Here is a 110317-nt window from a genome sequence, read left to right on the forward strand (position 1 = left end):
GTGAATTGGGATTGAGCAGGTAGCCGGGCAGCTTGCGCCACAACCCCGGTGTCGTGACCGGCATGAACCCCCATTGCGCAATCAGCCCCGCATTGCCATAGGACGCGCCCATGCCCGGCGCGCCCTTGTCGATCAGGATCACCTCATGGCCAAACCGCTGCAACCACAGCGCGGTGGACGCGCCGACAATACCTGCGCCGATGACAATGACGGGTTTGTTGCTCATGCTTGCATCCTCCCGCGCCAGTTAGTGGTGGGCCGGGGCCTTGTGCAAGCCTGTCATTGGCCGGGAAAGGGCGCGGGGAGATTGGGGGAAGATTTCATGTCCGGTGTTTTTCTGATCGTCATAGAGATTTGGGTGAGCGTCTGTTGTGTGGACAGAGCGGCCATGTGAAGACGCTCGGCACTAAAACGGGCTGGCCGGAACCGAGAGTGTTTTGAGACCGTCAGTGGCAGTGTAGCCGGAAAGGCAGGCCGCCGCCGCGCGTATCCCGAATGTAAGGCAACTCTCAACAGGCCAGTCCTCGTGGACGCCATGCAGCACCCCTGAAGCAAAAGCATCGCCCGCGCCGACCGCGCTAATGATTTCTTCGGGGGGAATCGGCTCCGGAGTGACTGCGACCTGGACGTTGTCTCCATACCAGACAACGTTCTTTGGAGAATGGATGATGACGGCCTGCCTCACTCCGCCGGATTTCAGAAATCGTGCCGCCTTCATCATTTCTTCGGCATCTAATCCACGATTCAGATTCACACCAGCTGCTTCCTCGGCTTCGAGCTCGTTTGCAAACAGGATGTCGATTTCGCTAAGGGTCGCTTTGACAATGTCTTGATAAGTGTCGGATTTGAACGACGCGAGGTCGACGCAGGTTTGTATGCCGTTGGCGCGAGCTTCCGACAGGACGTGGGCGGCGGCGGTTTTGCCAGACGGAAGTATCTCGTCGAGCTTGTCGAGCAAGGTCAGATAACCGAGATAGAGCAGCTTGATTTCGGCTTTCGACAATGCATCCAAATTGATCGACGACGCATCGAACAGGCTGTTGGCGCCGCGGTGGTGGAAGAAGGTGCGGCTGTCGCCCTGAACGTTCATGACGTGAGTTTGTGATGTTGTCGCCAACGTCGTTCGCTTCATGCCGTCGATTGGTAAACCCGCCTCGACGCATAGCCGCAAGACCTCGCCTCCCATGCCTCCCGACCCGATCAACCCGATTGGAATAACCGGGTATGAAACTCCCATCGCCCGGAGGCCCAAGGCAACATTTGCAGGACCACCGCCAAGATCGATGTGCTGGGACTCAATAATCGCTAGTCCCGACTTCTCGGGCCAATGCGAAATGGTGTGCACGGTGTCCAGAATCCAGTTTCCGGCACAGGCAATCCCCTGTCTTTTTTTCTCGCGCGGGACCGTCTCGAGCATGCTCTCACAACTGGCGAACAGGAATTGAGTGATAAGAATAGCAGACTTCGGGCCTCGGCGCATACCACATATTACGCCCGTCGCCAGAACCATGGCGCGGTGGGCATCAATTCGGCTGCTTTGGGCTCAATGCGGTCGTTCGCTCAGATGCGGCTTAGCCAAAGTTGTGCATTCCGGCATACCGGGGCAAATCCCACAAATCCCGCCGCCCATGTCGCGCATGGATAAGACAGGACGGTTTCCGCCCCCCAACGTGGCGCAAACAGGAGGATTTTTCATGCAAATCGGCTTTATCGGCCTTGGAAATGTGGGCGGCAAACTGTCGGGGTCGCTCTTGCGCAACGGCGTGGACCTTCAGGTCCACGACCTCAACCCGGAACTGGTGGCATCCTTCGTGGCGCGCGGCGCGACACCGGGGAAATCCCCGGCCCAGATGATGGCGGCCTGCGATGTGGTCATCACCTGCCTGCCCTCGCCACAGGCCTGCGAAGCGGTGCTGCGCGAGATGCTGGACGAGGTGCGCGAAGGCAAGATCTGGCTTGAGATGTCCACCACCGAGGCCGAGGCCGTGGCCCGTCTGGGCCGCGAGGTCGAGGCGCGGGGCGGGGCCGCCGTGGACTGCCCGGTCTCGGGCGGCTGTCACCGGGCAGACACCGGCAATATCGCCATTTTCGCCGGCACCGACCGCGCGACGTTCGAGCGTGTCCTGCCGATCCTGACCATCATGGGTCGGCGCATCCTGCATACCGGGCCTCTGGGGTCGGCCTCGGTGCTCAAGGTGATCACCAATTACCTCGCCACCGCCAATCTGGTCAGCGTGGCAGAGGCGCTGACCGTGGCCAAGGGCGCGGGCATGGACCTCAACACCGCCTTCGAGGCGATCCGCATCTCGTCGGGCAACAGCTTCGTGCATGAAACCGAAAGCCAGGTGATCCTGAACGGCTCGCGCGACATTTCCTTTACCATGGACCTCGTGGCCAAGGATATCGGTCTGTTCCAGACGGTGGCCGACAATGCAGGCGTGCAGCTGGATCTCAACCCGCTTTTGATCGATATTTTCAACGACGGGATCGACCGTTACGGCCCGCGCGAGCTGTCGCCCAATATCATCAAGCGACTGGAAGAGCGCACCGGGCTTGATATCCGCGCGCCGGGCTTTCCGGCGGAAATGACCGATGACGAACCCGAAGAGCCGGGATACGAGGTGAGACCCTCTCGCGCCTGATGGAAAACCGGTCTAAGAGGGGGCGTGACCAACAGGAGCCCGACATGAGCGACCCCCTTACCGAATTGCGCGCCTCGCCTGCGCGCCGCGCTATTGGCGTGGGCACCATGTTCGCGCTGGGCGCGCTGCTGGTCTATCTCGGGCTGTCGCAAAGCTATGAAAACATGGCTTGGCAGGTGGTCGTTCTGGTGTTCGGCGCGGCGGCGCTCTGGGCCGCGGTGCGGATGCAGCAGGCGACCGCGCTGCATATCGAGTTGCACGAGGACGGGGTCTATGATTCCGAGGGCGTGTTGCTGGCCGCGCTGGACGATATCGACACGGTCGAGCGTGGCATGCTGGCCTTCAAGCCCTCCAACGGCTTCATGATCCGTACCAAGACCCCCCAGCCGCGCCGCTGGCGGCCCGGTCTCTACTGGGTGCTCGGGCGGCGCATCGGGGTGGGCGGAGTGACGGCCGCCAGCCATTCCAAGGCCATGGCCGATATCATCGCGATGAAGATGCGCGAGCGGCGGGGGGAAGAGCTGTAGGGGTCAGCGGGTCGTGCGCCGGGTGTTCGGAGTGAACGGCGCGTCGCGCCGAGCAGAGCCGGTCGGCGGCTGCTGTCCTCGGGACGGGCGCATGAGTTTTGCAGGTTGGGCGGTTTCCGGGCATTCGCCGCAAGGGCGATCCAGACCCACCGGGTAGGTGGGAGCGGACATTCAAACTACGTCGGAACTGCGCGCTTTGCTGCGCTGCCGCAAGGCGGCTTCGAGCCCGTAGTCTCAGATGCTGCACGGGCCCATGAATGTCGGAAATAGTGTTTGCTCCAACTTCATGTCATGGGCCCCTCCGCAATACTTACCGATTCGATTTCTGGAGATCAGCCACAGTAGTGAGGTGCTTCGACATCCAGGCGGCGGCGGATGGCCAGCCATTCCAATTCACCTTCATACCCGTACCAGTCACTGGCGCTCATATCGGCGAGATGGCGTTTGATTTCTTGCTTGGGGATTTCACGAATGGTTGCGCCGCCCGCCGCTGATTTCTGCACCTCAAGCTGCACCGCACAGGCCTGATCAAGATAGAAGGACCGGAAGAAGGCTTCGCCGGCCGTGGCCCCGAAGACAAACGCGCCATGCCAGGCTTCGATGATGGCCTTCTTTCCGCGTCCTGCATTCAAAAGGCCCGTCAGAAAATCGTCCGTACATTCGAATTCATAATCGGTGTAGCCGAGAACATCGCCGCCACCGATCATGAGGTAGGCCTGGCTGAGGGGTTGCAGCCCTTCTTTCTGGGCGGATACGCCCATGATCGCCTTGGTGTGTATATGCATGATGCAGTTCATGTCCGGGTGCGCTTCGAAGAACAGCTTTCCGATCTCGGTGGCAGAGGGGTTCGGCTCGCCGTTTTCGGGATTGTGGTTCGACCGGTCAAAGCCGACCTTGATCAGGTTGGATGCGGTAACTTCCTCGTGCATCCAGCCGTAGTGATGCGTCAGCAAAGCGTCTTCTCCGGGCACGCGGATCGCGTGCCATTGGTTGGTCACGTCTGTCAGCCGGTACTTGACCAGCGCATTGTAGATGGCTGCGAGCTCGCAACGGGCTTCCCATTCCGCATCGCGGCAATTGGCAGGTCTGTGGCCGCTGGGGGTCGGGGTCATGATGTTCATTGGGTCTCTCCTCAATATTCGTCGGAGAATAGATCACCTTCGCCACAAAACTTGACTTGAAGTGCCTGTTATTGTGCGGAATCTTCTCAAGATGGCAAATGTCACGTTCATATTGTTCCCGAAGTTCCAGATGCTGGCCTATGTTCTGGCCACCGAAACACTGCGCGTGGCCAACAAATGCGCAGGCCGAGAGGTATTTCGCTGGCAAACGCGGTCCGCGACAAACCTCCCGGTTCAAGCTTCAAACGGTGCGTTGATCGCCCCGGACACGGTCGACTGGCAAGGCGGCCCAGATGCGGATCTCATACTCCTTTGCGCGGGATATGACCCTCTGGACCATCTCACGGCGCGGGTGCGTGCTTTTGCGTCCCGTGCCAAAAGGAGCCACAGTGTCATCGGAGGCGTGGATACAGGGACGGTCATACTGGCGGAGCTTGGTTTGCTGGATGGTGCAAAGGCCGTGCTGCACTATGAAGCAGAGGCCGCGTTTCGCGAACGGTGGCCTGACATCGAAATTACAGATCAAATATACTGTTTGGATGAGCGACGGCTCACAGCGGCTGGCGGTACAGCAACAGGCGATGCCGTTCTGGCCTGGATCGCCCGCGACGTTGATCGGGAACTCGCATCCCACACCGCGAACGGTATCGTGCACGGTGAAGCCAGACGCAGCGAGACTCCACAACGTAATCCGAATACAGCTGATCCTGTTCTGCTGATGATGCACCAGCTTATGGTCGAAAATGTGTCAGAACCTGTCTCGATCAAGGACATATGCGGGCGCTTGGGCGTATCGGAAAAGCAGCTGCGCGGACGTTGTCTGGCGACTTACAGCCAGACCCCTTCCGCCTATTACCAAGCACGAAGACTGGAGGTCGGATACCATTTCATCACCAATTCCCAGATATCCATTACCGAGATCGCGCAAACCAGCGGTTTCGAATCCCTGCCGAGTTTCTCGCGCGCAATACGTGTCCGCTATGGGTCTTCGCCAAGACAGTTACGAAAGCGGACCTCCAAGACCTAAACACAAACAACCACTTTGTCCCGCGTTGCTGACCATCGGCCCCCGCAATTGCTGCGCGATGCATGAATGGCCGCTTCGGTGAAGCTGCGATGCGGCGTCCAAACTCACGGCCAAGGTCGGCTCTGGGCCGCTTCCCACGCATGACCCATCGTGCCCCCGGCTCATCGACTGCAGCTTGTACCTCGGGCGCGGCCCCCTTGCCGTGTCGCCCTTAAACCCGCTCCACCTGCAGATACTCGCCCGGGTAAAACGCCAGGTAACCCTTGATCCGCTCGGCCGCCTCGATCGGATCCTCATAGGACCAGACCGCATCTTTCAAGGTCCGGTTCTTGGCTTCGATGGAATAATAGGACGCTTCGCCCTTTTTCGGGCAGGTCGTGCGCGTGTCGGACGGATCAAGAAAGGCCATCGCGATGTCTTCGCGGGGGAAATAGATCACCGGGTCGTGCCCGTCCTCGATCAGTTCCAGCGCGTTCGAGCTTTCGCCCAGAACGGCGCCGCTTGCGCGGACGGTCCATTTGCCGGTGGCTTCTACGATTCTGATGCTCATGTTGTCTCTCCCCACGTCACAGGCCCGCACATGCGCGGACCTCTTATCCGGTCGCATGTAACAGCGTGATGTCAAATGTCTGCGGTTGCGGCATCCAACCACATCGCGGCCCGCTTGCCCAGCCTCGGGCCGATTTTCTGACGACATGTCGCATGGTAGGCATTGAGCCAGTCGCGTTCCGCCGCGCTCAGCATGTCGGCTTTGATCAGCCGCCGGTCAATCGGCACCCAGGTCAGCGTCTCCCACTCCAGCATGGCGTCAACCGTTCCGCCGGGCAGGGCAGGGGCCTCGCGCACCACCAACAGGTTCTCGATCCGGATGCCGAATGCGCCTTCGCGGTAAAACCCCGGCTCATTGGACAGGATCATGCCGGGCAAAAGTGGTTCCACCCCCGTCCGGGCCAGACGCTGCGGCCCCTCATGCACGCAGAGATACGCGCCCACCCCGTGCCCGGTGCCATGGCCGTAATCCTGCCCCGCCAGCCACAGCGGCATGCGCGCCAGCGCGTCCAGATCGCGGCCCGCCAGCCCCTTGGGCCAGCGCGCGCGGCTCATGGCAATCATGCCCTGCAACACGCGGGTGAAGGCCTCGGCGGCCTCGCGTGGCGGGTCACCAATGGCGATGGTGCGGGTGATGTCGGTGGTGCCATCGGCATATTGCCCGCCGGAATCGACCAGCAGCAATTCGCCCTCGGCCAGTTTGCGGTTGGTCTCCTCAGACACGCGGTAATGCACGATTGCCCCGTTGGGACCCGCGCCGCTGATCGTCTCAAAGGAGATGTCGAGCAATTGGTTGGTGTCCCGCCGGAAGCCTTCGAGCGCGGTGACCACGTCGATCTCGGTCAGGTCTCCGGGGGCCTCCGCGTCCAGCCAGGCAAGGAATTCACACATCGCCGCCCCATCGCGCAAATGCGCCTCGCGCGCGCCTGCGATCTCGGCCCCGGTTTTGCAGGCCTTGGGCAGGATGCAGGGATCGCGCGCCTCGCTCACCTCGGCGCTCAGCGCATCCACCACGGCGAGCGGAACCGATTCCGGATCGACCAGCACCGGACCCTGCAACGCCGCCAGCGCGGGTTTGAATGCGTCGGGATCGTGCCGCCGGATTTCCGGCCCAAGTGAGACGCCGTCCAGTTTTGCCGCGGCCATGAACAGATCGACGGACCCGTCATCACACAACAGGGCAAAGCCATGCGCCACCGGGTTGCGGGGAATGTCCCCGCCGCGGATGTTCAAAAGCCAACACAGCGAATCCGGCAGGGTGATCACCGCAACCTTTGCCCCCTGTTCGCACAGAGATTTGGCCAGGTCTGCCCGCTTCTGAGCCGAGCTTTTCCCGGCCAGCGTATCCGGATGCATCTTGACCGGTGCCATGGGCGGGGATGGTTGGTCGTCCCAGATCGCATCAACCGGGTTGTCCACGCGGGCCAGTGTGACACCGCTGCCTGCCAGCCCTTTTTCCAGCGTCCTGAATTGCGACAGTGTGTGCAGCCATGGGTCGATCCCCACGACGCCCTTGTCCAGATTGTCCCTGAGCCAATCCGCGATCTGCACCTCTGGCCAATCCACCGGGGTGAACACATCCGCCACCTGCGCGCGCACCTGCACCCGGTAGCGCCCGTCCACGAACACGCCTGCCTTGTCCGCAAGCACGACGGCAAACCCCGCCGACCCGGTAAACCCGGTGAGCCATGCCAGCCGGTCGTCGCGCGGGGCGACATATTCCCCCTGATGCACATCGGCGCGCGGCACGATGAAGCCGTCCAGCCCTTCGGCGGCCAACCGCGCACGCAGCGCGGCAAGCCGGGGCGGCCCCTGTTCGGGCCGTGCCGTCACTTCGAATGTCTGGAACATGGCTGCACTCCCCTGATCTGATTGCGCCCGAAGATACGCCAACGCCGCGCGACGGCAACCGCGATTGCGAAATCGCTTCCCGCGTTTACCTTTTTTGCGCTATGTCAGAAAGACTTAGAGCGTAAAGGGACTGTATGACACCGGATTGGCTGACGCCACAAACCCTTGTTCTGATTGCGGGCGGGCTGCACGTGTTGGGCTATCTGGTGATCCACCAGGTCGCGCTGCGGCTGCTGCTTCTGTCCGGGACGGCTGTTTACATTCTGTATTACATGAGTGCCGCCGAAACCCCGCTCTGGGAGGCGGTCTATATGTCCATGGCCATGGGGACGGCCAATCTCATCGGGCTTGCGGGGCTGTTCTGGCGGCGGTCAAAGCTGGCCATTCCGGCCCGGCACCGCGATATTTACGACCATTTCCGTGACCTGCCGCCCGGTGATTTCCGGGAATTGCTGTCGCTGGCAAAGCGGGTCACGCTGGACGAAGACAGGTTGCTGACGACCGAACATCAACCGGTGACCGCCTTGTATTTCGTGGTGTCGGGCAAGTTGAAGATCGAAAAGCAGGGCGAGCAGTTCACCATGCCGCCCGGCGTTTTCGTGGGGGAGGTGGCCTATCTCACTGGGCGGATGTCATCGGCGACGACATGGCTGTCCAAGGGGGCGGAAATGCTGGTCTGGGATCCGGCCAGATTGCGCCGCCGCTCGGCCCGCAAGGCCCGGTTCAAGCTGGCGCTGGAGGCGATGATCTCCAAGGATCTGGCGCTCAAGGTGGCCTTTGCCGTGGCTCCGCATCGCGAGGACTGGGACCATTCCGAGGTGGTGGCTGCGGCCAAGGCCCGGCCTTAAAAGGCCGGTTCTCAACTCGCCCTTTTCATCCCCATCACACGTGCCCGCGCGCGCGGATCGCTGTCGAACAGCGCCGCAAGCTGTTCGGTCATGGCACCCGCCAGTTGCTCGACATCGGTGATGGTCACCGCGCGGTCATAATAGCGCGTCACGTCATGGCCGATACCAATCGCCAGAAGCTCCACCGCGCGGCGCTTTTCGACCATGGCGATCACGTCGCGCAGGTGCTTTTCAAGAAAATTGGCGGGGTTCACGCTCAGCGTTGAATCATCCACCGGCGCGCCATCGGAAATTACCATCAGGATCTTGCGCGCCTCGGGCCGACCCAGCATGCGCCGATGCGCCCATTCCAGCGCCTCGCCGTCGATATTTTCCTTGAGCAGCCCCTCTTTCATCATCAGACCCAGATTGGGCCGCGCGCGACGCCAGGGCGAATCCGCACCCTTGTAGATGATGTGGCGCAGATCGTTGAGCCGCCCGGGTTGCTGCGGGCGGCCTTCGGCCAGCCATGCCTCGCGCGAGAGGCCACCTTTCCACGCGCGGGTGGTAAAGCCGAGGATTTCCACCTTGACCGAGCAGCGCTCAAGCGTGCGGGCCAGAACATCGGCACAGATCGCCGCAATAGAGATCGGCCGCCCCCGCATGGAGCCGGAATTGTCCAGAAGCAGCGTTACAACCGTGTCGCGGAACTCGGTGTCTTTCTCCACCTTGAAGCTGAGCGGCGTGGTCGGGTTGGCCACCACCCGCGCCAGCCGCCCGGCATCCAGAATGCCCTCTTCCAGATCGAACTCCCAACTGCGGTTCTGCTGCGCCTGCAACCGCCGCTGCAATTTATTGGCCAGGCGGCTCACCGCGCCCTTGAGCGGTTCCAGTTGTTGGTCGAGATAGGCGCGCAGGCGTTCCAGTTCGGCAGGTTCGGCCAGATCCTCGGCGCGGATTTCCTCGTCATGCTCGGTCTCGTAGACCACGTAATCGGGGTCGGCATCGGAAATCGGCTGCGGGGTCGGGGGCTCCAGCGGGGCCTCGCCCTCGGGCAGTTCGGTTTCCTCGCCCGCTTCCTGATCAGACATTTCGTCCATCGAGACCTGCGCCTGGCTGGCATCCTGTTGGTCTTCCTGGCTCTGGTCGGGATTGGCTTCGGATTGCTCGTCCTGATCCTCGTCCTGGCCAGTGCTGTCGGGCTCTTCCTGATCGTCCTGGCCCTGTTCGGCATCGTCCTCGGACTCGTCATCCATCTCGTCCGGGTCATCGCCCAGCTGGTCGCCATAGCCCAGGTCTTCGATGATCTTGCGGGCGAATTTGGCGAAATGGCTCTGATCGGCCAGCATTTCGTCGAGGTTCTCCAGCGTGCCGCCGGCCTGTTCCTCGATAAAGGGACGCCAAAGCTCCATGACATTGGCCGCCCCGGCAGGCATGTCGCGCCCGGTGGCCAGGTGCCGGATGAGATAGCCCGCCGCTACGGGCAGGGGGGCTTCCGAGGTTTCCTTGATCTGGTCATAGCCGCGTCGCTGCGCGTCGGCGGCGATCTTGGCGTCGATATTGCCCGCCGTGCCGGGCATGTCGCGCGCGCCCATCGCCTCGCAGCGGGCGGTTTCCATCGCTTCATAGAGATCGCGCGCCATGTCGCCCTGCGGCGCATAGCGGGCATGGGTGCCCGTATCGTGGTACTTGTGATGCAGTGCCAGCGCATCCGCCGTACCACGCGCCAGCAGCACCTCGTCGCGCGTCATGCGGCGGCTGACCTGCGGAAGGCGCACCGAGTCGCCCGAAATCCCCGCCGGATCAACGCTGTAGCTGACGGTCAGCTCCGGGTTGTCGGCCATCACCTTGGTGGCCTCGGCAAGGGCTTTCTTGAACGGATCGGCGGGATTGTCGGACTGTGCCATGGGGTGGCCTTCGGGCTTTGGGGTCAACGCCCGGTAACCTAAGTCCAAAGCCCGCCAATGACCAGCGGGCGCGGCGGGAAAAACGCCGGAGGGGGCGCATTCCATGCGCTTCGTTCCTATCGGTTGGCCGGATTAACTCAGCAGAACCCCGGTGCACTCCCTGACCCGTTGCAGGGCCAGCCGCGCCGCGCGGGTTTTGTCGCGCGGGTCCGCGTTGAACGTGGCCCGGGTCAATAGCGCGGCCTGCGCCATCTTGGCCTCGATCCGCATGGCCAGCACCTCGCGTCCCGAGTTGGGTGCGCGCACCGCATCCAGCATGTCGATCATATGGGCACGTTGCAGGGCAGTCTGTTCAGAGGCCGGACCATCGAACATCCACTGATGTTCCATCAGCGCCGACAACCGCCCGGCGCAAATGGCAAACATCACCACCGGGTCCGCCCGGTCGATCATCGGGTCGATCATTCGCGCCTGTGCCAGCGATGGGGAGGAGGTCACCGCCAGAACAGACGCAAAAAGGAAAGTTTTCAAACTGCCCATAAAACCGACTTTAAGGCAAAAAACTTACCTAACAATTGTGCATTTTGAGAACTTTTCCGCGCGTGACTCCTCCGCCACGGCTGCAGGCGCAGCAAAAACGGCGCCCGAAGGCGCCGTCAGAAACTCATGCAGGATGGATCAGCGCTTAGCCCAGCGACACGCTCGCCGCGCTTTCGGGCAGTTCCTCGTCAAAGCAGCGCTGGTAGAATTCCGCCACGGTCTGGCGCTCCAGCTCGTCACATTTGTTCAGGAACGACACCCGGAACGCATAGCCCACATTGCGGAAGATCTCGGCATTCTGTGCCCAGGCGATCACCGTCCGGGGTGACATCACGGTGGAGAGATCGCCATTCATGAAGGCGGTGCGCGTCAGGTCCGCAACGGTCACCATCTGCTTGATCTGCTTGCGGCCCTTTTCATTATTGTAATGCGGGCATTTCGCCAGCACGATGGCCGCCTCGGCCCCCACTGAAAGGTAGTTCAGCGTCGCCACCAGAGACCAGCGGTCCATCTGACCCTGGTTGATCTGTTGGGTGCCGTGATAAAGCCCGGTCGTGTCGCCCAGACCCACCGTGTTCGCGGTGGCGAAGATGCGGAAATAGGGGTGCGGATTGATCACCTCGTTCTGGTCCAGCAGCGTCAGCTTGCCGTCCACTTCCAGCACCCGCTGGATCACGAACATCACATCGGCGCGGCCCGCATCATATTCGTCGAACACGATCGCGGTCGGGTTGCGCAGCGCCCAGGGCAGGATGCCCTCCTGAAACTCGGTGACCTGCATCCCGTCTTTCAGCTTGATCGCGTCCTTGCCGATCAGGTCGATCCGGCTGATATGGCTGTCGAGGTTGACCCGCACCGCAGGCCAGTTCAGCCGCGCGGCCACCTGTTCGATATGGGTGGATTTGCCCGTCCCGTGGTAGCCCTGGATCATCACACGGCGATTGTGGCTGAAGCCTGCAAGGATGGCCAAGGTCGTGTCGGGGTCGAATTTATAGGTGCTGTCGATATCAGGCACCCGCTCGGTCCGCTCGGCAAAGCCCTTGACCACCATGTCGCTGTCGATGCCAAAGACATCGCGCACCGAAATTTCTTCTGTGGGCTTGGCGTTGATATCCATGACGGCATCCTCTGGTGGCATTTCTCGCGTGGTGTCGTGCACCAAATCCGCGGCAGTGGCAAGGGGAGCGGGGGGCGTTTTCACCCATTGTCTGCAAGGCACTTGCCTTGCGCGCGCACTGCTCTAGGCTCGGAGGTGGTACCAAGGGGGCAAAGCGTGGCCACGACCGATCTTGACGAATTACTGTCGCGCGTCTCCATGGCGGATCGTTCCGCATTTTCTGCGCTTTACGATGCAACCTCGGCGAAACTCTTTGGCATTTGCCTCCGTATCCTTGGAGACAGGGCGCTTTCCGAGGATGCGTTGCAGGAGATCTACGTCAAGATCTGGCACAAATCCGAAAGCTACATCCCCGGTCGCGTGCGGCCCATGACATGGCTGATCACCGTGGCGCGCAATCATGCGATTGACGTGCTGCGCAGCCGACGCAGCGCGACGCAGGGACAAAGCGACGATGACAGCGCTCTCGACCGGTTGCACTCGCCCGATCCGGGACCGGCCGAACAGCTCGCGCAGAAAGACACGCGCGCGCAGATCGAGGCCTGTATGGACGAGTTGTCCGAGGACAAGGCGCAGGCCGTGAGGCTGGCCTATCTTGAGGGCGCAACCTATGCCGAGCTGGCCGCGCATTTTGCCGTGCCGCTCAACACGATGAGAACCTGGCTGCGCCGCAGCCTGCAAACCCTGAGGGCCTGTCTGAGCCGATGAGCACCGACGCCGAATATCCCGAGGACGATGCCGCGCTGGCCGCGGAATATGTTCTTGGCCTGCTGGATGCGGAAGAGACGCGTGCGTTTGAACGCCGAGTCATGACCGAACGCGCCCTGCAGGATCTGGTCGAGGCCTGGCAGGTGCATTTCGCCGATCTGGCCGATGACCTGCCCGAGACCGTCCCGCCCGCCGCCGTCTGGACCGGCATTCAGGCGCGGCTCTTTACCCAATCAGAGCCGCTCTGGCGGCGTCTGTTCCTGGGCCGCGCGGTCATCGGTGCGGCGCTGGCCGGGCTGGTGGCGCTGGCCGTGGTGCAGATGGGCTGGCTGGAGCCTGAGCGCCCCGCGCCCTTTGTGGCCGAGCTGGCGTCCGAGACCGAAGGGCAGGTGGCCCGGATCGAGGTTGACCCCGAAACGGGTCGCGTTGCGGCCGAACTCATCGCGCTCTTCCCCGATCCCGGGCGCACGCGTGAGCTGTGGCTCATTCAGGGGGAAAACGCCCCGGTCTCGCTGGGCCTTCTGGCCCCGGGGCAGGTGGTGGCATTGTCCGTGCCCGAGGACCTGAGACCCGGGCTGAGCGGCGCACTGCTGGCGATTTCGGATGAACCGGAAGGCGGCTCGCCCACGGGCCAGCCCACTGGCGCGGTGCTTGCCGCAGGACCGATCACAGCGTCGTGATGGCGATGTGATCGGCTGTCTGAAACTTTTGGCGAAACAGATCCGTCTCTTCCAATGACGCGGCCCTGATCAGCGGGGTCGCGCATGGAACCAAAAGGGAGAGACGCATGACCTTCAAAAGCTTCACCACCGCCACCGCAGCCCTGGCCATCACCGCTGGCATGGCGCTGGCGCAATCGGCCAACCCGATGGTGGGCGGCGCGCCGATGTTTGCGAACAAGACCATTGTCGAAAACGCCGTGAACTCGGCAGATCACACCACGCTTGTCGCCGCCGTGAAGGCCGCCGGGCTGGTCGAGACCTTGTCAAGTGACGGCCCGTTCACCGTCTTTGCGCCCACCAATGACGCCTTTGGCATGCTGGCGAACGGCACGGTGGACACGCTGCTGAAGCCTGAAAACAAGGCCACGCTGACCAAGGTTCTGACCTGTCACGTGGTGGCCGCCGATGCCATGTCCATGGCAATCAAGGGCATGGTGGATGACGATGGTGGCAAACACCCGGTGCCTACCGTGGGCGGCTGCACATTGCAGGCCACCTATGACGGCGACACCATCATGCTGGAGGACGAGCGTGGCCGCACCGCCAAGGTGACCATCGCCGATGTGAAGCAATCGAACGGTGTCATCCATGTGATCGACACGGTGCTGTTGCCCGCGATGTAAACCACGCGCAGTTGGTATGCCCGAACCCCCGGCGGAGCAGGTGAACCTTGTGTGTTTTCACAGTATTCGTGTGATTTTCACCGGCCCGCCAGCGGCGCATACCGCTCCGTCCTGCCCCCCCTTGGCAGGGCGGAGCCCTAAAACCGACGCACAATCCGACCTATATCTGAGAAAACGAAAGGACCACACCATGCCGACCACAAGACGCCAGATCATCGCCAGCGGGCTCGCGTCTGCAGCGCTGGTCCTGCCAGCCTTGCCCCGCCGGACCCAGGCCGCCACCGGCAATTTCGAGGTCACCCGGACCGAGGCCGAATGGCGCGCCATGCTGACCGATCTGCAATATGCGGTGATGCGCGAGGAAGACACCGAACGCGCCTTTACGTCGCCCCTGCACGATCTCAAGACACCGGGCATGTATCATTGCCGCGGCTGCGACCTGCCGCTCTACAGTTCGAAACACAAGTTTGACAGCGGCACCGGCTGGCCCAGTTTCTGGAAAGCCCAGAGCAACGCGATCCGCACCAAACCCGACCGGTCATTCTTTGTGACCCGCACCGAATGCCATTGCCGCCGCTGCGGCTCGCATCTGGGCCATATCTTCGACGACGGCCCCGAGCCCACGGGCAAACGGCATTGCATCAACGGGGTGTCTCTGGTGTTCCGGGCGGCGTGACCTGCACGGGTGACCCATTAAAAAGGCGGCCCTTTTCGGGGCCGCTTTTTTGTCGAATCCAAATGGCTGGCTGAGCGCCTCAGCCGTCCGGGAAACTGCGGCTGTCCTTGACCTGTTCCCAGGCCCACATGACCTCGTTCAGCTGCTCTTCCTGGCTGCGGTCGCCGCCGTTCATATCCGGGTGCAGCACCTTGATCAGCGCCTTGTAGGCCTTGCGGATCTCTTTCTTGTTCCAGGTTTCCTTGGCTTCAAGAATCTCGATCGCCCGACGCTCGGTCGGCGGCAGACGCCGACCGCTGCCCCCGGCATTGCGCCCCGGGTTGCGCGTGGCATTGTCGCCCAGAACCTGGTGCGGGTCTTCGATGCCCAGCCGCGCCCAGGCGCGCGCCTCGGGGTCGCGGAAATCCTTGGTTGTGCGTTCCCAGACCTTGTCCTTGGACTGCTGCGCATTGATCTCGGCCTCGGTCGTGCCGTCGAAGAAATTCCATTTCAGGTTATATTCCCGGATATGCTCCTTGCAGAACCAGAAATAGTCATCCAGCACATCCGGCGCCTTGGGCGCGCGGTAGAGCCCTTTTTCCTCGCAGCCCTCATGGTCGCAGACGCGGGTCGACGTCTCGGACGCCCCCGACATCCCGCGCCGTCCACGGGGATTTTTCTTTTTCGCGGATGACACCGACATATCAAAACCGAAGGGGTCTGGTTTACTCATCGCTCACACCTTTTCGACTCGGACGTGGCAGTTTAGACAATTGAGCAACAAGCGAAAGGGGCAGGGAGAAAATTCATGACCAGAACAGAGAAAATCCGCGCAAAGCTTGAAGCGGCCTTTGAACCCACCGAACTGGTGGTCGAGGATGAAAGCGAACGCCATCGCGGCCATGCCGGGTATCAGGAAGGCGGAGAGAGCCACTTCAAAGTGCGGCTGCGCTCCGATGCCTTTGCAGGCCAGTCCCGCATCGCCCGCCACCGCGCGGTGCACGCGGCGCTGGGGGCGGAGCTGGTGAGCGCCATTCACGCCCTGTCGCTGGATCTGGATACGCCGTGAGACCTTGCGCTCACGCGGGTCAGGTTTTTGTCTGGTCCTCAGCCGCGTCCTTACCTTCGGTGGCCGTCGGCTGATCCGCGTCTTCCGCCTCGGGGGCATTCTCTGCGGTGTCCTCGCCCGGCATGTCGTCTTCGGCAACCGTGCCCTCGGCATCCGCCCATTCGGCATCCGCCGTATCCCCTTCGGGTGCCCGGCTGTCTTTCTCGGCCAGCGCCCGTGCCGCATCCAGCACCGGGATTTCCTTGGGCGGGTCGAGCAGGCGCGGCTCGTAGGCCTCGGCCTCGTCGAGACGCGGGCGGCGGAACACCAGCATGTTGCGATAGACCGTGGTGCGGCCCGAGAGACCTTGACGTTCTTCGCTGGGCAGCGTCTCGGCGCGCAGGTAATCCCAGCCCTCGGCCCCCATGTCGTTCATCAGAACTTCGAGCGCATGGGCAAAGCGCCCCTCTGGCCCTTTGACCCCACGTGCCTTGATCCCCCGGTCCGGGGCCGGCACCACCTTGTATTCATACCGTGTCATGACGGGTCAGAACCACAAAACCGCGCTTACTGCAATCCCCGTGCGTGGCCGCGGGAATTCGCCTCGTCCCACATGCGCATGGCGCGCCGTCTTTGCCACAACCTGAGCGAAAGGCCGGAAAATCCAATGACGATCCAGCTGGCCTGGATCATCGCCGAGGCAAGATTGAAGTCCCCCGCAAGGCTGATCAGCACAAGGCTTGCCGCCAGGATATTGACCACGGAATAGGTGATCCCGCTGCCATCAAGTACTTCCAGCTGTAGTGCTGCAAAGCCGCCGATGTAAAAGAAAAAACCAAGGACGCCAATCATTCTTAAAGCGTCGTCGGTGATGCCGATTTGAGAAATAAACTCAAACATCTCGTGCTCCAAAATATGTTATCTCGCAGCCGAAAAATACGTTGGCTGTCTGGCCGATCACGTCCTGTATGCGGGCGGATACATAAAAAGGTTAACAGATCGTTGCTTTTGCGAAAATGCTGGAATACCTCACTCTGTGAGCAACCTCACACCGGTCAGCGCCCCCGCACCCCAAGACGCAGTCCCAGCCCGACAATCCCGATCACCACCCATGACACCTGGATCAGGGCAGAGGCGAGGTTGAAATCGTGGATCAGCGAGATCAACACAAGCGCCGCAGCCGCGATATTAAGCAGCGTATACGGCGCCCCATTGCCGTCGATCAGCCGCAGTTGCAGCGCGGCGAAGGTGCCGATGTAAAGCAGGAAGCCACAGACCCCGAGGGCGCGAAACATGCCCTGAAAATCGAGCGACAGAGTAACCGAATCCACGAGACACCCTTATGACATCGGGCGAAGTGTTGCGCCGCAAGCCGGGTGTGGCAAGACTCATGGCGCATTTTGCAACCCACGGGATTTGTTGGGGAAAGCGGCTCACCCGGACGGGGCGGCGTTACCCGCTTTGAGCGTCGCGCCGCTCGGTGATCATCGCCCATTGCCCGTCCGATATGGCCAGGTACTGCGTCGCCCCGGCTGCTTCAAACACCTCCCGCGCCGCCCGCACATTCGCCTCTGCCTGATCTAGATGCGTCGCATCGCCGGTCTTGCCAAAAAACGCGATCTCAATATTGCAGAGGTTGCCTTGCGTGAAGGCCCATTGCAGCGGCACCCGGTCGCGCGTGCGCTCCTCCAGCGCGTCGCGATAGGCGGCAACGGCCTCTTCCAGCCGCGTGGTGCCGGTTTCGCGTTCCCCGAGGGTTTGGAGCGCAGTGCCCAAATTGTTTTGCGTTGTGGCCCAGGTTTCCCAATCGGTTTCCCGTGGCGTAAGTGCCAAGATGTCGCGAAATCGTGAGACGGCCTCGACCAGCTTGGAAGCGCCCGCATCACTGCTCTGTCGTTCCCCCGATTGGCAAAGGGTTTTGGCCAAGTTGCCCAGCAATGGAATGCGCTGCTCTGCCGCGACGTCGTCGGGCAAAACGGCCAAAGCGTCCCGTAGCATCTGCTCGGCAAAGACCGACCCGTCCCCGGCATAGCGCGCGCCATGGTCATAGAGGACTTCATACAATCGCCCACGTAGCATGGCAGGTGCCATCACATCTACGCTTCGGAAGCTGTCCGCCACTGCGGACAGGATGTGAAACGCTTTTTCAACCCGACCAATGAGAAGCGCGTTATTCGCCAGCGTGATCTTGGTATTGGCGGCGATTGCCGTTTCGGCGATATCGGCGGCGGACAGAAGCTCATGCACCTGCTCAAATGCACCATCCGCCGCCGCTCTTTCCGCCGCTGCCTTGATCCGCGCAATCTCGGCCACATTCTCATCCAGCGCGGCAATCTGCTGTTTCAATGCGCGGTAGTCCTTGGCCTTTTCTTCGAGCTCTGCGCGCAATGCGTCGTCAGCCAGGTCATAGATCCCGTCGATTTCAAAGCGCAGCGCCAGCGTTTCCATCTGGTCCCGGGGTAGGCGGGACAGTTGGGTCAACGCCTGCGAGAGACTGCCGAACTCGGAGAGGATGAGGTCGAGCTTGCCCTGCACCTCTGCAAATTGCAGCAACACCGCCTGCTGAAATGCCGGAGCCAACACTTAGGCAAATTCCGGGGCGTCCAGAACCTCTTGCAGCAAGCCTCCGACATCACGACGAAAGGCGGTTTCATAGGCGGCGGTTTCGTAATCTGCCTGCGCGCCTTTTGCTCGACGGTACAGGTGGGCGGTCAGAGCCTCTGCATCGCGTTCCGCGACATCACGTCCGCCGGGGTCGGCGCGGCAAAACTGATCATGTCGGGCAGGTGATAACGCGAATCGTTCGCGTCGGTGTTGCGGGTCAAGGCGCGGAGCCGGTCGGCGATGTGGGCCTGAAGAGTGACCAGCCCGTCAGAGCGTTTTCGGCTCACTTCTTTCCACGACAGCATGCCGCCGATCATCGACGCCGCACCGCCGGTCACCGTGTCTGCTGCAAGAAGCCCGCCACCGCAGACCAGCACATTTGCTGCATGTGCGATTTTTGTATCGCCCGCCATCTGCCCGCCTTACCCGTTTCGCCATGACGTTAACGCGCGTCACGGGGCGTGGCAATGCAAGGGTAACGGTGCGCAATGACTGCGCGCCCTACGAGCGCCGTGTAGGGTGGGCAGTCCTGCCCACCGCGCCCGTTACAACCCCAGCTTGGCGCTGACGATCTCGTTCACCGCCTTGGGGTTGGCCTTGCCGCCGGTGGCTTTCATCACCTGTCCCACGAACCAGCCCGCAAGCTTGGGGTTGGCCTTGGCCTTTTCGACCTGTGCCGGGTTGTCGGCGATGACCTGGTCCACCGCAGCCTCGATCGCGCCGGTATCGGTGACCTGTTTCATGCCGCGTGCCTCGACGATCTCTGCCGGGTCGCCGCCCTCGGTATAGACGATCTCAAAGAGGTCCTTGGCGATCTTGCCCGAGATATCGCCCTTTTGGATCAACGTGATCACGCCGCCCAGTTGTTCGGGGCTGACCGGGCAGTCGCGCAGATCGCGGTCGTCCTTCTTGAGCCGACCGAAGAGCTCGTTGATCACCCAGTTGGCGGCCATCTTGCCGTCGCGCCCCTCGGCCACTTTCTCGAAATAATCGGCGGACACGGTCTCCGCGGTCAGCACCGAGGCGTCGTAATCCGACAGGCCGAAATCCTTGATAAAGCGTGCTTTCTTCTGGTCAGGCAGTTCCGGCAGGTTGGCGGCGATGTCATCGACCCAAGCCTGTTCGATCTCCAGCGGAAGCAGGTCGGGATCGGGGAAGTAGCGGTAATCATGCGCCTCTTCCTTGGACCGCATCGAGCGCGTCTCGCCCTTGTCCGGATCGTAAAGCCGGGTTTCCTGATCGACCGAGCCACCGTTTTCCAGGATGGCGATCTGGCGGCGGGCCTCGTAATCAATGGCCTGCTGGATGAAGCGCATGGAGTTCATGTTCTTGATCTCGCAGCGGGTGCCCAGATGCGAGAAATCCTGCGTTTCCTGGTATTTCTCATAGGCCCCGGGGCGGCAGACCGACACGTTCACGTCGGCGCGCAGGTTGCCGTTTTGCATATTGCCATCGCAAGTGCCCAGATATTGCAGGATCTGGCGCAGCTTGACCACATAGGCCGCCGCTTCCTCGGGCCCGCGAATGTCGGGGCGGCTGACAATCTCCATCAGCGCCACACCGGTGCGGTTGAGGTCGACAAAGGACATGTTCGGGTCCATGTCATGGATGGATTTGCCTGCGTCCTGCTCCACATGGATGCGCTCGATCCGCACATTGCGCGCGGTGCCGTCGCCCATTTCCACCAGCACCTCGCCTTCGCCCACCAGCGGTTCATAGAGCTGGGAAATCTGGTAGCCCTGCGGCAGGTCGGGATAGAAGTAATTCTTGCGGTCAAAGGCGGATTTCAGGTTGATCTCGGCCTTGAGCCCCAGACCGGTGCGCACGGCCTGTTCGATGCAGTATTCGTTGACCACCGGCAGCATGCCGGGCATGGCGGCGTCCACAAAGGCCACGTTGGCATTGGGCTCTGCGCCGAACTTGGTCGATGCGCCGGAAAACAGCTTGGCCTGGCTTGAGACCTGCGCATGGACCTCCATGCCGATCACCAGTTCCCAATCATGCTTGGCCCCGGCAATCACCTTGGGTTTCGGGGTCTCGTAAGTAAGGTCCAGCATGGCCGCGCTCCTGTCTGTCTTGTCCCGCGTTCTAGGGCAGCGACGACAGGGGGGCAAGAGGGCCTCAGGCCAGTTGCGCCAGTTCCTTGGAGAACACGCTGCAGATCGTGTCCCAGGCCTGTTGCGTGCCGATCTCAAGCTCTTCCTCGCCGGCGGTGGCCGCATTGCCGGGCGTGGCGTAGCCCGAATCCATCAGCGCCCAGACCCATGGGTGAACCTCGTGCATGTCGCTGCGCAGGATGCGGTCGCGGCGCTCCTGAAGCGCACGGCGCTGGGTCCGGTCCGGGCCGTCGCCGCGTTCACGTGCCAGCATGCGCGACAGGTACGCGGCCAGCATATTGGCAATATGCTGGGTGCCGCAGCGTGCCAGAATATCGTCGATCCCTTCGAGAAAGAAATCGGTGTCCAGAAAGGCAAAGCAGGCCCCGTCCTGAAGCGCGGCATCAAGATAGACCCAGGTGTAGCCGCCTGCGCTCCAGACATCTTCGGTCCGGGCGGCGGTGCGGCGGGCTTCGATCTCCAGCTTGTGATAGCTGCCGAACCAGCAGGGCAGAAGATGCAGGCCAAAGGCCCGCATATGGCCGGGCATGGTGGGGGCAAGGTCGATCAGGTCCTCGAAATCATCCACCACACGCTCATCCGCATCGGCCAGCCCGGCCAGAAGCGCGCAGCGTGTCGAAGCGACCAGCGGCGAGTCATGTTCAAGCGCACAGACCGGCGCCAGCAATTCGGCGGCCGTGCCAAAGGCCTCCTGAAACTGAGGAAGATAGGTTTTCGGGCTGCCGCGTTGCCAGCCCTGACGATACCAGGCCCAGCCCGCATCCATATAGGTCAGCGCCAGAACCGAGGCGCAGACCGGATTTGACCGGTGATCGCAGGTCGCCTCATCCAGCAGTGACAGCCCCTCGAACACCCGCGACCCGGCCACCAGCGCTCCGGCCTCGGACGCGCTGTAGAGCGCGCGGCTCAGGTCGGACCGTGCGCCTGCCGCCAGCAATTCGGCAAGCGGCGTGCCAGAGGCGGTGGTGTCACGGTCCTTGTCATGTTGCATGATCGACCCTGCCAAAAGATCGAGCCGGTCTTGCCGAAGATGGGTTCGCCCGGTGGCGATCAAATCCTTCGATTGGGACAGTTCTTCGGGATTTGTCACCAATGGGAGGCCAAGCTGATCGAGCAGCGAGGTGGAAAAGGCCGTTTCCCGGCCGCGCCCGGACCAGCCAAGCAGAGACGACTGCGGGCCGGGGAGAGGGGCATCGTCACCGGTCACACGCCGCAGGAGCGTGATGGCCGGTTCCGTGAAGGGTGAAACAATATTTTTCATTGGCTTTCGCTAAAATTGGCAGTCTTTCGAAATAATCTGATGGGAGTTTGCGGCGGGAGGGCGGCAGGGGTCGGAAATTCTCATGCGCGGGAGAGGTACTATGCGATGCTTTGCGGCAAGAGTTTGTTCTTTGTTTCCGGATCGGGCAGCATTGGGGCCATGTGCAAAAGATTGTTGATAGCGGTTTTGATGTCTGTTGCGTCATTCGGGGCGGCGGAACAGGCGCCGGTTGACGTAAGGGAATCGGTGCGGTCTCAACTCGCCCCCGAGCAGTCCATGCGCCCGTCCATGCGGTTAGATGGGGTCCCTGCGACACGCTGGAACGCCCGTAGCGAGGCCGCGCTCTGGACACGGGCGATGTTGAGCGCGCTCAAAGGACATGCCAGCCCGCTGGTCGACAGCGTGCCCCGCGACATTGCGGAGTGGTGTCCCGGCTATGCGGGTAATTCGACTGCCGGGCGCGCGGCGTTCTGGGCCGGGTTCGCCTCGGCGCTGGCAAAACATGAAAGCACCTACCGGCCCGAAGCCGTGGGCGGCGGCGGACGCTGGTACGGGTTGTTGCAGATCCTGCCCGCCACGGCGCGCGGCTATGGCTGCCGGGCCGGGACCGGGGCGGCACTCAAACACGGGGTGGAGAACCTGTCCTGTGCGCTGCGGATCATGGCGGTGACCGTGCCGCGCGACAACGCGGTGGCACTGCGTGACAGCCGCTGGCGCGGCGTGGCCGCGGATTGGGGGCCGTTGCGATCGGCCACCAAGCGCCGGGACATGGCGGCGTGGCTCAGATCACAGGACTATTGCCGGAAACAAGAGACAAGCCCACGCCCCAGGTTGCGCCCAGAGCGGTCCTGAGCGGGCAAAAGTTTTCGAAAACTTTTGCAAAAATCTTGGAAGATTTTTGCGTCGTGGATGTCTCGGGGTATCCGGGAAGTCGCGGAGGGTGGGAAAGGGGGCGCTGCCCCCTCGGCCCAGGGGCGGTCTCCGCCCCTGCGGCCCGGAGATTGATCCACCGGATCAATCTCCGGGCGCGCCTCAGCCCCCAAGGTATTTTCAAACAGAAGAAGGGCAATCTGCCATTTGCAGGCTTTGCCCCTCTCTTGCCGCTCAGCCCTGCGCGGCTTTGAGCTCCAGCCGACGCGCATGCAGCACCGGTTCGGTATAGCCCGAGGGCTGTTCGCGCCCCTTGAACACCAGATCGCAGGCCGCCTGATACGCGATGCCATCAAATCCCGGTGCCATCGGGCGATAGGCCGGATCTCCGGCGTTCTGGCCATCCACCACGGCGGCCATCTTCTCCATCGCGGCGCGCACCTCGTCTGCGCTGACCACGCCATGATGTAGCCAGTTGGCGATATGCTGGGCCGAGATGCGGCAGGTCGCGCGATCCTCCATCAGGCCGACATTGTTGATGTCGGGCACCTTGGAGCACCCCACCCCCTGATCGATCCAGCGCACCACATAGCCCAGAATGCCCTGCGCATTGTTCTCCACTTCGCGGGTGATCTGGTCGCGGCTCCATTTGCGATAGCTGGCCAGCGGGATGTCCAGGATGGTCTCGACATAAGCGCGGCGTCCCCCGGCCTTGAGCTTGTCCTGCACGGCAAACACATCGACCTTGTGATAATGCAGCGCGTGCAGCGTGGCCGCCGTGGGCGAGGGCACCCAGGCGCAGTTCGCGCCGGATTTGGGGTGTTCGATCTTGGCCTCCAGCATTGCCGCCATGGCGTCGGGCATGGCCCACATGCCCTTGCCGATCTGTGCCTTGCCGGACAGTCCGCATTCCAGCCCGATATCCACGTTCTGGTTCTCGTAGCCGCCGATCCACGCCTTGCGCTTGATGAAATCCTTGCGGCTGAACGGCCCTGCCTCCATCGAGGTGTGGATCTCATCCCCGGTGCGGTCGAGGAAGCCGGTATTGATAAAGGCCACGCGGTTTTTCGCGGCGCGGATACATTCCTTGAGGTTCACCGTGGTGCGGCGCTCCTCGTCCATGATGCCGATCTTGACACTGTCCTGCGGCAGGCCCAGCACCCGTTCGACCACGTTGAAGATCTCGTTGGTAAAGGCCACTTCCTCGGGGCCGTGCATCTTGGGTTTCACCACATAGACCGAGCCATGCACCGAATTGCCGCTGTCGCGCTTGAGGTCATGCTTGGCAATCGCCACGGTGACCAGCGCGTCCATCAACCCTTCGAAAATCTCGTTGCCGTCGCGGTCCAGAACGGCGGGGTTGGTCATCAGGTGGCCGACATTGCGCACCCAAAGGAGCGCGCGGCCTTTCACGGTAATCTCCGAGCCATCCGGCGCAACAAAGGTCCGGTCGTCATTTAGACGGCGGGTCATGGTTTCGCCGCCCTTCTGGAAGCTCGCCTCCAGATCGCCCTTCATCAGCCCCAGCCAGTTGCCATAGGCCAGCACCTTGTCCTCGGCATCGACGCAAGCGACGCTGTCCTCACAGTCCATGATGGCCGAGACAGCGGCCTCCATCTGCACATCGGCCAGACCCGCCTGATCGCGCGCACCGATCATATGGGTGCGGTCAAACACCAGCTCCACATGCAACCCGTTGTTGCGTAGGAGCACCGCATCGGGGGCCTTGGGGTGGCCGCGATAGCCGACGAATTTCTCAGGGTTCACAAGCGGCATGTCATCGACCAGCAGCGCGCCGTCCTGCACATGGTAGCGCCGCGCATCCGCATGGGACGTGCCCGCCACCGGGAAGGCCTCGTCCAGAAACACCCGCGCCCGCGCCACGACCCGCGCACCGCGGCCCCGGTCATAGCCACCTTTGGGGGGCAGGGAGCCCATGGCATCGGTGCCGTAGAACGCATCATAAAGCGAGCCCCAGCGCGCATTGGCGGCGTTGAGCGCGAAACGCGCATTGGTCACCGGCACCACAAGCTGCGGGCCGGGGACGGTGGCAATTTCGGGATCGACATTGGAGGTGCCGATCTCGAAGTCCTCGCCCTCGGGCAGCAGGTATCCGATCTCTTCGAGAAACGCCTTGTAGGCGGTTGCATCATGACCCTGATCGTTGCGGGCGCGGTGCCAGTCGTCGATCTGGGTCTGGATCGCCTCGCGTTTTTCCAGCAGCGCGCGGTTCTTTGGCCCCAACTCATGGGCCAGTTCCGCCAGCCCATTCCAGAAGGTTCCGGCATCCACGCCGGTGCCCGGCAGCGCCTGTTCCTCGATGAAATCTGCCAGCACCTTGTCTACTTCCAGCCCTGCGCGGTCCACCCGTGTGGTCATCCCGTCTCTCCCATTGTGCGCTATGGTATACCGTTTCCTATGCGAGTTGCCCGGCGCACGCCAATACTTCCCGCTTGCGGGCAAGTTAATAGTGTTTCAGGAAAATCCAAATAATCATCTGCGATTTCCGCAAATATCCCGATCATCAGGTTTTACGCGCGCGGCGGCAGCGCTCGGAGCAGTATTTCACCTCGTCCCAGGCCCGCGCCCATTTCCTGCGCCATGTAAAGGGCCTGCCACAGGTCACACAGGTCTTTTGCGGCAGATCGGATTTGCGGGTGGTTTTCGGCATGGCTCAGAGATCGAGGCTGAGCTGCTGCGGTCCGGGTCCCGGGACCTTGTCGCGGATGAACCGCCCGCTGCGGTCTTTGCGCGAGCCGTGCTTGTCCACCACCTTTGCCGCTGTTTCTTGAAATCCGACCTCGCGACGCACGGCCCAGATGGCGGCTCGGGCGTGACGGGCGGCGTCTTTCACATCCACCACCGGGGCGGGATAGGCGGCTTTTCCGTCCCAGAGCCATGGCTCCTGAAGGTATTTGTCCGGCACATTGCGCAATTCCGGCAGCCAGCGACGCGTGAACAGGCCTGCGGGGTCCTGATCATGCCCTTGCTTCACCGGGTTATAGATACGTGGGGTATTGATGCCCGTGGTGCCCGATTGCATCTGCACCTGCGACCAGTGAATGCCGGGCTCATAATCAGTGAACATGCGCGCCAGATGCAAACCGGTTTGCCGCCAGTCCAGCCAGAGGTGATAGGAGGCAAAACTCATCAGCATCGAGCGCATCCGGAAATTCAGCCAGCCCGTTGCGATCAGCGACCGCATGCAGGCATCGACAAAGGGAATGCCGGTCTCGCCCTGTTCCCAAGCTTGCCGCCGCGCGGGATCATCGCTGCGCAGTTCCTCATAGGCGGGATGCAGGCAGCGCGCTTCAAGCGCCGGTTCATCATCCAGCTTCTGCATGAAGTGATCACGCCAGGCGAGGCGCGACTGAAAGGATTTGAGCGAAGATGTCCAGCCATCGCGGGTGCCGCGCACCGCCCGTTGGCGTGCCGCTGTGGTATGGACCGCCTCGCGGATGCTCATCGTGCCAAAGGCGAAATGCGGCGACAGGCGGGAACAGGCCCCGGCCCCCTCCAGCGGCGAGGACATGGCGCGGCGATAGGTTTGTCCGCGTGTGGTCAGAAAGGAATGCAGCAGCGCGTCGGCGGCGCGGTGTCCGCCCGGTTGCGGGTCTGTCAAGCCGCAGTCCTCCAGCCCGAGAGCCGCAGCCATGGGCAGGGGATCGGAGGGCAGCGCAAGCGTGTCGAGCCGCTCCGGTGCGGGAAGCACCCCGCGCCCCATGAACGCGTCGCGGCCCGCCGCCCAGCGGTCGCGCGTGTCGAGCCGTCGGATCACGCCCGATTGCGGCAGTTCGGTCCAGTCGATCCCTGCGCCCCGTGCCCATGCCGCGACCGCCCTGTCGCGGGCAAAGGTCCAGCCATTGCCGGTTTCCTCATGGCTGATGAGCCGCGTGGCGCGGGTCTCGCGCGCGATCTGGTCCAGACAGGTCACCGCATCGCCCACCCGCAGGATCAATGTCCCGCCGCACCGGGCAATCGCATCACGCAGATCCCCAAGGCTTTCGCACAGGAACCGGTACTGCCGCCGCGATACATCGGGCAGCGCCCAGTAATCCGGCTCCACGATATAGATGCAGGCAATCGGGTCGCCCAAAGTCACGGCATGGCTGAGGGCCGGGTGATCGCGCAGCCGCAGGTCGCGCTTGAACCAGAGAAGCGTTGTCATTCGTGGCGTTATTCCCCGGCCACCGCGTCACCTGTGCGGCCATCGATCTGCGTCTCAGCGCCTTCCGGCCCGTCGGACTGGGCAAAGGCCCAGCCGAGAAAACCAATGAAAAGCCCCGCCGCCACGATCAGTGACAGCCGGATCCCGGTCAGCGCGGGCTTGTGGCGTTGTTTCTCCTTTTCAACATTCGTGTCGGGTGCGGACATGTCTCGCTCCTTTCAGCCAGTGTTTCTGCACCGGGATACCTTGTCGCCCCGGCGCTTGTTCCCTACGACTCTAGGCCAGAGCGCATGGATTTCCATGCAACCGCATTTCACGGACAGGATAGCTGCGATGAAAGATGCCGCGCCCAACGCGACCCCCGAGACGATCTATCTCAAGGATTACACGCCTTTTGGCTTTGTGGTGGAGGAGGTGCATCTGACCTTCCGGCTTGCGCCGCGCGCCACGCGGGTTCTGTCGCGTATCCGATTTGCGCCGAACCCCGAGGCGACCGATAGGACGTTTTTCCTACATGGCGAGGAGCTGCGGCTGATTTCCGCGAAAATCGACGGGCAGGAGGTCACACCCGAGGTGACGGACAAGGGCCTGACCTGCGCCGTTCCGGACGGCGCGTTTACCTGGGAGGCGGAGGTCGAGATCAGCCCCGAGACCAATACCGCGCTCGAAGGGCTCTACATGAGCAATGGCATGTATTGCACCCAATGCGAGGCCGAGGGCTTCCGCAAGATCACCTTCTACCCCGACCGCCCCGATGTGATGTCCACCTTTACCGTGCTCATCGAAGGCGATCTGCCTGTGCTTCTGTCCAACGGCAACAAGGCCGGGCAGGGGGAGGGTTGGGCCGAATGGCATGACCCATGGCCGAAACCCGCCTATCTTTTCGCGCTGGTGGCGGGCGATCTGGTGAACCATCCCGACCGCTTCACCACCCGCTCGGGCCGTGATGTGGAGCTGAATATCTGGGTGCGCGAGGGCGATCTGCACAAATGTGCCTTTGGCATGGAGGCGCTCAAGAAATCCATGAGATGGGACGAAGAGGTCTATGGCCGCGAATATGACCTCGACATCTTCAACATCGTCGCGGTGGATGATTTCAACATGGGCGCGATGGAAAACAAGGGGCTGAACATCTTCAACTCCTCCGCCGTGCTTGCCAGCCCCGACACCGCCACCGACATGAATTTCGAGCGGATCGAGGCGATCATCGCGCATGAGTATTTCCACAACTGGACCGGCAACCGCATCACCTGCCGCGACTGGTTCCAGCTGTGTCTCAAGGAGGGTCTGACGGTGTTCCGCGATGCGCAGTTCACGGCGGATATGCGCAGCGCCCCGGTCAAGCGGATCGACGATGCCCGCGACCTGCGCGCGCGCCAGTTCCCCGAGGATAACGGGCCGTTGTCGCACCCGGTTCGCCCCGACAGTTTTCAGGAGATCAACAACTTCTACACCGCAACCGTCTATGAAAAAGGTGCCGAGGTGATCGGCATGCTCAAGCGGCTGGTGGGGGACGCGGGCTATTACAAGGCGCTTGACCTCTATTTCGACCGCCATGACGGGCAGGCCTGCACCATCGAGGACTGGACCAAGGTGTTCGAGGATGTGACAGGCCGCGACCTGAGCCAATTCAAACGCTGGTACACGCAATCGGGCACGCCACGTATTTCCGTCGAAAATTCCTGGGCGGACGGCACCTATACGCTGACCTTCACGCAAGAGACCAGGCCCACCCCGGGGCAGCCCGACAAGGCCCCGCAGGTCATCCCGATTGCCGTTGGCCTGCTTGGCCCCAATGGCGACGAGGTGGTCCCGACCACGGTGCTTGAAATGACCGAGGCGCGGCAGAGCTTTACCTTTGACAAGCTCGCCGCCGAGCCGGTCCCGTCCATCCTGCGCGATTTCTCGGCCCCGGTAATCCTTGATCGGCAATTGTCAGCCGCTGAAAACGCCTTCCTGCTGGCCCATGACACCGATCCGTTCAACCGGTGGGAGGCGGGGCGCAACCTTGCCCGGGCGACATTGCTCGACATGGTCCGCGACGATGCGGCACCCGATGGCGATTATCTCGATGGGATCAAGGCCGTGCTGCGCGACCGTGATCTCGACCCGGCCTTCCGGGCACAGGTTCTGTCTCTGCCCGCGCAATCGGAAATCGCACAGGCGCTGCATGATGGCGACACCACCCCCGATCCGGAGGCCATATACGCCGCGCATGAGGGGCTGAAGCTGCGGTTGGCCGAACATTTGCAGGACCTGCTGCCCACGCTCTACGCCGAAAACCAGGTGGAGGGTCTCTATAGCCCCGAGGCCGGTCCTGCGGGCAAACGTGCACTTGCAGGCGCTGTGCTTGGCCTGATCTCGCGCGTCGATGGCGGGGCGCAGGCGGGCAAGCAATATGAAGCGGCTGACAACATGACCCTTCAGTTGTCGGCCCTTTCCAATCTGCTGACTGCGGGCAAGGGCGAGGCCGAGTTGCAGGCCTTTTATGACCAGTGGCACCATGACCGGCTGGTGATGGACAAGTGGTTCGGGCTTCAGGTGGGGCATGCAGCACCGGACAGGGCAGCGGAGATGGCGCGCAAGCTGACCGAGCATCCCGATTTCACCCTGACCAATCCCAACCGTTTCCGCGCGGTGATGGGAGCGCTGGGCATGAACCATGCCGGGTTCCACCATGCCAGCGGCGCGGGCTATGCGCTGATGGCGGACAAGCTGATTGAACTGGATGCCAGGAACCCGCAGACCACGGCGCGTATGTGCGCCATGTTCCAGACCTGGCGGCGCTATGATGCCGGGCGGCAGGCCCATGCGCGCGCTGCGCTGGAACGCATCGCAGGGACCGAGGGGCTGAGCCGCGATACGACCGAGATGGTCAGCCGCATGTTGGGGGATGCATGAGTGTCTACCGGTTCGAGGCCTCGGCGCGGGGACCGCGTGCGGTTTTGGGGCTCGCGCTGTGGTGGGCGGGGCTGCTGGCCGCCTACCTGATCTTTGACGCGACACTGTGGATCCTGCTGCCGCTGGCGCTGGCCTCGCTGCCCGCGCTTTACGAACTGGGCAAGGGCGCGCGCGCCACCCTGGAGATCGACAGCGACGAGTTCCGCTGGTCCTCCGGGCGGCGGCAGGGACGGATGCTCCGGTCCGAAGTGGATCGGGTGCGGCTGGATACCAAGCTGGACATGTCGCTGCGCATGTCACTGGTCACGCCTGAGGGTCGGAAAATCCGCCTGCCTTATGAATGTGTGCCGCCGCGCAAGGCGCTGGAGGAGGAACTGGACACGCGGGGGATTACCGTCGAGCGGCATCATTTCTCGCTCATGGGGTGAAATCGTCTCGGACATGATCAGGTTCCCGCCAATTGCAGCGTAAATCGCGGGAATGTCACGGTGCTGTTGCAGAGCCATGACGAAAAGGAGCCATGAGAGACCGTATTGCCCCCCTGATTCAGGAACGTGCCAACTGGCTGTTTGCCGACCGGCTGCCTGCGCGCCTGTCGCGCCGCGTACTCGACCGGGTGCTGAGCTATGAAGAGACGGTGGCGCTGGCCTCGGAGATGCGCGACTGGCCCAGCGCGCGGATCATGGACCGGATGGGGCGGCGTCTGGCACGACAGGTGACCTGTACCGGGCTGGATCATGTCCCGGCGACCGGTCCGGCGCTGATCGTGGCCAATCACCCGACCGGGATCGCTGACGGGATCATCCTGCACCGGTTGCTGGCCCCGCGCCGGCCGGATGCGTTCTTTTTTGCCAATGGCGATATCCTGCGTGTTCTGCCGCAGATGGAGGACATGATCGCCCCTGTCGAATGGCGCAAAGAAAAGCGCAGCCATGCCAAAACGCGCGCCACCATGGATTATATGCGGCGTGCGGTTGCCCGGGATCGGCTGGGCGTGATCTTTCCCTCCGGGCGGCTGGCCAAGCGGCGCGGGTTGTGTCTGCATGAAAGGCCATGGATGGCGTCCGCGGCGATGCTGGCCCGGAAATTCGATCTGCCGGTCATCTCGGTGCGCATGGAAGCGCGCAATTCGGCGCTGTTCCACCTGTTCGACGCGATCCATCCCAGCCTGCGGGACATCACCCTGTTCCACGAGACGCTGAACAAGCATCGCCAGCCCTATCGCGTGACCATCGGCGCGGCCATCGCGCCCGGTGACATCCCGGTGCGCCCGGAAGAGGGGATCGCCATGCTGCGCGCGGCGACCTTGTCACTGGCCGGGGGCAGCGGCGGCCGGGAACCTGCTGTGCCGTTGTTGCGGGGCAAGCTCATTCGCGCCTGATCTCTTTGGGGCCTGAACGGCTACATCTGCCCTCCCGCGATCTGGATGGTCTGGCCGTTCACGCTTTGCGACCCCGGCCCACATAACCAGAGCGCTGCGGCGCTGATTTCCTCGACCTCCAGCAATTTACGGTGCCGGTTGGCCTTGACCATGATTTGCAGCGCATCCTCGGCGCTCATGCCGGTGCGCTCTGAAATGCTTTCCTGATTGCGGGTGACGATATCGGTCGCCACATAGCCGGGGCAGAGCGCGTTGAACGTGTAGCCGGTGCCGAGATATTCCTCGCTCAGCGCCCGGATCAGCCCGATCAGCCCGTGTTTCGACGCGGTATAGGCGGGCGCGCCGCGCAACCCGCGCACCCCGGCGATGGAAGACACGGCAATCACACGGCCCCAGTCGGTTTCGCTCATCGAGGTCATGCATTCGCGGATGGTCAGGAACGCGCCATCGAGATTGGTCGCCATGGTACGGCGCCAGAACGCCAAATCCATCTTGCGCAGCGACAGCCCCTCGGCAATCCCGGCATTGGGCACACAGATCTGCACCGGGCCGCGCGCTGCCACCGCCGCCGCGACCCCGTCCACGACCGAGGCCTCCTCGGCCACGTCCATCACCAGCGGGTGCAGCCCGTTGCCCGCCACCTCTTCGAGCACCCCGGCCCGGCGTCCGGTGATGGTCACCTGCGCGCCTTGTTCGGCCAAGGCCCGCGCGATGGCCAGCCCGATGCCCGTTCCGCCGCCCGTGACCAGCGCATGTTTTCCGTCCAGCATGATGTCTCTCCTCCCGTTTGCGCCAGCCTTTCCAAAACGCGGCATTTTGACAAGCAGGCTTGCGCGCAACGTTCCGTCACAGCAAGTCTTGATGCAGTTCAGGAGACGTTGCGATGAAATGGATCGACATACCGCCCGTCTGGCTGGCCATGGCGCTGGCCGTGGCCTGGGTGCAAAGCGCACATTACGCCTACGGGCTCAGCTTTGGTGGGGCGTGGGCGGATTTCCTGGGCGGGCTGCTGGTGGGCGGCGGCGTGATCCTGATTGCCTTGGCCGCCTACGAGATGCGCCGCCACAAGACCACGATCATTCCCCATGAAACGCCCGCGCGGCTGGTGACCTCGGGCATTTTCAAACGCTCCCGCAACCCGATCTATCTGGGCGACGCGCTGATCCTGACGGGGTTGATCCTCTATTGGGACGCGGTTTTGTCGCTGCCGCTCATCCCGGTCTTTGTCTGGATCATCGAACGGCGCTTTGTCCTGCCCGAGGAAAAGCGCATGCGCCGCACCTTCCGCGCGGATTTCCACCGCTACACGGAACAGACGCGTCGCTGGCTGTGACCGGTCAGGGCAGCACTTTGCTCAGGCTGTCCCGGATATTTTCGCCTGTGCCCGCATAGACCGGAAGCCCGCGTTTCAACCAACCCGGCCCGTGGCGGCCGCCCACCATGCCTTCGCGCACATCGACCAGACCGGGAAATCCCTGCTGCGCCAGAAGCGTCGTGACGTGACCTGTACGGTTGCCGGTCCGGCAGATCAGCGCCATCGGTTTGTCCGGGTGGGTTTGGCGAAGCGTCACCAGCGTGTCGACAAAATCCTTGTGCGTCATGTCCAGCGGCACCGCGTGTTGTCCGATCCCGGTTTGCAGCCATTCTTCCGGTCTGCGGATATCGATCAGGATGATTTCGCCCGCCTCTGCCGCACGGTGCGCGACGTCCGGGCGCATATCGGCGACAGTCATCGCCTGCTGGGCATGTCCGGCCGTCACCGGTCCGATCACCAGCCCGACAGCCCCCCAGATGCAGGCGTGCAACGCCGTGCGGCGACTGGCCATGGAAAAAGGCGATACGCCATGTGGTTGCATGATTGACACTCCTGACATGCTGCGAACCCCTTCGCATACCGGACTATAATCGACAATATCGAGCAGACCAGTGGGTCAAGGCCCCTCCAGCATCACAGCACGGTGACCGGCATGTGCGGTAGCCTGGTTATTGCACAAGACCCGCGCGGTTCCGGCCCGTAGCTGCGGCGAAAACGCATCATGACCTTTGGTCGGGTTTAAATCCGACCGGGTCTGTGGTTTACAGCCAACGCTGTTTGTCGCGGCAGGGGTAAAGTCCAAGTACCGAAACGCGAATTAACGCCCATCAGGGGCGTAGGAATACCTGAGCAAAAGGGGACGAACGTGAAAATCGGGACACCAAAAGAGATTTACGAAGGGGAAGCGCGGGTCGCCATGACGCCTGACTCAGCGCGCCAGCTTCAGAAACTGGGCTATGACTGCCTGGTCGAAACCGGGGCAGGGGCCAAGGCCGGTTTCTCCGACGCCACCTATGAAGAGGCCGGTGTCACCGTTGTGGGTAGCGCCGCCGAGTTGTGGGCCGAGGCCAACATCATCGCCAAGGTGCGCCAGCCCTCGACCGAGGAACTGGGGTATCTTAGCGCTGACAAGACCTTGATTTCCTTCTTCAATCCCGCCGGGAACGAAGAAGGCATGGCCGCGGCCAAGGACAAGGGCGCGAATGTCATCGCCATGGAAATGGTGCCGCGTATCAGCCGCGCGCAGAAAATGGATGCCCTGTCGTCCATGGCCAATATCGCCGGTTACCGCGCGGTGATCGAGGCGGGCAACAATTTCGGCCGCTTCTTCACCGGGCAGGTCACGGCGGCGGGCAAGGTGCCCCCGGCCAAGGTTCTGGTCGTGGGTGCTGGTGTGGCGGGTCTTGCCGCGATCGGCACGTCCACGTCGCTGGGTGCGATCACGCTGGCCTTTGACGTGCGGCCCGAAGTGGCCGAACAGGTCGAATCGATGGGCGCGGAATTCGTCTATCTCGACTTTGAAGAAGAGCAGCAGGACGGCGCGGCCACCGGCGGCTACGCGAGCGTGCAGTCGGAAGAGTTCCGCAACGCGCAGCTGGCGAAGTTCCGCGAACTGGCCCCCGAGGTCGACATCGTGATCACCACCGCGCTGATCCCGAACCGCGAAGCGCCGGAGCTCTGGACCAAGGACATGGTCGAGGCGATGAAGCCCGGTTCCGTGATCGTGGACCTCGCGGCGGAAAAGGGCGGCAACTGCAAGCTGACCGTGGCCGACGAGAAGATCGTGACCGACAATGGCGTGACCATCATCGGCTATACCGACTTCCCCTCGCGCATGGCGACGCAGGCGTCGAACCTTTATTCGACCAATATCCGTCACATGATGACCGACCTGACCCCGGAAAAGGACGGTCAGATCGTGCACAACATGGAAGACGACGTGATCCGCGGCGCGACCGTGACCCATCAGGGCGAGATCACCTTCCCGCCTCCGCCGCCGAAAGTGGCCGCAATTGCGGCGCAAAAGCCGAAAGAGCCGGTCAAGGAACTGACCCCGGAAGAGCGCCGGGCGCAGGAAGTCGCCGCCTTCAAGGCGCAGACCAAGCAACAGGTCACGCTGCTCAGCATCGGCGCGCTGCTGGTGCTGGCCGTGGGCCTGATCGCGCCTGCCAGCTTCATGCAGCATTTCATCGTGTTCGTGCTGGCCGTGTTCATCGGCTTCCAGGTGATCTGGGGCGTGGCGCATTCGCTGCACACCCCGCTGATGGCTGTCACGAATGCGATCTCGTCGATCATCATCCTCGGTGCCCTGATCCAGATCGGATCAAGCTCCTTCCTCATTGCGCTTCTGGCGGCGTTGGGGATTTTCATGGCCGCGATCAACATCTTCGGCGGCTTCCTCGTGACACGGCGCATGCTCGCCATGTTCCAGAAATCGTAAAGGGAGGCCGGGAACATGGACTTCGGATTTACCATTGCGGCCTATGCGGTTGCGGGCGTTCTCTTCATCCTGTCGCTTGGCGGTCTGTCGGGGCAGGAAAGCGCGAAACGCGCGGTCTGGTACGGCATCGTCGGTATGGCGATTGCGGTTCTGGCCACGCTGATTGGCCCCGGTGCGGGGCTGTGGTGGCTGTCGATCATCCTGATCGCGCTGGGCGGTATCGTGGGTCACCAGCTGGCCACGCGGGTGCAGATGACCCAGATGCCCGAGCTTGTGGCGATCATGCACTCGCTCGTCGGTCTGGCGGCGGTCTTCGTGGGCTTCAACGCCGACCTGATGATCAACAACATCTCCGGCATCTACGAGGCCAACGGCCTTGTGCTGGGCGCGGTTGAAGACGGTGGCTACAAGGCCATCGGCCTGCCGAAAGAGATCAATGACGGGCTCTCCGCCTTTGGTCAGCTGATCGCCAAGAAAACCGGTGTCGAGATCGGCATTCTGCGGGTCGAACTGGTGCTGGGCATCTGGATCGGGGCGGTGACCTTTACCGGGTCGGTGATTGCCTATGGCAAGCTGGCGGGCAAGGTGAACAGCACGGCACAGAAACTGCCGGGCGGTCACATCCTGAACGCCGGTGCGGCGATTGCCTCGCTGGTACTTGCCATCATGTACCTGTCTGGTGCAGGCAGCTGGACGCTGGTTCTGTTGACCATCCTGGCGCTGTTCATCGGCTACCACCTGATCATGGGCATCGGCGGTGCCGACATGCCGGTGGTGGTCTCGATGCTCAACTCCTATTCGGGCTGGGCAGCGGCGGCCATTGGCTTCTCGCTGGGCAACGACCTGCTGATCGTGGTTGGCGCATTGGTGGGCTCCTCCGGTGCGATCCTGTCCTACATCATGTGCAAGGCGATGAACCGGTCGTTCATCTCGGTGATCCTCGGCGGCTTTGGTGGCCCCGCAGGTGAGCAGATGGCGGTCGAGGGTGAGCAGGTGGCGATTGACGCCGATGGCGTGGCCACGGCGCTCAACGAGGCCGACAGCGTCATCCTGATCCCGGGTTACGGCATGGCCGTGGCACAGGCGCAGGGCGCGGTGTCGGAACTGGTCTCCAAGCTGCGGGCCAAGGGCAAGAATGTGCGTTTCGCCATTCACCCCGTTGCTGGCCGTCTGCCTGGGCACATGAACGTGCTGCTGGCCGAGGCCAAGGTGCCTTATGACATCGTGATGGAGATGGACGAGATCAATGACGACTTCCCGGAGACGGATGTGGCCATCGTGATCGGGTCCAACGACATCGTGAACCCGGCTGCACAGGACGACCCCAACAGCCCCATCGCCGGTATGCCGGTTCTGGAATGCTGGAAGGCGAAACAGGTGTTTGTCTCCAAGCGGGGTCAGGGTGCGGGCTATTCCGGCATCGAGAACCCGCTGTTCTTCAAGGACAACACGCGGATGTTCTATGGCGATGCGAAAGACAGCATCAACAAGCTGCTGCCGCTGATCGATTAAACACAGTGGGCAGAACGGCCCACCCTACGAAAATAGCCCCTCTCCGGAGCGATCCGGGGAGGGGTTTTTCGTTTCAAACCGGGTATTTGGCAGCGTTGTATACCGTTGCATTCATCTAACTTATTGAAAAACATGAATTTTACTGTTTCGCTTGGCCGAAAATCACAGTAGGTTGCGCCACACCACGTCCCATAGGTTTCCCGATGTCCCAAATCACGGATCACGCCCTTCGCTACCGGCTTACCAACGAGCTTCATGCGCGCCCCTTTCCGCGTGCCAAGGCACCGGGCAGGGCGGTTTATCTGGTTGTGAAGAAACCGGAAAACGCAGTTGCACGGGACAGGGACGCGGATCTGGCGCATCTGATCGACCTGCTGGACCGCTACGGCGCGCCGCATCCGCAGCCCGGGGCGACGCATTATTCGGGCCAGGTCGGTAAGCATGGGCTGAAATGGGAAAGCCATACCGAGGTGGTGACCTATACGGTGCTCATGGATGGCCCGGGCGAACGCCCGTTCGATCCCGGCGATTTCTCGGTCTTTCCCAAGGACTGGCTGGCCAAGGCGCCGGGGCAGCGGCTCAGTTCCGCCCTGATCCGGATCGAGCCGCAACCGGATCCCGACACGCTGCGCGCCCAGCTCAGCGAATGGTTTGTCCCCGAAAGCCTCGCCGTATCTCACGTACTCGAAGAGGCGGCGATCGTCGGGGGCGATTTTCGCATTGATCCGGCGGGTCACACCCGCTTCGTGCTCTACCCGACCGAGGCCACAGGTCCAAGCCGCATCGGGCGGGTCCTGCAACGGATCTGCGAGATCGAGCTCTACAAGACCCTGTCGATGTTGGGCTTTGCCCGGGCGCGCGATCTGGGAGCAGAGCTGGGGCCGTTGGACACGCGGGTCAGCGCGCTTGTGGCCCAGATGGGCGATGACAGCCGCCCAGCCGAGGAAACGCTTGAGGCGCTGCTGGCGATTTCGGCCGAGCTGGAGGCGCTCTCCGCAGAAGCTTCGTTCCGGTTCGGCGCAACTGCCGCCTATGAGGCGATTGTGTTGCAACGGATCGAGATGCTGCGCGAAAGCCATTTCAACGGGCGGCAATCGCTGCATGAGTTCATGATCCGTCGCTATGACCCCGCCATGCGCACGGTGAAATCGACCGAGGCGCGTCTGGCGACCCTGTCAAACCGGGCGATGCGGGCGGGCGAACTGTTGCGCACGCGGGTCGAGGTGGAGCGTTCGGCGCAGAACCAGGGGCTGCTTGAGGCGATGAACAAGCGCGCGGAGTTGCAGCTGCGCCTACAAGAGACGGTCGAGGGGCTGTCCGTTGTGGCGATCAGCTATTACGCCGTGTCGTTGGCAGGCTACATGGCCTATCCGTTCGGAAAGGCCATGGGGCTGAGCAAGGAATGGGTACTGGCCGGGCTTACTCTGCCGGTAGTACTGCTGGTGTGGTTTGGCCTGCGTCGGATGAAGAGGCGCCTTGGCGCTGACCACTGAGCAGGGCGTTCATCACCAGCGCGCCCACGGCGATGGACGCGAGCGCAAGGATCGCGGCGATGGAGAGCGTCGGCACGCCGGCCAGACCCGCGCCCACGGTGCAGCCACCGGCCAGGACACCGCCCACACCCATCAGCGCGGCACCCGAGATGTAGCGACCGGTCTCGCGCGGGGAGGAAAAGCTCTGCCACCGGAAACTGCCGAATAGCAGCGCGGCAATGAGTGCACCGGCAAAGACACCGCCCAGCAGTCCGACGCCAAAGCCCGGCTCGATCGCGGTGCTGGCCACGGTCCAGAACAGCGTCTCTGTCATCGGTGCAGTGAAGGACAGGCTTTCCAGCGCGATGGGATCGAAATCGTCATAGAGCACGAAACCGGTGCCAACCCATGCGGCCGGCACCAAGAGCCCGATCAGCGCGGCCATGACCAGCGTCGTAACCCGGTTGCCGGAGCGCAGCGCAAACGCCAGAGCCGCAGCAGCCAGAAGCCCGGTCCAGACCAGCGCACCGCCGGGCAGGGCGGCCAGCGAGGTGGTCTCACCCAAGGACACGGTCACATCCGCAAGGGCCGTGCGCAGCGGGGCAAGCACCCCCTTGAGCGTGGCATGGGCCACCACGGCAAAGACCATGAGAACGGTCAGCGCACGCAGATTGCCCGACGCCCCCAGCACGCTCAGCCGCGAGACACAGCCCCGCGTCAGCACCATGCCGGCACCAAAGGCCAGACCGCCCAGAACGATGGCCAGCACAGGCAGGCTTTCTGTCATGAAGCGGTGCGCGTCAAAACTGATATACCCAAGTGATACTGCGGCTTGCGTCCCGATCAGCGCCACGGCCAGCGCCATGAACCAGACACCCGCCGCCGACTTGCGGTCTTCGCCCACGATGGCGCGGCGGAAACAGAATTTCGTGCGCTCCGCAAGAAAGCCAAAACCCAGGCCCAGCAGAAGGGCAAGGATCACACTGGCCTGTCTCGCGGTGGTGTCTTCGAAACCGAATTGTTCGAACATGGGGGCAGTCTCCGGGTTTGAGGTTGCCATCTGATGTAGTCAGATTGTTCCGGTTTCAAGTTTGAAACCCTGGCCTTATTAGAGGTTGCCTGGGACAAAAACTCCCGCTTTGGGAAATCAGAAGAACAAGCGTTCCGAAAACGCAAAAGCGGCCCTCACCGGGTTCGCCGCGTGAGGGCCGCTTGGAATGGCCGATCTTATTTTGCCGCGCGCGCCGTCAGCGCCCGCGAATACGCGGGTCAAGCGCATCGCGCAGCCCGTCGCCAAGGTAGTTCACCGACAGCACCGTGAGCGAGATCATGATTCCCGGCCAGATCGAACGTTCCGGATAGCTCACCAGCCGGTCCACCCCATCGTTCAGCAGGCGACCCCAGGTGGGGAAATCCGGCGGGAAGCCGAAGCCAAGGAAGGACAGCGCAGATTCCGTGATGATCGCCGTCGCGATACCCAGCGTTGCGGACACAAGGATCGGCGACAGGATATTGGGCAGCATGTGGCGGGTGATCAGCTTGGTGTTCGTGGTGCCGATGGATCGCGCGGCCAAAACAAACTCCCGTTCTTTCAGCGCCAGCACATCACCGCGCACGATGCGTGCAGTCTGCATCCACGAGGTGATCCCGATCAGGGCCACGATGAGGATAAAGACCCCGCCCTCGGCTCCGAACACGGCCGCCAGCGGATCGCGGAACAAGAGCGACGCGACGAGGATCAAGGGCAGAAGGGGCAGGGCAAGGAACAGGTCGGTCAGCCGCATCAGCGGTCCGTCCGCCTTGCGGAAATACCCCGCCAGAACGCCCACCAGCGTGCCAAGGAACAGCGACAGCAGCATCGCGGTCAGCCCCACGGCAATCGACACCTGCCCGCCAAAGAGCAGCCGCGCCAGCGTATCACGGCCAAGGTTGTCGGTGCCCAAGGGGTGCGCCCAGTTCACCTTGGCGTCCGGCTCCCACAGCGCCACGTAAATGGGCCGCGTGTCGCGCAGATTGATGAAGTCCCGCCCTTGCGGCAGGAATTGCGGATCCACATGCCAGATCCACGGACCCACATAGACACCCAGCACGATCAAGAGCAGCACAATCGCCCCGAACATCGCGCCATGGTGGGAGCGGAACTGGATCCAGACATCGCGCCATTGGCTGCGCGGGGCGGTTTGCGGCTCGGAATTGGAGAGATCAGTCATAGCGGATCCTCGGGTCAAGAATGCCGTAGAGCACATCGGCGATCAGGTTGAACATCACGATCAGCACGGCAAAGACAAAGGTCAGCGTCTGCACCATCGGCAGGTCATTGGCCTCGATCGAGCCAATCAGCAGCTGGCCGATGCCGTTCACCTTGAACACCTGTTCGGTGATGATGGCACCGCCAAAGATCGACGGCACACCCAGTGCGATCACCGTGACAACCGGGATCATCGAGTTGCGCAGCACATGGGTCAGCACCACGGTGCGTTCGCCCAGCCCCTTGGCGCGGGCGGTGCGCACATAGTCCTGATTGAGATTGTCCAGCATCGAGGCGCGCATGAAGCGGCTGAGCTGGGCGGTGATCTGCAAGGCCAGCACCATGACCGGCATGATCATCTGTTGCAGCTGAACCTTGAAGCTGGCCCAGTCCGTGACCTCGTGTGTGGTGTCATAGATCGACGGGAACCAGCCAAGCTGGACCGAGAAGATCACGATCACCAGAACGCCGGAAAAGAAGGGCGGGATGGAAAAGCCCACCATGGACACAAAGGTCCCTGCCTGATCGAACCAGCTATATTGGCGATAGGCGGAATAGATGCCGATGGGCATGGCGATGATGATCGCCACCACATAGGCCGTACCCACAACCCAGAGCGTCTGGGGGATACGCTGGATGACGATATCCATCACCGGCGAACGGGTCTGCCAGGAGATCACGCGCAGATCGCCTTCGGAGAATGTGGTGCCGAACATGTAGTCGATCAGCACCTGCGGCTCGATCCAGAAGAACTGCACCAGCCATTTCCAGAAACGGATATGCATCGGCTCGCCAAGACCCAGCGCCTCGCGCATCTTTTCCTTGACCTCCGGCGGCACGGTCAGCGGCACCTGCGCCATCGGGTCGCCCGGGGCCAGCTCCAGCAGCAGGAAGATGACCAGCGAAATGAAAAGAAGCGTTGGAACCGACAGGATCAGTCTGCGGATCGTGAATGTGAGCATGTCCGGGTCTGCCCGTCTTCAGGGGAGCGTCATCGGCGGGACGCGCTCCGTTGTGATTGTGGCATGTATGGGGTGGCATGGCGGGATGGCCCCGCCATGCCTGGTCCTGTTCGGATCTTATTCGTCGATCCGGTGCCAGTCGGCCACGTTCCACAGCTCGCTGTCCCAGACATTGAGCACAACGCCGCCAAGGCTGTTGGCATGGGCCGACAGACGACCACGGTGGACCAGCGGGATCATCATGCCGTTTTCAATCGCCATGTCATTGAGTTGCTTGCCGATTTCTGCGCGCGCATTGATGTCAGCGGTCTGTGTCAACTGCTGGTGCAGTGCGTCGAACTCTTCCATGCAGAAGCGGCTCACGTTCTGGCCCTGCCACTGGCTGTCCGGGGTTGGGGCCTCGTCACACAGCCCGTTGCCGAGATAGGCCTGCGGGTCGGTGCCGTTGAAAGTGTTGGCGTACATTTCCACGTCCGCATAGAACTTCTGGAACGTGTCGGGCGACCCCGGGTCACCGCCAAAGAAGACCGACGCGTTGATGTTGCGCAGCTCGGTTTCGATACCGATCTCGCTCCACCACTGCTTGATCAGCGCCTGGAAGTCCTGACGCACGGCGTTGGTCGAGGTCTGGTACAGGATCGAAAGCGGCACGCCGTCCTTTTCACGGATGCCATCACCATCGGTATCCACAATGCCTGCGGCATCGAGCATGGCATTTGCACCCGCGATGTCCTGCGTCCCACAATCGAAGCTGTCCGAATTGTAGATCGCCGGGGCCGGAACCCAGTTACAGGTTACCTTGCCCGCCTGACCGTAGCCGATTTCAACCAGAAGCGGACGGTCAATGGCCATGGACATGGCTTTGTATACCGCCGGATCCTGAAGGAACGGATGCGGACGGATCACCGCGCGCTCATCCGAGCCCAGTGCCGGATCGGGGTTGGTGTGGTTGAGCATGATGCGCTCCATCAGCGGGCCAAAGCCTGCGACGGGCGTGCCTTTGCCGCCTTCCTGCATCTTGGCGATGACGTCGGGCGCCAGCTGCAGGTTCCAGGCATAGTCGAACTCGCCGGTTTCCATCACGGCGCGGCCCGCTGCGGTTGCATCGCCGCCACCCTTGAACAGCACCTTGGCAAAGGCCGGTTTGTTCGGGTCGCGGTAGTTCGGGTTGGCTTCCATGGTGATCACGTCATTGGGACGGAACTCTGTCACCACGAAGGGGCCGGTACCGATCGGGCCAAAGTTGGCCTCGGTGCATTCCGGTGCCTTGGCACCAAGACAGTCGGCAAACTGTGCTTGCTGGATGATCGGGCTTTCGCCGCCCACAAAGGGACCATAAGGGAACGGGGTCGGCTTGTCGAAATTGACGACGACGGTCAGATCGTCCGGCGTGTCGATGCTTTCAACATTCTCGAATTTCGGGGTCTGTGCACAGCCGCCTTCGGGGTGCATGCAGTATTCCGCGGTGAATTTCACATCCGCCGAGGTAAAGGGCGTGCCATCCGACCAAGTAATGCCGGGGGTGATCTTCCATGTGATCGAGGTCAGGTCTTCACTCACGCCGCCATTTTCGACGGTGGGGACCTCATCGACCAGCCACGGCACCAGCGCACCGGTCTCGTTGTAGCGTGCCAGCGGCTCGATGATCATCGACGCGCTCTCGATATCCTTGGTGCCCGAGGATAGGAACGGGTTTAGGATAGAGGGCGCCTGCCAATAGATGATGCGCACTTCGCCGTCGCTGCCGCGTTCGGCCATGGCCGCCGGGGCCAATGCAAAAGAGGCTGCCGCCCCCAGTAGAAGGGATTTCAGTTTCATTACTCTCTCCATGTTGGACCGGGTGGTCCCGCGGTTTTTGCCCGCGGTGACACGGGTCGTTTTTATGGTGCTCAAGGGATTGGCAGCATGCTTCCCATGCCATGCTCACCCCCAGCGCATGCAGCCATCGAAACAGAACCAGCCAAAATTGCAAGCATTCTCGTTACGGAAAGTGCCTGTCGGGTTTGACATGACCACAAAGCGCGCACTAGCGTCGGAGCCTGAGTGACAGGGGAGCGACAGACATGCTGGACCAGCCGATTGCCCGGATCGAAGGGCTGCGCGTGGAATTTCAGACCAAGGATGGCCCGGTGGTCGGCGTCGAAGATGTCTCGTTCGAGGTCAATCCCGGCGAAACGGTCTGTATCGTCGGCGAATCCGGTTCCGGCAAATCGGTGTCGTCGCTGTCGCTGATGCGGCTGGTCGAGTTCGGGGGCGGCGAGATTGCCAGCGGGCGGCTGATGTTTGACCGGCGCGACGGAGGCGAGGTGGACCTCGCGCACATTCGCCAAGACCTGATGCGCACCATTCGCGGCAATGAGATCGGCATGATCTTTCAGGAGCCGATGACCGCATTGAACCCGGTTTTCACGGTCGGGCGGCAATTGACCGAGGGGCTCAAACTGCACAAGGGCATGTCCCAAAAGCAGGCCGAAGCGCGCGCGCTGGAGCTTCTCAAACAGGTGCGCATTCCCGAGGCTGAGCGGCGTCTGAAACAATACCCGCATGAGCTTTCGGGGGGGATGCGCCAGCGCGTGGTGATCGCCATGGCGCTGGCCTGTGAGCCCCGGCTGCTCATCGCGGATGAGCCGACGACAGCGCTGGACGTCACCATTCAGGCGGAAATCCTCGCGCTGATGGACCGGCTCAAGCGCGAAACCGGCACGGCGGTCATGTTCATCACCCATGACATGGCCGTGGTGGCGCAGATGGCCGACCGCGTTGTCGTCATGTTCCGTGGCAACAAGGTCGAAGAGGGGACTGTCGAGGAAATCTTTGAAAACCCTCAGCATGATTACACCAAGTCGCTGTTGGCTGCGGTGCCGAAACTGGGCGAGATGCGGGGCAAATCCGCGCCCGAGCCGATGAAGCTCATGGGGGTGGAAAACCAGCATATCGCGCCGATTCCCGGCAGCGACGAGGTGCTTCTCAAAGTGTCGAACCTGACCACGCGTTTCCCGGTCAAGGGCGGGTTGTTCCGCAGGACGGTGGCCAATGTGCACGCGGTCGAGGACCTGTCTTTCAGCCTCAACAAGGGCCGCACGCTCAGCCTTGTGGGCGAATCGGGGTGCGGGAAATCAACCGCTGGCCGGTCCATTCTGCGTCTGGTCGAGCCTTTGTCCGGCTCTGTCGATCTGGCGGGCACCGACATCATGGCGCTGGACCAGAAGGGCCTGCGCGAGGCGCGGCGCGACATGCAGATGATCTTTCAGGACCCGTTCGCCTCGCTCAATCCGCAGATGCAGCTGATGGAGCAGGTGGCCGAGCCGATGAAGAATTACGGTATTGCCTCGGGTTCTGAAATCCAGGACCGGGTCGCCATGCTGTTCGACCGGGTGCACCTGCCGCGCAGCTTCATGCGCCGCTTCCCGCACGAGATGTCGGGCGGGCAACGCCAGAGGATCGCCATTGCGCGGGCGCTGGCGCTGAACCCGAAACTGATCGTCGCGGATGAGGCGGTCTCGGCGCTGGATGTGTCAGTGCAGGCGCAGGTGCTCAATCTGATGATGGAATTGCAGGAAGACCTTGGCCTGTCCTACCTGTTCATCAGCCATGACATGGCCGTTGTGGAACGGGTCAGCCATGATGTGGGTGTGATGTATCTGGGCCGGATCGTGGAGCTGGGGCCGCGCGCCCGGGTGTTCGAGAACCCGCAGCACCCCTATACTCAGGCGCTGATCAAGGCGGTGCCGATCGCCGATCCGCGCAAGCGGAAATCGGAGAAAGACCTGAATTTCAAACCGATCCCGTCGCCCATTCATCCCATCGGCTATGAACCGGAGCCATCGCAATATACCGAAGTGGAAAAAGGGCACTATGTTCTGACCACGGATAGCGGTTATTAACCCCGCTCAAAGGAAAGGACCCCCGATGGCCGAGCGCCTGCCCCCCCGCGCGCTTCTCGACAAACTGGTGAGCTTCCCGACCGTCAGCCGGGACACCAACCTGCCGCTGATCGAGTGGGTGGCGGAGTATCTGCAATCCCATGGCATCACGCCGCATGTCTGGCCCGACCCCGATCAACCGGAGAAAGCCGCGCTGTTCGCCCATGTCGGCCCGGAGGAAGAGGGCGGTCTGGTCCTGTCCGGTCATACCGATGTGGTGCCGGTGGATGGGCAGGAATGGAGCACTGATCCCTTCACCGTGACGGAACGGGACGGGCGGATTTACGGGCGCGGCACCTGTGACATGAAGGGCTTTGACGCGCTGGCGATCTGGGCGCTGGTCGAGGCGCAGCACATGGCCATAACACGGCCCCTGCAGCTTGCGCTGAGTTTCGACGAAGAGGTCGGCTGCACCGGCGCGCCCAAGATGATTGCCGCCATGCAGGGCGTGATCCCCAAGGCCAGCGCGGTCATCGTGGGCGAGCCGTCGCGCTTTCAGGCCGTCACCGGCCACAAGGGCGGGCAGGGGTTCGACACCGATGTGCAGGGCTTCGAGGTGCACAGCTCGATCATGCATACCGGCGTGAATGCGATCATGGAGGCGGCCAAGCTGATCGACTGGGCCAACCAGCGCAACACCGAGAGCGCGGCCGCCACGCCCGGCCCCTTGGCCGCCGCGTTCGACCCGCCATGGACCACGGCACATGTGGGGATGATTTCGGGCGGGACGGCGCATAATATCACGTCCAAGGATTGCCGCTTTCCGATGGATTTCCGCTTTGTTCCCGGTGATGATCCCGAGACATGGCGCAAGGATTACTTCGATGCCGTGGCCGAGGTCGAGGCAGCGATGCAGGCGGTCCGACCGGAAGCCAGGATCACGCTCTCCGAACGCTTTGCCGTCCCCGCGCTGGCCCCGGAGCACGAGGGCGAGGCCGAACTTCTGGTGCGCCGTCTCACCGGGGACAATGCGTCCCATGTGGTGAGCTACGCCACCGAGGCCGGGCAGTTCCAAGAGGCGGGTTACTCCGCCGTGGTCTGCGGCCCCGGCGACATTGCACAGGCCCATCAGCCTGACGAATATCTGGAAATCAGCCAGTTTCAGGCGGGCGAGGACTTCATGCGCCGCCTTCTGGCGACACTCAAAGGAGACTGACATGCCGGTCAAGAACCGCTTTGCAGAATTGCAGGATGAAATCACCGCCTGGCGGCGTGACATGCACGAAAATCCCGAGATCCTGTTCGAGACGCACCGCACCGCCGCGCTTGTGGCGGACAAGCTGAAAGAGTTCGGCTGCGACGAGATCGTCACCGGCATCGGGCGCACCGGTGTCGTTGGTGTGATCAAGGGCAAAAGCAGCGCCAGCGGCAAGGTCATTGGCCTGCGCGCCGATATGGACGCACTGCCGATTCATGAAGCGACCGGGCTGGATTACGCCTCCAAAACCCCCGGCGCGATGCATGCTTGCGGCCATGACGGCCATACCGCGATGCTTCTGGGCGCGGCCAAATACCTGGCCGAGACGCGCAATTTCGACGGCACCGTGGTGGTGATCTTCCAACCCGCCGAGGAGGGCGGCGGCGGCGGCAAGGAAATGTGCGACGACGGCATGATGGAGCGCTGGGGCATTCAGGAAGTGTACGGCATGCACAATTGGCCCGGCAGACCGGTGGGCAGCTTTGCCATCCGCCCCGGCGCCTTTTTTGCCGCGACGGACCAGTTTGACATCACATTCGAGGGGCGCGGCGGCCATGCAGCGAAACCGCAGGAGACGGTCGACAGCACCGTAATGGCGGCGCAGGCGGTGCTGGCGCTGCAGACCATCGCCAGCCGCAACGCCGACCCGGTGGATCAGGTGGTGGTGTCTGTCACTTCGTTTGAGACCTCCTCCAACGCCTTCAACGTCATCCCTCAACGTGTTGATCTCAAAGGCACTGTGCGGACCATGAGCCCCGAGATGCGCGATCTGGCCGAGAAGCGGATGACCGAGATCTGCAATGGGATCGCAGCCACCTTTGGCGGCACGGTTGAGGTGAAATATCACCGTGGCTACCCCTGCATGGTGAACCACCCGGCCCAGACCGACTTTGCCGCCGAGGTGGCGCGCAAGGTTTCGGGCGGATGTGACGAGGCGCCGCTGGTCATGGGCGGCGAGGATTTCGCTTATATGCTCGAAGAGCGGCCCGGGGCCTATATCCTCGTGGGCAATGGCGATACGGCCGCCGTGCATCACCCGGAATACAACTTCAATGACGAGGCGATCCCGGCGGGCTGTAGCTGGTGGGCCGAGATCGTCGAAACCCGGATGCCCGCCGCCTGACGGCACGGACCGGGTGCGAAAGACAGGGGGCGGAACGTGTGCAAGCGCTCCGCCCCTTTGCCGTTTACCGTTCGGTATCGCGTTTTTTGCGCGCCACGTGCTTGGCTTCGTTCACCATGCGCTTGAATGATCGGTGCCGCGCGCGCGATTCCGCGATGGTTTCGGAATTGAAGCTGTCCTCACGCCGAAGCTTTTGCCAGCGCGCCAGCCGTTCCGCGTCCAGCGTGCCGCTCTCCAGTGCCGCCTTGATCGCGCAGCCCGGCTCTTTGTCATGGGCGCAATCATTGAACCGGCACTCGGTGGCCAGTTCCTCGATATCGTCAAACACCGCGCCAATCCCTTCGGACGCATCGGACAATTGCAATTCGCGCATGCCCGGCGTGTCGATCAGCCAGCCGCCCGTCAGCGTCGGGCGCAATGCGCGCGAGGTGGTGGTATGGCGGCCCTTGGCGTCATCGGCGCGGATGCCCTGCGTGGCCGCCGTCTCACCCGTCAGATGGTTGCGCAGTGTGGTCTTGCCCACGCCGGACGACCCCAAAAGAGCCAGCGTTTGCGCCTTGCTGCACCATGGGGCCAGGCGCTGCGCGTCCTCGGGATCCTTGGCATTCAGCGCGATGGCGCTCACCAGCGGCGACAGGCGCTCGGCCCGGCTGACATAGTCACTTGGGTCGTCGCACATATCTGCCTTGGTCAGGATCACCTGCGGCAGCGCCCCCGAGGCCGAGACCAGCGCAAGGTAGCGTTCCAGCCGCGCAATGTTGAAATCTTCGTTGCAGGAGGTGACGATGCCGATCGTGTCCACATTGGCGGCAATCCGTTGTGTCGCCACCCCGTGACCCGCCGCGCGGCGGATCACGTCGGTGGTGGGGGTAAGCCGCCGCAGCGCGCTTTGCCCGTCGCTGAGCACCCAATCGCCCACCGCATAGGCACCGGCGGTTTCGCGGGGATGCAGGCTGACCTCGCCTGCCTCGGTCAGAACCGAAAGCCTGTCGCGATGCACCTCGGCAATGCGCGCAGGGGTAAGGGTCGCGTCGCGGGCTTCGAGTTGCGACGCGAAGTGATCCGACCAGCCGAGGTCGGAAAGTGTGAATTTTGTCAATGGAGTATACCCGTTTTCATGCGTTGGCCGACCCGTAGGGCAACCACCCTTGGGCCAAACAGAAATGAACCGGGGCCACGGCGCTCAGGCGGTGCCCCGCAGGGGTGTCACAATCTCCATCATGCCCTCCTGCGCAGATAAACGGATGACACGACGCTAGCGACGCGGGCCAATCGGATCAAGCCCGTGGCTGGTCATTTGCCAGTAGCGTTGCTAAGGCACATCACGACATCCGGAGGGGCCATGCAGCGCGCCAATATCATGTGCATCAAATGGGGTACGCTTTTCGGCCCCGAATATGTGAACCGGCTCTATTCCGGGGTGCGGCGCAATCTGGCGCGCCCGGTGCGGTTCATCTGCATGACAGAGCATTCCGAAGGTCTGCACGCCGATATCGAGGTGCTGGACCTGCCTGTGGAGCCTTTTGCCGAACCGATGGCCAAGGCACTGGCGGTGGCCAACCGTCAGGGTGCGATGCGCAAGGTGTCGCTGTTCCGCCCGGGTCTGGTGCCCGATCTGGACGGGCCGGTGCTGGGCTTTGATCTGGACGTGGTGATCACCGGTGATCTGGAGCCGATCTGGGCGATGAGCCCGGGCAAGGTTGCGATGCGCCATGACTGGACGGAAAAGCGCAAGGGACGGCCCACCGGGCATGGCTCGGTGTTTCGGTTTGACCCGGCGCTGCACGGGTTCCTCTACGAGGATCTGGCGGCAAACCCCTACGCCGAGGTAGAAAAGGCGCGCGGGTCCGAGCAGCGCTATACCTCGCACAAGGCGATGGATAACGGGGTGTTTGACTATATCCCCGGTGACTGGGTCGTGTCGTTCAAATATGACTGCAACCCGTTCCCACAGAACTGGATTTCGCGCCCGAAGCTCCCCCCCGAGGCGCGTGTCGTGTGTTTTCACGGCCGCCCCAAGATGACCGACGCGCTGGAAGGCTATCGCGGCTCGCTGATCCGCTATTCCAAGCCCTGCAACTGGCTGCGCGATCACTGGATCACGCGGGCGGAGCTTGATCTCGGGTCCGAATGGGCCTGATCCAATTGAGCGCTACCGCGCGCTTTTAGTCTGAAAATTGAGAGGCGACGCGATGCGGCGGATGCTGCGCCTTCGGTACAGGTTGCTCTGTGCGTATTTGTCAAAGAGAAGAAGCAAACAGGTCTTCTTCTCTTTTCAAATACGCAATTCCCCTGTCAGCCGCCGGTGTGGCTCATATGGCGCGAGACCTGCCCGTCTGCGCGCTGGCGCGAATAGTCGAAATCATGCCCCTTGGGTTTCAGCGCGATAGCGGCGCGGATGGCCTCTTCGAGCGGTGCGTTGCTGTCGGGATGATTGCGCAGCGCGGCGCGCAGGTCGGCATTATCTTCTTGCCCGAGGCACATGAAGAGCTCCCCGGTGCAGGTCAGCCGCACGCGGTTGCAGCTTTCGCAGAAATTATGCGTCAGCGGCGTGATGAAACCGAGTTTCTGGCCGGTTTCTTCCAACCGCACGTAACGCGCCGGGCCGCCGGTGCGTTCCGGCAAGTCGGTCAGGGTGAAACGCTCGCGCAGCTGGTCGCGCAGGTCTTCGAGCGACCAGTATTGGCCGACCCGGTCCTCATTGCCCAGATCGCCCATCGGCATGACCTCGATAAAGGTCAGGTCCATGTCGCGCGAGGCGCACCAGTCTGTGAGGGTGAATAGCTCATCCTCGTTGAAGCCCTTGAGCGCGACAGTGTTGATCTTGACCCGGAGCCCGGCCTTTTGCGCCGCATCGATGCCGCGCAGCACCTGCGGCAGGCGGCCCCAGCGGGTGACGCGGGCGAATTTTTCTTCGTCCAGCGTGTCGAGCGAAATGTTCACACGGCGCACGCCCGCGGCATAAAGATCGTCGGCAAAGCGTTCCAACTGGCTGCCATTGGTGGTCAGCGTCAGTTCTTGCAAAGCGCCGCTGTCGAGATGGCGGGTCATGGCGTGGAAGAATGTCATGATGTCCCGGCGCACCAGCGGTTCGCCGCCGGTGATGCGCAGCTTTTCCACCCCGAGCCCGATGAAGGTGGTGCACATGCGATCCAGCTCTTCCAGTGTCAGAAGCTCTTTCTTGGGCAGGAAGGTCATGTTTTCCGCCATGCAATAGACACAGCGGAAATCGCAACGGTCCGTGACGGAGACGCGAAGGTAAGAGATCGGGCGGGCGAACGGGTCGATCAGTTTCGGTGTCATGGTGCAGAACCTAGGTGGCAGGACCCTGCCGGGCAAGGGGAATGTGACATTGACGGCACCGACCAAAGGCGTAGGGTCGGGACATGAAAAAGGTCAATCTTCTCTTCGCCTGTGTGCTTGCGACAGCGGCTCTGACCGGATGTGGATCGGTGCCCGACATGTTCTCGGGCGCGGATCGCCCAAATGCGGCCGCCCCCGGGCCAGAGGATATGCGCCCCCGGTCTCGCCCGGGCGAAGACGCGCGCACCCCGCCCGCCGAGGCCAAAAGCGCCGAGGAGTTCGACACAACGACCGCCGAAGAGCGGGCTGCCGCCGCCGCGGTTCCCGAACCGGCGGGCGAAGTGGCCCTTGGGCGCACGGTTGCGTCGCTTGGGGATCCCGCGCGCCCCGGTTTCTGGCTGGAAACACCGCTTGTGGATGCGCCCGCCAAGGGCCGGGTGGAATATCCCGAGAGCGGGAAATCGGCGCAGGTTGACCTTATCCCGATCGCGGGCGAGGCGACGGCCGGCAGCCGGATCTCATTGGCGGCCATGCGTCTGATTGATGCCCCGCTGACCGAATTGCCGACGCTTCTGGTCTTCAGAAACTGAGGTACTTGCCCGCCTCGCGCGGGGCAAAGGGTTTGAGCCGCGCGCCATATTGGTCAAGAAAAGCGTGGCTGCGCGCGGGATCATGTTTCGACAGGTCGCGCAGCCACCAGGCCACGGCTTTCTGAATGAACCAGTCCCGATCCTCGACATAGCCCGCGGCCCAGCCAAGGATACGGTCCCGCCGGGCGAGATCTTCGGGCTTGGGATGAGCGATCTTGGCCCATGGCAGTGTGATGACCAGCGCGGCACGTCGTGTCCACATGTGATCCGCGGTGGTCCAGCTTTCCACCGTATCGAGGCGTGTCGGATCGGCGGTGAGCCGCCGTTGCCCGGCCATGCAGACGTGATCGGCAATCGCCCAGGCGTCAAACTCCGGCACCCAGCTTTGGATCAACGTCCAGACGGCATCATCGGGCCGCAGACGCGCCTGTGTCAGAAGTTTCGCGGCGGCGATCCGGGCCTCGTGAATGTCGGTCTTCCACAGCCTGTCGGCCAGTGTCACCCGTTCTGCAAGGCTCAGGTCGCGCCGCCAGTCACGGGTCAGATCGTTGAGCACCGGGTTCGGCACGCCAAGATAGCTGCGCGGCGCCTTGTGGTAAGCTGCCGAGCTTTCGGCGCGGCCGGGCTCGATATGGCGGCGCATCTGTTCAAGGGCGGTGTCCGGGGTCATGAAGGGCCTGTCACGGTTGCGATGACAGGCTGCTATCCTCGCGCGCCAGCCGTTGCAACCATCGCGGCCGCGTCCAGCGCTTCTGGTAGATCGGGTATTCCAGCTTCCGGTAGCTCCACTCCGCCAGCGCGATGGTGAGGGGCAGGCCAATGAACAGCACCACATTGGCTATCATCGGGTTTTGCAGCGCGTCCTCGTATCCGCCCGATTGCAGCAACTCGGGCTGCAGGCGGGTCACAACGCGGGCGGCCTGCGACAGGATCCACCAGACCGCCGAATGGATCATGTAGATGCCAAAACTGATCGTGCCAAGACGCACAAGATACCGGTTGCCCAATAGGCGCTTGAACGCGGTGTCATCTGGCGACGTAAAGAGCGCCAGCAGCAGGAAAAAGAAGACCGAGGTAAAGAACACCGCGCGCCCGTCCATGAAGGGCCAGGCCTTGCTGGTCAGGATCACTGCCGTCAGGATCACTGCCAGATTGGCCAGCCGGGCCGAACAGCGCACGCGTTCAGCGGTAACCAGATGCGCCAGCAACACGCCAAGGAAAAACCCCCAGAGACAGCGAGCCATACCGTGATAGGCGCTCATGTCGTGATTGGCGAGAAAGACAAAAGCGGAAAAGGCGATCAGCCCGCAGATGCTCAGGAAACGGGCGGGGTGATGGCGGAAGATCAAGGCCAGAAGCGCAAAGATCAGGTAGGTCCAGAACTCGGCTGCGATGGACCATGCGGGTTTGTTCCAGCTCAGGTTTTCGACCAGCAGCACATTGGTAAAGAAGAGGTTGTGTAGCAGCGTGGTGGCGTTGTTTTCGGCAAAAGCGGGCGTATCGGCCGCGATCCCTAGCCATGTGGTGCCGGCCAGCTTCACCAGTTCGAGTGCAAAGAACACCCCCAGCATGACCAGATGCAGCGGGTAGACGCGCAGGAACCGACCATAGAGAAAATCCCCCACGCCCAACGCTGTCCGCACCTGCGCCTGAAAGGCCATGGTGATTACACAGCCTGAGAGGATGAAGAAGAAATCCAGCATCATCCAGGCATTGTTGACAAGGTTATTGTCGATCAGCCAGGAATCCCCGCCCAGATGGTAGATCACGATCACCATCGCAGCGAGACCTCGCAGGGATTCGAAATAGGCGATCCTTTGGCGTGTCGCGGATCGGTGGGACATGGGGCAGCTCCATCACACCGGTTTGGACCCGGGCTACGGATGCTGCGTGGCGAAAACCTGTCAAATTTGCGGCAAATTCGTGGCAATTACCGTTGGGTAAGGTGACCGCGCGGCGCCAGTGGTATTATTCCACCGTGACCGACTTGGCGAGATTGCGCGGTTGGTCCACATCCGTGCCCTTGGTGACCGCCGTGTGATAGGCCAGAAGCTGCGCCGGAATGGCGTAGAGCATTGGCGTCAGGGCCTCGGGCACGGTGGGCAGGGCGAGCGAATGCCAGACCTCTGCGCCGCTTTGCTTTTCGCCTGCGGCATCGGTGATCAACACAACGCGTCCGCCGCGCGCCATGACCTCCTGCATGTTCGAAACGGTCTTGTCATAGAGCGAGTCGCAGGGCGCCATCACCACCACCGGAACCGCCGGGTCGATCAGCGCAATCGGGCCGTGTTTCAGCTCTCCCGACGCATAAGCTTCGGCGTGTATGTAGCTGATTTCCTTTAGCTTCAACGCGCCTTCAAGCGCGAGAGGATACATCAGCCCCCGGCCCAGGAAAAGCACATCGCGCGCCTCGGCCAGATCGACTGAAATGTCATGCAGCGCATCCGACAGGGTCAGCGCATCCTGGATCTGCCCCGGCAGGGCGCGCAGCGACGACAGGTGATCGGCCAGCGCCTCATCACTCAATGCGCCGCGATCATGGGCGGCCTTGAGCGCCAGCAGGAAGAGCACCGTCAACTGACAGGAAAACGCCTTGGTCGAGGCGACGCCAATCTCAACTCCGGCATGGATGGGCAGGGCCACATCGCTTTCGCGGGCAATGGAGCTTTCGGGGACATTAACCACGGACAAGATGCTGTCGGCCTTGTCCCGCATGTAGCGCAGGGCCGCCAGCGTGTCGGCGGTTTCGCCGGACTGGCTGACGAAAAGCGCGGCTGTGCGTGGCGAAACGGGCGGTTCGCGGTAGCGGAATTCCGATGCGATATCGACCTCGACAGGGAGGCGCGCGATCTGTTCGAACCAGTATTTCGCGGTCAGGCAGGCGTAATAGGCCGTGCCGCAGGCCACCATGGTCAGCCGCTCGATCCCGGTGAAGTCCGGCAGGCCCTCGGGCATGGTGATCCGGTCGCCCCGGTCCGGGACATAGGCGCTGATGGCGGTCTGGATTACCGCGGGCTGCTCGGCGATCTCTTTGGCCATGTAGTGTTTGTAGCCGCTCTTGTCCGCCGTCATGCTGCCCAGATCGACGGTCTTGACCGGGCGATTGGCCAGCCTCCCGTCGCTGTCGCGGATCTCGACCGATGTGCGGGTGATCACCGCGCGGTCGCCCTCGTCCAGATAGGTGATCCGGTTGGTGAGCGGCGACAGCGCAATGGCGTCGGACCCCACATACATTTCCCCCTCGCCATGCCCGATGGCCAGCGGCGAGCCTTTGCGCGCGGCGACCAGCAGGTCTGCTTCGCCGTCGAACAGGAAGGCCAGCGCAAAGGCCCCTTCCAACCGGTCCAGCGTGGCATAGGCGGCCTCGACCGGGGGCAGGCCCTGATCCAGATAATGCCGGGTCAGGAGCGCCACGGTTTCCGTGTCCGTATCGGTCTCACAGGTCAGCCCGGCAGCGCTCAGCTCTTCGCGCAGCTCGCGGAAATTCTCGATGATGCCGTTATGCACGACCGCCACGTCGCCGGCACGGTGCGGGTGGGCATTGGTCTCGGTTGGGGCGCCATGGGTGGCCCAGCGGGTATGGCCGATCCCGGATTTGCCCGCGAGCGGTTCATGCACCAGCTTGTCGCTCAGATTGACCAGCTTGCCCACCGCGCGGCGGCGACCCAGATGGCCGTCATGGATCGTCGCAATTCCGGCGCTGTCATAGCCGCGATATTCCAGCCGTTTCAGCGCCTCGACAAGGATCGGAGCGGCCTCGTTATGGCCGAGATACCCAACAATACCGCACATTAAGACTGCTCCTTGGCCTTACGGGCCTTTTTTGATTTTAGCATATCGAACATTTTGCGCGCCAGGCCCTCACGATTGGTCTGGTTGGCACGCGCCATGGCCAACGCGCCCTCGGGCACGTCGCGCGTGACCACGGTGCCGCTTGCGGTCATGGCCTCATCGCCCACGGTGACGGGCGCGACCAGCATGGTGTTCGAGCCGATGAAGGCACGCGCGCCAATGGTGGTGCGGTGCTTGAATACGCCGTCATAATTGCAGGTGATGGTGCCCGCGCCGATGTTCGTCGCTTCGCCAACCGAGGCATCGCCCACATAGCTCAGGTGATTGACCTTGGCTCTCGCCTCCAGCGTGGCGTTCTTGATCTCGACGAAATTGCCCACGCGTACATCTTCAGACAGTTCCGCACCCGGGCGCAGACGCGCATAGGGGCCAACGATGGCCCCCCGGCTCACATGGCAGCCCTCCAGATGCGAAAAGGCGCGGATCTGTGCGCCATTCTCGATGGTCACTCCGGGGCCGAAAACCACGTTGGGTTCGATCTCGGTATCCGGGCCGATATGGGTGTCATAGGCCAGGAAAACGGTTTCGGGGGCCGTGAGCGTGACGCCACTGTCCAGAAGCTCGGCACGGCGGGCCCGCTGAAACGCGGCTTCGGCGGCGGCCAGATCGGCGCGGGAATTCACGCCCATGGTCTCGGCTTCGTCACAGGTCACGGCGGTGGCCGAAAGCCCGTCTGTCCGCGCCAGCCCGACAATGTCGGTCAGGTAATATTCGCCTGACGCGTTGTCATTATCCACCTTGTCCAAGAGCGCAAACAGCGTCTCGGCGCTGGCCGCGACAACGCCGGAATTGCACAGGGTGATAGCGCGCTGCGCCTTGGTGGCGTCCTTGAATTCAACGATCTTGTGCAGCGCGTCGCCCTGCATCACCAACCGCCCGTATTTGCCCGGATCGGCGGCCTCGAACCCGAGAACGACCACATCATGCGAGGCCCGCGCCTCGGCCATTTTCGCAAGCGTTTCCGGGCGGATAAAGGGCGTGTCGCCATAAAGCACGATCACATCGCCGGTGAACCCGGCCAGCGCATCACGCGCATGTTGCACCGCATGCCCGGTGCCAAGCTGTTCGGCCTGCACGACACAGATCGCAGCCTCGTCATGGTCGCGCGCCACGGCTTCCACCGCCTCTGCGCCATGGCCGGTGACAATCACCGTGCGCTCCGGTTCAAGCTCTGCCCCCGAGCGCATCGCGTGGATCAACAGCGGCGCATGGGCCACCTTGTGCAGGACCTTGGGCAGGTCGGAGCGCATCCGCGTGCCTTTGCCAGCGGCCAGGATGACCAGTGCAGTGCTCATGTCGGTTTCTCTTTGTAATTGCCTCACGCCCGTTTTATCCGTCTGGGCCATAGCTGCAAGGCCGCTCGGCTCACGATGGATTGCGGTATGTGACAAAAGGGAGCGGCAGATGCGCACGGTGATCTTTGACCTTGATGGAACGCTGGCCGATACCAGCGGCGATCTGATCGCGGCGGCCAATGCCTGTTTCATCGCCATGGGCGAGGGCGCGCTTCTGGACCCGGCGCGCGATGCGGGCACGGCGCTGCGCGGCGGGCGGGCGATGCTGACGCTGGGCATGTCGCGTCTGGGGCGCGCGGATGAGGTGAAGACCATTGATTTCTGGTATCCGCGTCTTCTGGAGGCCTATGACGGGGCGATTGACACCCACACGGTGCTCTATCCCGGCGCGATGGAGGCGGTGGCCGCGCTGGTCGCAGATGACGTGCGGGTGGGGATTTGCACCAACAAACCCGAAGGCTTGGCCGACAAGCTGTTGCGCTCACTGGGCGTGCGAGAGGCCTTCGGATCGCTCATCGGGGCCGATACGCTGCCCACGCGCAAACCTGATGCCGCGCCTTACGTGGCCTCGGTCGAGCGGGCGGGCGGCGCGGTGGACCGCTCCTGTCTGATCGGGGACAGCGTGACGGATCGTGAAACCGCGCGCGCGGCGAGGGTGCCATCGGTATTGGTCACCTTTGGGCCATCGGGTGAAGATATGGCGGCGCTGGAGCCGGAGGTTCTGCTTGAGCGCTACGAGGATCTGCCGGGCGTGGTCGGGCGGCTTCTGGCGTGAGCGGTGAGGTGGGCAGAATTGCCCACCCTACGCTGGTGCGCTGAGGGTTGCGAAGAAATCTGCCGTTGGGGTGTCTTCCAGTCGGTCTATAGCTGCTTCGATTTCATCCGCGCGGGGCGTTCCCAAAACCGGATCGGCCAGCGCATGGTATTTGGCGCGCAACTCCGCCTCTGTTGGCGGGGCCTCGGCATCCCATTTCGGGGTGCGGTACTCGCCCTTCACCTCGCGCCCGTCAGTCAGATGAAGCGTCACCCGCGCCAGCCGCGTTGCGGGGAAGGGCGCATTGGCCTCATCCGTCTCGCGCATGATCAGAGAGTCGGAGAGCCGCAGCACCTCAGGATCACTCAGCGCCGCGCCGCTGAGCAGGTCGGGCCGGACCTCGCCATGCACGGCGGCCAGCGCACAGGGGAAAGAGGTGGAATATTGCGCCTCTTCGGTGCTGGCGGGTCGGCGTTTGGCAAGGCGGATCGCCTCGTGGAAAGTCTCGACCTCGATATGGGCGATATCCGACGCGTTGAGCCCATGGGCCGCGCGCAAAGCCAGCACCCCCTCGACCGGGGCCTGCGCCCAGCGGCAGACCGGGTAGGGCTTGAAATACTGGTCCATGATGGCCCAATGCTGGCCCAGATCGGCCCAGAATTCCGGCGCCTCTTCCACGGTGATCGCGGGCGCGCCGGTGAACCCGGCCTGTGCCAGCCCAACCGCCTCGACCCCGCACATCGCACCCCAGCCTGAGCCGTCCTTGAGCATCGTGGGATGGTCGATGCAGCGCATCATCTGGCTGCGCGGCCCGTGATATTCGGCGATGCCAAGCGCGTGGCGGGTCTGGTCCGGCGAGAGCCCCATAAGCCGCGCCCCGGTGGCGGCGGCGGTGACCGCACCCCAGGAGCCGGAGGTGTGATAATCCGGCACCGTACCATGCTGGGCGACCGAGGCGCGCGCGCCGAATTCGTAGCCCATCAGCAGCGCGTCCAGGAAATCAACACCGGATGCATCGCGGGACAGCGCAAAGCCCAGTGCGGCGGGCATCATCGGGCATCCGATATGCCCCTTGGCCGGGTTGAACCCGTCATGCCCGTCCAGCGCGTCGATGCTCATACCCAGCGCCAGCGCCAGCCCCGAGCCATTCACCCCGCGCCCGTCAAAGGGCAGGGGATAGGGGCCGGGGCGCGTAAGGGCGGCATGGTTGCGGATAATGGCGCTGAGATCGGTGCCATGGCCGCCAATGGCAATGCCGGTCAGGTCCAGCAGGCAGAGCTTGGCCTGATCACGGACATGTTGCGGGGCGGTGTCCCAAAGCGGGGCGCGCAGGAAGGAAAGCGGATCGGTCATATGATCAGCTTAGCCCGGTCATCACCACGTGGATGGGCGTTCGCGACATGTGCCGGGCGTCTGTTGTCGGAAACCGCGCGCAAAGTGCCGAAATCTTCAAAATATTTCGGTCCGATTTCATTGAATGAAATCGGTGTCGTGCCCGCTTGACCTTCGTCCAAACCCGCCGCAACGTGGATATATGACAGAGCGTTTCACAGGCAGTTTCACCCAGCAGGAGCCGATCCCGGAGGAGGGCATCGCCGCCGCGATCGAGGTGCTGAAAAGCGGACGGTTGCACCGCTATAACCTTGTCGGCGACGATCCGGGCGAGGTGGCGCTGCTGGAGCAGGAATTCGCCGCGATGGTGGGGGCGAAATACTGCCTGTCCGTGGCCTCGGGCGGCTATGCGCTGGCCTGTTCTTTGCGTGCCACAGGGGTGAAGCCCGGCGACCGGGTGCTCACCAACGCCTTCACGCTGGCCCCGGTGCCCGGCGCGATTGCCAGTGTCGGCGCGGTGCCGGTTTTTGTCGGCGTGACCGAGGGGCTGGTCATCGACCTCGACGATCTGGCGGCCAAGGCGGACAGCGCCGATGTGCTGATGCTGTCGCATATGCGCGGACATCTCTGCGACATGGACCGGCTGATGGAGATCTGCGACGCGGCGGGCGTCACGGTGATCGAGGATTGCGCCCATACCATGGGGGCCGCGTGGAACGGCGTGCCTTCTGGGCGGCATGGATTTGTCGGCTGCTACTCCTGCCAGACCTATAAACACGTGAATTCCGGTGAAGGCGGATTGCTTGTCACCGATGACGAAGAGGTGGCGGCGCGGGCGATCATGCTGTCGGGCTCTTACATGCTCTATGGCAGGCATCTGGCCGCGCCCGGGCCAGAGGTGTTCGAGCGCATCAAATATGACACGCCCAATGTCTCGGGGCGCATGGACCATCTGCGCGCGGCGATCCTGCGCCCGCAATTGCGCGATCTGGAGACGCAGGTCGCGCGGTGGAATGACCGCTATCGGACGGTTGAGGCGGGATTGCGAGATACGCCCGGGCTGACCATCGTGGAGCGCCCGGAGGCGGAGCGCTATGTCGGCTCGTCCATTCAGTTCCTGCTGCTCGACTGGTCCGAGGCGGCGATTGACGAGGTGGTCAAACGCTGCGCGGCGCGTGGGGTCGAGCTGAAATGGTTCGGCGGGGCGGAGCCGGTGGGCTTTACCTCGCGCTATGACAGCTGGCGCTATGCCCCGTCCGAGCGCATGCCTGACAGCGACCGGGTGTTGCGCAGCATTCTCGACATGCGCCTGCCGCTGACCTTCTCGGTCGAGGATTGCGAGTTGATCGCGCGGATCATCCGGGCAGAGGTAGGGGCCGTGTTTCAGGGCGGGTGAGGGCGGCGGTGGGCAGAAATGCCCACCCTACGGCACCCTTATGCGACGCGACGTTCCAAAGCAGAGAGATGCGCCGGGCTTGACCGGTCGCCGCGATTCGTGGCATTTATTGAACAGGTGTTCAATAAAGGGAGGCGGGACGCCATGTTCAATGCCGTGATGAGCTTTGATCTTGGGGAAGACGTGAACGCGCTGCGCGAGATGGTGCATCGCTGGGCGCAGGAGCGGATCAAGCCGATGGCGGCGGAGATCGACAGCACCAACGCCTTTCCCAATGAGTTGTGGAAAGAGATGGGCGATCTGGGCCTGTTGGGCATCACCACGCCCGAGGAATATGGCGGGTCGGGGATGTCCTACCTGGCGCATGTGATTGCGGTGGAAGAAATCGCGCGGGCCTCGGCTTCTGTGTCGCTCAGCTACGGCGCGCATTCCAACCTCTGCGTGAACCAGATCAAGCTGAACGGCTCCGAAGAGCAGAAGAGACAATACCTGCCCGGCCTGATTTCCGGAGAGCATGTGGGCGCGCTGGCGATGTCGGAACCCGGCGCAGGATCGGATGTGGTGTCGATGAAGCTGCGCGCCGAAAAGCGCAATGATCACTACCGCTTGAACGGCAATAAATACTGGATCACCAATGGCCCGGATGCCGACACGCTGGTGGTCTATGCCAAGACCGACCCCGATGCAGGCTCCAAGGGAATCACCGCCTTTATCGTTGAGAAATCCATGAAGGGTTTCTCGACTAGCCCGCATTTCGACAAGCTGGGCATGCGCGGGTCGAACACCGCCGAGCTGATCTTTGACGATGTGGAAGTGCCGTTCGACAATGTGCTGGGCGAAGAGGGCAAGGGCGTGCGTGTGCTCATGTCGGGGCTGGATTACGAACGCGTGGTGCTGGCTGGCATTGGCACCGGCATCATGGCCGCCTGTCTGGACGAGATCATGCCCTACATGGCCGAACGCAAGCAATTCGGCCAGCCCATCGGGAATTTCCAGCTCATGCAGGGCAAGATCGCCGATATCTACACCAAGATGAATTCCGCGCGCGCCTATGTCTACGAGGTGGCGAAATCCTGTGACCGGGGCACCGTCACCCGGCAGGACGCGGCGGCCTGCTGTCTTTACGCCTCGGAAGAAGCGATGGTCGTGGCGCATCAGGCGGTGCAGGCCATGGGCGGGGCCGGGTTCCTTGCCGATGCGCCGGTGGCGCGGATTTTCCGCGATGCCAAGCTGATGGAGATTGGTGCGGGGACCTCTGAAATCCGCCGCATGCTGATTGGCCGGGAACTGATGGGAGCGATGCTGTGACACGTATCCTGACCAGCCTGCTATTGGCGCTGGGTACGGCTGTTCCCGCGCAGGAATTGGTGTTTTCTCCTGCTGAGACCGAGGCTTGCCTGATAGCTGGCGGGGGCGCGGAATGTATCGGCCAATCCGCCGATGCCTGTGTCAATGCCACACCGGGCGGGTATTCAACGGTCGGGATGGGGGCCTGTCTGGATCAGGAATGGCAATATTGGGATGCGCGGCTGAATGCGGCCTTTCAGTCCGTCCTGAATGACGCCAAGGCCATGGATGCCGAGATGGACGAGCTTGGGTCCGCCGCACCGAAACAGGCGCCTGCGCTGCGCGACATGCAACGAGCATGGATCGGGTTCCGGGATCTGAAATGCGCCTATGAAGCGTCGACCTGGGGTGGCGGCACCGGCGCGGGCCCCGCGGCGATCCAGTGCATGATGGAGACAACGGGCCGACAGGCGCTCTATCTCGAAGCGCCACTGCCAGAGTGATGTTACAGCCCGCGGCCACATATCAGGAGTTGTGTGACGGGTTCCGCTGGGACCTGCCCGCGCGGCTGAACATTGCGGAACAGGCGCTAAGCCAACCTGATGATGCGCTGGCCATTGTCGATCTGTCAGGGGGCATGCGATGTGACGTCTCCTTTGGCGAACTGCGCGCCATGGTGGACCGGCTCGCGGCGCATCTGAATATGCGCGTGGCGCCGGGGGACCGGGTCGGCGTGCTTCTGGGACAAGACCCATGGTGCGCGGCGGCCCATCTAGCTATTTGGAAAATCGGCGCGATTTCAGTGCCTTTGTTCAAACTCTTCAAGCGCGATGCGCTGGAGAGTCGGGTTGGAGATTCCGGGGCGGTGCTTGTCGTGACCGATGCTGAGGGCGCGGCGCTGCTGGGTGATCTGGCGGAACCGGTCTTCCCCCCTGACCTGCCCGAGGCGGGAGCCGTGGAGACGGCGGAAACCGGGCCCGAGGACCCCGCCGTGTTGATCTATACCTCCGGGACCACGGGCAAGCCCAAGGGCGCGCTGCATGGGCACCGGGTGCTCACGGGGCACCTGCCGGGCGTGGAGATGAGCCATGATTTCCTCGGCCAGCCGGGTGATTGTCTGTGGACGCCTGCGGACTGGGCCTGGATCGGCGGGCTGTTCGATGTGCTGATGCCGGGGCTGGCGCTGGGCGTGCCCGTAGTGGCCTGCCGGATGGCGAAATTCAGCCCCGAAGAGGCGGTGAGGATCTGCCGCGAAGGGGCTGTGCGCAATGTGTTTTTCCCGCCTACGGCACTACGGATGCTGAAGGCGGCGGATGTGTCCGTGCCGGGGTTGCGCTCGGTCGCCTCGGGGGGAGAGCCGTTGGGGGCTGAAATGCTCGATTGGGGGCGGCGCGCCTTTGGCGTGACGATCAACGAATTCTACGGCCAGACTGAATGCAATATGGTGGCGAGCTCTTGCGGCACGCTGTTCGATGCGCTGCCCGGCGCGATTGGCAAGGCGGTGCCGGGTTTTGACGTGGCGGTGATTGATGAGCTAGGCGTGCCGTGTGAGGGCGAAGGCGATATAGCCGTGCGGCGCGGGGCGGCGTCGATGATGTTGGGCTACTGGCAGAAACCGGACGCGACGGCAGAGAAGTTCCGTGGCGACTGGATGTTGACCGGGGACCGGGGCCGTCTTGAAGAGGAGTACATCCGCTTTGTCGGGCGCGAGGATGACGTGATTTCCTCGGGCGGCTACCGGATCGGCCCGGCGGAGATCGAGGATTGTCTTTTGACCCATCCGGGGGTCGCCACCTGTGGCGTGGTGGGCAAGCCAGATCCACTGCGCCACGAGATCGTCAAGGCCTATGTGGTGGCCAAGCCGGGTGTTAAGGTCTCGGCAATGGATCTTCAAGTTTGGGTAAAAGAGCGTCTCGCAAGCTATTCTTACCCAAGAGAAATTGCGTTTCTCGATGAATTGCCCATGACCGTGACGGGCAAGGTGATCCGCAAGGAGTTGAAAGCGCGCGCGGCGGCGGAGGTGGACCATGCGTAGCCTCATCGCTTTGCTTCTCACGGCGAGTGCCGCCACCGCGCAGGAGGCGGAACTGCCACCCTTCAAACACTGTTTCGACCGCGAGGCGGAGCGCTATGAATGGCGGCTCCGCATCCATCAGGGCCGCGATCTGGACGCTGCCGACTTTGACCTCTGGCATGCGCGCGGGGTGGAGTATTGCGGCAATATCGGCGTGACCCGCTGTGACCGGACAGTCGACCCGATCCCCTGCCAGGAGGCGTTGATCGCAGAGCAGGACACGCTGCGCGACAAGGTGGTTTCGGGGCTCCCCGCGCCGACGGAACGCGATGACCTGCCAGGACAGCTTTATGCCCGGGTCTATGCGCTGGCCCATGGCGTATCTGCCGGACCGGATTGCGCCGGGGCGCCGGAGCTTCTGGCCACATGGTGCGAAGCGCGCGAAGCCAATCTGCGGCTGCAAAACGCCGTGTTGGCCTGGCAGGTCGGGCGCTGGCTGAACGTGACCGAACCGGCACTGGTGGCGGGATGGGCCGCCCCCGCCGCGCCTGTGCGACCACGGGGGCGGCCGGAGCAATGACAAGTTTTTTGAAATTCGCGCGCCCAAGGGACTGCGCGTGTGAAAGGGGCGGGACATGAAGCTCAAATCGACATATGCAGCGGGGTCGGAACAGGCCAAAGCCAACCGCGAGGGCCATCTGGAGGCACTGCGCGTGGTGCGCGAGGCGGCGGAAATGGCCGCCATGGGCGGCGGCGACGCGTCACGCCAGCGCCATCTCGACCGGGGCAAGATGCTGCCGCGCGACCGGGTGGCCAACCTGCTTGATCCCGGCTCGCCCTTCCTTGAAATCGGCGCGACTGCGGCGCATGCCATGTATGATGGCGCGGCTCCGGCTGCGGGTGTGGTGGCCGGGATTGGCCGGGTCATGGGGCGCGAGGTCATGGTGGTGTGCAATGACGCCACAGTGAAGGGCGGGACCTATTACCCGATGAGCGTCAAGAAACACCTGCGCGCGCAGGAGATCGCCGAGGAGAACCACCTGCCTTGCGTCTATCTAGTGGACAGTGGCGGTGCCAACCTGCCCAATCAGGACGAGGTATTCCCGGATCGCGACCATTTCGGGCGGATTTTCTACAATCAGGCGCGGATGAGCGCCAAGGGGATCGCCCAGATTGCCGTTGTGATGGGGTCCTGCACGGCAGGCGGGGCTTATGTGCCCGCGATGTCGGATGTGACGATCATCGTGAAGGAACAGGGGACGATCTTTCTGGCCGGTCCGCCGCTGGTCAAGGCCGCGACCGGCGAGGTGGTGAGCGCCGAGGATCTGGGTGGCGGCGATGTGCATACGCGCCTGTCGGGCGTGGCGGATTACCTGGCCGAGGATGACGCCCATGCGCTGGCGCTGGCGCGGCGCGCGGTGGGGTCGCTTGGTGGCACGGTTGGTGGCCGAATTCTTGACGGAAAATCGTCGTCTTTCGAGGAGCCGCTTTATGATCCGGAGGAAATCCTCGGTGTCGTGCCTGCTGATCTGCGCACGCCGTATGACATACGCGAGGTGATCGCGCGGCTGGTGGACGGGTCCTATTTCGATGAGTTCAAGCCGCGCTTTGGCGAAACGCTGGTCACCGGCTTTGCGCAGGTCAAGGGAATGATGGTGGGCATCATCGCCAACAATGGCGTGCTGTTTTCCGAGGCCGCGCAAAAGGGCGCGCATTTCGTCGAACTGTGCTCGCAGCGCAAGATCCCGCTGGTGTTTTTGCAGAACATCACCGGCTTCATGGTGGGGCGGAAATACGAAAATGAAGGCATTGCGCGCCACGGGGCCAAGATGGTGACAGCGGTGGCCACCACTTCTGTCCCCAAGATCACCATGCTGGTGGGCGGCTCATTCGGTGCGGGCAATTACGGCATGTCGGGGCGGGCCTATCAGCCGCGTTTCCTTTGGACCTGGCCCAATTCGCGTATCTCGGTCATGGGCGGCGCGCAGGCGGCGGGGGTTCTGGCCACGGTGCGGCGCGATGCGATCGAACGCAAGGGCGGCACATGGAGCGCCGAGGAGGAAGCGGCGTTCAAGCAGCCGACTATCGACATGTTCGAGGAACAGTCGCACCCGCTTTATGCCAGCGCGCGGCTTTGGGATGACGGGATCATTGACCCGCGCAAGAGCCGCGATGTGCTGGCGTTGAGCCTGTCGGCGGCACAAAATGCGCCGATTGAGGACACGCGTTTCGGCGTGTTCCGGATGTGAGGATTGGCGCTTGGGACTCCGACGCAAGTTTTTTGGTTTCAAGGCGAAATCCCGAAAGAACACCATTCGGGACAAGGCCGTGATACCCAATCCGCGCGGGCCTGCTCAGTTTCGCACGGCGAGGCGCTGCGGCGTCTTGCGGACTCTGGCAGCATTGATTTTCGGGGGACTGCTAGTCGGCCCGGTGGCACTTGATGCGGCAAGTTTGCTGTGGCGGGAATCGGCGGGCTGCAAAGTCTGGTTGGTCATCGATGGTGATACCGTTAAAATGTACTGCCCGGATGAGGGGTTCGTGTCGGGACGCCTGCTCAGATACGACACACCGGAGATGAAAGCGCGCTGCCCGAAGGAACTGGCAAGCGCTGTTGCGGCCACCTTTGTTCTGCGCTGGCATCTTTGGACGGCCAGAGACGTTTATGCCAATCCAAGAGAACGGGATCGATATGACCGCGTTCTGACAATGATGGTCATTGATGGAGAACAGGCCGGGAGGCTCATGGTCAATGCCGGATTGGCGCGATGGTATTCCGGTGGGCCACGAAAATCGTGGTGTAATTGAAGAGGGAACCGGCAGAGATGTTTGACACGATCCTGATTGCGAACCGCGGCGAGATTGCCTGTCGCGTCATGAAAACGGCGCAGGCGCTGGGCGTGCGCTGCGTGGCGGTCTATTCCGAGGCCGACGCGGGCGCGGCCCATGTCGCCATGGCGGATGAGGCGCATTGCATTGGGGGGCCTGCCCCTGCGGACAGTTATCTAAAGGGCGATGCGATCCTTGCCGTGGCGCGGGTCACCGGGGCGCAGGCGATCCATCCCGGCTATGGGTTTTTGTCGGAAAACCCCGATTTCGTGGACGCGGTGGAGGCCGCCGGGCTGACATTCATCGGGCCATCGGCCAGGGCGATCCGCGCCATGGGGCTCAAGGATGCGGCCAAGGCGCTGATGGAAGAAGCCGGGGTGCCGGTGGTGCCGGGCTATCACGGCGACAATCAGGATCCCGCGTTTCTGGCCGGGCAGGCGGAAGAGATCGGCTATCCGGTGCTGATCAAGGCGGTGGCAGGCGGTGGCGGCAAGGGGATGCGGCTGGTGGAAGCGCCGGGCGAGTTTGACCGCGCGCTGGCTTCGGCCCGGGCAGAGGCGCGCACGGCGTTCGGCAATGAGGCGGTGCTGATCGAGAAATTCGTCTCCAAGCCGCGTCATATTGAATTGCAGGTCTTTGGCGATGGGACCCGCGCGGTGCATCTGTTCGAACGGGACTGTTCGCTGCAGCGCCGTCATCAGAAGGTGATCGAAGAGGCACCCGCGCCGGGTATGACCGAGGAGATGCGCGCGGCCATGGGCGCGGCAGCGGTGCGCGCGGCGGAGGCCATTGGGTACAAAGGGGCCGGGACGGTCGAGTTCATCGTGGATGGATCGGACGGGCTGCGCCCCGACGGGTTCTGGTTCATGGAGATGAACACGCGGTTGCAGGTGGAGCATCCGGTGACCGAGATGATCACCGGCGTGGACCTTGTGGAATGGCAATTGCGCGTGGCGGCGGGGGAAAGCCTGCCTGCGCGGCAGGAGGATCTGTCGATCAACGGTCATGCCTTTGAGGCGCGGCTCTATGCCGAGGACGTGCCGGCCGGGTTCCTGCCTGCCACCGGGCGGCTGACCCATCTGGCCTTCCCGGAGGGCGCGCGGGCCGATACAGGTGTGCGCTCCGGTGATGAGATCACGCCATGGTATGACCCGATGATCGCCAAGCTGATCTGTCACGGGCCGACGCGGGAGATCGCGCTCAAGCGGCTGGCGCAGGGGCTGGCGCGCACGCAGGTGGCGGGATCGGTCACCAACCTGGCCTTTCTGGGGGCGCTCTGCGCGCATGAGGGATTTGCGCGCGGCGACGTGGATACCGGGCTGATCGGGCGTGAGATCGACGCATTAGCCGCGCCGCTTGAGGGCAATCCGCTGGCGCTGGCGCAGGCGGCGCTGGTCGAGGCGGGGCTGTGGGAGGCGGATGACTGGGCCACCGGCTTCAGCCTGTGGCAGCCGCTCACGCGGACGCTGGTTCTGGAAGAGGCCGGTGAAGAGCGGGTGCTTTATCTTCGGGTGCGCGGGTCCGGGGATGTGTTGATCGAAAGCGGTGATCTGGTGGTCGAGGCCCTGCGCGGCCCTGGCGGCTGGACGCTGGATGGCGAGCCCGCCGCGCGTTTTGCGGTGGCGGGGGATGTGGTTACCATCTTTGCCGATCACGGTCGCGCCTACCGCGTGATCCGGGCGCTGGACCGGGCGGCGGCGGGGGGCAGCGATGCCTCGGTCATCGAAGCGCCGATGCCGGGGCTGGTGCAGGCGGTCGAGGTCAGCGCCGGGGCGCGCGTGTCCGCCGGTGACCGGCTGGCCGTGCTGGAAGCGATGAAGATGGAGCATTCCCTCACCGCGCCGCGCGACGGGGTGGTGGCAGAAGTTCTGGTTGAGGCCGGTGCACAGGTCGAGGCAGGGGCGGCGCTGATCCGGCTGGAAGAGGAGGAGGCGGCATGATCCGTTTGCATCACGTGCCTTTGGGGCGGTCCTTCCGGGTCATGTGGCTCCTGGAAGAGCTGGGGCTGGACTATGAGGTCGCCTATTATTCGATCCGGGACGGCTCCATGCGCACACCGGAGTTCTATGCGCTGTCTCCTGCGGGGCGGGTGCCGGCGCTGGAATACCATGGTGAGACATGGTTCGAGAGCGGCGCGATCCTGCAGTTGTTGTGCGAGCATCACCCCGAGGCCGGGTTGCAGCCCGCGCCGGGGGATGCGGACCGCGCGCTGTATCTGGAGATGATGCATTATTCCGAGACCGTGGGCTCGCTGGTCGAGAACCTGAACCTCAACCATGTGTTCCTGCACAATCCGGCGGATGCCTCGCCCGTGGTGATCAAGCTATTGACCGCGCGGCTCCGGGCGGCGCTGGCGGCGATAGACCGGCGCATGGGGTCTGACATGCTGTTGCCGTCGGGGTTTTCGGCGGCGGATATCATGTTCTCCTACGGGTTCGAACTGGCGCGCTACTATGTCGAGATGGAGCAGTTTCCCAAGCTCTGGGCTTATTGGGACAGGTTCAAGGCGCGCGAGGCGTACCAGCGGGCCAAGGCGCGGGACGGGGAGCAGGACCTTTATGACCGTGATTTTTATCCCGTGCCGGAAGTCAAACGCGATCCATCGGAATGGAAGGGGTGAGCCACGTCCCGGAAGCGCTCCGGGGGAGCGGTTCAGCGGAGAAGAGGCGGAGCCCCGCCATGGCGGACAGGAGTGACAGGCATGAGCGACAGTGTTGAAATTTTCGAAGTCGGCCCGCGCGACGGCTTGCAGAACGAAAAACGCCAGATCCCCACGGCAGACAAGATCGCGCTGGTCGATTGCCTGAGCCGCGCCGGGTTTCGCCGCATCGAATGCGCGTCTTTCGTCAGCCCCAAATGGGTGCCGCAGATGGCCGACAGCTCCGAGGTGCTGGCGGGCATCACCCGCGCGCCGGGCGTCTCCTATGCCGCGCTCACACCGAACATGCGCGGGCTTGAGCGGGCGATTGCCGCGCGCGCCGACGAGGTGGCGATCTTTGGCTCGGCCTCGGAAGGGTTTTCCAAGGCCAATATCAACGCCACGATCGCCGAGTCTTTGGAGCGGTTTGCGCCGGTGATGACGGCGGCCAGGGCGGCGGGCCTGCCGGTGCGGGGCTATGTCTCCTGCGTGGTGGAATGCCCCTATGACGGGCCGGTAGACCCGGGCGAGGTGGCGCGGGTGGCCAAGGCGCTCCATAACATGGGCTGCTACGAGATATCGCTGGGCGACACGATCGGGCGCGGCACGCCCGAGGCGGTGGCACTGATGCTGGAGGCTGTGACATCGGTGGTTCCGGCGGCGCAGCTGGCCGGGCATTTCCACGACACGGGCGGGCGCGCGCTGGAGAATATCGCCGTGTCGCTGGAGGCGGGCCTGCGGGTGTTTGATGCCGCCGTGGGGGGGCTTGGCGGCTGCCCCTATGCGCCAGGGGCCGCGGGCAATGTGGCGACCGAGGCGGTGGCAGAGCGGCTGGCCGAGCTGGGATATGACACGGGCCTTGACGCAGAGGTGATTGCACAGGCGGCGGAGATGGCGCGGACCATGCGGGCCGGGTGACAAAAATCTTCGAAGATTTTTGCAAATTCCTTGCAAGGAATTTGGCGCGGGTTGAAAGGGAAGGGACCAGATGTTCGAGACCGTGAAAGTTGAAACCGATGCGCGCGGCGTCGCGACGCTGTGGCTGGCGCGCCCCGACAAGCACAATGCCATGTCGGCGCAGATGCTCGAAGAGCTGGCCGCAGCCGCTGAATCGCTGGCTGCGGACGAGAGCGTGCGCGCGGTTGTTCTGGCCGCTGAAGGCAAGAGTTTCTGCGCGGGCGGTGATCTGGGCTGGATGCGGGCGCAGTTCGAGATGGACAGCGCCACGCGTCGCCGCGAAAGCGCCAAGCTGGCGGCGATGCTCTCGGCACTCGATACGCTGCCCAAACCGCTGATTGGGCGTGTGCAGGGCAATGCCTTTGGCGGCGGTCTGGGGCTGATGTCGGTCTGTGACGTGGTTATCGCGACAGAGGGCGCACGCTTTGGGTTCACCGAGACCCGTCTGGGGCTGATCCCGGCCAATATCGGGCCTTTCGTGCTGCGCCGCATGGGACCGGCGCTGGCGCGGAGGGTCTTCATGTCGGCCCGGCTCTTTGACACCGAAGAGGCGCTGCGGCTCAATCTCGTGGCGCGCATGGTTGCCCCCGATGGCCTGGATGCGGCCGTCGAGGCCGAGATCGAACCCTACCTTTCCTGTGCGCCCGGCGCAGTGGGCGAGGCCAAGGCGCTGATCCGGCAGCTCGGCGGCGGGGTCAGCCAGGCTGAGATGGACCTTGCCATCGACGCGTTGGCCGCGCGGTGGGAGAGCGCCGAGGCGCAGGAGGGCATCGCGGCGTTTTTCGACAAGCGCAAACCGGGCTGGGCGTGAGCGTCCAGTTTGCCCATCTCTACGCGCTGTTGTGCCTCGGGGTGATCTTTTTCCAGATCGCGCTGATCGCCGGTGCGCCATGGGGCGCGGCGACGCAGGGCGGGGCGCATCAGGGAGCCGTGCCGCCCAAGGGGCGGCTGATGGCGGGGCTGTCCATTCCCATCGTTGGGTTCATGGGGCTGTCGGTGCTTTCGGCGGCGGGGTTGCCGGGGCTGGACTGGCCGCGCTGGACCGGATGGGTGGCGCTGGGCGTGCAGGCCATGACCATGGCCCTGAACTGGATCACCCCGTCCCGGATCGAGCGGCAGATCTGGGGGCCTGTCACCACGATCATGATGGCGCTGGCAGGTTACGTGATCCTGATCTGAGAAAAACCGTCGGAAAAGATGCGCGGAAAATGTCCAATTTGACTGTTCGCCCCGCGAGTGGGTGAGTCGCCGATGCCTTGCATCACAATATGTCGCAAGCGCAGAATGTGTTTCCGCAAAGTGCTTATTTTATTGGTTTTCACGGATCAATTCACATCCGTGAATGTGTCGCGCCTCGGTTGACCCTCTGCGGGTGCAGGGCTAAACCCACGCGTAGCGAGCCACATCTTTGCGCGCCCCGTGATGCGCGCCGAAAGGAGCCTGCCCCGTGGAAGAGATGCTCAGGGAATACCTTCCCATCCTCGTTTTCCTGGCCGTAGCCATCGGACTTGGAATTGTTCTCATCCTTGCCGCTGTCGTTCTGGCGGTCCGCAATCCGGACCCGGAAAAAGTGTCGGCCTATGAATGCGGCTTCAACGCCTTTGACGACGCAAGGATGAAGTTTGACGTGCGGTTCTACCTCGTGTCGATCCTGTTCATCATTTTTGACCTCGAAATCGCCTTCCTCTTCCCTTGGGCCGTTGGTTTTCAGGACATCAGCATGGTGGGCTTCTGGTCGATGATGGTGTTCCTTGCCGTGCTGACCATCGGCTTTGCCTATGAATGGAAGAAAGGGGCGCTCGAATGGGAGTGAGCACCACAGCAAACACCGCAGGCGTGGACAAGGAAGTGGCCACCCAGGCGCTCAATGCCGAGTTGCAAGACAAGGGCTTTCTGCTGACCTCGACCGAGGACATCATCAACTGGGCGCGCACCGGGTCGCTGCACTGGATGACATTCGGTCTGGCCTGCTGCGCGGTGGAGATGATGCACACCTCCATGCCGCGCTATGACGCTGAACGCTTTGGTATCGCACCGCGCGCCTCTCCGCGCCAGTCGGACGTGATGATCGTGGCGGGGACACTCACCAACAAGATGGCCCCGGCGCTGCGCAAGGTCTACGACCAGATGCCCGAGCCGCGCTATGTGATCTCCATGGGCTCCTGTGCCAATGGCGGCGGCTATTATCACTACAGCTATTCCGTTGTGCGCGGCTGTGACCGGATCGTTCCGGTGGACATCTACGTGCCCGGCTGCCCGCCCACGGCAGAGGCGCTGCTTTACGGGCTTATGCAGTTGCAACGCAAGATCCGCCGCACCGGCACGATTGTAAGGTAAGGGGGCGATCATGACCGCTGCACTGAAAGAGCTTGGCGCCCATATCGAGATGAAGCGCCCCGATTGCGTCCTTGGCTGGTCTGTGGACCAGGGTGAATTGAACGTGGACGTGGCGCCGTCGAACCTCACCGGGCTGGTGGAGTTCCTGCGCTCTGACCCGACCTGCCAGTTCTCCTCGCTCGTGGATATCACCGGCGTGGACTACCCCGAGCGGGCCAAACGCTTTGACGTGGTCTATCACTTCCTGTCGATGTACCAGAACCACCGCATCCGCCTGCGGGTGAGCGTTCGCGAGGAAGACATGGTGCCCTCGATCACCGATATTCACCCCTCGGCCAACTGGTTCGAGCGTGAAGTGTTCGACATGTTCGGCATCCTGTTCTCCGGCCACCCGGATCTGCGCCGCATCCTCACCGACTATGGGTTTCGCGGCCATCCGCTGCGCAAGGATTTCCCGACCACCGGCTATACCGAGATGCGCTATGACGAGGCGCTCAAGCGCGTGGTCTATGAGCCGGTCAGCCTGACCCAGGAATACCGGCAGTTCGATTTCATGTCGCCATGGGAAGGGGCCGAATACATCATCCCCGGGGACGAGAAAGCGGAAGAGGGGACGAAGTGATGGAAATGCTTGTCTGGCTTGTCTTTACCGTGCTGACGGTCATCCCGATGCTGAAACTGCTGCCGCATTTCGGGATCGAGAAATACTGGGCCGCCGCCTGCATCATCCCCATCGGGACGCTGGCTCTGCTGTGGTTCATGGCGATGAAGCTTCAGGAGCTTGAAAAACGATGATGGGCGGATACGGATTTGGCGGTGGCGGCCTGCTCTGGCTGCTGATCATGGGGGCGCTGGTTGTGGTGCCGTTCTGGCGGTTGCTGCCGCGCTACGGCATTCCCAACTGGGTGGCGATCTTTGCCATCTTCCCGCTGTTTGCGCTGATCCTGCTTTGGGTGATCGCCTTCAAGGACAAGATTGACGGAGGCACCGCGTAATGGACGGTTCCAAAGGTTTCGAAGACGCCCTGACCGGCGAACAGAAGATCCGCAATTTCAACATCAACTTCGGCCCGCAACACCCGGCGGCGCACGGGGTGCTGCGGCTGGTGCTGGAGCTGGATGGCGAGATTGTGGAGCGCTGCGATCCGCATATCGGGCTGCTGCACCGGGGTACGGAAAAGCTCATGGAGAGCCGGACCTACCTGCAGAACCTGCCCTATTTCGACCGGCTCGATTATGTGGCCCCGATGAACCAGGAACATGCCTGGTGTCTGGCGATTGAAAAGCTGACCGGGGTCGAGGTGCCGCGCCGTGCCTCGCTGATCCGGGTGCTTTACTCCGAGATCGGGCGTATCCTGAACCACCTCTTGAACATTACCACGCAAGCCATGGACGTGGGCGCGCTGACGCCGCCGCTCTGGGGGTTTGAAGAGCGTGAAAAGCTCATGGTGTTCTATGAGCGTGCTTGCGGGGCGCGGCTGCACGCGGCCTATTTCCGCCCCGGCGGCGTGCATCAGGACCTGCCGCAGGATCTTCTCGAAGATATCGACGCATGGGCCGATGATTTCCCGCGCGTGATCGCGGATATCGACGGTCTGCTGACGGAAAACCGCATCTTCAAGCAGCGCAACGCCGATATCGGCGTGATCTCTGAAGAAGACATTCAGAATTGGGGCTTTTCCGGCGTCATGGTGCGCGGCTCCGGCCTCGCCTGGGACCTGCGCCGCGCGCAGCCCTATGAATGCTATGATGAATTCGACTTCCAGATCCCGGTGGGCAAGAACGGCGATTGCTATGACCGTTACCTCGTCCGCATGGAGGAAATGCGCCAGTCGCTGAAGATCATCAAACAGGCGATCGAAAAGCTGAACGCCCCCGAGGGCAAGGGTGACGTGCTGGCCCGGGGCAAGATCACCCCGCCGAAACGCGGCGAGATGAAACGCTCGATGGAAGCGCTGATCCACCACTTCAAGCTCTATACCGAAGGATTCCACGTGCCTGCGGGCGAGGTTTACGCCGCAGTTGAAGCGCCCAAGGGCGAGTTCGGTGTCTATCTGGTGGCGGACGGCACAAACAAACCCTACCGCGCCAAGCTGCGCGCGCCGGGCTTCCTGCATCTGCAGGCGATGGACTATGTCGCGAGCGGCCATCAGCTGGCCGATGTGGCGGCGATCATCGGCACCATGGATGTCGTGTTCGGGGAGATTGACCGCTGATGAAGACGCGTTTCGCCCTTGCCGCCCTGATCCTGCCGCTGGCGGGCTGTCTGGATATTCCACCCGAAGGCACCAATGCCGAGATGATCGCCAATTACGACGCTGCCGTGGCTTCGCTGGGCTGCACGCTGTCCAGCGATGCCGATTACGGCGCGGTCGAGTTTCAGGCCGGGATCACCCGCGAACAGGCTGTGTCGATCAGCGAATACAAGCTGGCCCGGGAAGAGGCGGTCAGGCTTGAGAATGGCGGTATTCGCCTGACCTCGGGGAGCTGCGCCGCGTGAGTGCCAACCCCGCAGAATGGCTGATGGCCTGGGCCACGCTGGCGAGCCTCGCGTTCCTCGGCGTGCAGAGCTATTTTATCCGGGAGTCTCTGGACGACCCGTTTGAAGCCAATCTGCAGGAACGCCAGATCGAGGTCTGTTCCCGCGTGATCAAGGAATACGGTGCCTATCAGGCCCGCGTGTCCACCGTGGAAAGCACCCATTCCATTCTGGCCCGTGTCCGCGACGGTGAGGTGCGTGTCGCCTCGGCCGAGATGCCCGCACCGAACGTGCCGGGGGCCTCGACCTCGGCGCTGCTGCCGCAGGACGCGGTGAAAACCTTCCTGGCACAACCCGAAACACTGGCCACGCTCAGCGGCCAATCCAGCGGCCCGGACCCACGCGAGGGCCTGTTGGCTGCGCTGACCGAGCTCGCCGTTTATGCCGATACCGAGACCGCGTCGAAAATCGACGCGGTGTCCCTCAACATGCCCACGCTTCCGGAGCTTGGCGCCTTTGCCCAGTTCCTCGACCAGCAGCCCAAGGCCCAGCTGAGCCGGTTCGAGAAGGAGTTCGCTCCGCTCGCCGATCTTTGCCGGGACACGATGCTGGGGAAAAAGAAAGGTCTTCTCTGATATGCTTCGCCGTCTGCATCCCGAACAGCCTGACAGCTTTGCCTTTACCGCCGCGAACCAGACCTGGGCCGAGGCGCAGGTCACCAAGTATCCCGAGGGGCGGCAGGCGTCTGCGATCATCCCGCTTTTGTGGCGTGCGCAGGAGCAAGAGGGCTGGCTGACCCGCCCGGCAATCGAACATGTGGCCGACATGCTGGGCATGGCCTATATCCGCGCGCTGGAAGTGGCGTCGTTCTACTTCATGTTCCAGCTGCAACCGGTTGGGTCCGTGGCGCATATCCAGATCTGCGGCACCACGTCCTGCATGATCTGCGGGGCCGAGGACCTGATCGGAGTGTGCCGCGAGAAAATCGCCGACAAGCCGCATGCGCTGTCCGCCGATGGCAAATTCTCGTGGGAAGAGGTGGAATGCCTCGGGGCCTGTGCCAACGCGCCCATGGCGCAGATCGGCAAGGATTATTACGAGGACCTGACCGCCGAGCGTCTGGCTGAGATCCTTGACGAATTGGCCTCTGGCACGGTTCCCGTACCTGGCCCGCAAAATGGCCGCTACACCTCCGAGCCGAAATCGGGTCTTACCAGCCTCAAGGACCACGAAAAAGGCCGCCACCAATACAACGCATCGGTGCAGCTTGCGACCGATATTGGCGACACGGTCAAACGCATCGACGGCACCGAGGTCGAGATGCGCGCGCCCTGGCAATCCGGTCCTGCCCATGGCGGTGCCGTGGCCAGCGTGGCAGGGGCCGCCGCCCCCGCGCAACCGCGCCCGGCGGCGAACGCGCCCGCAGATGCCACCGGCATCGACACGCGTGAGGCGCAGGAGGTCAAGAAAGGCCGTCCGGTTTCTGACAGCGCGCCGGCCAAGGCCGAAGCGGCCGCCGACGCGCCGTCCGAGGGCACCCGCCCCGAGGCGCTGGATGGACCGCGAGACGGCAAACCCGATGATCTCAAGCTGATCAAGGGGATCGGTCCGAAGCTGGAAAAACTTTGTAATTCCATGGGCTTTTATCATTTCGACCAGATTGCGAACTGGACGGCCGAAGAAATCGCATGGGTCGATCAGAACCTCGAAGGGTTCAAAGGGCGCGTCAGCCGCGACAACTGGGTCGCTCAGGCAGACACCCTCTCCAAAGGTGGCGAGACGGAATTCGCCTCCCGTGTTAAAAAAGGTGATGTGTATTAATGGTTAAAGGGACCAAACGGGAGGGAAACGATGGATAACGTGTCTCAGGGATGCACGATGAAATGCTGGATCGCAGCGGCGATTCTTGGACTTGTGGTGTTCCTGTTCGGGCTGGCCGGCAAGGGGGTTCTTGCCGCGGTCATACTGGGCGTCATTACAACGGCGCTGCTTGGTTTCCTCTTCACATGGATGTTCTGCACGGTCGTGCCGCGGACCGGTGCGCGCAAAACGGACGGCGATGCGGTCGAAAGCGCCGCGCATGCCGCCGGCGCCGCTACAGGTGCCGCAGCCGCAGCGACAGTCGGTGCGGCACAAAGCGCCGCTGCGAAAACAGCCGAAGTTGCCGAGGCTGCCAAGGACAAGGCTGCATCCGCAGTGGACAGTGCCGCTGAGACCGTGAAAGAGGCCGCGTCCGACGCGGCGGATGCGGGCGGTGATGCTGCTGAGGACGCAAAGGATGCGGCTGAGGATGTGGCCGAAGCTGCAGAGGACACCGCCAGCGAAGCCGCTGACGCGGCAAGCGATGCCGCTGGTGCAGCCAAGGCCGCCGCACCGGTCGGGGAAGACTATGACGCCGATGGCGTGGTCGAGGGCAACGATGAAGGGTCCAAACCCGAAACGCTGTCGGCGGCTCGCGATAGTGGGGCGGATAACCTCAAGGAAATCAAAGGCGTCGGTCCCAAGCTGGAGCAGATGCTGAACGAGATGGGGTTCTTCCATTTCGACCAGATCGCCAATTGGACCGCCGACGAAGTGGCCTGGGTCAATGCGAACCTCAAAAGGTTCAAGGGCCGGGTCAGCCGCGACAACTGGGTCGAACAGGCCAAAATTCTCGCCTCGGGCGGGGACACCGAATTCTCCAAACGCGTCGAAGACGGCGACGTGTACTGACGGGGTGTGACACACGATGGGGCGTGAGACGGAACAGCAGATTGCACGGCAGGGGCGCATGACCGCGCTGGTGATTGCCGGAACCATGCTGATCTGGCTCGCGGCCCAGTTCATCGGGCCAAGGCTCGGTCTGCCGGGGCGCTATGCGATCCTGATCGACCTTCTGGCTCTGGCGGCGTTCATCTGGGCGTTCGTCAATATCTATCAGATCTGGCGCAAGCGCCAGGACAACTAAGGGGTGGCATCGCACATGCTGCAGGATCAGGACCGCATCTTTACCAACATCTACGGGATGCATGACCGCTCTTTGAAGGGCGCGCAGGCGCGTGGCCACTGGGATGGCACCGCCGGCATCATCGAAAAGGGTCGCGACTGGATCATCGACGAGATGAAAGCGTCGGGTCTGCGCGGCCGGGGCGGCGCGGGTTTCCCCACCGGTCTGAAATGGTCCTTCATGCCCAAGGAAAGCGATGGGCGTCCGGCCTATCTCGTGATCAACGCGGATGAATCCGAGCCCGGTACCTGCAAGGACCGTGAAATCATGCGCCATGACCCGCATACGCTGGTCGAGGGCGCGCTGATCGCCTCTTTCGCGATGCAGGCCCATGCCTGTTACATCTATATTCGCGGCGAATATATCCGCGAACGCGAAGCGCTTCAGAACGCCATTGACGAAGCCTATGACGCGGGGCTTATCGGCAAGAACGCGGCGGGCTCCGGCTGGGATTTCGATCTCTACCTGACCCACGGGGCAGGGGCCTATATCTGCGGCGAGGAAACCGCGCTTATCGAAAGCCTTGAGGGCAAGAAAGGCATGCCGCGCATGAAGCCGCCGTTTCCGGCGGGGGCGGGGCTTTATGGCTGCCCGACCACGGTGAACAACGTGGAATCCATTGCCGTGGTGCCGACCATCCTGCGCCGGGGGGCCACATGGTTTGCGGGGTTTGGCCGCCAGAACAACGCAGGCACCAAGCTCTTTGCGGTGTCGGGTCATGTGAACAATCCCTGTGTCGTTGAAGAGGCGATGTCGATCAGTTTCGAGGAACTGATCGAAAAGCATTGCGGCGGCATTCGCGGCGGCTGGGACAATCTTCTGGCAGTGATCCCGGGCGGCTCGTCGGTGCCCTGCGTGCGCGGCGAAAAGATGAAAGACGCGATCATGGATTTCGACTACCTGCGCGGGGAGCTTGGCTCGGGCCTTGGCACGGCGGCGGTGATCGTGATGGACAAGCAGACCGAAATCATCAAGGCGATCTGGCGGCTGTCGAAATTCTACAAGCATGAAAGCTGTGGTCAGTGCACGCCCTGTCGCGAAGGCACCGGCTGGATGATGCGGGTCATGGACCGTCTTGTGCGCGGCGAGGCCGAGGTCGAAGAGATCGACATGCTCTTTGACGTGACCAAACAGGTCGAGGGCCACACGATCTGTGCGCTTGGCGATGCGGCAGCCTGGCCGATCCAGGGTTTGATCCGCAACTTCCGCGAAGAGATCGAGGACCGGATCAAGGCGCAGAAAACGGGCCGTATGGGCGCGATGGCGGCGGAGTGAGGCGGATGAAACCCCTGATCCTGACATGTGCTGCGCTGGGCCTTCTGGCCGCCCCGCTTGCGGCGGCGAGCTACAAGAATTCGACCTATCAGGCGGAAACGCAAAGCCGCGCGGTCAGCTTGCAGCCCCGTGATGGCACAGGCCCCGCGCGTCAGGCGCGGCAGGTCTATGTCACGGTGACGCGGCTGGACGGGGCGGGGATGAGCAACGTGGACGTGTCCGCCGCGGGTGGTTTCGCGCGTCAGGTGGGCTGCCCCGGCGGTCAGGCGCTGAGCACCATCGCCTCGGGCCGTGCGGCGGGTTCGGCCGATTTTGAAATCCTGTGTATCGGGGGCTGATGAGAATGCGTGCGACGATAGTGATCCTGCTGGCCACCATGGCGCTGACCGCCTGTGGCAAGACCTACACCGACAAGCGCATCCGTTTTGACGGTGAGATTTTCCGCGGCTCGGCCAAGGCGGTGGACAAGAAGGACCGCCGCGCCTTTGTCGCAACGGCAGGTCCGGTCTCCAAAAGCCTTGAAGGCGCGCGCGAAGCGGTGCGCTACGAGGGCACGAAATACTGCATCAAGTGGTTCGGCATTTCCGACATCAACTGGGAGATCGACCCCCAGGCCGAAACCCTGCCGATCGACAAGGACAAGATCGTCCTGAACGGGACCTGCGCGGAGTGATCCGGGCCATTGCCATATCCCCCCGGGTCCCCGGGACGCGAGACAAGACGTTTGCGAAAGACCGCCATTCGGGCGCCTTTCGAGAAGAGAAGTGAGAGCCATGACGGACCTACGCAAGATCATCATCGACGACACCGAGGTTGAGGTGGACGGGGCCATGACCCTTATCCAGGCCTGCGAACAGGCCGGGATCGAGGTGCCGCGCTTCTGCTACCATGAGCGGTTGTCGATTGCGGGCAACTGCCGGATGTGCCTTGTCGAGGTGGTGGGCGGCCCGCCCAAGCCTGCAGCCTCCTGCGCGATGCAGGTGCGTGACCTGCGCCCCGGTCCCGAAGGCCAGCCGCCGGTGGTGAAAACCAACTCGCCCATGGTCAAGAAGGCCCGCGAAGGGGTGATGGAGTTCCTGCTCATCAACCACCCGCTGGATTGCCCGATCTGCGATCAGGGCGGCGAATGTGATCTTCAGGATCAGGCCGTGGCCTATGGCGTGGATTTCTCGCGCTTCCGCGAAGCCAAGCGTGCGGTGGACGATCTCGACCTTGGGCCGCTGGTCGAAACCCATATGACCCGATGCATCTCCTGCACCCGCTGCGTGCGCTTCACCACCGAGGTCGCGGGCATCACCCAGATGGGCCAGACCGGTCGTGGCGAGGATGCCGAGATCACCGCCTATCTGGGTGAGACGCTCGACAGCAACATGCAGGGCAATATCATTGATCTCTGCCCCGTTGGCGCTCTGGTCTCCAAGCCTTACGCCTTTACCGCGCGTCCTTGGGAGCTGACCAAGACGGAAAGCATCGACGTGATGGATGCGCTGGGGTCGAACATCCGCGTCGACACCAAGGGCCGCGAAGTCATGCGCTTCCTGCCGCGCAACCATGACGGCGTGAACGAGGAATGGATTTCCGACAAGACGCGTTTCGTCTGGGACGGGCTGCGCCGTCAGCGTCTGGACCGGCCTTATGTGCGCGAAAACGGCAAGCTGCGCCCCGCAAGCTGGGGCGAGGCGCTGTCGAAAGCCGCCGAAGCCATCAAGGGCGCGTCGAAAGTGGCCGGTCTTGTGGGTGATCTCGCCCCGGTCGAGGCGGCGTTTGCTCTGAAAGGGCTGATCGAAGGGCAGGGCGGCAACGTTGAGTGCCGCACGGATAAGGCGAAACTGCCTGCAGGCAATCGCTCGGGCTATGTGGGCACGGCGGCGATTGAGGATATTGACCACGCCAAGTTCATCCAGCTGATCGGCACCAACCCGCGCGAAGAAGCGCCAGTGCTGAACGCGCGCATCCGCAAGGCCTGGGCCAATGGTGCGAAAATCGGACTGGTCGGCGAGGCGGTGGACCTGACCTATGACTACGCGCATGTGGGCACGGACCGCGCCGCGCTGGAAGGGCTGCTGGACCTCGATTATACCGAGGTGCTCGAAGCGCCGTCCGTCGTGATCGTCGGGCAGGGCGCTTTGACCGAGGCCGACGGCGCCGCCGTTCTGGCTGCAGCGATGAAACTGGCCCAAGACACCGAGTCCAAGCTGATGGTGCTGCACACCGCTGCCGGACGCGTCGGTGCGATGGACGCAGGCTGCACCACCGTGGGCGGGCTGGACGCCGCCATCGACGGTGCGGATGTGATCTATAACCTTGGCGCGGACGAGATCGAGATCGGCGAAGGCGCCTTTGTGATTTATCAGGGTAGCCATGGCGACCGGGGCGCGCACCGCGCTGACGTGATCCTGCCGGGTGCCGCCTATACCGAGGAGCAGGGGCTGTTCGTGAACACCGAAGGCCGTCCGCAACTGGCGCTGCGCGCGGGCTTTGCGCCGGGCGAGGCCAAGGAAAACTGGGCCATCCTGCGGGCGCTGTCCGGCGAGCTGGGCGCAACGCTGCCTTACGACACGCTGGCACAACTGCGTCAGGCGCTGGTCAAAGAGGTGCCGCATCTGGCGCAGATCGACGAAGTGCCGGAAAACGACTGGCAGGCGGAAGCGCCCGGCAAGCTGGGCGATGCGACTTTCCGCAACGCGGTCAAGGACTTCTGGCTGACCAACCCGATTGCACGCGCCAGCCAGCTCATGGCGGAGCTGAGCGCCAATGCGAAATCACGCCGGGAGGCAAAGATTGCGGCGGAATGAGCGGGCATATGCGCATAAGGCCCCGGGCGATGGTTTTGCCCGTGATGGCGTTTGCTCTGGTGGGGTGTGAGATGACGGATGCGTCGCCCGATACCCCGTTCGCGCCCGCCTATCGCGGGATCGAGACCCGTCTGCTCGAAGGCGATCTGGTCAATTTCCACGTGGAAATGACCGGCGCGAGCGATGCGGGCGATGTCGAGGATTACGCGGAATGCGCCGCGGCGCAGTACACGCTGATCCGCGGATACGGATTTGCGCGTCATGTGCGCACAAGCACCGACGAAGAGGGTGGCCTTTGGCGAGGAGATGCGGTTTACACCATCTCGCCGTCGCTGCCCGATGGATTGAAGACGATTGACGCCGAGGTGGTGGTGGCAAGCTGCCGCGAGCGCGGCATACCGACTGTGTGAGGCAAGATGGCTGACTTCTTTACAACCCCGCTTGGAATTGGCGTTCTGATCCTTGCACAATGTCTGGCTGTGCTGGGCTTCGTGATGATCTCGCTGCTCTTCCTTGTCTATGGCGACCGCAAGATCTGGGCCGCCGTGCAGATGCGCCGTGGCCCGAACGTGGTGGGGGCCTTTGGCCTGCTGCAATCGGTGGCGGATGCGCTGAAATACGTGGTCAAGGAAGTGGTGGTGCCCGCAGGTGCGGACAAGCCGGTGTTCTTCCTCGCCCCGATGATGTCTTTCGTACTGGCGGTGATCGCCTGGGCGGTGATCCCGTTCAACGAAGGCTGGGTGCTGTCGGATATCAACGTGGCCATTCTCTATGTCTTCGCCATGTCCTCTTTGGAGGTTTACGGCGTGATCATGGGCGGCTGGGCGTCCAACTCGAAATACCCGTTCCTCGGCTCGCTGCGTTCTGCGGCACAGATGATTTCCTATGAGGTCTCCATCGGCCTGATCATCATCGGTGTGATCATCTCGACCGGGTCGATGAATTTCGGCAATATCGTTGCCGCGCAGGATGGCTCTTTTGGTTTCTTCTCGTGGTACTGGCTGCCGCATTTCCCGATGGTGTTCCTGTTCTTCATCTCCTGCCTGGCGGAAACCAACCGCCCGCCCTTTGACCTTCCGGAAGCGGAATCGGAACTGGTGGCGGGCTATCAGGTGGAATATTCGTCCACGCCCTTCCTGCTCTTCATGGCCGGCGAATATATCGCCATCTTCCTGATGTGCGCGCTGACCTCGCTCTTGTTCTTCGGCGGCTGGCTGTCGCCGATCCCGGGCCTGCCCGATGGCGTGCTGTGGATGATCGCGAAAATGGCGTTCTTCTTCTTCATCTTCGCGATGGTCAAGGCGATCACGCCGCGCTACCGCTACGACCAACTGATGCGTCTGGGCTGGAAAGTCTTCCTGCCGTTCTCGCTCTTCTGGGTGGTCTTCGTGGCATTCGCGGCCAAGTTCGAATGGTTCTGGGGTGCCTACGCACGCTGGGGCATGGGGGGCTGATATGTCTGATCTGAAAGACGCAATCCTCAACGCGAAATACATCGACATGGTGTCGCTGGCCGATTTCGTCGTGACCGATTGCGGTTTGCCGGACATGGACGACGACGGCGGCCCGCTGCCGCAACAAAACGAGGTCGCCGCCGCGATCTTTCGCTGGGCCGCGATGAACGCGGGCGAAGAGGGCACCGCATCCGACGCGGCGCAGGCAGATGACGGGCCAGAGACCGAATAAGAGGGGAAGTAACATGGCAAATATCGACTATGGACGCGCTGCGAAATACTTCCTGCTTCAGGACTTTTTCGTGGGTTTCAAACTGGGGCTGAAATATTTCTTTGCCCCCAAGGCGACGCTCAACTACCCGCATGAAAAGGGGCCATTGTCGCCCCGTTTCCGCGGTGAACACGCGCTGCGCCGCTATCCCAATGGCGAAGAGCGCTGCATCGCCTGCAAGCTGTGCGAGGCGATCTGCCCCGCACAGGCCATCACCATCGATGCCGAACCGCGCGAAGACGGTTCGCGCCGCACCACGCGCTATGACATCGACATGACCAAATGCATCTATTGCGGCTTCTGTCAGGAGGCCTGCCCGGTGGATGCGATTGTCGAGGGGCCGAATTTCGAATTCGCCACCGAGACCCGCGAAGAGCTTTTCTATGACAAGGCCAAGCTGTTGGAGAACGGCGACCGCTGGGAAGCCGAAATCGCGGCCAATCTTGAGATGGATGCACCCTACAGATGACCGACAGCAAAACCCCTTTCGAGCTCATGATGAGCCAGGCGCAGGAAATGGCCAAGGCCTTCAACCCGGCGCTGGAGACCTTTTCACCCAAGGGGTTCGAAGGACTGTGGCCGACCATGCCCAAGGAGATGATGGAAATGGCCTTTGGCCGTGGCATCTCCAAGGACGGGCTGGACGCCAAGACCCGACTGCTCCTGACCATTGCCGGGCTGACCATGCAGGGGGCGCAGGCCGACACCCCCTTTCGGATGACGGTGCGCCACGCCATGGAGGCGGGTGCCACCAAGGATGAAATCGCCGAGACCATCGCGCAGATGTCGATGTTCGCCGGCCTTCCCGCCATGACGCGGGCCATGGAACTGGCCCGTGACGTGATGGACGACAAAGAGGATGACGCAACATGACCGTCTTCGCCTTTTACCTGTTTGCGCTCTGCACCATCGCGGGCGGGCTGTTCACCGTGATCAGCCGCAACCCGGTGCATTCGGTGCTCTGGCTGATCCTGGCCTTCCTGTCTTCGGCGGGGTTGTTCGTGCTGTTGGGGGCCGAGTTCGTGGCGATGCTGCTGATCATCGTCTATGTGGGCGCGGTTGCGGTGCTCTTCCTCTTCGTGGTGATGATGCTGGATGTGGATTTCGCCGAGTTGAAAGCCGAGATGGCGAAATACATGCCGCTCGCGCTGCTCATCGGGGTGATCCTGCTGATGCAATTCGCCATTGCCGTGGGTGAGTGGCAGAGCGCCGACGCGGCTATGAGCCTGCGTGCGCAGGTGGCCCCCGATGACGTGCACAACACCCATGCGCTGGGGGTGATCATCTATGACCAGTATTTCCTGCTCTTCCAGCTTGCCGGTCTGATCCTGCTGGTGGCGATGATCGGGGCCATCGTGCTGACCCTGCGCCATCGCACCGACATCAAACGTCAGGACGTGGTCGCCCAGATGATGCGCGATCCGGCCAAGGCGATGGAGTTGAAAGACGTGAAACCGGGGCAGGGGCTCTGAGCCTTCCCCGAAGCCAACCCACGGGGCCATGGCCCCGAAGACGAATGAAGTAACAGGAGCGTTGCGACACTGACAGCAAGGGACGAGGCAATGAAACGGCTTTCGAATATCGTGTTTGCGCTGGTGATCATCGGCGGGTTCACCTGGATCGCATTGAATTTCGACAGCCATGCCTGGAACCGGTTGAGGTCGACAGAATGGGGCGGCGTTGCAGGCGTGGTGGTTGACGGGGCGGGACGCGCGTTGTGCAAGGCCTGGGGCTGCTGAGCCGACAGAATGACATGGCCGGACAGGCCAAGGAAATTGGGGTCTCCGGGACCTCGGGAACATAAAGACCAATACGGGCCACGGCCCGGAGGGACGACAGATGATAGGACTTGAACACTACCTGACCGTGGCGGCGACGCTTTTCGTCATCGGCATTTTCGGGCTCTTCCTGAACCGCAAGAACGTGATCATCCTGCTGATGAGCATCGAATTGATGCTGCTGGCGGTGAATATCAACCTTGTCGCCTTCTCGTCTTATCTCGGCGATCTGGTGGGGCAGGTGTTCACGCTCTTTGTTCTCACGGTTGCGGCGGCAGAGGCGGCCATTGGTCTGGCCATCCTCGTCTGTTTCTTCCGCAACCGCGGCACCATCGCCGTGGAAGACATCAACGTGATGAAAGGCTGATCAGATGGAAAGCATCATTCTCTTTGCCCCTCTGGTCGGCGCGCTGATCGGCGGCTTCGGCTGGAAGCTGATCGGTGAACGCGGGGCCATGTGGGTCACCACCGGGCTGCTGTTCCTGGCCTGTGCGTTCTCGTGGATCGTGTTCCTGACCCACGGGCCGGAAACCCAGCATATCCAGATCCTGCGCTGGATCGAAAGCGGCTCGCTCTCGACCGACTGGTCGATCCGGTTGGACCGGCTGACCTCGATCATGCTGATCGTGATCACGACCGTTTCGGCGCTCGTGCACCTTTACAGCTTCGGCTACATGGCGCATGACGAGAACTTCCGCGAAGGCGAAAGCTACAAGCCGCGTTTCTTTGCCTACCTGTCCTTCTTCACCTTTGCCATGCTGATGCTGGTGACGTCCGACAACCTCGTCCAGATGTTCTTTGGCTGGGAAGGCGTGGGCGTTGCCTCGTACCTGCTGATCGGGTTCTACTACCGCAAACCCTCGGCCAATGCCGCCGCGATCAAGGCGTTTGTGGTCAACCGGGTTGGTGACTTCGGCTTTGCGCTGGGTATCTTTGCGCTGTTCTTCCTGACCGACTCGATCCGCTTTGACGACGTGTTCGCAGCCGCGCCGGACCTGGCCGAGACGCAGCTCACCTTCCTTTGGACCGAGTGGAACGCGGCCAATCTGATCGCCTTCCTGCTGTTTGTGGGCGCGATGGGCAAATCGGCGCAGCTGATCCTGCACACATGGCTGCCCGACGCGATGGAAGGTCCGACGCCGGTGTCGGCGCTGATCCACGCGGCCACCATGGTGACGGCGGGTGTCTTCCTTGTCTGCCGCATGTCGCCGCTGATGGAGTTTGCACCCGAGGCGATGATGTTCGTCACTTTCCTTGGGGCTACCACGGCATTCTTTGCCGCCACGGTCGGTCTGGTGCAAAACGACATCAAGCGCGTGATTGCGTATTCCACCTGTTCGCAGCTGGGTTACATGTTCGTGGCCGCTGGCGTCGGCGTCTACTCGGTCGCCATGTTCCACCTGTTCACGCACGCCTTCTTCAAGGCGATGCTCTTCCTTGGCGCGGGCTCGGTGATCCACGGCATGCACCACGAACAGGATATGCGGAACTATGGCGGTCTGCGCCACAAGATGCCCAAGACCTTCTGGGCGATGATGATCGGCACTTTGGCCATTACCGGGGTGGGTATCCCGCTCACCGGCTGGATCGGCTTTGCCGGGTTCGTCTCCAAGGACGCGGTGATTGAGAGCGCCTACGCGGGCACGGCGGGCGGCTATGCCTTCTGGATGCTGCTGATCGCCGCTCTTTTCACCTCGTTCTACTCGTGGCGCCTGATGTTCCTGACCTTCTATGGCAAGCCGCGCGGTGACAAACACACCCACGAGCATGCCCATGAAAGCCCGAATGTCATGCTGATCCCGCTGGGGGTTCTGGCGGTCGGCGCGGTCTTTGCCGGTGCCATCTGGTACGGCAGCTTCTTTGGCAAGACCAATGAGGTGGTGAAGTTCTTCGGCGGCAAATATGGCGAGCCGACACAGGAACTGGTCGAGGCCGTGGCCGAGCGCAGCCCCAAGGCGTCGGAGCTGCATTACGTGATGGAGAGCAAGCCGGGTGAGGCCGCGATCTATATCGCGCCCGAAAACACCGTGCTGCACGAGGCGCATTACGTGCCCACATGGGTCAAGCTGTCGCCGTTCATCGCGATGCTGATCGGTCTGGCCACGGCCTATTGGTTCTACATCGTGAACCCGGCGCTGCCCAAGCGTCTGGCCGAGCAACAACGCCCGCTCTACCTGTTCCTGCTGAACAAATGGTACTTTGACGAGGTCTATGATTTCGTCTTTGTCCAGCCGTCCAAGGCGCTGGGCCGCTTCCTGTGGAAGCGCGGCGATGAGGGCACGATTGACGGCACCATCAATGGCGTGTCGATGGGGGTCATTCCCTTCTTCACCCGGCTCGCAGGGCGCTTCCAGTCCGGTTACATCTTTACCTATGCATTCGCCATGGTGATCGGGATCGCGATCCTGATCACATGGATGACGCTCAGCGGAGGAGCGCACTAATGGAAAATCTCCTCTCCATTGTCACTTTCATCCCGGCCCTGGGCGCGCTGATCCTTGGCGTTTTCCTGCGCGGCGACGATGAGGCGGCCAACCGCAACGCCAAATGGCTGGCGCTGATCGCGACAAGCGCGACCTTCCTGATCTCGCTCTTCATCCTGGCGCAGTTTGATCCGCAGAACACCGGCTTCCAGTTCGTGGAAGAGGGCGAGTGGCTTTTGGGCCTGCAATACAAGATGGGCGTGGATGGGATTTCGGTCCTCTTCGTGATGCTCACAACCTTCATGATGCCGCTGGTGATCGCCGCAAGCTGGAACGTGGAGACCCGGGTCAAGGAATACATGATCGCCTTCCTGCTCCTGGAAACGCTCATGCTGGGCGTGTTCATGGCGCTGGACCTGGTGCTGTTCTACCTGTTCTTTGAGGCGGGCCTCATTCCGATGTTCCTGATCATCGGCATCTGGGGCGGGGCGAACCGCATCTATGCAAGCTTCAAGTTCTTCCTCTACACCTTCCTCGGTTCGGTGCTGATGCTGGTGGCGATGGTGGCAATGTTTGCCGACGCGGGCACCACCGATATCCCGACGCTGATGAAGCATAGCTTCGGCTCAGAAAGCTTCTCGCTGCTTGGCATCCAGATCGTGGGTGGCATGCAGACTCTGATGTTCATCGCCTTCTTCGCATCCTTTGCTGTGAAAATGCCGATGTGGCCGGTCCATACCTGGCTGCCTGACGCGCACGTGCAGGCACCGACGGCGGGCTCGGTCGTGCTGGCCGCGATCCTGCTGAAAATGGGTGGCTACGGTTTTCTGCGCTTCTCCCTGCCGATGTTCCCGGTGGGGTCCGAGGTGATGACGCCGCTGGTGCTGTGGATGTCTGCCATTGCAATTGTCTACACCTCGCTTGTGGCGCTGGTGCAGGAAGACATGAAGAAGCTGATCGCTTATTCGTCCGTCGCCCACATGGGCTACGTGACCATGGGCATCTTTGCCGCCAACCAGCAGGGCATTGATGGCGCGATCTTTCAGATGCTGTCGCACGGCTTTATCTCGGGCGCGCTCTTTCTCTGCGTCGGCGTGATCTATGACCGGATGCACACGCGCGAGATCGACGCCTATGGCGGTCTGGTCAACCGGATGCCCGCCTATGCGCTGATCTTCATGCTGTTTACCATGGCCAATGTCGGCCTGCCGGGCACGTCGGGCTTTATCGGGGAATTCCTGACGCTGATGGGGATTTTCCAGGTCAACACATGGGTCGCGGCAATTGCCACATCGGGTGTGATCCTGTCGGCGGCCTATGCGCTCTGGCTCTATCGCCGGGTGGTGATGGGCGATCTGATCAAGGAAAGCCTCAAGACGATCACCGACATGACCGGCCGCGAACGCGCGATCTTTGCGCCGCTGGTGGTGATGACCATCCTTCTGGGTGTCTACCCTGCGCTGATCCTCGATGTGATCGGCCCTTCGGTCGAAGCGCTCATTTCCAACTATGAAACGGCCCTGGCCGCATCCGAAGATGCGCTCCAGGTCGCCTCGCACTAAGGGAGCCGGAGCATCATGATCCAGGCTGATCTGAACATTATCCTCCCCGAGATCCTGATCTCGGTCTTTGCGATGGCGGCGCTTCTGGTGGCCGTCTACACCTCCAAGGACAAGTTGGCCCCGATGCTCACATGGGTGACGGCGGCGGTGTTCCTTGTGGTGGGGTTCTGGATCGGGACCTCGGGCAGCGGAACCAATGTCGCCTTTGGCGGCATGTTCATCGACGACGGGTTCTCGCGTTTTGCCAAGGTGGTGATCCTGATCTCTGCGGCTTGCGTGCTGGTGATGAGCCAGGGCTACATGGCCGCGCGGGGTATCCTGAAGTTCGAATACCCCTTGCTGATCGCACTGGCGGTTGTCGGCATGATGATGATGGTGTCGGCAGGGGACCTCATGTCGCTTTACATGGGGCTGGAGCTGCAATCGCTGGCGCTCTACGTGGTGGCCTCGCTGCGACGCGACTCTGTGAAATCGACCGAGGCGGGGCTGAAATACTTCGTGCTGGGCGCGCTGTCCTCGGGGTTGCTGCTCTACGGCGCGTCGCTCACCTACGGCTTTGCCGGCACGACGCTGTTCTCCGGCATCATCCAGACCGCGACCGAGGGCGAGGTCTCCATCGGGCTGCTCTTTGGTCTGGTCTTCCTTGTCTCCGGCATGGCGTTCAAGGTCTCGGCCGTGCCGTTCCACATGTGGACGCCGGACGTCTACGAAGGCTCGCCCACGCCGGTCACCGCCTTCTTTGCCACCGCGCCGAAAGTGGCGGCGATGGGCCTGTTCGCCCGCGTGCTGCATGACGCGTTCGGCGGCATCACCGGCGACTGGCAGCAGATCCTGGCCTTCTTGTCGGTGCTGTCCATGTTCCTTGGTGCCATTGCCGCAATCGGTCAGCGCAACATCAAACGGCTGATGGCGTTTTCGTCCATTGCTCATATGGGCTATGCGCTGATGGGTCTGGCGGCTGGCACGGCCTTTGGCGTGCAGGCGATGCTGATCTACATGGCGATCTACGTGACCATGAACGTGGGCACCTTTGCCTTCATCATGTCGATGGAACGCGATGGCCAGCCGGTCACGGATATTCGCAGCCTGAACATGCTGTCCAAGCGCGAACCGGGCAAGGCGCTGGCGATGCTGATCCTTCTGTTCTCGCTGGCCGGTGTGCCGCCGCTGGTGGGTTTCTTCGGCAAGCTTTACGTGCTGCGCGCGGCTTATGAGGGCGGGCTGGCCTGGCTGGCGGTGGCCGGTGTGGTCGCCTCGGTGATCGGTGCCTTTTACTACCTGCGGATCGTGTTCTACATGTATTTCGGCGAGGAGCAGGACGAGGCGCTGGACAAGGGCGGATCACCCATCCTCTACGGTTTCCTCATGGCCTCGGCGGCGATCATGCTGCTGGGCGTGGTCAATCTCTTTGGCATCGAAGGGGTGGCCGAGGCGGCGGCGGCGACGCTTGTCAATTAAGTCTGAATTCCGGGCAGAAAGCGGGCCGCGAGGGGGATCGACCCCCTCGCGGCCCGGTGTCGTTCCGACACAGCCAAACGTCCGGGGCGTATTTTGAAAGAGAAGAAGATTATGCGGTTTGAATGGCCAGACGGCTATGGGCAGCGCATCCTGGCCGAGGTGGACAGCACCAATGCCGAAGCGGCGCGGATCGCTGCGGGGCTGGCCGGGCCGGAATGGATTCTGGCTCTGAAACAAACCGCGGCGCGCGGACGGCGCGGGCGGCCATGGTCTAACCCCGAAGGCAATTTCGCCGCCACGCTGGTCCTGCCCCATGCGGGCGATCCGGCACAGGCGGCGCTGCGCTCATTCGTGGCCTCATTGGCGCTTTACGATGCCTTTGTCGCGGTCACCGGGCGGGCGGACAGTTTCGCGCTGAAATGGCCCAATGATGTGCTGTTGAACGGGGGCAAGGTGGCGGGCATCCTTCTGGAAAGCCTCACGCCTACGCAGATTGCTATCGGCATCGGCATCAACCTGGCGCAGGCCCCGGATGCGTCGCAGGTGGAACCCGGCGCGGTGCGGCCCGTCTCTCTGCTCTCTGAAACCGGCGCGTCGGTCACCCCGGAAGAGTTCCTCACCCCGCTCGCGGCGGCTTTTGCCCGGCATGAGGCGCAATTCACCACCTATGGCTTTGGTCCGATCCGCGAGGCGTGGCTCGCCCGCGCGGCCAGGCTGGGCGAGGTGATCACCGCCCGCACCGCCACCTCGGAAACCGTTGGGACATTCCGCGATGTGGACGGGCAGGGCAATCTTGTTCTAGAGACGGCAAAATCCCGCGTGGCGATCCCCGCGGCCGACGTGTTTTTCTGAAAGGGGCGGTGCCATGCTTCTCTGTATCGACTGCGGCAATACCAATACGGTGTTTTCCATCTGGGACGGCGAGAGCTGGCTGTGCAACCTGCGCACCTCGACCCATCACGCGCGCACGGCGGATGCCTATTTCACGTGGTTCTCGACGCTGATCAATCACTACGGAATCAAGCTGAACATCACCGATGTGATCATATCCTCGACCGTGCCGCGCGTGGTGTGGAACCTGCGGGTGTTTTCCGACCGGTTCTTTGGCGTGCGGCCCATGGTGGTGGGCAAACCGGAATGCAGCTTGCCCATCGCGCCGCGCGTCGATGCGGGCACCGCTGTCGGTCCCGACCGGCTGGTCAACACCGCAGGCGCCTTTGACCGCCATGGCGGGGACCTGATCGTGGTGGATTTCGGCACGGCGACCACCTTTGACGTGGTGGCCGAGGATGGGGCCTATGTGGGCGGCGTGATCGCACCGGGCGCGAACCTGAGCCTTGAGGCGCTGCATATGGGCGCGGCGGCGCTGCCGCATGTGGACATCACCCAGCCTGACAAGGTGATCGGCACCAACACCGTGGGCTGTATCCAGTCCGGCGTGTTCTGGGGCTATGTGGGGCTGGTGCATGGCATCTGTGACCGCATCCGCGCGGAATATGACCGCCCCATGCGTATCATTGGCACAGGCGGATTGGCCCCCTTGTTCGCACAGGGTGAGATGCTATTTGACGTGATCGAAGACGATCTGACGATGCATGGGCTGAAAGTGATCCATGCCTATAACAAGGAATTGGCATGAGCAGTAAGCGCATGATCTACCTGCCCCTCGGCGGGGCGGGCGAAATTGGCATGAATGCCTATGTCTATGGCTATGGCGCACCGGATCAGGAACGCCTGATCCTTGTCGATCTGGGGGTGACATTCCCGGATATGGACGGCACGCCGGGGGTGGACCTGATCTTTCCCGACATGTCCTGGCTGATCGAACGGCGCGACCGGCTGGATGCGATTTTCATCACCCATGCGCATGAGGATCATGTGGGCGCGATCGCGCATTTCTGGGAACGGCTCGGTGCGCCGGTCTATGCGCGGGCGTTCACGGCCAATATCGCACGGCGCAAGATGGACGAGCATGGCCATTCCGAGAAATCGGTCAAGACCGTCTCGGCCTGGCCCGAAACCGTCCAAGCCGGGCCGTTCACCGTGGGCTTCCTGCCGATCTCGCATTCCATTCCCGAAAGCTCGGCTCTGGTCATCGACGGGCCGGAGGGCCGGGTGATCCATACCGGCGACTTCAAACTGGATGAGACGCCGGTGGTGGGCGAGCCGTTTGATCCCGAGCTCTGGGCCGAGGTGGCCAAGCCCAGCGTCAAGGCGCTGGTCTGTGACAGCACCAATGTATTTTCCCGCCATCCCGGCCGGTCCGAGGCCAGCGTTGGCCCCGAGATCGAAACGCTGGTGGCAAGCGCGCCCGGCATGGTCTGTGCCACGACATTTGCGTCGAATGTTGCCCGTGTGAAGACATTGGCCGAGGCCGGGCAAAGGGCCGGGCGCTCTATCGTGCTTCTTGGCCGCGCCATGCGTCGGATGATCGAGGCGGCGATCGAAACCGGCGTGCTGGCAGATTTTCCCAAGGTGGTCAGCCCCGAAGACGCACGCGCCATCCCGCGCGAGAACCTGATGCTGCTGGTCACCGGATCGCAGGGCGAACGCCGTGCCGCCAGCGCACAGCTGGCGCGGGGCAAATATAACGGGCTGGAGCTGAAAGAGGGCGACATGTTCCTGTTCAGCTCCAAGACCATTCCCGGCAATGAACGCGGCGTGATCCGCATCATCAACCAATTGTCCGAAAAGGGCGTGGATGTGGTGGATGAAAGCGCGGGCGGACATTACCACGTGTCGGGCCATGCCAACCGCCCCGATCTTGAGGCGATGCAGGATCTGGTCAAGCCGCAGATGGTGATCCCGATGCATGGCGAACACCGCCATCTGCGCGAACATGTGAAGCTGACCCAGAGCAAGGGCCGCGCAGCGGCGCTGGCGGTCAATGGCACCATGCTGAACCTGTCGGGCAACCGCCCCGAGGTGGTCGAATATATCGAGACCGGGCGCACCTATCTGGATGGCTCGGTGCAGGTGGGGGCGCTGGACGGGATTATCCGCGACCGGATTCGCATGGCGCTGAATGGCCATATCACGGTGACGGTGATTCTGGACGAGGATGACGAACCGCTGGGCGCGCCGTGGTGCGATCTTATGGGCCTGCCCGAGACGGGGCGCAGCCACGCGCCACTGGTCGATGTGCTTGAAGAAGACCTTGGCCAGTTTCTGGGTCGCGCGTCCGAGAAAACCCTGGGTGATGACGACAAGCTGGAGACCGACCTGAAGCGCATCGCGCGCAATTCGGCCCAGACCGAGATCGGCAAGAAACCCGAGGTGACGGTGGTGATCAGCCGTCTAAGTTGAATCTGATCCAGGAAATTCCTGATTCCCGGATGCATCTTTTTCTGTGATCCCTATGTTAAGGGGGAGTGGCCCTGCGCCACATGACCCATAACACAGGGAGACAGACCAAGATGATCCAGAAATCCGGTTCCGCGATTTGGAAAGGCACGCTGAAAGAGGGCAACGGGGTGGTTTCGACCCAGTCCGGCGTGCTTGATGATGAGGCCTATACCTTTGCCAAGCGCTTCGGGGACGAAGCGGGCACCAATCCCGAGGAATTGATCGGCGCGGCACATGCCGGCTGCTATTCCATGGCTCTGTCCGGGGTTCTGGGCAATTATGACCTGAAGGCAGAGACGATCTCGACCAAGGCGAACGTGTCACTGGAAAAGGTGGAGGGTGGATTTGCCGTTACCAAGGTGCATCTGGATGTATCGGCGGCAATTCCGGGCGCGGATGAAGAAACCTTTTTAAAGGCTGCCAATGACGCCAAGGAAGGCTGCCCGATTTCCAAGCTGTTGAATGCCGAGATCACGCTGGATGCCAAGCTGACCTGAGCAAGGCGGCATTCGACCCTTCAGATTGTGACCAAAACGACCTGTACCAGAGCGCTGGTACAGGTCGCTTGCTTTCCGGGGCCTGAAAACGACGCGACCCCTGTCGCGGTGAAACCGGACCGTCTTGCTCTCACGTGCTTGCATAGACGTGACGCAAGGAGGCCCCGACATGACCGCTGATGATTATCTGAACCTTGACGATTACCCGATCAACCTACCGGGACCCGAGCTGGAGGCGGTCATTGCCCGCACCCGGGCCGCTCTCGAGGCCGATGGCTGCGCGGTACTCAAGGGGTTTCTGACAGCCGAGGGCGTGGCCGCCATGGTGGCCGAAGCGGATGACGTCGCCGATCAGGGGCATCGCTCCTTCAACCGGACCAATGCCTATTTCACCGCCGACGACCCAAGCCTGCCGCAAGACCATCCAAGGCGGCAATTCTTTGATCGTTCCAACGCTTTCATCCCCGCCGACAATTTTGCCAAGACCGGCCCGCTTCGTCAGGTACATGATTTTCCGGGTTTTGACGGCTTCATCAAGGCCTGCCTGAACGAAGAGCGTTTCTTTCGCTATGCCGATCCGCTTGCGGACGTGATCGTGAACATGGCGGAAGAGGGCGAAGGCTTTCCCTGGCACTTCGACACCAACAATTTCACCGTTACGCTGGCCCTGCAAAATGCCGAAGAGGGCGGAGCGTTCGAATATGCGCCGGGGATTCGGGCGCGCACCGAGAATTACGACGAAGTGGCTCGGGTCCTGGCCGGGACGTCGGACCGGGTGACGCGGCTCGATCTGGAGCCCGGAGACCTGCAACTGTTTCGGGGGCGCTATTCGTTGCACCGGGTTGCGCCGCTCAAAGGCGCGCGCCGGCGCTACGTCGCGATTTTTTCATATGTGGAAGAGCCGGACATGGTTGGCGCGCCGGAGCGCACCAAACAGCTCTATGGCCGCGTGCTGCCGATTCACTATGAGCGCGCAGGTCTCAGGGCGGATGCCCTGATCGACTGAAGGCGCCGCCCGGTTACCCGGCGCGGCGCTCGTCGAAACTCAGCGCGATAAAGCTGGGCAGGTGATCGCCCATGCCGACAACCTTGTTGTCATTATCGGCACGGCGTCCGCCACGGTTCGACCGGCTGCGCGACGAAGTCGAGGATTTCTCCTGTTTCGGTGTCTCCTCGGAGCGCGGCTTGGACGAAGTGCGCTTTTCTTCCCGGGGCTCGGCTTTGGGTGCGTCTACCGTTTCGGTTTCGGATTTCCGTGGCGATGATTTCGGCTTTTCCGCCGATTTGATCGGGTTCTCGATCCGCGGAATTTCCTTCTGGATCAGCTTTTCGATCGCATCGAAATTTTTCTCGTCCCGCGGTCCGCAGATCATAACGGCCTTGCCCTGGCGTCCGGCGCGGCCGGTACGACCGATGCGGTGCACGTAATCCTCGGAATGGGACGGCACGTCAAAATTGAACACATGGCTCACCGCAGGCACGTCGAGACCGCGTGCGGCCACGTCCGAGGCTACGAGAATCTTCAATTCACCATTGCGGAACGCGTCCAGTGTCTTTGTACGCTGGGACTGGTCCAGATCACCATGAATCGGCGCGGCATCCAGCCCGTATTTCTTGAGCGATTTCGCGCAGATATCCACATCGGTCTTGCGGTTGCAGAACACGATGGCGTTGGTGCATTTCTCGCCTTCCGCCTCGATCAGCGCGCGCAGGACCTTGCGTTTCTCGCTGGCTTCGCGGTCACGCCGCGAGGCTTTGAACATCACCACGCCCTGTTCGATGGTCTCGGATGCGGTGGCCTGACGCGCAACCTCGATCCGCTCAGGCGCGGAGAGGAAAGTGTTGGTGATGCGCTCGATCTCGGGTGCCATGGTCGCCGAGAAGAACAGCGTCTGGCGGGTGAACGGCGTGAGCGAGAAGATACGCTCGATATCCGGGATGAACCCCATGTCGAGCATGCGGTCAGCCTCGTCCACCACCATGACCTGAACCCCGGTCAACAGCAGCTTGCCGCGTTCGAAATGGTCCAGAAGGCGTCCGGGCGTTGCGATCAGGACATCCACGCCCTTGTCGATCAGCGCGTCCTGTTCCTTGAAGCTGACGCCGCCGATCAGCAGCGCCTTGGTCAGCTTCACATGTTTGGCATAGGTGTCGAAGTTTTCCGCCACCTGCGCGGCCAACTCCCGTGTCGGGCACAGAACCAGCGACCGGGGCATGCGCGCGCGGGCACGGCCACGGGCCAGCATGTGAATCATCGGCAGCGTGAAGCCAGCGGTCTTGCCGGTGCCGGTCTGGGCGATGCCCAGCACATCCTTGCCCTGCAAAGCGGCTGGAATAGCGCCCGCCTGAATGGGGGTGGGGGTCTCATAGCCCGCTTCTTCGATGGCTTTGAGAACTTTGGGATTGAGGTCCAGGTCAGAAAATTTCGTCATGTGTATCCGGGTTTTACGGACACGTCCGGCCCGTACATCAGAATGGGGCGGCCCGTCTGGCCCCGCATTTTCGCAGTTTCATCCCCTGCGCGCGTACTTAGAGCAACTGGCCGCTTTGGTCAATCTTGCGGCGCTGCAGCGTGCTTTCCGGTGCTGTAACCCCGGGACTGTCGCATTTATGTGACTCTGCCCGGTGCCTCAACCGCCCGGAAAATGCCGCGCGCGGCAGGCGGTCAGCGCAAGATCGTGTTGGCGCAAGAGCCCTTCTGCCTCAAGCCGGGCGCGCAGCTCTGGCGTGGCCACGCAGACCTCCTCATAAAAGGCGCGTAGGCCTGCTTCGCCATCTGCCTTTTCGATCACGTGAAACAGCTCATGCAGGGACAGACCGCCCGCGTCGCGATTGACATGCGCCTTCAATTCGGCGCGGTAGGACCCCATGGACATCCGGTAGCGATAGGTCCGCATCCAGTCCTCCCAGCTCTGCGCGTGCATGTGGCAAAGCTCGGTGGTGTTCAGTGCGACTTCACCGGGGTTCTGCTGGCCGTTCACGGTGATATTGTGAATTTTCATCCGAAGCCCGTCGATGCCGGTGCGGTAAAACAGCTTGCCCGCCACATGGCTCAGGAACCCGCCGCTGAGATAGCGGCCATAGGTGGGAAAACAGGCTTCTGCTGCGCGTCTTCGGTCCGGGGCGGGAAGGTGGAAGGCCTTGAAATATTGCGGTCTTTCCGGATCGCCGGGGGCAGGGGCCAGCGCCTCGATAGGGCGCACCCGGGCGCAGAGGCAGTTGTCGGGCAAATCGGATAGCTGGTCTGCAATAGGACGTGCGGGCCAGAGAAATTCATCCACGTCGATATGGGCCAGCCAGTCCAGCTCGACCCGGCGGTTATAGGCATGGCGGGCATTGATGAATTGACGGCTCTGGTGTTTCTCTGGCCGCCCGTTGCGCTTGGCCCACCATGCGTCATCACAGGCCACGACCTTGATCTTTGGATGGGCGCGCAGCCGGTCGAACACCGCCCTCTCCGGCGCGTCGAGATACAGGTAGAGCCGGTGCGCCCCCAGATCGAGATGCCAGGCCGCGAAATTCAGGATCTCTCCTTCGCTGGCCTTGATCGTCGAGACAATGCCCCAGCGGGTCATGCAGCGCCCGCCTTGGGTGTGCGGCTGCCAAAGATTGCCGCCACCTGTGCATCAAGCTCCAGCGGATGGGTGAACAGCATGTCATGCGCCGCCAGCCGGTCGCGCAACGCGGGGCTGTCGGTGCACACCTCGTCAAAGAAATGGCGCAGGCCTGTTTCACCTTCGGTCTCCAAGACGAAATCGAGCACATCGCCCAGCCGCATCGCGTCATCCTCGCCCGGTTTGCGGTATGAGCCGCGCTCAAGCCGGAACTCCATCCGCGCGCGGAACGCCTCATAGCTGCGGGCATGCAGATGGGCCAGCTTCATACGCGGCATGCTGGCCTCGTTCTCGATGCTCGCGCCGTCTTTCTTGAGCCCGTGAATGCCAAAGCGCACCCCGTCCAGCCCGGTGCGGGCAAAGACCTTGCCGCTGGTGTGGCTGATGAAGCCGCCGGTGAGATAGCCGCCATAATTGGGGTAAATGGTGTCGAGCACGCGGCGTTTCTGCCCGGCCTGCCTGTGGCTGATCTTGAAATGGGTTGGACTCGCGGAGCCATCGGCCAAAGCCTCCACGGGCCGCATCCGGGCCTGCGCCGCGTGATCGGGCGCAAAGCGCAGCGCGCGGGCGATGGGGATCGGACAGATCAGAAACTCGTCCGCATCCACATGGGCAAGCCAATCGAGGTCAGACGCGCGATAGCTCTGCGTCGCGTTGTAGGCCTGGCGCAGCTGGTGCGCCTCGGGGCGGTCTTTGCCGGTGCTGGCCCAATAATCCGCGTCGCAGGTTGTCAGATGCACACGCGGCTCAGCCCCGAAAAACGCCAGCGCTTCGGGGCAGGGGCGGTCGAGGTAAATGTCGATCCGCGCCGCGCCCAGTGTCAGGTAATGCGCGGCGAACCGGGCGATGTCCGTTAGGGGGGCGTCAATCGTGCTGACCACGCCCCAGCGCGGCGGGGTGCGGGACGGCGTGTCGGGAACCGGGACAATGAGTTTGGCCGGGGCAGGCTCGGGCGTGTCGCGCTCTGCCGCTTTCATTGTGTCGCGCCGTTCCTTGCGTTTGCGCATGATGCGCAAGCGGCGGAACACGGTGCGCGGGTCGTGAATGAGCAGGTCCAGCAGGTGATGCGCCAAGGGTTTCAGCACCTTGTCCCGCTCCGCCTCCTGCCACAGGCGGCCCAGCATGTTCACATCGAGCCCCCCGGCTGGGATGTGGAACGGGTCCATCTCCATGGGCAGCGGGCCGTGATCCTTGCCCTTGAGCGGAAAGGGCCGGTCGGCAGGCATGCCGCAATACCGCCGCTCGGTCTCGTAAAGCTTGATCGTGCCAAAAAGCACATTCATCGCCTGTCCCACGCTGCGCTGGGTTTCGGTCAGCCCGTGATCGCCAAAGGTGGTGATGGCCGAGACAAGCCAGCGCGCGTCCAGATGGCTGAGCAGGTGATCGGCCTCTTCCGCCCAGAGCCGCGCGAAGAGCGCCGCGCAATGGGCGGGCTGCTTGCGTTTGCGCAGATGCGCGATAAGCAGCCCGTGCAGCGCGGTCAGTTCCGTATTGCCCACCAGTTCCGCGCGTATTTCCAAATGCTTGCGCTGGTTTGTTGAACGCAGGGGGGCGGCACGCAGGGGGTCGTCCCCGGGGGCGGGAACAAGGCTGGTCTTCAGCGGGTCAAGATCCACATCAAGCGGCGGCAATGCCTCGCCTCGTGCCAGCGTGAGCGGATCGCGCCGCGCCTCCATCTGGGTCAGCACCGCCTTGATGCCGCCGTCATAGGTGGGTTTGCGTGGGGGCTGTTCAGGATCGCTCATGGGGTCAAGGTGCCGCTTTTTGGCGTTTATGGCAATTGCCCCTGCTTACTCCACGAGAATGGCGTCTTTGAGGCGAAACAACTGCAATGTTTCGGGACTTTCGTTAAATTCCAGTTGCCCGCGCAGGGTGATTTTTTCGAATTCTGCCAGATCAGGCATGGGGCGTTTCGAGGTGACTTCAAGCACCGGACCATAGCCGCCCGAGCCGCAGAACGGGCAATCGGCCGGATCCTCGACCAGCAGGAATTCGGTGATTTCACCCTGCGCCAGAACGGGCACGAAAAAGCCCGTGATTTCAAAGTCTTTCGCGGCGGCCTTCAAGGGTTCGGGGATGGTCTTTTCGACCCGCCAATTGTCGCCCTCGATGATCTCTTTGAATTCTGCCGTGTTCAGCAATTGCCATGCGTCTTCGCGGCCCTCGGCCCAGAGGGCGGATGCAGCAAGCAGGAGAGTGGACAGGATCAGGGACGCAAATCGCATGGGCACCTCATTGATTTCGCCACACTATAGGTGAGGCGCCGTACCCCTGCAAAACCGGTTTTGACCAATCGGCGGAAAAGCACTTTGAGGTCGCATGTCCGTGGAGCGAAACTGGTCCCAGCTTTTCGCGACCTGCGTCAGACCAGCATTTCCTTGGTCGCCGACAAAGTCACATCTGGGTAATCCCGCTCGATCCGGTCAATGTCCCATTGCAGCCGGGTGAGATAGACCACGTCGCCGTCATTGTCATGGGCGATATGCTGTTTGTTGGCGTTGATGAACTTGTCCAACGCCAGTTTCTCGCCTTTGGCCCAGCGGGCGGAGGTGAACTGCGACGGCTCAAACCGCACCGGAAGCCCGTATTCCAGCTCGATCCGGCTCGCCAGCACTTCGAATTGCAGCGCGCCCACGACGCCCACGATAAAGCCCGAGCCGAACATCGGCTTGAACACCTTGGCCGCACCTTCCTCGGCGAATTGCATCAGCGCCTTTTCCAGATGCTTGGCCTTCATCGGATCGCCCGCCCGGCAGGTCTGAAGCAGCTCCGGCGCGAAAGAGGGGATACCCGAGACGCGCAATGCCTCGCCTTCGGTCAGGGTGTCGCCGATGCGCAACTGCCCGTGGTTCGGGATGCCGATGATATCGCCGGCCCAGGCCTCTTCGGCCAGTTCCCGGTCCGAGGCAAGGAACAGAACCGGGTTCGACACCGCCATCGGTTTCTTTGTCCGCACATGGGTCAGCTTCATGCCGCGTTTGAAATGGCCCGACGCCATGCGCACAAATGCCACCCGGTCGCGGTGCTTGGGATCCATGTTCGCCTGAACCTTGAAAACAAAGCCGGAAACCTTTGTTTCTTCTGGGCAAATCTCGCGCGGGGTGGCGCGTTGCGGCTGCGGTTCGGGCCCGTAACTTCCAATCCCGTCCATCAATTCCTTGACCCCGAACGAGTTAATCGCAGAGCCGAACCAGATCGGCGTCATATGCCCTTCGAGCACCGCCTGCGGATCCAGCGCGGGAAGGAGTTCGCGCGCCATCTCGATCTCTTCGAGGAACGGCTCCAACAGATGCGCAGGCACATGTTCGGCCAGTTTCGGATCGTCCAGCCCTTTGATCTCCACGCTTTCGGCCACCTTGTTGCGGTCGGCGCGGTCCATCAGTTCGAGCCGGTCGCGCAGGATGTCATAACAGCCGATGAAATCGCGCCCTACGCCAATGGGCCAGCTTGCGGGCGTCACGTCGATGGCGAGGTTTTCCTGAATCTCGTCGATGATCTCGAACGTATCGCGGCTTTCGCGGTCCATCTTGTTACAGAAGGTCAGGATCGGCAGGTCGCGCAGACGGCAGACCTCGAACAGTTTCTGCGTCTGGCTTTCCACGCCTTTCGCGCCGTCGATCACCATCACTGCCGCGTCCACCGCTGTCAGCGTGCGATAGGTGTCTTCGGAGAAGTCCGAGTGACCGGGGGTATCGACAAGATTGAAGCGGAATGTCTTGAAATCAAAAGACATGGCCGAGGCCGAGACCGAAATGCCCCGGTCCTGTTCCATCTTCATGAAGTCCGAGCGCGTGCGCCGGGCCTCGCCCTTGGCGCGCACCTGTCCGGCCATCTGGATCGCGCCGCCATAGAGCAGGAATTTCTCGGTCAGCGTCGTCTTGCCCGCATCCGGGTGCGAGATGATGGCAAAGGTGCGCCGCCGGGCAATCTCGGCGGGCAGATCGGGGCGGTTTGGAGCGGCGTCTAGCATGGCCGCGCGTATAGGCGCGGGGCCGGGCTTTGGCAAGCGTGCTGCGGCGGCCCGGCCGTCACAAAACGGCCTATTTGGTCGGGCGTCTGACCACGAGGACGTCGCAGGGCGGGCTGCGCATCAATTCGCTGGCGACACTGCCCAGAATTGCACGATGGGAGCCCACGCGCCCATGCGCGCCCACAATGATCAGATGCGCATCTTCGCGCCGCGCCACTTCGGCCAGAACGGTGGCCGCACTGCCTTCGACAATCTCGGTCGGTTCCAGCGCGTCAGGCAGGTAATTGCCTGCCCGCCAGGCCGCGTCGTCCTGTTTCGGCTCCAGGCTGAAGCTTTGCAGCAATTCATCCGCGCTGCTGGTCTGGGCCAGCATGCCCTTATAGGGCACAAGCAGCGCGTGCACCGGCACGATCCGCGCGCTAGGGGCAATATGTGCGGCCATATGGGCGCCCGCCGTGCCATTGGGCGAGAAATCAGCGCCAAGAATGACCGTCTCATACATGCGTTCATCGCGGTCAGCCGCCACAAGCACCGGCACATGCGCCAGCCGCGTGATGCGCTGCGCCGTGGTTTCGCGCAGAAGGTCCAGAAAGCCGCGTTCGCGATGGGTGCCAAGCACCAGAAGATCGGGGTCCTCCTTGCTGACCTCGGCCAGAATGTCGCCGGTCGGGTCGCCGGGGAGCACGCGCAGCTCCCATGTCACACCGTCGCCAAGCGTCTCGCAAAAGCGCGTCAGCGTGGCTTTTGCGTCCGAGACGAGATCCTGCACAATGGTCAGCGGGAGGGCGTCGTCAATAACGCTCAACACGATCAGCCGGGCCCCATGCGCCCGGGCCAGTGCAAAGCCGCGCCGGAGCGCCACATCGCCGCGATGGGACATGTCAGTCGTGGCAAGGATGGTGTTGAGCATGATCTGGCCTCCGGTATCTGAGCAAACCAGTCAGATATGGGGGGCCAAAACTTCGGTTCAAGCGGTGTCGGCTGCGCAAGGATGCCGCAGACCACGTTTTTTCATGTCTGGCGAAACCATTTACCGGCTGGAGGCGCGTTTGAGCAGTTCCACCGCATCCGGGCGGCGGGCCATCGCCTCGCTCAGTTCGAAATCGGCGCGCAACCGGTTGGAATGGGTCGGCAGCGCCGTGGCGAGCCGTTTGTCCAGCTCCTGTGGCAGGGCGGCACGCGTGCGGCTGTCGACCAGCAGCGTTTCGGCGGCGATGCCCTCGGCATAGATGATCTGATGTTCGTCGAACAGCAGTTGGAAATAATCCACATAACCGCCCTCGGCCCGGCGGACGGTGTCGCCATTTACCAGATGGCGCGCCTTGACCATCAGTTCGGAGCGGCCTGCACCGAATTGATCGCGGCGCTGATAGATGAACAGCCGGTGGTCGGGGCTGACGAGCAGGTCAGAGCTGTTGTTCAGCGTCCCGGCGGCAATGCGGATCGGGGCGAAATCCCCAGCGGCGCGTTCGGTGGTCTGGCCGATCCAGCGCACCGGCTGCGGGCCATCGTCGCGGGTCAGGACCTTGTCGCCCTCGCGCAGCTCCTCGACCGGCTTCTGTGCGCCGGTGGCCAGCGTGATCATGGTCCCGCGCGTAAAGGAGACACAGGCCACCTGGGCGAATTTGCGCTCTGATTTTTCGGTGTCGATGCCTATGATCCGGTAATCGGTCTTGGGCGACATGTGCCCAAGCGGCAGGCCATAGATATTGGCGACAAGCCCGAGATCGTCCACCTCCACCAGCACGACAACATCGACCGTTGCCCCGTCATTGCCCATGAAGCTGATACAGCAATCCAGAACAAGCTCGGCCCCTGCATGGCCCAGTGGCGAGGTTTCGCAGATGCGCATCGTGCGCGGGCTGATCTGGCGGACGACAATGGCGCTGCGCTGTGCCGTATCATTCAGGTGGTACACGTCATCGCATTGCAGATCGTCCGCAATGCCAAGGAAATCCCCGAGATTTGCCCCGTCCACCACGCTCAGGGCATCCATCTCGAAAACACTGAGGGATTGGGCAACGGTGCGCGACATGATCAATAAACTCCGAAACCAAACCTGCCGCCCCATGTGGGCGGCGTATGACAGACAGTTTCAACTCTCATCCATGAATGTGGCACCACTTGGAACAGGGCACGGCCATTTACAGGCATTGCCATTTGGCCAAGGCTAGGCCGATATAGGTGCAAAGGCAAACAGGGAGAGAGCTTATGGATCTGGGGATCAAGGGAAAACGCGCCATTGTCTGCGCGGCGTCCAAGGGGCTGGGCCGCGGCTGTGCCATGGCGCTGGCTGAAGCGGGGGTCGATCTGGTGATCAATGCGCGCGGGGCCGAGGCGCTGGAAGCCACGGCCGCCGAGATTCGCGCCGCCCATGATGTCGAGGTGACGGCGGTCGCGGCCGATATCACCACGGACGAGGGGCGCGCCAGGGTGCTGGAGGCCGCGGGCGACGTGGATATTCTGGTCAATAACGCGGGCGGCCCGCCGCCGGGCATGTGGACCGATTGGGACCGCGAAGACTTCATCGCCGCGCTGGATGCCAACATGCTGGCGCCGATCGCCATGATCAAGGCGCTGGTCCCGGCTATGATGGAGCGCGGCTGGGGCAGGGTGGTCAATATCACTTCGGTCTCGGTGAAATCGCCGATCCCGGTTCTGGGCCTGTCCAATTCGGCGCGCGCGGGGCTCACGGGCTATGTGGCGGGCACCTCGCGGCAGGTTGCGGGCAACGGTGTCGTGATCAACAACCTGCTGCCGGGTATTCATGCCACGGATCGCGCGGAGTCGCTCGACAAAGGCGCGGCGGAGCAACAGGGCATCACCGTGGACGAGGCCAAGGCGCAGCGCTGTACGACAATCCCCGCAGGCCGCTACGGCACGCCCGAGGAGTTCGGAGCCACCTGTGCCTTCATGTGCTCGCAATATGCGGGGTTCATGATCGGGCAAAACGTGCTGCTGGATGGTGGGGCCGTGAACACCACCATGTAATCCCATGATTGACCTCTGGCTTTTCGCGCCCGCCTGTCTGGCGCTGAACCTGACATTCGGGCCTTCGAACCTGCTCGCGCTGACCCATGGGGCGCAGCGCGGGGTGGGTTTTGCCTGTGCCGCGGCGCTGGGCCGAATGGCCAGCTTTGCGCCGATGATTGCATTGTCAGGGTTGGGGCTGGGCGTGCTGCTGTCGGCCTCGGCGGCGGCGTTCACCCTGGCGAAACTGGCGGGGGCGGGCTACCTGATCTGGCTGGGCTGGAAGCTCTGGCGCGCGCCTGCGCCAGAGGTCGAGATGGTTTCAGGCACCGGGCGGCGCGGGCTGATCCCCGCAACGCGGCGCGAGGCGTTGGTCGCACTGGGCAATCCCAAGGCGATCCTGATCTTTGCCGCCTTCTTCCCGCAATTCGTGGACCCCAATGCCTATTGGACCAGCTACGCCATCGTGGGCGGTGTCTTCCTGCTGTTGGAGATGGTCGCTGTTGCGGCCTATGCGCTGGCCGGGCAGGTGGCCGCACGACGCGCGACACAGCATCTGGGCAAGCTGCACAAGCTGTCAGGCGCAACGATGATGATATTCGGACTGGCGCTGGCGCTTGCCCGCAAGCCCGGTGCCGCGTGATGGCGCGGGGGCCGGATGGCAAGGGCGGCGGGGCTGGTTTTTCGCTGGCAGATCAGCTGTTTAACGCCGAGACCCTGGGCCAGCTTGCCGGTGAGTTCGCCGCAGGCGTGCCGGGGTTCGACGCAGAACGCTACCTGGCGGAAGTCCTGCCCAAACTGCCCGATCTGGAACTGATGGCGCGGATGGAGGCGATGGCTGATGGGCTGGAAGCGCAACTTGCCCCGGATTTCCCCACCATGGCCGAGCAGGTGCAGGCCGCCATGCCCGCGCCGCTCGACCCGACGCGCCGCGATGATGATTTTGGTCAGTTCATCCATGCCATGCCGGGGATACTGGCGGTGCGGCATGGGCTGGAGGCACATAGAGACCGGGCGCTGGACCTGCTCTATGAAGCCACGCAGCGCTTTTCCATGGAGTTCTATATCCGCCCTTTCCTCAATCACTGGCCCCGCGAAACGCTGGACCGGCTGTCGCATTGGGCGGGGGACGACAATTACCACGTTCGGCGTCTGGTCAGCGAAGGCACGCGGCCAAAACTGCCCTGGGCCAAGGCGATCACACTCGACCCGCTTGTGCCGCTGACGCTGCTGGACCGGCTGCATGCGGATGAGACCCGCTTTGTCACAAGATCGGTCTCCAACCATCTGAACGATATATCTAAAATCGCTCCGGATGCGGTGTTGGAGCGGTTGGAGACCTGGCAGCGGCACGGGCGGCAGGGGGCGAAAGAAATGAAGTGGATGACCCGGCACGCGCTGCGCAGTTTGATCAAACAGGGCCATCCCGGCGCGCTTGCGGCGCTGGGATACCGGGGTGACGCGCCGGTGAACGTGACCTTGACCCTCGCCGAGCCCGAGATCGCGCGCGGCGACCCGCTCCGGTTCGATCTGCAGCTCACAGCGGGGGAGCGCGTGCCGGTGCTGGTGGATTACATCCTGTGGTTCCGCAAAGCTGACGGCGCGCTGAAACCCAAGGTGTTCAAGCTGAAACAGACCGAGGTCACGCCCCGCGCGCCCGTGACGCTGTCCAAGACCCACAAGCTGAAATGGGACGCCACGACATTCCGGCTCTATCCCGGTCTGCAACGGCTGGGGGTGCAGGTGAATGGCCGGGTGATCGTGGAGGCGGAGTTCACGCTGCTGGATGGTTAGGCGCCACGGCTTGCGCCCCTCCGGCGGGCTTGCTATCTGCGGGGAAGTCCGATTGTTTTGATCGGAAAACCAGGAAGAGGCAGGCCTTGCAGCCCGAGAAAATCCCGCCACGTCTGGAAATCCGCAATCTTGTCCGCGACTTTGAGGGTCGCCGGGTGGTGGACGACGTGTCCCTGCAGATCCAGCCGGGGCAGGTGACCTGTCTTCTCGGCCCGTCGGGCTGTGGCAAATCCACGACGCTGCGCATGATCGCAGGCGTGGACATGCAGGACGCGGGCGAGATCTATGTCGATGGGGAGCTGATCTGCGACACGGTATTCCGTGTCCCGCCCGAGCGGCGCTCCATCGGGCTGATGTTTCAGGACTTCGCGCTCTTTCCCCATCTCAGCGTCGGCAAGAACGTGGCGTTTGGTCTGGACGGCAAGGGGCCGGAGGTTCAGGACCGGGTGCGGGAGATGCTGGGCCGCGTGGGGCTGGCCAACTATATCGATGCCTATCCGCATGAGCTGTCGGGCGGCGAACAACAGCGTGTGGCGCTGGCCCGTGCGCTGGCACCGCAGCCCAAGATCATGCTGATGGATGAACCCTTCTCGGGCCTCGACAACCGGTTGCGCGACGGTATCCGTGACGAAACGCTTGAGCTACTCAAACAGGAAGACACCGCCGTCCTTCTGGTCACGCATGAGCCGGAAGAAGCGATGCGCATGGCCGATGAGATCGCGCTGATGCGCGACGGCAAGATCGTGCAGCAGGGCGCGCCCTATAACATCTACCGCGCGCCGATGGATAAGGCGGCGGTCGCTTTCTTCAGCGATATCAACGTGATCGAGAGCGAAGTGAATGGCGCGCTGGCGGTGACCCCCTTTGGCCAGTTCCTTGCGCCGGGCTATCCGGATGGCTCAAGGGTCGAGATCGTGTTCCGGCCCCAGCATATGGGGATCGATTTTGACCGGGGTGGCCTGGGTCCGGCCCCGACACCGGAACGCGGGCGCGCGGCGCGCGGGGTGGTGGAACGCGCACGCTTCATGGGGTCGGAGAGCCTTGTGGAATTTCGCATGGATCATGACGGATCACGGCTCAGGGCCACGGTGCCGAATGTCTTCCTGCCCAAACAGGGCACGCCGCTCTGGCTGACCATCCGGCGCGACCGCTGTTTTGTCTTTCCCAGGCAGGACTAGGTGCCGGGTCGTGGGTCGTTGATCCGCGTCAAGTCGTGCAAGGCCATTCGGTGGTAGACTGGGCGGGCAGTGAACCTGAAAGGGGGCCACGCCATGATCGATATCGACATTCGCGACCGCGAGAACATTGCCATCATCACGCCAAAGGGGCGGCTGACCGCCGCATCCATCGCGGAGCTGGCAGAGCGGATCAACAGCTATATCAATGAAACCGACCGGGTGCCGAACCTTGTCATTCACGCGCGTGACCTGCCGTTCTGGCAGGATTTTGATGCCCTGCGTGCGCATCTGAATTTCGTGAAGAACCACGAAAGCATCGTGCGCAAGGTCGCGTTGGTCAGCGACAGCAAACTGCTTTGGGTGGCGCGGGTGCTGGTGGATCAGTTCGTCGGGGCCAAGGTGCGGCGCTTTAACGAAGATGCCATCGACGACGCCATCGGCTGGGCGCAGATGGAAGAGGACAACCCGGGCACCATCACCGAGATCGATGGATTTCCGGCGGATGTGATCGCCATCGAATTGAACGGTTTGATCACCTCGCAGGATTATACCGACATGCTGGTGCCGCTGGTCGCGGAACGGGCCAAAGCGCATGACAAGCTCAAGCTGCTCTGCGTGATGGGGCCTTATTTCGATGGCTATTCCGCTGGGGCCATGTGGGATGACATGCGGTTTGGATTCGGCCACCTGACCACGTTTTCGCGCATCGCGCTTGTGACCGATCACGACTGGATCCGCACCGGGGCGAAATTCTTTGGGGTGATGATGCCCAGCGAAGTCGTGGTCTTCGATATGGCGGAACTGGAGGATGCGAAAGCGTGGATCAGGGCGTAGCAGGCCCGTCAACGCTTTGGCGATAATCCTGCAGCCGTTTGCCCGGCTCATCCACGAACAGCCCCGCAACCGGGCTCAGCGTGTCGATCTGGTCGATGCGGAAGCTGGCAAAGGCATCCGTCGTCTCGCTCCACCCGACACAGGCCCAGATGCGGCCCCAATAGCGCAGCTCCAGCGGCCGCAGCAGGTGCTGGGTCCCGTCGGTCATGGCGATGCGCAGCTTTTGTCGGGCGCGCACGGCGGCGCGAAAGGCGGGCATATGGCGAAAGCCGCGCGCGGCCTCCTCGAACGGGTAGGCGGCAAAGCCGAACTGTGCGGGGGCGGCGCGGTCCTCGGGTAGAAGCGCGTCGATCTTGGACGACAGCGCCCGGGCGGCCCCGGCCAACTCGGCCTCGCCGGTCTGGCCTACCACCGCAAGACCCAGATGCAGCGCCTCAAGCTCGGCCTCGGTCAGGTTGATGGGGGGCAGGGTGATCGCCTCCAGCGCGGCATAGCCCAGCCCGCGTTCCCCGATCACCGGCACGCCACTGTCGATCAACGTGTCCATGTCGCGGTAGATCGTGCGCACCGAGACGCCAAGATCGCGCGCGAGGTCCTCGGCCCGGTGGCGCGCACCGTCCTTGAGACGCTCCATCAGCCGGTACAGCCGGTCGGCCCGTTTCATGCGATTCGCGCTCCGATTCGAGGGTAAACTGACATTATTTTGTCACCTGACAGAATAATGTCAAAAAGCTCTCGATTTTCCCGTTCAAATTGACCCGGGCGGGCGGTTTTGGCGCTTTCACGAGCCCGCGGAAAGCAATATGACGGGGGCAATTCAAGGGGCACGACCCATGCGCGGGCCCCGGACTATTCCAACCGGAGACTGAAGACATGCTGAACAATATCGGACTTCCCGGCCTTCTCCTGATCGCCGTTGTCGTGCTGGTGCTTTTCGGGCGCGGCAAGATTTCCTCGCTCATGGGCGAAGTGGGCAAGGGCATTACCGCCTTCAAGAAAGGTGTGAAAGACGGCACCGAAGAGCTGGAAAACCAGGCGGCGGAAGAGGCCAAGGACGTGACGCCCGAGGAAGACGCCAAAGACAAGGACAAGGTGTAAGCGCCGATGTTCGATCTGGGCTGGACCGAGTTGCTGGTCATCGGGATCGTGGCGCTGATCGTCGTCGGTCCCAAGGACTTGCCCGTATTGTTCCGCAAGGTCGGGCAGTTCGTGGGCAAGGCCAAGGGCATGGCGCGCGAATTCAGCCGGGCGATGAACGAGGCCGCCGATGAAAGCGGCGTGCATGACGTGGCCAAGACTTTCAAGACCGCGACCAACCCGATTGGCTCGGCCATGGACGGGGTCAAGGACGCGGCGCGCAAGGTGACGGACCCGCTGGAAGGGATCGACCCCTACAGCGAGACCGGTAAACTGGCCGCCGAGCGTGCCGAAAAGGCCAAGAAGATTCAGGAGGCCACCGCCCGCGCCGCGGCCCAACGCAAAAAGCGCGAGGCCGAAGAGGCGCTCAAGGCGGCAGAAGCCGAGCTTGAGGCCTATACGCCCAAGGACGCGCCTGCGTCCAAAGACACGAAAGACGACGCATGAGCGCCACCGACGACGAGATCGAGGATTCCTCTGCCCCGCTGATCGAGCATCTGGCGGAGCTGCGCAACCGGCTGATCCGCTGCGTGGTCTATTTCCTCATCGGCATGG

115 protein-coding genes (2 of these 115 only partly in view) are annotated in these 110317 nt (G+C 62.6%); 74 read left to right on the forward strand and 41 right to left on the reverse strand.

Annotated features, from left to right (window positions below; translation table 11 throughout):
- Positions 1-226, reverse strand: partial view of an NAD(P)/FAD-dependent oxidoreductase gene (locus PGB28_RS09285; protein ID WP_271421235.1) — the start only. 1019 nt of this gene lie to the left of the window's left edge; 226 of the gene's 1245 nt are visible here — the first part of the coding sequence; the start codon lies at positions 224-226; the stop codon falls past the left edge of the window.
- A gap of 180 nt (positions 227-406) precedes the next feature.
- Positions 407-1510 carry a carbohydrate kinase family protein gene (locus PGB28_RS09290; protein ID WP_271421236.1) on the reverse strand — a complete coding sequence of 368 codons (1104 nt, stop codon included), beginning with the start codon at positions 1508-1510 and terminating at the stop codon, positions 407-409.
- A 184-nt stretch (positions 1511-1694) separates the two neighbouring features.
- Between PGB28_RS09290 and PGB28_RS09295 the strand changes: the two genes are divergently transcribed.
- On the forward strand, positions 1695-2642 hold the full coding sequence (locus PGB28_RS09295) for an NAD(P)-dependent oxidoreductase (protein ID WP_271421237.1): 948 nt from the start codon (positions 1695-1697) through the stop codon (positions 2640-2642).
- Positions 2643-2686: 44 nt separating this feature from the next.
- Positions 2687-3169, forward strand: a complete 483-nt coding sequence (locus tag PGB28_RS09300; protein WP_271421238.1) for a hypothetical protein — start codon at positions 2687-2689, stop codon at positions 3167-3169.
- Positions 3170-3501: 332 nt separating this feature from the next.
- Here PGB28_RS09300 and PGB28_RS09305 read toward each other — a convergent pair whose 3' ends face one another.
- A complete protein-coding gene (locus PGB28_RS09305; protein WP_271421239.1) occupies positions 3502-4290 on the reverse strand; it encodes a class II aldolase/adducin family protein in 789 nt (262 codons plus the stop codon).
- Positions 4291-4381: 91 nt separating this feature from the next.
- On the opposite strand from PGB28_RS09305, the gene PGB28_RS09310 reads away from it, so the two are divergent.
- Entirely contained in the window at positions 4382-5317 is a 936-nt protein-coding gene (locus tag PGB28_RS09310) for a GlxA family transcriptional regulator (protein WP_271421240.1), read from the forward strand.
- Positions 5318-5528: 211 nt separating this feature from the next.
- On the opposite strand, the gene PGB28_RS09315 is transcribed toward PGB28_RS09310, so the two are convergent.
- Together PGB28_RS09315 and PGB28_RS09320 are read right to left on the reverse strand one after the other, a co-directional pair.
- Positions 5529-5867 carry a DUF427 domain-containing protein gene (locus tag PGB28_RS09315; protein WP_271421241.1) on the reverse strand — a complete coding sequence of 113 codons (339 nt, stop codon included), beginning with the start codon at positions 5865-5867 and terminating at the stop codon, positions 5529-5531.
- A 71-nt stretch (positions 5868-5938) separates the two neighbouring features.
- Positions 5939-7717 carry an aminopeptidase P family protein gene (locus PGB28_RS09320; RefSeq protein WP_271421242.1) on the reverse strand — a complete coding sequence of 593 codons (1779 nt, stop codon included), beginning with the start codon at positions 7715-7717 and terminating at the stop codon, positions 5939-5941.
- A gap of 134 nt (positions 7718-7851) precedes the next feature.
- Between PGB28_RS09320 and PGB28_RS09325 the strand changes: the two genes are divergently transcribed.
- On the forward strand, positions 7852-8565 hold the full coding sequence (locus tag PGB28_RS09325) for a Crp/Fnr family transcriptional regulator (protein ID WP_271421243.1): 714 nt from the start codon (positions 7852-7854) through the stop codon (positions 8563-8565).
- Between the two features lie 11 nt (positions 8566-8576).
- Here the strand turns inward: PGB28_RS09325 and cobT are convergent, their stop codons facing one another.
- From cobT to cobS, 3 genes are all read right to left on the reverse strand, one after another.
- Positions 8577-10451 carry a cobaltochelatase subunit CobT gene (cobT, locus tag PGB28_RS09330; protein WP_271421244.1) on the reverse strand — a complete coding sequence of 625 codons (1875 nt, stop codon included), beginning with the start codon at positions 10449-10451 and terminating at the stop codon, positions 8577-8579.
- 132 nt (positions 10452-10583) lie between these two features.
- Entirely contained in the window at positions 10584-10991 is a 408-nt protein-coding gene (locus PGB28_RS09335) for a hypothetical protein (RefSeq protein WP_271421245.1), read from the reverse strand.
- A 145-nt stretch (positions 10992-11136) separates the two neighbouring features.
- On the reverse strand, positions 11137-12108 hold the full coding sequence (gene cobS, locus PGB28_RS09340; protein ID WP_271421246.1) for a cobaltochelatase subunit CobS: 972 nt from the start codon (positions 12106-12108) through the stop codon (positions 11137-11139).
- Between the two features lie 156 nt (positions 12109-12264).
- On the opposite strand from cobS, the gene PGB28_RS09345 reads away from it, so the two are divergent.
- The 4 genes from PGB28_RS09345 (at position 12265) to msrB (ending at position 14837) form a co-directional block, all read left to right on the forward strand.
- Positions 12265-12816 carry a sigma-70 family RNA polymerase sigma factor gene (locus tag PGB28_RS09345; protein WP_271421247.1) on the forward strand — a complete coding sequence of 184 codons (552 nt, stop codon included), beginning with the start codon at positions 12265-12267 and terminating at the stop codon, positions 12814-12816.
- Positions 12813-13496, forward strand: coding sequence for an anti-sigma factor (locus tag PGB28_RS09350; RefSeq protein WP_271421248.1), 684 nt, complete (start codon positions 12813-12815; stop codon positions 13494-13496). Before PGB28_RS09345 ends, PGB28_RS09350 begins: the two co-directional genes overlap by 4 nt.
- Before the next feature lie 107 nt (positions 13497-13603).
- Positions 13604-14161: a fasciclin domain-containing protein gene (locus PGB28_RS09355; RefSeq protein ID WP_271421249.1), complete on the forward strand. Its 558-nt coding sequence runs from the start codon at positions 13604-13606 to the stop codon at positions 14159-14161.
- 190 nt (positions 14162-14351) lie between these two features.
- Positions 14352-14837 (forward strand): peptide-methionine (R)-S-oxide reductase MsrB, encoded by a 486-nt coding sequence (gene msrB, locus PGB28_RS09360; RefSeq protein ID WP_271421250.1) that lies wholly within the window; start codon positions 14352-14354, stop codon positions 14835-14837.
- Between the two features lie 79 nt (positions 14838-14916).
- Here the strand turns inward: msrB and PGB28_RS09365 are convergent, their stop codons facing one another.
- A complete protein-coding gene (locus PGB28_RS09365) occupies positions 14917-15549 on the reverse strand; it encodes a DnaJ domain-containing protein (RefSeq protein WP_271421251.1) in 633 nt (210 codons plus the stop codon).
- 75 nt (positions 15550-15624) lie between these two features.
- Here PGB28_RS09365 and PGB28_RS09370 point away from each other — a divergent pair, with 75 nt between their 5' ends.
- Positions 15625-15885 carry a BolA family protein gene (locus tag PGB28_RS09370; protein ID WP_271421252.1) on the forward strand — a complete coding sequence of 87 codons (261 nt, stop codon included), beginning with the start codon at positions 15625-15627 and terminating at the stop codon, positions 15883-15885.
- Between the two features lie 19 nt (positions 15886-15904).
- On the opposite strand, the gene PGB28_RS09375 is transcribed toward PGB28_RS09370, so the two are convergent.
- The 7 genes from PGB28_RS09375 to PGB28_RS09405 form a co-directional block, all read right to left on the reverse strand.
- Positions 15905-16405, reverse strand: a complete 501-nt coding sequence (locus PGB28_RS09375; RefSeq protein WP_271421253.1) for a DUF4177 domain-containing protein — start codon at positions 16403-16405, stop codon at positions 15905-15907.
- A gap of 26 nt (positions 16406-16431) precedes the next feature.
- Positions 16432-16764 (reverse strand): CBU_0592 family membrane protein, encoded by a 333-nt coding sequence (locus PGB28_RS09380; protein ID WP_271421254.1) that lies wholly within the window; start codon positions 16762-16764, stop codon positions 16432-16434.
- Positions 16765-16919: 155 nt separating this feature from the next.
- On the reverse strand, positions 16920-17195 hold the full coding sequence (locus tag PGB28_RS09385) for a CBU_0592 family membrane protein (RefSeq protein ID WP_271421255.1): 276 nt from the start codon (positions 17193-17195) through the stop codon (positions 16920-16922).
- A 121-nt stretch (positions 17196-17316) separates the two neighbouring features.
- Entirely contained in the window at positions 17317-18444 is a 1128-nt protein-coding gene (locus tag PGB28_RS09390) for a tetratricopeptide repeat protein (protein WP_271421256.1), read from the reverse strand.
- A gap of 131 nt (positions 18445-18575) precedes the next feature.
- The gene (locus PGB28_RS09395) at positions 18576-18881 is read right to left on the reverse strand and encodes a hypothetical protein (protein WP_271421257.1); all 306 of its coding nucleotides are present in this window, start codon (positions 18879-18881) and stop codon (positions 18576-18578) included.
- 132 nt (positions 18882-19013) lie between these two features.
- On the reverse strand, positions 19014-20525 hold the full coding sequence (gatB, locus tag PGB28_RS09400; protein WP_271421258.1) for an Asp-tRNA(Asn)/Glu-tRNA(Gln) amidotransferase subunit GatB: 1512 nt from the start codon (positions 20523-20525) through the stop codon (positions 19014-19016).
- Positions 20526-20589: 64 nt separating this feature from the next.
- Positions 20590-21846 carry a hypothetical protein gene (locus tag PGB28_RS09405; RefSeq protein WP_271421259.1) on the reverse strand — a complete coding sequence of 419 codons (1257 nt, stop codon included), beginning with the start codon at positions 21844-21846 and terminating at the stop codon, positions 20590-20592.
- Between the two features lie 288 nt (positions 21847-22134).
- Here PGB28_RS09405 and PGB28_RS09410 point away from each other — a divergent pair, with 288 nt between their 5' ends.
- Entirely contained in the window at positions 22135-22698 is a 564-nt protein-coding gene (locus PGB28_RS09410; protein WP_333908231.1) for a transglycosylase SLT domain-containing protein, read from the forward strand.
- 252 nt (positions 22699-22950) lie between these two features.
- Here the strand turns inward: PGB28_RS09410 and PGB28_RS09415 are convergent, their stop codons facing one another.
- The 4 genes from PGB28_RS09415 to PGB28_RS09430 all read right to left on the reverse strand — a co-directional run bounded on the left by PGB28_RS09415 (position 22951) and on the right by PGB28_RS09430 (position 27090).
- Positions 22951-25095: a malate synthase G gene (locus tag PGB28_RS09415; protein ID WP_271421260.1), complete on the reverse strand. Its 2145-nt coding sequence runs from the start codon at positions 25093-25095 to the stop codon at positions 22951-22953.
- Positions 25096-25240: 145 nt separating this feature from the next.
- Complete coding sequence (locus tag PGB28_RS09420) at positions 25241-25387, reverse strand: DUF2256 domain-containing protein (RefSeq protein WP_271421261.1); 147 nt, start codon at positions 25385-25387, stop codon at positions 25241-25243.
- Between the two features lie 3 nt (positions 25388-25390).
- Positions 25391-26884, reverse strand: coding sequence for an FAD-binding domain-containing protein (locus PGB28_RS09425; protein ID WP_271421262.1), 1494 nt, complete (start codon positions 26882-26884; stop codon positions 25391-25393).
- An 8-nt stretch (positions 26885-26892) separates the two neighbouring features.
- Positions 26893-27090 carry a hypothetical protein gene (locus tag PGB28_RS09430; protein ID WP_271421263.1) on the reverse strand — a complete coding sequence of 66 codons (198 nt, stop codon included), beginning with the start codon at positions 27088-27090 and terminating at the stop codon, positions 26893-26895.
- A 127-nt stretch (positions 27091-27217) separates the two neighbouring features.
- On the opposite strand from PGB28_RS09430, the gene pepN reads away from it, so the two are divergent.
- The 3 genes from pepN to PGB28_RS09445 all read left to right on the forward strand — a co-directional run bounded on the left by pepN (position 27218) and on the right by PGB28_RS09445 (position 31166).
- Positions 27218-29785 (forward strand): aminopeptidase N, encoded by a 2568-nt coding sequence (gene pepN / locus PGB28_RS09435; RefSeq protein ID WP_271421264.1) that lies wholly within the window; start codon positions 27218-27220, stop codon positions 29783-29785.
- On the forward strand, positions 29782-30213 hold the full coding sequence (locus PGB28_RS09440) for a hypothetical protein (RefSeq protein ID WP_271421265.1): 432 nt from the start codon (positions 29782-29784) through the stop codon (positions 30211-30213). The genes pepN and PGB28_RS09440 overlap by 4 nt, the downstream gene beginning before the upstream one ends.
- 92 nt (positions 30214-30305) lie before the next feature.
- The gene (locus PGB28_RS09445; RefSeq protein WP_271421266.1) at positions 30306-31166 is read left to right on the forward strand and encodes a 1-acyl-sn-glycerol-3-phosphate acyltransferase; all 861 of its coding nucleotides are present in this window, start codon (positions 30306-30308) and stop codon (positions 31164-31166) included.
- A 20-nt stretch (positions 31167-31186) separates the two neighbouring features.
- Here PGB28_RS09445 and PGB28_RS09450 read toward each other — a convergent pair whose 3' ends face one another.
- Positions 31187-31939, reverse strand: a complete 753-nt coding sequence (locus tag PGB28_RS09450) for an SDR family NAD(P)-dependent oxidoreductase (protein WP_271421452.1) — start codon at positions 31937-31939, stop codon at positions 31187-31189.
- A gap of 110 nt (positions 31940-32049) precedes the next feature.
- On the opposite strand from PGB28_RS09450, the gene PGB28_RS09455 reads away from it, so the two are divergent.
- Positions 32050-32499: a methyltransferase family protein gene (locus PGB28_RS09455; protein ID WP_271421267.1), complete on the forward strand. Its 450-nt coding sequence runs from the start codon at positions 32050-32052 to the stop codon at positions 32497-32499.
- A gap of 4 nt (positions 32500-32503) precedes the next feature.
- Here the strand turns inward: PGB28_RS09455 and PGB28_RS09460 are convergent, their stop codons facing one another.
- On the reverse strand, positions 32504-33022 hold the full coding sequence (locus PGB28_RS09460) for a rhodanese-like domain-containing protein (RefSeq protein WP_271421268.1): 519 nt from the start codon (positions 33020-33022) through the stop codon (positions 32504-32506).
- 324 nt (positions 33023-33346) lie between these two features.
- On the opposite strand from PGB28_RS09460, the gene PGB28_RS09465 reads away from it, so the two are divergent.
- From PGB28_RS09465 to PGB28_RS09475, 3 genes are all read left to right on the forward strand, one after another.
- Entirely contained in the window at positions 33347-34921 is a 1575-nt protein-coding gene (locus PGB28_RS09465; RefSeq protein ID WP_271421269.1) for a Re/Si-specific NAD(P)(+) transhydrogenase subunit alpha, read from the forward strand.
- Positions 34922-34936: 15 nt separating this feature from the next.
- Positions 34937-36433 carry an NAD(P)(+) transhydrogenase (Re/Si-specific) subunit beta gene (locus PGB28_RS09470; RefSeq protein ID WP_271421270.1) on the forward strand — a complete coding sequence of 499 codons (1497 nt, stop codon included), beginning with the start codon at positions 34937-34939 and terminating at the stop codon, positions 36431-36433.
- A gap of 203 nt (positions 36434-36636) precedes the next feature.
- Positions 36637-37926: a DUF3422 family protein gene (locus PGB28_RS09475; RefSeq protein ID WP_271421271.1), complete on the forward strand. Its 1290-nt coding sequence runs from the start codon at positions 36637-36639 to the stop codon at positions 37924-37926.
- Here PGB28_RS09475 and PGB28_RS09480 read toward each other — a convergent pair.
- From PGB28_RS09480 to PGB28_RS09495, 4 genes are all read right to left on the reverse strand, one after another.
- The gene (locus PGB28_RS09480) at positions 37853-38935 is read right to left on the reverse strand and encodes a YeeE/YedE family protein (RefSeq protein WP_271421272.1); all 1083 of its coding nucleotides are present in this window, start codon (positions 38933-38935) and stop codon (positions 37853-37855) included. The two genes, PGB28_RS09475 and PGB28_RS09480, sit on opposite strands and share 74 nt — an antisense overlap.
- A gap of 217 nt (positions 38936-39152) precedes the next feature.
- Positions 39153-40115 (reverse strand): ABC transporter permease, encoded by a 963-nt coding sequence (locus tag PGB28_RS09485; RefSeq protein WP_271421273.1) that lies wholly within the window; start codon positions 40113-40115, stop codon positions 39153-39155.
- Positions 40108-41115 carry an ABC transporter permease gene (locus PGB28_RS09490; protein WP_271421274.1) on the reverse strand — a complete coding sequence of 336 codons (1008 nt, stop codon included), beginning with the start codon at positions 41113-41115 and terminating at the stop codon, positions 40108-40110. The genes PGB28_RS09485 and PGB28_RS09490 overlap by 8 nt, the downstream gene beginning before the upstream one ends.
- 117 nt (positions 41116-41232) lie before the next feature.
- A complete protein-coding gene (locus tag PGB28_RS09495) occupies positions 41233-42933 on the reverse strand; it encodes a peptide ABC transporter substrate-binding protein (protein WP_271421275.1) in 1701 nt (566 codons plus the stop codon).
- 245 nt (positions 42934-43178) lie between these two features.
- Between PGB28_RS09495 and PGB28_RS09500 the strand changes: the two genes are divergently transcribed.
- The 3 genes from PGB28_RS09500 to PGB28_RS09510 are packed head-to-tail and all read left to right on the forward strand — an operon-like array spanning position 43179 to position 47359.
- Complete coding sequence (locus PGB28_RS09500) at positions 43179-44999, forward strand: ABC transporter ATP-binding protein (RefSeq protein WP_271421276.1); 1821 nt, start codon at positions 43179-43181, stop codon at positions 44997-44999.
- 25 nt (positions 45000-45024) lie between these two features.
- The gene (argE, locus tag PGB28_RS09505) at positions 45025-46194 is read left to right on the forward strand and encodes an acetylornithine deacetylase (protein WP_271421277.1); all 1170 of its coding nucleotides are present in this window, start codon (positions 45025-45027) and stop codon (positions 46192-46194) included.
- Position 46195: 1 nt separating this feature from the next.
- Positions 46196-47359 carry a M20 aminoacylase family protein gene (locus PGB28_RS09510; RefSeq protein ID WP_271421278.1) on the forward strand — a complete coding sequence of 388 codons (1164 nt, stop codon included), beginning with the start codon at positions 46196-46198 and terminating at the stop codon, positions 47357-47359.
- 64 nt (positions 47360-47423) lie between these two features.
- Here PGB28_RS09510 and rsgA read toward each other — a convergent pair whose 3' ends face one another.
- Positions 47424-48458 (reverse strand): ribosome small subunit-dependent GTPase A, encoded by a 1035-nt coding sequence (gene rsgA / locus PGB28_RS09515; RefSeq protein ID WP_271421279.1) that lies wholly within the window; start codon positions 48456-48458, stop codon positions 47424-47426.
- A 243-nt stretch (positions 48459-48701) separates the two neighbouring features.
- On the opposite strand from rsgA, the gene PGB28_RS09520 reads away from it, so the two are divergent.
- Positions 48702-49499 (forward strand): glycosyl transferase, encoded by a 798-nt coding sequence (locus PGB28_RS09520; protein ID WP_271421280.1) that lies wholly within the window; start codon positions 48702-48704, stop codon positions 49497-49499.
- A gap of 155 nt (positions 49500-49654) precedes the next feature.
- Here the strand turns inward: PGB28_RS09520 and moaA are convergent, their stop codons facing one another.
- Positions 49655-50662, reverse strand: coding sequence for a GTP 3',8-cyclase MoaA (moaA, locus tag PGB28_RS09525; protein WP_271421281.1), 1008 nt, complete (start codon positions 50660-50662; stop codon positions 49655-49657).
- Positions 50663-50745: 83 nt separating this feature from the next.
- Between moaA and PGB28_RS09530 the strand changes: the two genes are divergently transcribed.
- The gene (locus PGB28_RS09530; protein ID WP_271421282.1) at positions 50746-51252 is read left to right on the forward strand and encodes a hypothetical protein; all 507 of its coding nucleotides are present in this window, start codon (positions 50746-50748) and stop codon (positions 51250-51252) included.
- On the opposite strand, the gene PGB28_RS09535 is transcribed toward PGB28_RS09530, so the two are convergent.
- From PGB28_RS09535 to glmU, 4 genes are all read right to left on the reverse strand, one after another.
- Positions 51242-51922, reverse strand: a complete 681-nt coding sequence (locus PGB28_RS09535) for a DNA alkylation repair protein (protein WP_271421283.1) — start codon at positions 51920-51922, stop codon at positions 51242-51244. The genes PGB28_RS09530 and PGB28_RS09535 overlap by 11 nt on opposite strands.
- 10 nt (positions 51923-51932) lie before the next feature.
- On the reverse strand, positions 51933-53096 hold the full coding sequence (locus tag PGB28_RS09540; protein ID WP_271421284.1) for an acyltransferase family protein: 1164 nt from the start codon (positions 53094-53096) through the stop codon (positions 51933-51935).
- Between the two features lie 124 nt (positions 53097-53220).
- Positions 53221-55044 (reverse strand): glutamine--fructose-6-phosphate transaminase (isomerizing), encoded by a 1824-nt coding sequence (gene glmS / locus PGB28_RS09545; protein ID WP_271421285.1) that lies wholly within the window; start codon positions 55042-55044, stop codon positions 53221-53223.
- Positions 55044-56399, reverse strand: coding sequence for a bifunctional UDP-N-acetylglucosamine diphosphorylase/glucosamine-1-phosphate N-acetyltransferase GlmU (gene glmU / locus PGB28_RS09550; protein ID WP_271421286.1), 1356 nt, complete (start codon positions 56397-56399; stop codon positions 55044-55046). The genes glmS and glmU overlap by 1 nt, the downstream gene beginning before the upstream one ends.
- A gap of 109 nt (positions 56400-56508) precedes the next feature.
- On the opposite strand from glmU, the gene PGB28_RS09555 reads away from it, so the two are divergent.
- Positions 56509-57174, forward strand: coding sequence for an HAD-IA family hydrolase (locus PGB28_RS09555; protein ID WP_271421287.1), 666 nt, complete (start codon positions 56509-56511; stop codon positions 57172-57174).
- Positions 57175-57201: 27 nt separating this feature from the next.
- On the opposite strand, the gene PGB28_RS09560 is transcribed toward PGB28_RS09555, so the two are convergent.
- Positions 57202-58506, reverse strand: a complete 1305-nt coding sequence (locus PGB28_RS09560; RefSeq protein ID WP_271421288.1) for an MmgE/PrpD family protein — start codon at positions 58504-58506, stop codon at positions 57202-57204.
- A gap of 181 nt (positions 58507-58687) precedes the next feature.
- On the opposite strand from PGB28_RS09560, the gene PGB28_RS09565 reads away from it, so the two are divergent.
- The 43 genes from PGB28_RS09565 to PGB28_RS09775 all read left to right on the forward strand — a co-directional run bounded on the left by PGB28_RS09565 (position 58688) and on the right by PGB28_RS09775 (position 95271).
- Positions 58688-59881, forward strand: coding sequence for a DegT/DnrJ/EryC1/StrS family aminotransferase (locus PGB28_RS09565; protein ID WP_271421289.1), 1194 nt, complete (start codon positions 58688-58690; stop codon positions 59879-59881).
- A gap of 144 nt (positions 59882-60025) precedes the next feature.
- Positions 60026-61189: an isovaleryl-CoA dehydrogenase gene (locus PGB28_RS09570; protein WP_271421290.1), complete on the forward strand. Its 1164-nt coding sequence runs from the start codon at positions 60026-60028 to the stop codon at positions 61187-61189.
- Positions 61186-61671 (forward strand): lysozyme inhibitor LprI family protein, encoded by a 486-nt coding sequence (locus tag PGB28_RS09575; protein WP_271421291.1) that lies wholly within the window; start codon positions 61186-61188, stop codon positions 61669-61671. Before PGB28_RS09570 ends, PGB28_RS09575 begins: the two co-directional genes overlap by 4 nt.
- On the forward strand, positions 61671-63203 hold the full coding sequence (locus tag PGB28_RS09580; RefSeq protein WP_271421292.1) for an AMP-binding protein: 1533 nt from the start codon (positions 61671-61673) through the stop codon (positions 63201-63203). Before PGB28_RS09575 ends, PGB28_RS09580 begins: the two co-directional genes overlap by 1 nt.
- On the forward strand, positions 63196-63762 hold the full coding sequence (locus PGB28_RS09585; RefSeq protein WP_271421293.1) for a hypothetical protein: 567 nt from the start codon (positions 63196-63198) through the stop codon (positions 63760-63762). Before PGB28_RS09580 ends, PGB28_RS09585 begins: the two co-directional genes overlap by 8 nt.
- A gap of 55 nt (positions 63763-63817) precedes the next feature.
- Positions 63818-65431, forward strand: coding sequence for a carboxyl transferase domain-containing protein (locus tag PGB28_RS09590; RefSeq protein WP_271421294.1), 1614 nt, complete (start codon positions 63818-63820; stop codon positions 65429-65431).
- 10 nt (positions 65432-65441) lie between these two features.
- Positions 65442-65990, forward strand: coding sequence for a thermonuclease family protein (locus tag PGB28_RS09595; protein WP_271421295.1), 549 nt, complete (start codon positions 65442-65444; stop codon positions 65988-65990).
- Between the two features lie 17 nt (positions 65991-66007).
- Positions 66008-67951 (forward strand): acetyl/propionyl/methylcrotonyl-CoA carboxylase subunit alpha, encoded by a 1944-nt coding sequence (locus PGB28_RS09600; RefSeq protein WP_271421296.1) that lies wholly within the window; start codon positions 66008-66010, stop codon positions 67949-67951.
- Positions 67948-68631, forward strand: a complete 684-nt coding sequence (locus PGB28_RS09605) for a glutathione S-transferase family protein (RefSeq protein ID WP_271421297.1) — start codon at positions 67948-67950, stop codon at positions 68629-68631. The genes PGB28_RS09600 and PGB28_RS09605 overlap by 4 nt, the downstream gene beginning before the upstream one ends.
- Before the next feature lie 81 nt (positions 68632-68712).
- Positions 68713-69567 carry a hydroxymethylglutaryl-CoA lyase gene (locus PGB28_RS09610; protein ID WP_271421298.1) on the forward strand — a complete coding sequence of 285 codons (855 nt, stop codon included), beginning with the start codon at positions 68713-68715 and terminating at the stop codon, positions 69565-69567.
- A gap of 70 nt (positions 69568-69637) precedes the next feature.
- On the forward strand, positions 69638-70417 hold the full coding sequence (locus PGB28_RS09615; protein WP_271421299.1) for a crotonase/enoyl-CoA hydratase family protein: 780 nt from the start codon (positions 69638-69640) through the stop codon (positions 70415-70417).
- Positions 70414-70785, forward strand: a complete 372-nt coding sequence (locus PGB28_RS09620) for a hypothetical protein (RefSeq protein WP_271421300.1) — start codon at positions 70414-70416, stop codon at positions 70783-70785. Before PGB28_RS09615 ends, PGB28_RS09620 begins: the two co-directional genes overlap by 4 nt.
- A gap of 268 nt (positions 70786-71053) precedes the next feature.
- Positions 71054-71419, forward strand: coding sequence for an NADH-quinone oxidoreductase subunit A (locus PGB28_RS09625; protein WP_271421301.1), 366 nt, complete (start codon positions 71054-71056; stop codon positions 71417-71419).
- The gene (locus tag PGB28_RS09630; protein WP_271421302.1) at positions 71410-71943 is read left to right on the forward strand and encodes a NuoB/complex I 20 kDa subunit family protein; all 534 of its coding nucleotides are present in this window, start codon (positions 71410-71412) and stop codon (positions 71941-71943) included. The genes PGB28_RS09625 and PGB28_RS09630 overlap by 10 nt, the downstream gene beginning before the upstream one ends.
- A 10-nt stretch (positions 71944-71953) precedes the next feature.
- A complete protein-coding gene (locus tag PGB28_RS09635; protein ID WP_271421303.1) occupies positions 71954-72565 on the forward strand; it encodes an NADH-quinone oxidoreductase subunit C in 612 nt (203 codons plus the stop codon).
- On the forward strand, positions 72565-72738 hold the full coding sequence (locus tag PGB28_RS09640) for a hypothetical protein (protein WP_271421304.1): 174 nt from the start codon (positions 72565-72567) through the stop codon (positions 72736-72738). The genes PGB28_RS09635 and PGB28_RS09640 overlap by 1 nt, the downstream gene beginning before the upstream one ends.
- Positions 72738-72938, forward strand: coding sequence for a hypothetical protein (locus tag PGB28_RS09645; protein ID WP_271421305.1), 201 nt, complete (start codon positions 72738-72740; stop codon positions 72936-72938). The genes PGB28_RS09640 and PGB28_RS09645 overlap by 1 nt, the downstream gene beginning before the upstream one ends.
- Complete coding sequence (locus tag PGB28_RS09650; protein WP_271421306.1) at positions 72938-74158, forward strand: NADH-quinone oxidoreductase subunit D; 1221 nt, start codon at positions 72938-72940, stop codon at positions 74156-74158. Before PGB28_RS09645 ends, PGB28_RS09650 begins: the two co-directional genes overlap by 1 nt.
- On the forward strand, positions 74158-74442 hold the full coding sequence (locus tag PGB28_RS09655; RefSeq protein ID WP_271421307.1) for a hypothetical protein: 285 nt from the start codon (positions 74158-74160) through the stop codon (positions 74440-74442). Before PGB28_RS09650 ends, PGB28_RS09655 begins: the two co-directional genes overlap by 1 nt.
- Positions 74439-75056 carry a hypothetical protein gene (locus PGB28_RS09660; protein WP_271421308.1) on the forward strand — a complete coding sequence of 206 codons (618 nt, stop codon included), beginning with the start codon at positions 74439-74441 and terminating at the stop codon, positions 75054-75056. The genes PGB28_RS09655 and PGB28_RS09660 overlap by 4 nt, the downstream gene beginning before the upstream one ends.
- Before the next feature lies 1 nt (position 75057).
- Positions 75058-76242, forward strand: coding sequence for an NADH-quinone oxidoreductase subunit E (locus PGB28_RS09665; protein ID WP_271421309.1), 1185 nt, complete (start codon positions 75058-75060; stop codon positions 76240-76242).
- A gap of 30 nt (positions 76243-76272) precedes the next feature.
- Positions 76273-77133, forward strand: coding sequence for an endonuclease (locus PGB28_RS09670; RefSeq protein ID WP_271421310.1), 861 nt, complete (start codon positions 76273-76275; stop codon positions 77131-77133).
- 16 nt (positions 77134-77149) lie between these two features.
- On the forward strand, positions 77150-77368 hold the full coding sequence (locus tag PGB28_RS09675) for a DUF5337 domain-containing protein (RefSeq protein WP_271421311.1): 219 nt from the start codon (positions 77150-77152) through the stop codon (positions 77366-77368).
- 15 nt (positions 77369-77383) lie between these two features.
- Positions 77384-78682: an NADH-quinone oxidoreductase subunit NuoF gene (nuoF, locus tag PGB28_RS09680; protein ID WP_271421312.1), complete on the forward strand. Its 1299-nt coding sequence runs from the start codon at positions 77384-77386 to the stop codon at positions 78680-78682.
- A gap of 5 nt (positions 78683-78687) precedes the next feature.
- Complete coding sequence (locus PGB28_RS09685; protein WP_271421313.1) at positions 78688-79020, forward strand: hypothetical protein; 333 nt, start codon at positions 78688-78690, stop codon at positions 79018-79020.
- A gap of 5 nt (positions 79021-79025) precedes the next feature.
- Positions 79026-79355 carry a hypothetical protein gene (locus PGB28_RS09690; RefSeq protein WP_271421314.1) on the forward strand — a complete coding sequence of 110 codons (330 nt, stop codon included), beginning with the start codon at positions 79026-79028 and terminating at the stop codon, positions 79353-79355.
- Positions 79356-79455: 100 nt separating this feature from the next.
- Complete coding sequence (gene nuoG / locus PGB28_RS09695) at positions 79456-81477, forward strand: NADH-quinone oxidoreductase subunit NuoG (RefSeq protein WP_271421315.1); 2022 nt, start codon at positions 79456-79458, stop codon at positions 81475-81477.
- 71 nt (positions 81478-81548) lie between these two features.
- A complete protein-coding gene (locus tag PGB28_RS09700; protein WP_271421316.1) occupies positions 81549-81887 on the forward strand; it encodes a hypothetical protein in 339 nt (112 codons plus the stop codon).
- A gap of 6 nt (positions 81888-81893) precedes the next feature.
- Positions 81894-82931 (forward strand): NADH-quinone oxidoreductase subunit NuoH, encoded by a 1038-nt coding sequence (gene nuoH, locus PGB28_RS09705; RefSeq protein WP_271421317.1) that lies wholly within the window; start codon positions 81894-81896, stop codon positions 82929-82931.
- Between the two features lies 1 nt (position 82932).
- Complete coding sequence (locus PGB28_RS09710; RefSeq protein WP_271421318.1) at positions 82933-83163, forward strand: hypothetical protein; 231 nt, start codon at positions 82933-82935, stop codon at positions 83161-83163.
- A 13-nt stretch (positions 83164-83176) separates the two neighbouring features.
- Entirely contained in the window at positions 83177-83671 is a 495-nt protein-coding gene (nuoI, locus tag PGB28_RS09715; RefSeq protein ID WP_271421319.1) for an NADH-quinone oxidoreductase subunit NuoI, read from the forward strand.
- Positions 83668-84075, forward strand: a complete 408-nt coding sequence (locus tag PGB28_RS09720; RefSeq protein WP_271421320.1) for a carboxymuconolactone decarboxylase family protein — start codon at positions 83668-83670, stop codon at positions 84073-84075. Before nuoI ends, PGB28_RS09720 begins: the two co-directional genes overlap by 4 nt.
- Entirely contained in the window at positions 84072-84674 is a 603-nt protein-coding gene (locus PGB28_RS09725) for an NADH-quinone oxidoreductase subunit J (RefSeq protein ID WP_271421321.1), read from the forward strand. Before PGB28_RS09720 ends, PGB28_RS09725 begins: the two co-directional genes overlap by 4 nt.
- 90 nt (positions 84675-84764) lie before the next feature.
- Positions 84765-84941, forward strand: a complete 177-nt coding sequence (locus PGB28_RS09730) for a hypothetical protein (protein WP_271421322.1) — start codon at positions 84765-84767, stop codon at positions 84939-84941.
- 100 nt (positions 84942-85041) lie between these two features.
- Positions 85042-85347 carry an NADH-quinone oxidoreductase subunit NuoK gene (nuoK, locus tag PGB28_RS09735; RefSeq protein WP_271421323.1) on the forward strand — a complete coding sequence of 102 codons (306 nt, stop codon included), beginning with the start codon at positions 85042-85044 and terminating at the stop codon, positions 85345-85347.
- Between the two features lie 4 nt (positions 85348-85351).
- On the forward strand, positions 85352-87424 hold the full coding sequence (gene nuoL, locus PGB28_RS09740) for an NADH-quinone oxidoreductase subunit L (protein ID WP_271421324.1): 2073 nt from the start codon (positions 85352-85354) through the stop codon (positions 87422-87424).
- Entirely contained in the window at positions 87424-88965 is a 1542-nt protein-coding gene (locus tag PGB28_RS09745) for an NADH-quinone oxidoreductase subunit M (protein WP_271421325.1), read from the forward strand. The genes nuoL and PGB28_RS09745 overlap by 1 nt, the downstream gene beginning before the upstream one ends.
- A 15-nt stretch (positions 88966-88980) precedes the next feature.
- Positions 88981-90423 carry an NADH-quinone oxidoreductase subunit NuoN gene (nuoN, locus tag PGB28_RS09750; protein ID WP_271421326.1) on the forward strand — a complete coding sequence of 481 codons (1443 nt, stop codon included), beginning with the start codon at positions 88981-88983 and terminating at the stop codon, positions 90421-90423.
- Positions 90424-90534: 111 nt separating this feature from the next.
- A complete protein-coding gene (locus PGB28_RS09755; protein WP_271421327.1) occupies positions 90535-91275 on the forward strand; it encodes a biotin--[acetyl-CoA-carboxylase] ligase in 741 nt (246 codons plus the stop codon).
- Positions 91276-91288: 13 nt separating this feature from the next.
- The gene (locus PGB28_RS09760; RefSeq protein WP_271421328.1) at positions 91289-92062 is read left to right on the forward strand and encodes a type III pantothenate kinase; all 774 of its coding nucleotides are present in this window, start codon (positions 91289-91291) and stop codon (positions 92060-92062) included.
- Positions 92059-93729, forward strand: coding sequence for a ribonuclease J (locus PGB28_RS09765; protein WP_271421329.1), 1671 nt, complete (start codon positions 92059-92061; stop codon positions 93727-93729). The genes PGB28_RS09760 and PGB28_RS09765 overlap by 4 nt, the downstream gene beginning before the upstream one ends.
- A 110-nt stretch (positions 93730-93839) precedes the next feature.
- Positions 93840-94265 carry an OsmC family protein gene (locus tag PGB28_RS09770; RefSeq protein ID WP_271421453.1) on the forward strand — a complete coding sequence of 142 codons (426 nt, stop codon included), beginning with the start codon at positions 93840-93842 and terminating at the stop codon, positions 94263-94265.
- A 169-nt stretch (positions 94266-94434) separates the two neighbouring features.
- Positions 94435-95271, forward strand: a complete 837-nt coding sequence (locus PGB28_RS09775; protein ID WP_271421330.1) for a HalD/BesD family halogenase — start codon at positions 94435-94437, stop codon at positions 95269-95271.
- A 13-nt stretch (positions 95272-95284) separates the two neighbouring features.
- On the opposite strand, the gene PGB28_RS09780 is transcribed toward PGB28_RS09775, so the two are convergent.
- The 7 genes from PGB28_RS09780 to PGB28_RS09810 all read right to left on the reverse strand — a co-directional run bounded on the left by PGB28_RS09780 (position 95285) and on the right by PGB28_RS09810 (position 103884).
- Entirely contained in the window at positions 95285-96697 is a 1413-nt protein-coding gene (locus PGB28_RS09780) for a DEAD/DEAH box helicase (RefSeq protein WP_271421331.1), read from the reverse strand.
- Positions 96698-96895: 198 nt separating this feature from the next.
- Positions 96896-97840: a glycosyltransferase family 2 protein gene (locus tag PGB28_RS09785; protein ID WP_271421332.1), complete on the reverse strand. Its 945-nt coding sequence runs from the start codon at positions 97838-97840 to the stop codon at positions 96896-96898.
- Entirely contained in the window at positions 97837-99624 is a 1788-nt protein-coding gene (locus tag PGB28_RS09790; RefSeq protein WP_271421333.1) for a glycosyltransferase family 2 protein, read from the reverse strand. The genes PGB28_RS09785 and PGB28_RS09790 overlap by 4 nt, the downstream gene beginning before the upstream one ends.
- Before the next feature lie 45 nt (positions 99625-99669).
- Positions 99670-100104, reverse strand: a complete 435-nt coding sequence (locus PGB28_RS09795; protein WP_271421334.1) for a hypothetical protein — start codon at positions 100102-100104, stop codon at positions 99670-99672.
- A gap of 137 nt (positions 100105-100241) precedes the next feature.
- Entirely contained in the window at positions 100242-101849 is a 1608-nt protein-coding gene (locus PGB28_RS09800) for a peptide chain release factor 3 (protein WP_271421335.1), read from the reverse strand.
- Between the two features lie 70 nt (positions 101850-101919).
- Entirely contained in the window at positions 101920-102759 is an 840-nt protein-coding gene (locus tag PGB28_RS09805; protein WP_271421336.1) for a universal stress protein, read from the reverse strand.
- Positions 102760-102879: 120 nt separating this feature from the next.
- On the reverse strand, positions 102880-103884 hold the full coding sequence (locus PGB28_RS09810; protein ID WP_271421337.1) for a Hint domain-containing protein: 1005 nt from the start codon (positions 103882-103884) through the stop codon (positions 102880-102882).
- Positions 103885-104060: 176 nt separating this feature from the next.
- Here PGB28_RS09810 and PGB28_RS09815 point away from each other — a divergent pair, with 176 nt between their 5' ends.
- From PGB28_RS09815 to PGB28_RS09835, 5 genes are all read left to right on the forward strand, one after another.
- A complete protein-coding gene (locus PGB28_RS09815) occupies positions 104061-104840 on the forward strand; it encodes an SDR family oxidoreductase (RefSeq protein WP_271421338.1) in 780 nt (259 codons plus the stop codon).
- 4 nt (positions 104841-104844) lie between these two features.
- Positions 104845-105462 (forward strand): LysE family translocator, encoded by a 618-nt coding sequence (locus tag PGB28_RS09820; RefSeq protein ID WP_271421339.1) that lies wholly within the window; start codon positions 104845-104847, stop codon positions 105460-105462.
- Positions 105462-106613: a DNA alkylation repair protein gene (locus PGB28_RS09825; RefSeq protein ID WP_271421340.1), complete on the forward strand. Its 1152-nt coding sequence runs from the start codon at positions 105462-105464 to the stop codon at positions 106611-106613. Before PGB28_RS09820 ends, PGB28_RS09825 begins: the two co-directional genes overlap by 1 nt.
- An 86-nt stretch (positions 106614-106699) precedes the next feature.
- On the forward strand, positions 106700-107791 hold the full coding sequence (locus PGB28_RS09830) for an ABC transporter ATP-binding protein (RefSeq protein WP_271421341.1): 1092 nt from the start codon (positions 106700-106702) through the stop codon (positions 107789-107791).
- A gap of 93 nt (positions 107792-107884) precedes the next feature.
- A complete protein-coding gene (locus PGB28_RS09835) occupies positions 107885-108625 on the forward strand; it encodes a SpoIIAA family protein (protein ID WP_271421342.1) in 741 nt (246 codons plus the stop codon).
- Here PGB28_RS09835 and PGB28_RS09840 read toward each other — a convergent pair.
- Complete coding sequence (locus PGB28_RS09840) at positions 108615-109289, reverse strand: helix-turn-helix transcriptional regulator (RefSeq protein ID WP_271421343.1); 675 nt, start codon at positions 109287-109289, stop codon at positions 108615-108617. The genes PGB28_RS09835 and PGB28_RS09840 overlap by 11 nt on opposite strands.
- A gap of 209 nt (positions 109290-109498) precedes the next feature.
- Here PGB28_RS09840 and PGB28_RS09845 point away from each other — a divergent pair, with 209 nt between their 5' ends.
- The 3 genes in view from PGB28_RS09845 to tatC are tightly spaced (at most 6 nt apart) and all read left to right on the forward strand, a layout consistent with a single transcriptional unit that may run on beyond the window.
- On the forward strand, positions 109499-109723 hold the full coding sequence (locus tag PGB28_RS09845) for a twin-arginine translocase TatA/TatE family subunit (protein WP_271421344.1): 225 nt from the start codon (positions 109499-109501) through the stop codon (positions 109721-109723).
- A 6-nt stretch (positions 109724-109729) separates the two neighbouring features.
- On the forward strand, positions 109730-110209 hold the full coding sequence (gene tatB / locus PGB28_RS09850) for a Sec-independent protein translocase protein TatB (protein WP_271421345.1): 480 nt from the start codon (positions 109730-109732) through the stop codon (positions 110207-110209).
- Positions 110206-110317, forward strand: partial view of a twin-arginine translocase subunit TatC gene (gene tatC / locus PGB28_RS09855; protein ID WP_271421346.1) — the 5' portion only. The gene runs 821 nt beyond the window's last position; only the first 112 of its 933 coding nucleotides appear in the window; the start codon lies at positions 110206-110208; its stop codon lies beyond the right edge, outside the window. Before tatB ends, tatC begins: the two co-directional genes overlap by 4 nt.

The sequence above is a fragment of the Primorskyibacter aestuariivivens genome (assembly GCF_028023675.1).
GTDB lineage: Bacteria > Pseudomonadota > Alphaproteobacteria > Rhodobacterales > Rhodobacteraceae > Marinovum > Marinovum aestuariivivens.

Excerpts from the sequence above, each read along its gene's own strand:
- PGB28_RS09540 (WP_271421284.1), bottom strand. The coding sequence starts at position 53,096 with ATGTCCCACCGATCCGCGACACGCCAAAGGATCGCCTATTTCGAATCC.
- PGB28_RS09455 (WP_271421267.1), top strand. The coding sequence starts at position 32,050 with ATGAAATGGATCGACATACCGCCCGTCTGGCTGGCCATGGCGCTGGCC.
- PGB28_RS09685 (WP_271421313.1), top strand. The coding sequence starts at position 78,688 with ATGAAACCCCTGATCCTGACATGTGCTGCGCTGGGCCTTCTGGCCGCC.
- PGB28_RS09560 (WP_271421288.1), bottom strand. The coding sequence starts at position 58,506 with ATGACCGATCCGCTTTCCTTCCTGCGCGCCCCGCTTTGGGACACCGCC.
- PGB28_RS09305 (WP_271421239.1), bottom strand. The coding sequence starts at position 4,290 with ATGAACATCATGACCCCGACCCCCAGCGGCCACAGACCTGCCAATTGC.
- PGB28_RS09420 (WP_271421261.1), bottom strand. The coding sequence starts at position 25,387 with ATGCCGAAAACCACCCGCAAATCCGATCTGCCGCAAAAGACCTGTGTG.
- PGB28_RS09320 (WP_271421242.1), bottom strand. The coding sequence starts at position 7,717 with ATGTTCCAGACATTCGAAGTGACGGCACGGCCCGAACAGGGGCCGCCC.
- PGB28_RS09300 (WP_271421238.1), top strand. The coding sequence starts at position 2,687 with ATGAGCGACCCCCTTACCGAATTGCGCGCCTCGCCTGCGCGCCGCGCT.
- PGB28_RS09325 (WP_271421243.1), top strand. The coding sequence starts at position 7,852 with ATGACACCGGATTGGCTGACGCCACAAACCCTTGTTCTGATTGCGGGC.
- PGB28_RS09480 (WP_271421272.1), bottom strand. The coding sequence starts at position 38,935 with ATGTTCGAACAATTCGGTTTCGAAGACACCACCGCGAGACAGGCCAGT.
- PGB28_RS09780 (WP_271421331.1), bottom strand. The coding sequence starts at position 96,697 with ATGACGAAATTTTCTGACCTGGACCTCAATCCCAAAGTTCTCAAAGCC.
- PGB28_RS09795 (WP_271421334.1), bottom strand. The coding sequence starts at position 100,104 with ATGCGATTTGCGTCCCTGATCCTGTCCACTCTCCTGCTTGCTGCATCC.
- PGB28_RS09700 (WP_271421316.1), top strand. The coding sequence starts at position 81,549 with ATGACGGATGCGTCGCCCGATACCCCGTTCGCGCCCGCCTATCGCGGG.
- PGB28_RS09315 (WP_271421241.1), bottom strand. The coding sequence starts at position 5,867 with ATGAGCATCAGAATCGTAGAAGCCACCGGCAAATGGACCGTCCGCGCA.
- PGB28_RS09375 (WP_271421253.1), bottom strand. The coding sequence starts at position 16,405 with ATGACACGGTATGAATACAAGGTGGTGCCGGCCCCGGACCGGGGGATC.
- PGB28_RS09350 (WP_271421248.1), top strand. The coding sequence starts at position 12,813 with ATGAGCACCGACGCCGAATATCCCGAGGACGATGCCGCGCTGGCCGCG.
- nuoF (WP_271421312.1), top strand. The coding sequence starts at position 77,384 with ATGCTGCAGGATCAGGACCGCATCTTTACCAACATCTACGGGATGCAT.
- PGB28_RS09730 (WP_271421322.1), top strand. The coding sequence starts at position 84,765 with ATGAAACGGCTTTCGAATATCGTGTTTGCGCTGGTGATCATCGGCGGG.
- PGB28_RS09790 (WP_271421333.1), bottom strand. The coding sequence starts at position 99,624 with ATGAGCGATCCTGAACAGCCCCCACGCAAACCCACCTATGACGGCGGC.
- PGB28_RS09665 (WP_271421309.1), top strand. The coding sequence starts at position 75,058 with ATGCTTCGCCGTCTGCATCCCGAACAGCCTGACAGCTTTGCCTTTACC.
- PGB28_RS09405 (WP_271421259.1), bottom strand. The coding sequence starts at position 21,846 with ATGAAAAATATTGTTTCACCCTTCACGGAACCGGCCATCACGCTCCTG.
- nuoI (WP_271421319.1), top strand. The coding sequence starts at position 83,177 with ATGGCAAATATCGACTATGGACGCGCTGCGAAATACTTCCTGCTTCAG.
- PGB28_RS09610 (WP_271421298.1), top strand. The coding sequence starts at position 68,713 with ATGAGCGACAGTGTTGAAATTTTCGAAGTCGGCCCGCGCGACGGCTTG.
- PGB28_RS09410 (WP_333908231.1), top strand. The coding sequence starts at position 22,135 with ATGCGGTTAGATGGGGTCCCTGCGACACGCTGGAACGCCCGTAGCGAG.
- PGB28_RS09510 (WP_271421278.1), top strand. The coding sequence starts at position 46,196 with ATGCCGGTCAAGAACCGCTTTGCAGAATTGCAGGATGAAATCACCGCC.
- PGB28_RS09655 (WP_271421307.1), top strand. The coding sequence starts at position 74,158 with ATGAAGACGCGTTTCGCCCTTGCCGCCCTGATCCTGCCGCTGGCGGGC.
- PGB28_RS09535 (WP_271421283.1), bottom strand. The coding sequence starts at position 51,922 with ATGACCCCGGACACCGCCCTTGAACAGATGCGCCGCCATATCGAGCCC.
- glmS (WP_271421285.1), bottom strand. The coding sequence starts at position 55,044 with ATGTGCGGTATTGTTGGGTATCTCGGCCATAACGAGGCCGCTCCGATC.
- tatB (WP_271421345.1), top strand. The coding sequence starts at position 109,730 with ATGTTCGATCTGGGCTGGACCGAGTTGCTGGTCATCGGGATCGTGGCG.
- PGB28_RS09440 (WP_271421265.1), top strand. The coding sequence starts at position 29,782 with ATGAGTGTCTACCGGTTCGAGGCCTCGGCGCGGGGACCGCGTGCGGTT.
- PGB28_RS09460 (WP_271421268.1), bottom strand. The coding sequence starts at position 33,022 with ATGCAACCACATGGCGTATCGCCTTTTTCCATGGCCAGTCGCCGCACG.
- PGB28_RS09760 (WP_271421328.1), top strand. The coding sequence starts at position 91,289 with ATGCTTCTCTGTATCGACTGCGGCAATACCAATACGGTGTTTTCCATC.
- PGB28_RS09580 (WP_271421292.1), top strand. The coding sequence starts at position 61,671 with ATGTTACAGCCCGCGGCCACATATCAGGAGTTGTGTGACGGGTTCCGC.
- PGB28_RS09775 (WP_271421330.1), top strand. The coding sequence starts at position 94,435 with ATGACCGCTGATGATTATCTGAACCTTGACGATTACCCGATCAACCTA.
- PGB28_RS09355 (WP_271421249.1), top strand. The coding sequence starts at position 13,604 with ATGACCTTCAAAAGCTTCACCACCGCCACCGCAGCCCTGGCCATCACC.
- PGB28_RS09555 (WP_271421287.1), top strand. The coding sequence starts at position 56,509 with ATGCGCACGGTGATCTTTGACCTTGATGGAACGCTGGCCGATACCAGC.
- PGB28_RS09395 (WP_271421257.1), bottom strand. The coding sequence starts at position 18,881 with ATGGCGGGCGATACAAAAATCGCACATGCAGCAAATGTGCTGGTCTGC.
- PGB28_RS09370 (WP_271421252.1), top strand. The coding sequence starts at position 15,625 with ATGACCAGAACAGAGAAAATCCGCGCAAAGCTTGAAGCGGCCTTTGAA.
- nuoL (WP_271421324.1), top strand. The coding sequence starts at position 85,352 with ATGGAAAGCATCATTCTCTTTGCCCCTCTGGTCGGCGCGCTGATCGGC.
- PGB28_RS09810 (WP_271421337.1), bottom strand. The coding sequence starts at position 103,884 with ATGTCGCGCACCGTTGCCCAATCCCTCAGTGTTTTCGAGATGGATGCC.
- PGB28_RS09430 (WP_271421263.1), bottom strand. The coding sequence starts at position 27,090 with ATGTCCGCACCCGACACGAATGTTGAAAAGGAGAAACAACGCCACAAG.
- nuoH (WP_271421317.1), top strand. The coding sequence starts at position 81,894 with ATGGCTGACTTCTTTACAACCCCGCTTGGAATTGGCGTTCTGATCCTT.
- nuoG (WP_271421315.1), top strand. The coding sequence starts at position 79,456 with ATGACGGACCTACGCAAGATCATCATCGACGACACCGAGGTTGAGGTG.
- PGB28_RS09840 (WP_271421343.1), bottom strand. The coding sequence starts at position 109,289 with ATGAAACGGGCCGACCGGCTGTACCGGCTGATGGAGCGTCTCAAGGAC.
- PGB28_RS09530 (WP_271421282.1), top strand. The coding sequence starts at position 50,746 with ATGAAAAAGGTCAATCTTCTCTTCGCCTGTGTGCTTGCGACAGCGGCT.
- cobT (WP_271421244.1), bottom strand. The coding sequence starts at position 10,451 with ATGGCACAGTCCGACAATCCCGCCGATCCGTTCAAGAAAGCCCTTGCC.
- PGB28_RS09415 (WP_271421260.1), bottom strand. The coding sequence starts at position 25,095 with ATGACCACACGGGTGGACCGCGCAGGGCTGGAAGTAGACAAGGTGCTG.
- PGB28_RS09485 (WP_271421273.1), bottom strand. The coding sequence starts at position 40,115 with ATGACTGATCTCTCCAATTCCGAGCCGCAAACCGCCCCGCGCAGCCAA.
- PGB28_RS09605 (WP_271421297.1), top strand. The coding sequence starts at position 67,948 with ATGATCCGTTTGCATCACGTGCCTTTGGGGCGGTCCTTCCGGGTCATG.
- gatB (WP_271421258.1), bottom strand. The coding sequence starts at position 20,525 with ATGCTGGACCTTACTTACGAGACCCCGAAACCCAAGGTGATTGCCGGG.
- PGB28_RS09565 (WP_271421289.1), top strand. The coding sequence starts at position 58,688 with ATGACAGAGCGTTTCACAGGCAGTTTCACCCAGCAGGAGCCGATCCCG.
- glmU (WP_271421286.1), bottom strand. The coding sequence starts at position 56,399 with ATGAGCACTGCACTGGTCATCCTGGCCGCTGGCAAAGGCACGCGGATG.
- PGB28_RS09835 (WP_271421342.1), top strand. The coding sequence starts at position 107,885 with ATGATCGATATCGACATTCGCGACCGCGAGAACATTGCCATCATCACG.
- nuoK (WP_271421323.1), top strand. The coding sequence starts at position 85,042 with ATGATAGGACTTGAACACTACCTGACCGTGGCGGCGACGCTTTTCGTC.
- PGB28_RS09815 (WP_271421338.1), top strand. The coding sequence starts at position 104,061 with ATGGATCTGGGGATCAAGGGAAAACGCGCCATTGTCTGCGCGGCGTCC.
- moaA (WP_271421281.1), bottom strand. The coding sequence starts at position 50,662 with ATGACACCGAAACTGATCGACCCGTTCGCCCGCCCGATCTCTTACCTT.
- PGB28_RS09720 (WP_271421320.1), top strand. The coding sequence starts at position 83,668 with ATGACCGACAGCAAAACCCCTTTCGAGCTCATGATGAGCCAGGCGCAG.
- PGB28_RS09745 (WP_271421325.1), top strand. The coding sequence starts at position 87,424 with ATGGAAAATCTCCTCTCCATTGTCACTTTCATCCCGGCCCTGGGCGCG.
- PGB28_RS09820 (WP_271421339.1), top strand. The coding sequence starts at position 104,845 with ATGATTGACCTCTGGCTTTTCGCGCCCGCCTGTCTGGCGCTGAACCTG.
- pepN (WP_271421264.1), top strand. The coding sequence starts at position 27,218 with ATGAAAGATGCCGCGCCCAACGCGACCCCCGAGACGATCTATCTCAAG.
- PGB28_RS09800 (WP_271421335.1), bottom strand. The coding sequence starts at position 101,849 with ATGCTAGACGCCGCTCCAAACCGCCCCGATCTGCCCGCCGAGATTGCC.
- PGB28_RS09805 (WP_271421336.1), bottom strand. The coding sequence starts at position 102,759 with ATGCTCAACACCATCCTTGCCACGACTGACATGTCCCATCGCGGCGAT.
- PGB28_RS09675 (WP_271421311.1), top strand. The coding sequence starts at position 77,150 with ATGGGGCGTGAGACGGAACAGCAGATTGCACGGCAGGGGCGCATGACC.
- PGB28_RS09500 (WP_271421276.1), top strand. The coding sequence starts at position 43,179 with ATGCTGGACCAGCCGATTGCCCGGATCGAAGGGCTGCGCGTGGAATTT.
- PGB28_RS09310 (WP_271421240.1), top strand. The coding sequence starts at position 4,382 with ATGGCAAATGTCACGTTCATATTGTTCCCGAAGTTCCAGATGCTGGCC.
- PGB28_RS09785 (WP_271421332.1), bottom strand. The coding sequence starts at position 97,840 with ATGACCCGCTGGGGCATTGTCTCGACGATCAAGGCCAGCGAAGGAGAG.
- PGB28_RS09845 (WP_271421344.1), top strand. The coding sequence starts at position 109,499 with ATGCTGAACAATATCGGACTTCCCGGCCTTCTCCTGATCGCCGTTGTC.
- PGB28_RS09490 (WP_271421274.1), bottom strand. The coding sequence starts at position 41,115 with ATGCTCACATTCACGATCCGCAGACTGATCCTGTCGGTTCCAACGCTT.
- PGB28_RS09520 (WP_271421280.1), top strand. The coding sequence starts at position 48,702 with ATGCAGCGCGCCAATATCATGTGCATCAAATGGGGTACGCTTTTCGGC.
- PGB28_RS09690 (WP_271421314.1), top strand. The coding sequence starts at position 79,026 with ATGCGTGCGACGATAGTGATCCTGCTGGCCACCATGGCGCTGACCGCC.
- PGB28_RS09495 (WP_271421275.1), bottom strand. The coding sequence starts at position 42,933 with ATGAAACTGAAATCCCTTCTACTGGGGGCGGCAGCCTCTTTTGCATTG.
- PGB28_RS09710 (WP_271421318.1), top strand. The coding sequence starts at position 82,933 with ATGTCTGATCTGAAAGACGCAATCCTCAACGCGAAATACATCGACATG.
- PGB28_RS09725 (WP_271421321.1), top strand. The coding sequence starts at position 84,072 with ATGACCGTCTTCGCCTTTTACCTGTTTGCGCTCTGCACCATCGCGGGC.
- msrB (WP_271421250.1), top strand. The coding sequence starts at position 14,352 with ATGCCGACCACAAGACGCCAGATCATCGCCAGCGGGCTCGCGTCTGCA.
- cobS (WP_271421246.1), bottom strand. The coding sequence starts at position 12,108 with ATGGATATCAACGCCAAGCCCACAGAAGAAATTTCGGTGCGCGATGTC.
- PGB28_RS09335 (WP_271421245.1), bottom strand. The coding sequence starts at position 10,991 with ATGGGCAGTTTGAAAACTTTCCTTTTTGCGTCTGTTCTGGCGGTGACC.
- PGB28_RS09590 (WP_271421294.1), top strand. The coding sequence starts at position 63,818 with ATGAAGCTCAAATCGACATATGCAGCGGGGTCGGAACAGGCCAAAGCC.
- PGB28_RS09475 (WP_271421271.1), top strand. The coding sequence starts at position 36,637 with ATGTCCCAAATCACGGATCACGCCCTTCGCTACCGGCTTACCAACGAG.
- PGB28_RS09825 (WP_271421340.1), top strand. The coding sequence starts at position 105,462 with ATGGCGCGGGGGCCGGATGGCAAGGGCGGCGGGGCTGGTTTTTCGCTG.
- PGB28_RS09630 (WP_271421302.1), top strand. The coding sequence starts at position 71,410 with ATGGGAGTGAGCACCACAGCAAACACCGCAGGCGTGGACAAGGAAGTG.
- PGB28_RS09645 (WP_271421305.1), top strand. The coding sequence starts at position 72,738 with ATGGGCGGATACGGATTTGGCGGTGGCGGCCTGCTCTGGCTGCTGATC.
- PGB28_RS09770 (WP_271421453.1), top strand. The coding sequence starts at position 93,840 with ATGATCCAGAAATCCGGTTCCGCGATTTGGAAAGGCACGCTGAAAGAG.
- PGB28_RS09615 (WP_271421299.1), top strand. The coding sequence starts at position 69,638 with ATGTTCGAGACCGTGAAAGTTGAAACCGATGCGCGCGGCGTCGCGACG.
- nuoN (WP_271421326.1), top strand. The coding sequence starts at position 88,981 with ATGATCCAGGCTGATCTGAACATTATCCTCCCCGAGATCCTGATCTCG.
- PGB28_RS09470 (WP_271421270.1), top strand. The coding sequence starts at position 34,937 with ATGGACTTCGGATTTACCATTGCGGCCTATGCGGTTGCGGGCGTTCTC.
- PGB28_RS09635 (WP_271421303.1), top strand. The coding sequence starts at position 71,954 with ATGACCGCTGCACTGAAAGAGCTTGGCGCCCATATCGAGATGAAGCGC.
- PGB28_RS09755 (WP_271421327.1), top strand. The coding sequence starts at position 90,535 with ATGCGGTTTGAATGGCCAGACGGCTATGGGCAGCGCATCCTGGCCGAG.
- PGB28_RS09425 (WP_271421262.1), bottom strand. The coding sequence starts at position 26,884 with ATGACAACGCTTCTCTGGTTCAAGCGCGACCTGCGGCTGCGCGATCAC.
- PGB28_RS09570 (WP_271421290.1), top strand. The coding sequence starts at position 60,026 with ATGTTCAATGCCGTGATGAGCTTTGATCTTGGGGAAGACGTGAACGCG.
- PGB28_RS09585 (WP_271421293.1), top strand. The coding sequence starts at position 63,196 with ATGCGTAGCCTCATCGCTTTGCTTCTCACGGCGAGTGCCGCCACCGCG.
- PGB28_RS09650 (WP_271421306.1), top strand. The coding sequence starts at position 72,938 with ATGGACGGTTCCAAAGGTTTCGAAGACGCCCTGACCGGCGAACAGAAG.
- PGB28_RS09365 (WP_271421251.1), bottom strand. The coding sequence starts at position 15,549 with ATGAGTAAACCAGACCCCTTCGGTTTTGATATGTCGGTGTCATCCGCG.
- PGB28_RS09765 (WP_271421329.1), top strand. The coding sequence starts at position 92,059 with ATGAGCAGTAAGCGCATGATCTACCTGCCCCTCGGCGGGGCGGGCGAA.
- PGB28_RS09380 (WP_271421254.1), bottom strand. The coding sequence starts at position 16,764 with ATGTTTGAGTTTATTTCTCAAATCGGCATCACCGACGACGCTTTAAGA.
- PGB28_RS09600 (WP_271421296.1), top strand. The coding sequence starts at position 66,008 with ATGTTTGACACGATCCTGATTGCGAACCGCGGCGAGATTGCCTGTCGC.
- PGB28_RS09445 (WP_271421266.1), top strand. The coding sequence starts at position 30,306 with ATGAGAGACCGTATTGCCCCCCTGATTCAGGAACGTGCCAACTGGCTG.
- PGB28_RS09670 (WP_271421310.1), top strand. The coding sequence starts at position 76,273 with ATGGATAACGTGTCTCAGGGATGCACGATGAAATGCTGGATCGCAGCG.
- PGB28_RS09295 (WP_271421237.1), top strand. The coding sequence starts at position 1,695 with ATGCAAATCGGCTTTATCGGCCTTGGAAATGTGGGCGGCAAACTGTCG.
- argE (WP_271421277.1), top strand. The coding sequence starts at position 45,025 with ATGGCCGAGCGCCTGCCCCCCCGCGCGCTTCTCGACAAACTGGTGAGC.
- PGB28_RS09290 (WP_271421236.1), bottom strand. The coding sequence starts at position 1,510 with ATGGTTCTGGCGACGGGCGTAATATGTGGTATGCGCCGAGGCCCGAAG.
- PGB28_RS09640 (WP_271421304.1), top strand. The coding sequence starts at position 72,565 with ATGGAAATGCTTGTCTGGCTTGTCTTTACCGTGCTGACGGTCATCCCG.